Annotated in this window: 100 protein-coding genes and 1 tRNA gene (2 of these 101 only partly in view); 63 read left to right on the top strand and 38 right to left on the bottom strand. The window is 71.2% G+C overall.

Translation table 11 applies throughout. The annotated features are described in order from the left end of the window. Positions 1–892 carry the 3' portion of an RNA-guided endonuclease InsQ/TnpB family protein gene (locus ACIBJG_RS08625; RefSeq protein ID WP_399306267.1) on the top strand. It extends 323 nt beyond the left edge of the window, so the window shows 892 of its 1,215 coding nt (coding positions 324–1,215); its start codon lies off the left edge, out of view; it ends in the stop codon at positions 890–892. Between the two features lie 32 nt (positions 893–924). Here ACIBJG_RS08625 and ACIBJG_RS08630 read toward each other — a convergent pair whose 3' ends face one another. The 4 genes from ACIBJG_RS08630 to ACIBJG_RS08645 form a co-directional block, all read right to left on the bottom strand. After that, positions 925–1,131, bottom strand: coding sequence for a hypothetical protein (locus tag ACIBJG_RS08630; RefSeq protein ID WP_399305653.1), 207 nt, complete (start codon positions 1,129–1,131; stop codon positions 925–927). A 30-nt stretch (positions 1,132–1,161) separates the two neighbouring features. Continuing rightward, on the bottom strand, positions 1,162–1,977 hold the full coding sequence (locus tag ACIBJG_RS08635; RefSeq protein ID WP_399305656.1) for a DsbA family protein: 816 nt from the start codon (positions 1,975–1,977) through the stop codon (positions 1,162–1,164). Between the two features lie 51 nt (positions 1,978–2,028). Then, on the bottom strand, positions 2,029–2,760 hold the full coding sequence (locus ACIBJG_RS08640; protein WP_399306269.1) for a hypothetical protein: 732 nt from the start codon (positions 2,758–2,760) through the stop codon (positions 2,029–2,031). Between the two features lie 65 nt (positions 2,761–2,825). Next, positions 2,826–4,151 (bottom strand): DUF2252 domain-containing protein, encoded by a 1,326-nt coding sequence (locus ACIBJG_RS08645; protein ID WP_399305659.1) that lies wholly within the window; start codon positions 4,149–4,151, stop codon positions 2,826–2,828. A gap of 170 nt (positions 4,152–4,321) precedes the next feature. Between ACIBJG_RS08645 and dnaE the strand changes: the two genes are divergently transcribed. Then, positions 4,322–7,858, top strand: coding sequence for a DNA polymerase III subunit alpha (dnaE, locus tag ACIBJG_RS08650; RefSeq protein WP_399305662.1), 3,537 nt, complete (start codon positions 4,322–4,324; stop codon positions 7,856–7,858). A gap of 96 nt (positions 7,859–7,954) precedes the next feature. Here the strand turns inward: dnaE and ACIBJG_RS08655 are convergent, their stop codons facing one another. Beyond that, entirely contained in the window at positions 7,955–8,134 is a 180-nt protein-coding gene (locus ACIBJG_RS08655) for a hypothetical protein (RefSeq protein ID WP_326735693.1), read from the bottom strand. Between the two features lie 259 nt (positions 8,135–8,393). On the opposite strand from ACIBJG_RS08655, the gene ACIBJG_RS08660 reads away from it, so the two are divergent. The 4 genes from ACIBJG_RS08660 (at position 8,394) to ACIBJG_RS08675 (ending at position 12,581) form a co-directional block, all read left to right on the top strand. Further along, positions 8,394–9,707 (top strand): NYN domain-containing protein, encoded by a 1,314-nt coding sequence (locus ACIBJG_RS08660; RefSeq protein WP_399305665.1) that lies wholly within the window; start codon positions 8,394–8,396, stop codon positions 9,705–9,707. 154 nt (positions 9,708–9,861) lie between these two features. Continuing rightward, complete coding sequence (locus tag ACIBJG_RS08665; RefSeq protein ID WP_399306271.1) at positions 9,862–10,836, top strand: ABC transporter ATP-binding protein; 975 nt, start codon at positions 9,862–9,864, stop codon at positions 10,834–10,836. An 85-nt stretch (positions 10,837–10,921) separates the two neighbouring features. Beyond that, positions 10,922–11,770: an ABC transporter permease gene (locus tag ACIBJG_RS08670; RefSeq protein ID WP_399305668.1), complete on the top strand. Its 849-nt coding sequence runs from the start codon at positions 10,922–10,924 to the stop codon at positions 11,768–11,770. A 34-nt stretch (positions 11,771–11,804) separates the two neighbouring features. Continuing rightward, the gene (locus ACIBJG_RS08675) at positions 11,805–12,581 is read left to right on the top strand and encodes an ABC transporter permease (protein WP_399305671.1); all 777 of its coding nucleotides are present in this window, start codon (positions 11,805–11,807) and stop codon (positions 12,579–12,581) included. A 200-nt stretch (positions 12,582–12,781) separates the two neighbouring features. Here the strand turns inward: ACIBJG_RS08675 and ybaK are convergent, their stop codons facing one another. The 4 genes from ybaK to ACIBJG_RS08695 all read right to left on the bottom strand — a co-directional run bounded on the left by ybaK (position 12,782) and on the right by ACIBJG_RS08695 (position 16,941). Continuing rightward, positions 12,782–13,285 (bottom strand): Cys-tRNA(Pro) deacylase, encoded by a 504-nt coding sequence (gene ybaK, locus ACIBJG_RS08680; protein WP_399305674.1) that lies wholly within the window; start codon positions 13,283–13,285, stop codon positions 12,782–12,784. A gap of 22 nt (positions 13,286–13,307) precedes the next feature. Next, the gene (locus tag ACIBJG_RS08685; RefSeq protein WP_399305677.1) at positions 13,308–14,051 is read right to left on the bottom strand and encodes an LON peptidase substrate-binding domain-containing protein; all 744 of its coding nucleotides are present in this window, start codon (positions 14,049–14,051) and stop codon (positions 13,308–13,310) included. Positions 14,052–14,056: 5 nt separating this feature from the next. After that, entirely contained in the window at positions 14,057–15,094 is a 1,038-nt protein-coding gene (locus tag ACIBJG_RS08690) for a hypothetical protein (RefSeq protein WP_399305680.1), read from the bottom strand. Between the two features lie 245 nt (positions 15,095–15,339). Next, positions 15,340–16,941, bottom strand: coding sequence for an oxidoreductase (locus ACIBJG_RS08695; protein WP_399305683.1), 1,602 nt, complete (start codon positions 16,939–16,941; stop codon positions 15,340–15,342). A 154-nt stretch (positions 16,942–17,095) separates the two neighbouring features. On the opposite strand from ACIBJG_RS08695, the gene hisD reads away from it, so the two are divergent. From hisD to ACIBJG_RS08765, 14 genes are all read left to right on the top strand, one after another. Continuing rightward, complete coding sequence (gene hisD, locus ACIBJG_RS08700; RefSeq protein WP_399305686.1) at positions 17,096–18,418, top strand: histidinol dehydrogenase; 1,323 nt, start codon at positions 17,096–17,098, stop codon at positions 18,416–18,418. A 38-nt stretch (positions 18,419–18,456) separates the two neighbouring features. Further along, positions 18,457–19,599, top strand: coding sequence for a histidinol-phosphate transaminase (locus ACIBJG_RS08705; protein WP_399306274.1), 1,143 nt, complete (start codon positions 18,457–18,459; stop codon positions 19,597–19,599). Further along, positions 19,596–20,198, top strand: a complete 603-nt coding sequence (gene hisB / locus ACIBJG_RS08710; protein WP_359350256.1) for an imidazoleglycerol-phosphate dehydratase HisB — start codon at positions 19,596–19,598, stop codon at positions 20,196–20,198. The genes ACIBJG_RS08705 and hisB overlap by 4 nt, the downstream gene beginning before the upstream one ends. Then, the gene (locus ACIBJG_RS08715; protein WP_399305688.1) at positions 20,195–20,362 is read left to right on the top strand and encodes a hypothetical protein; all 168 of its coding nucleotides are present in this window, start codon (positions 20,195–20,197) and stop codon (positions 20,360–20,362) included. The genes hisB and ACIBJG_RS08715 overlap by 4 nt, the downstream gene beginning before the upstream one ends. A 10-nt stretch (positions 20,363–20,372) precedes the next feature. Next, complete coding sequence (gene hisH / locus ACIBJG_RS08720; protein ID WP_399305691.1) at positions 20,373–21,014, top strand: imidazole glycerol phosphate synthase subunit HisH; 642 nt, start codon at positions 20,373–20,375, stop codon at positions 21,012–21,014. Continuing rightward, positions 21,014–21,739, top strand: a complete 726-nt coding sequence (priA, locus tag ACIBJG_RS08725; RefSeq protein WP_399305694.1) for a bifunctional 1-(5-phosphoribosyl)-5-((5-phosphoribosylamino)methylideneamino)imidazole-4-carboxamide isomerase/phosphoribosylanthranilate isomerase PriA — start codon at positions 21,014–21,016, stop codon at positions 21,737–21,739. Before hisH ends, priA begins: the two co-directional genes overlap by 1 nt. Then, a complete protein-coding gene (locus ACIBJG_RS08730; RefSeq protein WP_399305697.1) occupies positions 21,736–22,134 on the top strand; it encodes a RidA family protein in 399 nt (132 codons plus the stop codon). Before priA ends, ACIBJG_RS08730 begins: the two co-directional genes overlap by 4 nt. Further along, positions 22,131–22,886 (top strand): imidazole glycerol phosphate synthase subunit HisF, encoded by a 756-nt coding sequence (gene hisF, locus ACIBJG_RS08735; protein ID WP_399305700.1) that lies wholly within the window; start codon positions 22,131–22,133, stop codon positions 22,884–22,886. The genes ACIBJG_RS08730 and hisF overlap by 4 nt, the downstream gene beginning before the upstream one ends. A 217-nt stretch (positions 22,887–23,103) precedes the next feature. Next, a complete protein-coding gene (locus ACIBJG_RS08740) occupies positions 23,104–23,988 on the top strand; it encodes an alpha/beta hydrolase family protein (protein WP_399306277.1) in 885 nt (294 codons plus the stop codon). Positions 23,989–24,225: 237 nt separating this feature from the next. Then, positions 24,226–27,021 carry a LuxR C-terminal-related transcriptional regulator gene (locus ACIBJG_RS08745; protein ID WP_399306280.1) on the top strand — a complete coding sequence of 932 codons (2,796 nt, stop codon included), beginning with the start codon at positions 24,226–24,228 and terminating at the stop codon, positions 27,019–27,021. A gap of 233 nt (positions 27,022–27,254) precedes the next feature. Continuing rightward, a complete protein-coding gene (locus tag ACIBJG_RS08750; RefSeq protein WP_399305703.1) occupies positions 27,255–28,613 on the top strand; it encodes a PucR family transcriptional regulator in 1,359 nt (452 codons plus the stop codon). A 262-nt stretch (positions 28,614–28,875) separates the two neighbouring features. Then, on the top strand, positions 28,876–30,465 hold the full coding sequence (locus ACIBJG_RS08755) for a cation acetate symporter (protein WP_399305706.1): 1,590 nt from the start codon (positions 28,876–28,878) through the stop codon (positions 30,463–30,465). Positions 30,466–30,504: 39 nt separating this feature from the next. After that, positions 30,505–31,092 carry an ArsR/SmtB family transcription factor gene (locus ACIBJG_RS08760; protein ID WP_399305708.1) on the top strand — a complete coding sequence of 196 codons (588 nt, stop codon included), beginning with the start codon at positions 30,505–30,507 and terminating at the stop codon, positions 31,090–31,092. A gap of 25 nt (positions 31,093–31,117) precedes the next feature. Beyond that, a complete protein-coding gene (locus tag ACIBJG_RS08765) occupies positions 31,118–32,368 on the top strand; it encodes an MFS transporter (protein ID WP_399305710.1) in 1,251 nt (416 codons plus the stop codon). A 3-nt stretch (positions 32,369–32,371) separates the two neighbouring features. Here the strand turns inward: ACIBJG_RS08765 and ACIBJG_RS08770 are convergent, their stop codons facing one another. Continuing rightward, entirely contained in the window at positions 32,372–33,004 is a 633-nt protein-coding gene (locus tag ACIBJG_RS08770) for a TIGR03085 family metal-binding protein (protein ID WP_399305713.1), read from the bottom strand. A gap of 84 nt (positions 33,005–33,088) precedes the next feature. On the opposite strand from ACIBJG_RS08770, the gene hisI reads away from it, so the two are divergent. The 11 genes from hisI (at position 33,089) to lgt (ending at position 42,364) form a co-directional block, all read left to right on the top strand. Continuing rightward, on the top strand, positions 33,089–33,538 hold the full coding sequence (gene hisI / locus ACIBJG_RS08775; RefSeq protein WP_399305716.1) for a phosphoribosyl-AMP cyclohydrolase: 450 nt from the start codon (positions 33,089–33,091) through the stop codon (positions 33,536–33,538). A gap of 111 nt (positions 33,539–33,649) precedes the next feature. Then, on the top strand, positions 33,650–35,137 hold the full coding sequence (locus ACIBJG_RS08780) for an anthranilate synthase component I (protein ID WP_399305719.1): 1,488 nt from the start codon (positions 33,650–33,652) through the stop codon (positions 35,135–35,137). 50 nt (positions 35,138–35,187) lie between these two features. Beyond that, the gene (locus tag ACIBJG_RS08785; RefSeq protein ID WP_399305721.1) at positions 35,188–35,847 is read left to right on the top strand and encodes a TIGR02234 family membrane protein; all 660 of its coding nucleotides are present in this window, start codon (positions 35,188–35,190) and stop codon (positions 35,845–35,847) included. A gap of 131 nt (positions 35,848–35,978) precedes the next feature. Further along, on the top strand, positions 35,979–36,227 hold the full coding sequence (locus tag ACIBJG_RS08790) for an HGxxPAAW family protein (protein WP_399305724.1): 249 nt from the start codon (positions 35,979–35,981) through the stop codon (positions 36,225–36,227). A 143-nt stretch (positions 36,228–36,370) separates the two neighbouring features. Next, positions 36,371–36,838 carry a DUF2752 domain-containing protein gene (locus ACIBJG_RS08795; RefSeq protein ID WP_399306283.1) on the top strand — a complete coding sequence of 156 codons (468 nt, stop codon included), beginning with the start codon at positions 36,371–36,373 and terminating at the stop codon, positions 36,836–36,838. A 115-nt stretch (positions 36,839–36,953) separates the two neighbouring features. Continuing rightward, positions 36,954–37,763, top strand: a complete 810-nt coding sequence (gene trpC, locus ACIBJG_RS08800; protein WP_399305727.1) for an indole-3-glycerol phosphate synthase TrpC — start codon at positions 36,954–36,956, stop codon at positions 37,761–37,763. Positions 37,764–37,934: 171 nt separating this feature from the next. Continuing rightward, complete coding sequence (gene trpM / locus ACIBJG_RS08805; RefSeq protein WP_399305730.1) at positions 37,935–38,150, top strand: tryptophan biosynthesis modulator TrpM; 216 nt, start codon at positions 37,935–37,937, stop codon at positions 38,148–38,150. A 140-nt stretch (positions 38,151–38,290) separates the two neighbouring features. After that, entirely contained in the window at positions 38,291–39,577 is a 1,287-nt protein-coding gene (gene trpB, locus ACIBJG_RS08810; RefSeq protein ID WP_399305733.1) for a tryptophan synthase subunit beta, read from the top strand. Beyond that, positions 39,574–40,386 (top strand): tryptophan synthase subunit alpha, encoded by an 813-nt coding sequence (trpA, locus tag ACIBJG_RS08815; RefSeq protein ID WP_399305735.1) that lies wholly within the window; start codon positions 39,574–39,576, stop codon positions 40,384–40,386. Before trpB ends, trpA begins: the two co-directional genes overlap by 4 nt. A gap of 76 nt (positions 40,387–40,462) precedes the next feature. Continuing rightward, on the top strand, positions 40,463–41,290 hold the full coding sequence (locus ACIBJG_RS08820) for a thioredoxin domain-containing protein (RefSeq protein ID WP_399305738.1): 828 nt from the start codon (positions 40,463–40,465) through the stop codon (positions 41,288–41,290). Positions 41,291–41,389: 99 nt separating this feature from the next. After that, the gene (lgt, locus tag ACIBJG_RS08825) at positions 41,390–42,364 is read left to right on the top strand and encodes a prolipoprotein diacylglyceryl transferase (protein WP_399305741.1); all 975 of its coding nucleotides are present in this window, start codon (positions 41,390–41,392) and stop codon (positions 42,362–42,364) included. A gap of 198 nt (positions 42,365–42,562) precedes the next feature. On the opposite strand, the gene ACIBJG_RS08830 is transcribed toward lgt, so the two are convergent. Genes ACIBJG_RS08830 through ACIBJG_RS08860 form a run of 7 tightly spaced genes read right to left on the bottom strand, consistent with a single transcriptional unit; the run spans position 42,563 to position 50,439 of the window. Further along, positions 42,563–43,381 (bottom strand): HpcH/HpaI aldolase/citrate lyase family protein, encoded by an 819-nt coding sequence (locus tag ACIBJG_RS08830; RefSeq protein WP_399305744.1) that lies wholly within the window; start codon positions 43,379–43,381, stop codon positions 42,563–42,565. Then, positions 43,378–44,577 carry a CaiB/BaiF CoA transferase family protein gene (locus ACIBJG_RS08835; RefSeq protein WP_399305747.1) on the bottom strand — a complete coding sequence of 400 codons (1,200 nt, stop codon included), beginning with the start codon at positions 44,575–44,577 and terminating at the stop codon, positions 43,378–43,380. Before ACIBJG_RS08835 ends, ACIBJG_RS08830 begins: the two co-directional genes overlap by 4 nt. Next, on the bottom strand, positions 44,574–45,458 hold the full coding sequence (gene rbsK, locus ACIBJG_RS08840) for a ribokinase (protein ID WP_399305750.1): 885 nt from the start codon (positions 45,456–45,458) through the stop codon (positions 44,574–44,576). Before rbsK ends, ACIBJG_RS08835 begins: the two co-directional genes overlap by 4 nt. Continuing rightward, positions 45,455–46,837: an ADP-ribosylglycohydrolase family protein gene (locus tag ACIBJG_RS08845; protein WP_399305752.1), complete on the bottom strand. Its 1,383-nt coding sequence runs from the start codon at positions 46,835–46,837 to the stop codon at positions 45,455–45,457. The genes rbsK and ACIBJG_RS08845 overlap by 4 nt, the downstream gene beginning before the upstream one ends. Further along, entirely contained in the window at positions 46,834–48,036 is a 1,203-nt protein-coding gene (locus tag ACIBJG_RS08850) for an ADP-ribosylglycohydrolase family protein (protein WP_399305755.1), read from the bottom strand. Before ACIBJG_RS08850 ends, ACIBJG_RS08845 begins: the two co-directional genes overlap by 4 nt. After that, on the bottom strand, positions 47,963–49,315 hold the full coding sequence (locus ACIBJG_RS08855; protein ID WP_399305757.1) for an ADP-ribosylglycohydrolase family protein: 1,353 nt from the start codon (positions 49,313–49,315) through the stop codon (positions 47,963–47,965). The genes ACIBJG_RS08850 and ACIBJG_RS08855 overlap by 74 nt, the downstream gene beginning before the upstream one ends. Further along, positions 49,312–50,439 (bottom strand): ADP-ribosylglycohydrolase family protein, encoded by a 1,128-nt coding sequence (locus ACIBJG_RS08860; RefSeq protein ID WP_399305760.1) that lies wholly within the window; start codon positions 50,437–50,439, stop codon positions 49,312–49,314. The genes ACIBJG_RS08855 and ACIBJG_RS08860 overlap by 4 nt, the downstream gene beginning before the upstream one ends. A gap of 264 nt (positions 50,440–50,703) precedes the next feature. Here ACIBJG_RS08860 and ACIBJG_RS08865 point away from each other — a divergent pair, with 264 nt between their 5' ends. The 3 genes from ACIBJG_RS08865 to ACIBJG_RS08875 all read left to right on the top strand — a co-directional run bounded on the left by ACIBJG_RS08865 (position 50,704) and on the right by ACIBJG_RS08875 (position 57,868). Beyond that, the gene (locus ACIBJG_RS08865; protein WP_399305763.1) at positions 50,704–51,438 is read left to right on the top strand and encodes a VIT1/CCC1 transporter family protein; all 735 of its coding nucleotides are present in this window, start codon (positions 50,704–50,706) and stop codon (positions 51,436–51,438) included. A 417-nt stretch (positions 51,439–51,855) separates the two neighbouring features. Then, the gene (gene gltB, locus ACIBJG_RS08870) at positions 51,856–56,415 is read left to right on the top strand and encodes a glutamate synthase large subunit (RefSeq protein WP_399305766.1); all 4,560 of its coding nucleotides are present in this window, start codon (positions 51,856–51,858) and stop codon (positions 56,413–56,415) included. Beyond that, positions 56,408–57,868, top strand: a complete 1,461-nt coding sequence (locus ACIBJG_RS08875) for a glutamate synthase subunit beta (protein WP_399305768.1) — start codon at positions 56,408–56,410, stop codon at positions 57,866–57,868. Before gltB ends, ACIBJG_RS08875 begins: the two co-directional genes overlap by 8 nt. A 124-nt stretch (positions 57,869–57,992) precedes the next feature. On the opposite strand, the gene ACIBJG_RS08880 is transcribed toward ACIBJG_RS08875, so the two are convergent. Both ACIBJG_RS08880 and ACIBJG_RS08885 read right to left on the bottom strand, forming a co-directional pair. After that, positions 57,993–59,228 (bottom strand): SLC13 family permease, encoded by a 1,236-nt coding sequence (locus ACIBJG_RS08880; RefSeq protein WP_399305771.1) that lies wholly within the window; start codon positions 59,226–59,228, stop codon positions 57,993–57,995. A 35-nt stretch (positions 59,229–59,263) separates the two neighbouring features. Further along, positions 59,264–60,187 (bottom strand): rhomboid family intramembrane serine protease, encoded by a 924-nt coding sequence (locus ACIBJG_RS08885; protein WP_399305774.1) that lies wholly within the window; start codon positions 60,185–60,187, stop codon positions 59,264–59,266. A gap of 119 nt (positions 60,188–60,306) precedes the next feature. Here ACIBJG_RS08885 and ACIBJG_RS08890 point away from each other — a divergent pair, with 119 nt between their 5' ends. Continuing rightward, positions 60,307–60,891, top strand: coding sequence for a HutD family protein (locus tag ACIBJG_RS08890; protein WP_399305776.1), 585 nt, complete (start codon positions 60,307–60,309; stop codon positions 60,889–60,891). On the opposite strand, the gene ACIBJG_RS08895 is transcribed toward ACIBJG_RS08890, so the two are convergent. After that, on the bottom strand, positions 60,870–61,157 hold the full coding sequence (locus tag ACIBJG_RS08895; RefSeq protein WP_399305779.1) for a hypothetical protein: 288 nt from the start codon (positions 61,155–61,157) through the stop codon (positions 60,870–60,872). The two genes, ACIBJG_RS08890 and ACIBJG_RS08895, sit on opposite strands and share 22 nt — an antisense overlap. 168 nt (positions 61,158–61,325) lie before the next feature. Here ACIBJG_RS08895 and ACIBJG_RS08900 point away from each other — a divergent pair, with 168 nt between their 5' ends. From ACIBJG_RS08900 to ACIBJG_RS08915, 4 genes are all read left to right on the top strand, one after another. Next, complete coding sequence (locus ACIBJG_RS08900) at positions 61,326–61,832, top strand: pyridoxamine 5'-phosphate oxidase family protein (protein ID WP_399305782.1); 507 nt, start codon at positions 61,326–61,328, stop codon at positions 61,830–61,832. Positions 61,833–61,922: 90 nt separating this feature from the next. Continuing rightward, positions 61,923–62,534: a TetR/AcrR family transcriptional regulator gene (locus tag ACIBJG_RS08905; RefSeq protein WP_399305785.1), complete on the top strand. Its 612-nt coding sequence runs from the start codon at positions 61,923–61,925 to the stop codon at positions 62,532–62,534. A 300-nt stretch (positions 62,535–62,834) separates the two neighbouring features. Next, the gene (locus ACIBJG_RS08910) at positions 62,835–63,038 is read left to right on the top strand and encodes a cold-shock protein (RefSeq protein ID WP_015607926.1); all 204 of its coding nucleotides are present in this window, start codon (positions 62,835–62,837) and stop codon (positions 63,036–63,038) included. A 259-nt stretch (positions 63,039–63,297) separates the two neighbouring features. Beyond that, positions 63,298–64,947: a DEAD/DEAH box helicase gene (locus tag ACIBJG_RS08915; RefSeq protein WP_399305788.1), complete on the top strand. Its 1,650-nt coding sequence runs from the start codon at positions 63,298–63,300 to the stop codon at positions 64,945–64,947. 75 nt (positions 64,948–65,022) lie between these two features. On the opposite strand, the gene ACIBJG_RS08920 is transcribed toward ACIBJG_RS08915, so the two are convergent. The 3 genes from ACIBJG_RS08920 to ACIBJG_RS08930 form a co-directional block, all read right to left on the bottom strand. Further along, positions 65,023–66,009, bottom strand: a complete 987-nt coding sequence (locus tag ACIBJG_RS08920; RefSeq protein WP_399305791.1) for an ankyrin repeat domain-containing protein — start codon at positions 66,007–66,009, stop codon at positions 65,023–65,025. A gap of 59 nt (positions 66,010–66,068) precedes the next feature. After that, the gene (locus ACIBJG_RS08925; protein ID WP_399305794.1) at positions 66,069–66,971 is read right to left on the bottom strand and encodes a hypothetical protein; all 903 of its coding nucleotides are present in this window, start codon (positions 66,969–66,971) and stop codon (positions 66,069–66,071) included. A gap of 63 nt (positions 66,972–67,034) precedes the next feature. Further along, complete coding sequence (locus ACIBJG_RS08930; protein WP_399305797.1) at positions 67,035–68,849, bottom strand: beta-galactosidase family protein; 1,815 nt, start codon at positions 68,847–68,849, stop codon at positions 67,035–67,037. A 225-nt stretch (positions 68,850–69,074) separates the two neighbouring features. On the opposite strand from ACIBJG_RS08930, the gene ACIBJG_RS08935 reads away from it, so the two are divergent. From ACIBJG_RS08935 to ACIBJG_RS08945, 3 genes are read left to right on the top strand one after another with little or no spacing between them, the layout of a single operon-like run. Beyond that, positions 69,075–69,953: a helix-turn-helix domain-containing protein gene (locus tag ACIBJG_RS08935; protein ID WP_399305799.1), complete on the top strand. Its 879-nt coding sequence runs from the start codon at positions 69,075–69,077 to the stop codon at positions 69,951–69,953. A 25-nt stretch (positions 69,954–69,978) separates the two neighbouring features. After that, positions 69,979–70,317 (top strand): chorismate mutase, encoded by a 339-nt coding sequence (locus ACIBJG_RS08940; protein ID WP_399305802.1) that lies wholly within the window; start codon positions 69,979–69,981, stop codon positions 70,315–70,317. Then, the gene (locus ACIBJG_RS08945) at positions 70,314–70,958 is read left to right on the top strand and encodes an SMI1/KNR4 family protein (protein ID WP_399305805.1); all 645 of its coding nucleotides are present in this window, start codon (positions 70,314–70,316) and stop codon (positions 70,956–70,958) included. The genes ACIBJG_RS08940 and ACIBJG_RS08945 overlap by 4 nt, the downstream gene beginning before the upstream one ends. 7 nt (positions 70,959–70,965) lie before the next feature. On the opposite strand, the gene ACIBJG_RS08950 is transcribed toward ACIBJG_RS08945, so the two are convergent. Further along, complete coding sequence (locus ACIBJG_RS08950; protein WP_399305808.1) at positions 70,966–72,405, bottom strand: MFS transporter; 1,440 nt, start codon at positions 72,403–72,405, stop codon at positions 70,966–70,968. A 310-nt stretch (positions 72,406–72,715) separates the two neighbouring features. Between ACIBJG_RS08950 and ACIBJG_RS08955 the strand changes: the two genes are divergently transcribed. The 11 genes from ACIBJG_RS08955 (at position 72,716) to ACIBJG_RS09005 (ending at position 83,148) form a co-directional block, all read left to right on the top strand. After that, positions 72,716–74,197 (top strand): aldehyde dehydrogenase, encoded by a 1,482-nt coding sequence (locus ACIBJG_RS08955; RefSeq protein ID WP_399305810.1) that lies wholly within the window; start codon positions 72,716–72,718, stop codon positions 74,195–74,197. A gap of 29 nt (positions 74,198–74,226) precedes the next feature. Continuing rightward, complete coding sequence (locus tag ACIBJG_RS08960) at positions 74,227–75,192, top strand: VOC family protein (protein WP_399305813.1); 966 nt, start codon at positions 74,227–74,229, stop codon at positions 75,190–75,192. Then, positions 75,189–76,028 carry an aspartate dehydrogenase domain-containing protein gene (locus ACIBJG_RS08965; protein ID WP_399305816.1) on the top strand — a complete coding sequence of 280 codons (840 nt, stop codon included), beginning with the start codon at positions 75,189–75,191 and terminating at the stop codon, positions 76,026–76,028. Before ACIBJG_RS08960 ends, ACIBJG_RS08965 begins: the two co-directional genes overlap by 4 nt. Before the next feature lie 104 nt (positions 76,029–76,132). Further along, positions 76,133–76,867 (top strand): alpha/beta fold hydrolase, encoded by a 735-nt coding sequence (locus ACIBJG_RS08970; protein WP_399306286.1) that lies wholly within the window; start codon positions 76,133–76,135, stop codon positions 76,865–76,867. Between the two features lie 42 nt (positions 76,868–76,909). After that, positions 76,910–77,431, top strand: coding sequence for a cupin domain-containing protein (locus tag ACIBJG_RS08975; RefSeq protein WP_399305819.1), 522 nt, complete (start codon positions 76,910–76,912; stop codon positions 77,429–77,431). Further along, positions 77,431–78,189 carry an SDR family oxidoreductase gene (locus tag ACIBJG_RS08980; protein ID WP_399305822.1) on the top strand — a complete coding sequence of 253 codons (759 nt, stop codon included), beginning with the start codon at positions 77,431–77,433 and terminating at the stop codon, positions 78,187–78,189. The genes ACIBJG_RS08975 and ACIBJG_RS08980 overlap by 1 nt, the downstream gene beginning before the upstream one ends. Before the next feature lie 170 nt (positions 78,190–78,359). Then, positions 78,360–79,145: an SDR family oxidoreductase gene (locus tag ACIBJG_RS08985; RefSeq protein WP_399305824.1), complete on the top strand. Its 786-nt coding sequence runs from the start codon at positions 78,360–78,362 to the stop codon at positions 79,143–79,145. 33 nt (positions 79,146–79,178) lie between these two features. Beyond that, a complete protein-coding gene (locus ACIBJG_RS08990; protein ID WP_399305827.1) occupies positions 79,179–80,849 on the top strand; it encodes a thiamine pyrophosphate-binding protein in 1,671 nt (556 codons plus the stop codon). Beyond that, on the top strand, positions 80,846–81,817 hold the full coding sequence (locus ACIBJG_RS08995) for a PDR/VanB family oxidoreductase (protein ID WP_399305829.1): 972 nt from the start codon (positions 80,846–80,848) through the stop codon (positions 81,815–81,817). The genes ACIBJG_RS08990 and ACIBJG_RS08995 overlap by 4 nt, the downstream gene beginning before the upstream one ends. 22 nt (positions 81,818–81,839) lie before the next feature. Continuing rightward, positions 81,840–82,070 carry a recombinase-like helix-turn-helix domain-containing protein gene (locus tag ACIBJG_RS09000; protein ID WP_399305832.1) on the top strand — a complete coding sequence of 77 codons (231 nt, stop codon included), beginning with the start codon at positions 81,840–81,842 and terminating at the stop codon, positions 82,068–82,070. Between the two features lie 7 nt (positions 82,071–82,077). Further along, positions 82,078–83,148: a Rieske 2Fe-2S domain-containing protein gene (locus ACIBJG_RS09005; protein ID WP_399305835.1), complete on the top strand. Its 1,071-nt coding sequence runs from the start codon at positions 82,078–82,080 to the stop codon at positions 83,146–83,148. A gap of 166 nt (positions 83,149–83,314) precedes the next feature. On the opposite strand, the gene ACIBJG_RS09010 is transcribed toward ACIBJG_RS09005, so the two are convergent. Continuing rightward, on the bottom strand, positions 83,315–83,878 hold the full coding sequence (locus ACIBJG_RS09010) for a MarR family winged helix-turn-helix transcriptional regulator (protein ID WP_399305838.1): 564 nt from the start codon (positions 83,876–83,878) through the stop codon (positions 83,315–83,317). Positions 83,879–84,006: 128 nt separating this feature from the next. Between ACIBJG_RS09010 and pepN the strand changes: the two genes are divergently transcribed. The 3 genes from pepN to ACIBJG_RS09025 all read left to right on the top strand — a co-directional run bounded on the left by pepN (position 84,007) and on the right by ACIBJG_RS09025 (position 89,716). Further along, the gene (gene pepN, locus ACIBJG_RS09015; protein WP_399305842.1) at positions 84,007–86,541 is read left to right on the top strand and encodes an aminopeptidase N; all 2,535 of its coding nucleotides are present in this window, start codon (positions 84,007–84,009) and stop codon (positions 86,539–86,541) included. A 281-nt stretch (positions 86,542–86,822) separates the two neighbouring features. After that, positions 86,823–88,301, top strand: a complete 1,479-nt coding sequence (locus ACIBJG_RS09020; protein WP_399305844.1) for a pyridoxal phosphate-dependent decarboxylase family protein — start codon at positions 86,823–86,825, stop codon at positions 88,299–88,301. Next, positions 88,298–89,716 (top strand): lysine N(6)-hydroxylase/L-ornithine N(5)-oxygenase family protein, encoded by a 1,419-nt coding sequence (locus tag ACIBJG_RS09025; RefSeq protein ID WP_399305847.1) that lies wholly within the window; start codon positions 88,298–88,300, stop codon positions 89,714–89,716. The genes ACIBJG_RS09020 and ACIBJG_RS09025 overlap by 4 nt, the downstream gene beginning before the upstream one ends. 87 nt (positions 89,717–89,803) lie before the next feature. Here ACIBJG_RS09025 and ACIBJG_RS09030 read toward each other — a convergent pair whose 3' ends face one another. Further along, entirely contained in the window at positions 89,804–91,609 is a 1,806-nt protein-coding gene (locus tag ACIBJG_RS09030; protein WP_399306288.1) for a bifunctional metallophosphatase/5'-nucleotidase, read from the bottom strand. Between the two features lie 349 nt (positions 91,610–91,958). Between ACIBJG_RS09030 and pyk the strand changes: the two genes are divergently transcribed. Then, positions 91,959–93,392 carry a pyruvate kinase gene (pyk, locus tag ACIBJG_RS09035; protein ID WP_399305850.1) on the top strand — a complete coding sequence of 478 codons (1,434 nt, stop codon included), beginning with the start codon at positions 91,959–91,961 and terminating at the stop codon, positions 93,390–93,392. A 9-nt stretch (positions 93,393–93,401) separates the two neighbouring features. On the opposite strand, the gene ACIBJG_RS09040 is transcribed toward pyk, so the two are convergent. Then, positions 93,402–94,190: a helix-turn-helix domain-containing protein gene (locus ACIBJG_RS09040; protein WP_399305852.1), complete on the bottom strand. Its 789-nt coding sequence runs from the start codon at positions 94,188–94,190 to the stop codon at positions 93,402–93,404. 85 nt (positions 94,191–94,275) lie between these two features. Further along, positions 94,276–94,358 (bottom strand) — tRNA-Leu (locus ACIBJG_RS09045). 102 nt (positions 94,359–94,460) lie between these two features. Here ACIBJG_RS09045 and ACIBJG_RS09050 point away from each other — a divergent pair. Further along, a complete protein-coding gene (locus ACIBJG_RS09050) occupies positions 94,461–95,111 on the top strand; it encodes an ANTAR domain-containing response regulator (protein WP_389059123.1) in 651 nt (216 codons plus the stop codon). Positions 95,112–95,176: 65 nt separating this feature from the next. On the opposite strand, the gene ACIBJG_RS09055 is transcribed toward ACIBJG_RS09050, so the two are convergent. From ACIBJG_RS09055 to ACIBJG_RS09085, 7 genes are all read right to left on the bottom strand, one after another. Beyond that, a complete protein-coding gene (locus tag ACIBJG_RS09055) occupies positions 95,177–95,893 on the bottom strand; it encodes an ABC transporter ATP-binding protein (RefSeq protein ID WP_219573771.1) in 717 nt (238 codons plus the stop codon). After that, a complete protein-coding gene (locus ACIBJG_RS09060) occupies positions 95,890–96,780 on the bottom strand; it encodes an ABC transporter ATP-binding protein (protein WP_399306290.1) in 891 nt (296 codons plus the stop codon). Before ACIBJG_RS09060 ends, ACIBJG_RS09055 begins: the two co-directional genes overlap by 4 nt. A gap of 5 nt (positions 96,781–96,785) precedes the next feature. Then, positions 96,786–98,573 carry a branched-chain amino acid ABC transporter permease gene (locus ACIBJG_RS09065; RefSeq protein ID WP_399305855.1) on the bottom strand — a complete coding sequence of 596 codons (1,788 nt, stop codon included), beginning with the start codon at positions 98,571–98,573 and terminating at the stop codon, positions 96,786–96,788. A 5-nt stretch (positions 98,574–98,578) separates the two neighbouring features. Next, a complete protein-coding gene (locus tag ACIBJG_RS09070; RefSeq protein WP_399305858.1) occupies positions 98,579–99,508 on the bottom strand; it encodes a branched-chain amino acid ABC transporter permease in 930 nt (309 codons plus the stop codon). A gap of 100 nt (positions 99,509–99,608) precedes the next feature. Beyond that, entirely contained in the window at positions 99,609–100,820 is a 1,212-nt protein-coding gene (locus ACIBJG_RS09075; protein ID WP_399306293.1) for a branched-chain amino acid ABC transporter substrate-binding protein, read from the bottom strand. A gap of 646 nt (positions 100,821–101,466) precedes the next feature. Further along, a complete protein-coding gene (locus ACIBJG_RS09080; RefSeq protein ID WP_399305861.1) occupies positions 101,467–101,937 on the bottom strand; it encodes a PaaI family thioesterase in 471 nt (156 codons plus the stop codon). A 146-nt stretch (positions 101,938–102,083) separates the two neighbouring features. Next, a complete protein-coding gene (locus ACIBJG_RS09085; protein ID WP_399305864.1) occupies positions 102,084–104,357 on the bottom strand; it encodes an FdhF/YdeP family oxidoreductase in 2,274 nt (757 codons plus the stop codon). Positions 104,358–104,523: 166 nt separating this feature from the next. Here ACIBJG_RS09085 and polA point away from each other — a divergent pair, with 166 nt between their 5' ends. Next, positions 104,524–107,235, top strand: a complete 2,712-nt coding sequence (gene polA / locus ACIBJG_RS09090) for a DNA polymerase I (RefSeq protein WP_399305866.1) — start codon at positions 104,524–104,526, stop codon at positions 107,233–107,235. A gap of 30 nt (positions 107,236–107,265) precedes the next feature. On the opposite strand, the gene ACIBJG_RS09095 is transcribed toward polA, so the two are convergent. Further along, entirely contained in the window at positions 107,266–108,138 is an 873-nt protein-coding gene (locus tag ACIBJG_RS09095) for a DUF4184 family protein (protein ID WP_399305869.1), read from the bottom strand. A gap of 184 nt (positions 108,139–108,322) precedes the next feature. Here ACIBJG_RS09095 and ACIBJG_RS09100 point away from each other — a divergent pair, with 184 nt between their 5' ends. The 3 genes from ACIBJG_RS09100 (at position 108,323) to ACIBJG_RS09110 (ending at position 111,370) form a co-directional block, all read left to right on the top strand. Then, positions 108,323–110,041: a lytic transglycosylase gene (locus tag ACIBJG_RS09100; protein ID WP_399305871.1), complete on the top strand. Its 1,719-nt coding sequence runs from the start codon at positions 108,323–108,325 to the stop codon at positions 110,039–110,041. A gap of 152 nt (positions 110,042–110,193) precedes the next feature. Continuing rightward, positions 110,194–110,331, top strand: a complete 138-nt coding sequence (locus ACIBJG_RS09105; protein ID WP_399305874.1) for an SPW_0924 family protein — start codon at positions 110,194–110,196, stop codon at positions 110,329–110,331. Positions 110,332–110,368: 37 nt separating this feature from the next. Beyond that, on the top strand, positions 110,369–111,370 hold the full coding sequence (locus ACIBJG_RS09110) for a DUF3068 domain-containing protein (RefSeq protein WP_399305877.1): 1,002 nt from the start codon (positions 110,369–110,371) through the stop codon (positions 111,368–111,370). Here ACIBJG_RS09110 and hrpB read toward each other — a convergent pair. After that, a complete protein-coding gene (gene hrpB, locus ACIBJG_RS09115) occupies positions 111,357–113,867 on the bottom strand; it encodes an ATP-dependent helicase HrpB (protein WP_399305880.1) in 2,511 nt (836 codons plus the stop codon). The genes ACIBJG_RS09110 and hrpB overlap by 14 nt on opposite strands. A gap of 49 nt (positions 113,868–113,916) precedes the next feature. Further along, positions 113,917–114,729 (bottom strand): class I SAM-dependent methyltransferase, encoded by an 813-nt coding sequence (locus ACIBJG_RS09120; RefSeq protein WP_399305883.1) that lies wholly within the window; start codon positions 114,727–114,729, stop codon positions 113,917–113,919. A gap of 396 nt (positions 114,730–115,125) precedes the next feature. Here ACIBJG_RS09120 and rpsA point away from each other — a divergent pair, with 396 nt between their 5' ends. Further along, positions 115,126–115,343, top strand: the 5' end (the start) of a protein-coding gene (gene rpsA, locus ACIBJG_RS09125; RefSeq protein WP_399063789.1) for a 30S ribosomal protein S1. Its footprint extends 1,303 nt past the window's final position; only the first 218 of its 1,521 coding nucleotides appear in the window; it begins with the start codon at positions 115,126–115,128; its stop codon lies off the right edge, out of view.

Consider the following 115,343-nt stretch of genomic DNA (forward strand, 5'->3'; position numbering starts at 1 on the left):
GGTGAACTGGTTCGACACGGTGGACTTTCCCCGGGACGGCGACGGCTGCCGCTGGGACTCCACCCCGCACGCCCCCGTCACCCGGGTCCGCTTCCAGGGCGTCGGGCACGTCAGGGTCAACCAGCACCGCCCGGTGGTCGGCAAGGTCAGGACCGTCAGCGTGAAACGCGAGGGCCGTAAATGGTTCGTCGTGATCACCGTCGACCAGCCCCTGCCCGAACCATTGCCCGCGACCGGTTCCGACATCGGCATCGACCTGGGTATCGCCTCGTTCCTCACCGACTCCAACGGCGTCCACTTCCCCAACCCGCGCCACGCCCGCAAGGCCGCCGCCAGGCTGGAGGCCGCGCAGCGGGCCCTGTCCCGGTTCCCCCGGTGCAGGGTCAGGGACCGCACCCGTAACCATCAGCGGGCGGTGGAGAAGGTCGCGGCCCTGCATGGCAAGGTGCGGCGTCGGCGGCTCGAACACGCACACAAGACCGCGCTCACCCTGGTCCGCGAGCACGACTTCATCGCGCACGAAGACCTCACGATCCGCAACATGAGCAAGGCCCCCGCACCGAAACCCGACCCCATGACGCCGGGCGTGTTCTTGCCGAACGGGGCGGTCGCCAAGGCCGGGTTGAACCGTTCGATCGCTGATGCCGGATGGGGGGTGTTCCTGACGATCCTGAACGCGAAGGCTGAGAGTGCCGGGCGGGAAGTGATGGCCGTGGACCCCCGCAACACCTCCCGTACGTGTCCCGCATGCGGGCACACCGCGAAGGAGAACCGGCCCACACAGGAGAAGTTCCACTGCGTCGACTGCGGCCACCAGGCCCATGCCGACGAGGTCGGGGCACTCAACGTCCTACGGGCCGGGCTGGTCCGTCGCCACGCCAACACGGCATAGCGAGAAGCCCCGCCCCCCAGGGCGGGGAGGAGTCACGAAGTTGTGGATCGGGTGTCGACGAGCGTCCTGTTTGCGCGGGTGTCGTGCCCGGGCGGGCACTCGAACGCGGCACTCTTCTCCGCGGGAGTATCGGAGATGTAGTCGCCGTTGCCCATCCACCCGCCGTCAACACGGCCGGCGGTGGCCGGATCCGGACGGTCGGTGCGCTCGGCGTACGCGAACGGGCGGGTGAACCCCATGGGTTCACCCGCCCGTTCGCATCGGGCCGGTCAGCCCTTCAGCGCGGCGGTGATCGCGGTGTTGAAGTCCGCCACCGTCATCGGGGCGTTCTTGTTGTCCGAGCCGGTCAGTGCCTTGCCGTCCATCTTCAGCGTGGGCGTGCCCTGGACACCGCTCTTGTCGAAGGCGGCGGACATCTTCATCGCCCAGGCGTCGTACGTGCCGTCCTTGACGTTCTTCTGGAAGGTGTCATTGCCCTTCAGCGCGTCGACCGTGTCGGCGACCTTGATCAGGTACGAGTCGTCCTTGAACTTGTCTTCCGTCTCCTGCGGGTGGTACTTCGCGGAGTAGAGGGCGTACTTGTAGTCGAGGAAGGCCTCGGGGCTCACGTTCAGCGCGGCGCCCAGGGCGCTCAGCGCGTTCTTCGAGCCCTCGCCGTTGTCGCTGTTGTCGATGAACGTGGCGCCGACGTACTTGACCTTGTACTTGCCGGCGTCGACGTCCTTGTGGACGGTCTCACCGACCGTCTGCTCGAACGTGGCGCAGATCGGGCAGCGGGAGTCCTCGTACAGCTCCAGGGTCTTCTTGGCGGTCGACTTGCCGACCACCACGGTCGTGCCGTTCTCGCCCGAGGTGTTCTTCGGCGCGGTGACGTTCTTGGCGTCACCGGCCTCGTCCCAGTGGCCGGGCTTGTTCAGCTGCATCACGCCGTAGGCGCCGCCCCCGATGACCGTGAGAGCGGCGACGACGGACACGGCGACGACGACCTGGCGGCGGGTCCTGTCCTTCTTGGCCTGGCGCTCGCGCTCCTCGCGCAGCCGCTCGCGGGCGGCGGACTTGTTGGCCTGGCTGTTGCGCTTGCTCATGATCGGTTCTCCGTGGGGTGCGTGGTCGTACGTCGTCAGGGATTTGCGTGCTCAGGCGGTGGCGCAGGCCGAGCGCGGCGGTCCCCTCCGTCCCACGGAGTGCACCAGGAGGCGTGCGTGGACGAGCAGATGGGGGCCGGGGCCGCTGGCGGGGATCTTGAGGCGTACGGAGCGGCGGGCCGCCCCCGCCACGGCCACCGCGATCAGCAGCGGCCGGAACGCCAGCAGGGCGAACGCGCCCAGCAGCCCGGCGAGCGCCAGCTCACCGCGGTGCAGCCAGGCGGCGGCGAGCAGCCCGACCGTCACATGGGCGGCCAGCAGCAGCCACGGCACGAGCGGGCCGGGCGAGGCCAGCAGCGCGGCCGCGCCGTGACCGCCCGCGGTCACCGAGGCCAGCGGGGTGCCCACCTCGCCGACGCCGGCGAGCCCCGGCGCGCCCGTCCCGACGTCACCGCCGCCGCACAGCACATCGACGCCGACCGACCGCAGCGGCCCCGCGATCGGGCCGCCCGCCGCGCCGTAACAGAGGTGCTGGCCGGTGGTGAAGACGGTGTCCGCGGCCAGCTCCATGGGCACCAGCAGTCCGGCGATGGCTCCGAAGCCGCGCTCGCGGCCGGCCAGCGCGTAGGCCGCCGCGAAGACGGCGGCGGCCAGCACGGCGACGAGGGTCAGCGGCAGTGGGACCCGGGAGAGCAGCACATGGGAGGCAGCGGAGAGCGTCACGACGAGCGCTGTGAAAAGCGCCGCGCGTACGACTCTGAGCTGCGTCCCGGAGATGTCCATCGTCAGGGAGTGTCGCATGCGAACCTGTAAGCCACCCCTAAAGGACCGCTGCGCTGTGGGAAGGCTTACAGCCCCGGGATGCGGCCGTTGCGGAAGAGGTCCACGAAGATCTGGTGGTCCGCGCGCGCCCGGGCCCCGTAGCTGTGGGCGAAGTCCACCAGCAGGTCCCCGAAGCCGTCCTCGTCCGCCGCGATCGCCGCGTCGATCGCCCGCTCGGTGGAGAACGGCACCAGGGAGTGGCCGCTCTCGTCGTCCGCCGCGGAGTGCATCGTCGCCGTCGCCCTGCCGAGGTCGGCGACGACCGCCGCGATCTCCTCGGGCTCGTCGATGTCCGACCAGTCCAGATCGACCGCGTACGGCGACACCTCGGCGACCAGCTGCCCGGCCCCGTCCAGCTCCGTCCAGCCCAGCCACGGGTCGGCGTGTGCCTGCAGGGCACGCTGCGAGATGACCGTGCGGTGCCCCTCGTGCTGGAAGTAGCTCCGCACCGCTGCGTCCGTGATGTGACGGGAGACGGCAGGGGTCTGCGCCTGCTTGAGATAGATCACGACATCGTTCTCCAGGGCGTCACTGTTGCCCTCCAGAAGGATGTTGTACGAGGGCAGCCCGGCCGATCCGATGCCGATCCCGCGGCGGCCGACGACGTCCTTGACCCGGTAGGAGTCCGGGCGGGTCAGGCTCGACTCCGGCAGCGTCTCCAGATAGCCGTCGAACGCGGCGAGGACCTTGTAGCGCGTCGCCGCGTCCAGGTCGATCGAACCGCCGCCCTCCGCGAACCTGCGCTCGAAGTCACGGATCTCGGTCATCGAGTCGAGCAGCGAGAACCGGGTCAGCGACCGGGCGACGCGCAGGGCGCCCAGCAGCGGGCCGTCGGCGGTGTCGAGCGTGAACGGCGGCACCTCGTCGTTCTTCGCGCCCGTCGCCAGCGCGTGGATACGCTCGCGGTAGGCCGCCGCGTAGACCCGGACGAGCTCGGTGATCTGGTCGTCGCCCAGCGCCTTCGCGTAACCGACCAGGGCGACGGAGGCGGCGAAGCGCTTCAGGTCCCAGGTGAAGGGGCCCACATATGCTTCGTCGAAATCGTTCACGTTGAAGACCAGGCGCCCGTTGGCGTCCATATACGTGCCGAAGTTCTCCGCGTGCAGATCGCCGTGGATCCACACCCGGCCGGTGCGCTCGTCCAGGTACGGGCCGCCGTGCCGCTCCCGCTCCAGGTCGTTGTAGAAGAGACACGCCGTGCCCCGGTAGAAGGCGAAGGCGGAGCCCGCCATCTTGCGGAACTTCACGCGGAAGGCAGCCGGATCGGCGGCCAGCAGCTCACCGAAAGCGGTGTCGAAGACCTCGAGGATCTGCTCCCCGCGCTGCGCTGCGCCGGTCTGCGTGTCCGACATCTCTGGGTGCCTCCTGGTACCTGGCCTGCGTGACGACGTACATGACAAAAGGGGCGGGTGTCCTCGCCCTTCCAACGCGCGACCGTATCGCGGAGTGCCCGTCGCTTGTCACCTCGGAGACGTAGACTTCCACGCTGTCCCCCTCGACTTCCCCCCGGAGGCACAGCGCCGTGACCAAGCCGCCTTTCACGCACCTTCACGTCCACACCCAGTACTCGCTGCTGGACGGTGCCGCGCGGCTCAAGGACATGTTCGAGGCCTGCAACGACATGGGCATGTCCCATATCGCGATGACGGACCACGGCAACCTGCACGGCGCGTACGACTTCTTCCATTCGGCCGTCAAGGCGAATGTGACGCCGATCATCGGGATCGAGGCGTACGTCGCTCCGGAGTCGCGCAAGCACAAGCGGAAGATCCAGTGGGGGCAGCCGCACCAGAAGCGCGACGACGTCTCCGGTTCGGGTGGTTACACCCACAAGACGATCTGGGCGTCGAACGCCAAGGGGCTGCACAACCTCTTCAAGCTGTCCTCGGACGCCTACGCCGAGGGCTGGCTGCAGAAGTGGCCGCGCATGGACAAGGAGACCATCTCCCAGTGGTCCGAGGGCCTGATCGCGTCCACCGGCTGCCCCTCCGGCGAGGTGCAGACCCGGCTGCGGCTCGGACAGTTCGACGAGGCGGTCCGGGCGGCCTCCGACTACAAGGACATCTTCGGCGAGGGCAAGTACTTCCTGGAGCTGATGGACCACGGCATCGAGATCGAGCGCCGGGTCCGTGACGGGCTCCTCGAAATCGGCAAGAAGCTGAACATCCCGCCGCTCGTGACGAACGACTCGCACTACACCTACGCCAGCGAGGCGACCGCGCACGACGCGCTGCTCTGCATCCAGACCGGCAAGAACCTCTCCGACCCGGACCGCTTCCGCTTCGACGGCACCGGCTACTACCTCAAAACGGCGGAAGAGATGTACGCCGTCGACTCCTCGGACGCCTGGCAGGAGGGCTGCGCCAACACCCTGCTGGTCGCGCAGCAGATCGACACCGCCGGGATGTTCGAGAAGCGCGACCTGATGCCGAAGTTCGACATCCCGGACGGCTACACGGAGATCACCTGGTTCCAGGAGGAGGTCCGCGTCGGGATGGACCGCCGCTTCCCGGGCGGCGTCCCCGACGACCGGCAGAAGCAGGTCGAGTACGAGATGGACATCATCATCCAGATGGGGTTCCCGGGGTACTTCCTGGTCGTCGCCGACTTCATCATGTGGGCCAAGAACAACGGCATCGCGGTCGGTCCCGGCCGAGGCTCCGCCGCCGGTTCGATCGTGTCGTACGCGATGGGCATCACCGACCTCGACCCGATCGAGCACGGACTGATCTTCGAGCGCTTCCTCAACCCCGAGCGCGTCTCCATGCCCGACGTCGACATCGACTTCGACGAGCGCAGGCGCGTCGAGGTGATCAGGTACGTCACGGAGAAGTACGGCGCCGACAAGGTCGCCATGATCGGCACCTACGGCAAGATCAAGGCCAAGAACGCGATCAAGGACTCCGCCCGCGTCCTCGGCTACCCGTACGCGATGGGTGACCGGCTCACCAAGGCCATGCCCGCCGACGTCCTCGGCAAGGGCATCGACCTCAACGGCATCACCGACCCCAAGCACCCGCGCTACAGCGAGGCCGGCGAGATCCGGGGGATGTACGAGAACGAGCCGGACGTCCAGAAGGTCATCGACACCGCGAAGGGCGTCGAGGGCCTGGTCCGGCAGATGGGCGTGCACGCCGCCGGAGTCATCATGTCCAGCGAGCCGATCGTCGACCACGCCCCGGTCTGGGTGCGGCACTCAGACGGCGTCACCATCACGCAGTGGGACTACCCGCAGTGCGAGTCGCTCGGCCTGCTGAAGATGGACTTCCTGGGGCTGCGCAACCTGACGATCATGGACGACGCCATCAAGATGGTGAAGTCCAACAAGGGCGTCGACCTGGAGATGCTGGCGCTGCCGCTGGACGACCCGAAGACGTACGAACTGCTCTGCCGCGGTGACACGCTCGGGGTGTTCCAGTTCGACGGCGGGCCCATGCGCTCCCTGCTGCGCCAGATGCAGCCCGACAACTTCGAGGACATCTCCGCCGTCTCGGCCCTGTACCGGCCGGGCCCGATGGGTATGAACTCGCACACGAACTACGCCGAGCGCAAGAACGCCCGCCAGGAGATCACTCCGATCCACCCGGAGCTGGAGGAGCCGCTCAAGGAGGTCCTCGGCCTCACCTACGGCCTGATCGTGTACCAGGAGCAGGTGCAGAAGGCCGCCCAGATCGTCGCCGGGTACTCGCTCGGCGAGGCCGACATCCTGCGCCGCGTGATGGGCAAGAAGAAGGCCGACGAGCTGGCGAAGAACTTCGTCCTGTTCGAGGCCGGCGCCAAGAAGAACGGCTTCTCCGACGCCGCGATCAAGGCGCTGTGGGACGTACTGGTCCCGTTCGCCGGCTACGCCTTCAACAAGGCGCACTCCTCCGCGTACGGCCTGGTCACCTACTGGACCGGATACCTCAAGGCGAACTACCCCGCCGAGTACATGGCGGCGCTGCTCACCTCGGTCAAGGACGACAAGGACAAGTCGGCGGTCTACCTCAACGAGTGCCGGCGCATGGGCATCAAGGTGCTCCCGCCGAACGTCAACGAGTCGGAGTCCAACTTCGCCGCCCAGGGTGACGACGTCATCCTCTTCGGGCTGACGGCCATCCGTAACGTCGGCCAGAACGTCGTCGACTCGATCATCCGGTGCCGCAAGGCGAAGGGGAAGTACAGCAGCTTCCCCGACTTCCTCGACAAGGTCGAGGCGGTCGTCTGCAACAAGCGGACCGTGGAATCGCTCATCAAGGCCGGGGCCTTCGACGAGATGGGCCACACCCGCAAGGGCCTCGTCGCGCACCACGAGCCCATGATCGACAACGTGGTACAGGTCAAGCGCAAGGAGGCCGAGGGGCAGTTCGACCTCTTCGGCGGCGGCGAGGAGGACAGCGACGAGCCGGGCTTCGGGCTCGACGTGGAGTTCTCCGACATCGAGTGGGAGAAGTCCTACCTGCTGGCCCAGGAGCGCGAGATGCTCGGGCTCTACGTCTCCGACCACCCGCTCTTCGGTATCGAGCACATCCTGAGCGACAAGTCCGACGCGGCGATCTCGCAGCTCACCGGCGGCGAGCACAGCGACGGCGCGATCGTGACCATCGGCGGCATCATCTCCGGCCTCCAGCGCAAGATGACCAAGCAGGGCAACGCCTGGGCCATCGCCACCGTCGAGGACCTGGCCGGTTCCATCGAGTGCATGTTCTTCCCGGCCACCTACCAGCTGGTCTCCACCCAGCTCGTCGAGGACACCGTCGTCTTCGTCAAGGGGCGGCTCGACAAGCGCGAGGACGTGCCTCGGCTGGTCGCCATGGAGATGCAGGTCCCGGACATCTCGAACGCGGGCACCAACGCACCCGTGATCCTGACCATCCCCACCGTCAAGATCACCCCGCCCATGGTCAGCCGGCTCGGCGAGGTGCTCAACAGCCACCGGGGCGACACCGAGGTACGGATCAGGCTCCAGGGCCCCCGCAAGACCACGGTCCTCCGGCTCGACCGGCACCGGGTGAAGGCGGACCCGGCGCTCTTCGGTGACCTGAAGGTGCTGCTCGGCCCGTCCTGCCTGGCCGGCTGAGCCGCTGCCCGCACCCACACGCACGAGAGGGGCGCCCCGCGGAAGCGGGTGCGCCCCTCTCGGCTACCGGCCTGTGGCCGTACCGGAGAAGTCCGGTCAGTTGTGGCCGAAGCGCCGCTGATGCTTACGCGCAACATCGGCAGGGCTGCCCTGGGACTGCGCCTGGGGCTGGTTCTGCGACTCGAAAGCCGTGGACCGTGCCTCCTGAGCACCGCGCTCCGACTCTGACGCGCGCTCCTGCTGGCTGCCCTGCTTGCGGTTCTTGTTCTTGGCCATGGTGTTCCTCCTAGGGGGACTCTCGGGGCCAGGACCGCTGTCAGATTCACATAATCGGATATACATCGCATGTTGGATCATTACCGTGCGTAGCGAGGGGGTATGATGCGCCGTTTTCCCGATCCGCCACGCCGATGATCGAGTTCCGGCCGTTAACCCTCGCGTGGTCGGGCAGACTCGAAGGAAACCCTGAGTAAGCGGATCCGCTCGTTCCCGAAGACCGGACCCGCTGAACCCGTTCCCGAATTCCTGGAAGAGGGTGGAACGCGTGGACCGTTGCGTCGTCCTGGTGGACGCCGGCTACTTGCTGGGCGCAGCCGCGAGCCTGCTGGCCGGAGAGCCCGCCCGTTCCCGCATCACCGTCGACCACGCGGCCCTGATCCAGGGGCTGCGCGAGCGGGCCGAGGCCGATACGGAACAGCCGCTGCTGCGGATCTACTGGTTCGACGGCGCCCCCGACCGCGTACCGCAGCCCGAACACCGCAGGCTGCGCGTCATGCCGCGGGTGACGGTACGGCTGGGCGCCCTCACCCGCAGTGACGGACGGTGGGCGCAGAAGGGCGTCGACGCGGCGATGCACGCCGAGCTCACCGAGCTCGCCAGGAACCGGGCCTGCTCGGACGTCGTCCTGGTGACCGGCGACGGCGATCTGCTGCCCGGTCTGATGTCCGCCAAGGAACACGGCGTCGCCGTCCACCTCTGGGCCGTCCAGGCCGCCGACGGCGACTACAACCAGTCCGAGGACCTGGTCGCCGAGGCCGACGAGCGGCGCGTGCTGGACCGGGCCTGGATCACCCAGGCCGTACGGGCCAAGGAGACCGGCGGCGCCTGCGCCCCGCCTCCCGTCCCGCGCCCCGAGATCGCCGCGATCCTCTCCGCGCCCCTGCCCGAGGCGGCCCTCGCGGCCTCCGCCGAGCGGGCCTCGGAGGCCCAGGCCGAAGCCGCCCGCACCGGCACGTCCGCACCGCCCGACGAGGACACCGGCCCCACCGCGCACGGCCACGGCGGCAGAGGAGTCCCCACCCCGAAGGACCTCGCGGGCGCCCTGCGCGGCCCCGGCGTCCAGGCGGACCGGCAGCACCCGGCCCCGCCGCCCGCCAACGCGACCCTGCGCTGGTCCTCCGACCGCGGATGGGTGGAGCGCGGCGGCCCCCTCGGTGAGCCTCCCGAGACCGCGTCCCTGCCGACGCTCGCCCAGGTCACCAGCGCCGAGCAGCGCTGGGCGGACCGGGAGGAGGACATCACCACGGTCGGCGGAGACCCCTTCGAGGTGGGGCAGGTCTTCGCCCGGCGCTGGATGGAACGCCTGCCGGAGACCGTCCACCTGCAGAAGCTGTCCACCATGTACCCGCGCATCCCGCACCGCATCGACGGCGAGCTCCTGCGGTACGCCGCGCGCTTCGGACTGCTCGCCCACAAGGACGACCAGATCGACGAGCACGACCGGTACGCGATCCGGGCGGGCTTCTGGCGCGAGATCGATGTGCGGGCCGCGGCGGAGCACGGCCCGGCGCCCGACCGGCAGGCCCCCGGCGCCGGCAAACCCACGAGCGCGGCGGCGTCCGGGGACTGAGCCCGCATCGGTACCCGAGGCACTCAACCCGGCCGGTGCCCGCCGCGTTGATGTCCGATCGGTGCGGCCCCGGGCGTAATGCGGGTCCCCGGACCCCGTACCCTCGTACCTCGTGAGTACGGGCACAGCACAGGCGCAGACGGCTAACGGCACCGTGTGCGCGGTGCGTGATCTGGTCAGGACCTATCCCGCGGTCCGGGGTCGGCGCGGAGCCCCCGGCACACCCGAGGTGCGTGCCACCGACGGCATCAGCCTGGACATCCGGCGCGGTGAGATCTTCGGACTGCTCGGCCCCAACGGCGCCGGCAAGTCCACCCTCGTACGACAGCTCACCGGACTGATGCGGCCCGACTCGGGCAGCGTCGACATGCTGGGCCACGACCTCGTCCGTCACCCGGAACGGGCCTCGCGGCTGATCGGCTACCTCGGGCAGGAGTCGACCGCGCTCGACGAGCTGACCGTGGGGCTCGCCGCCGAGACCACCGGACGGCTGCGCGGCCTGCCGGTGCGCGAGGCCCGGGCCGAACGCGACGCGGTGCTCGACGAACTCGGCCTCGGCGAGATCGCCGGCCGGCCGCTGAAGAAGCTCTCCGGCGGGCAGCGCAGGCTCGCCTGTGTGGCGGCCGCGCTGGTCGGGGAGCGGCCGGTGCTCATCCTCGACGAGCCGACGACCGGCATGGACCCGGTGGCCCGGCGCGCCGTCTGGGCCGCCGTCGACCGGCGACGGGCCGAACGCGGTGCGACGGTGCTGCTGGTCACCCACAACGTGATCGAGGCCGAGACCGTCCTCGACCGGGTCGCCGTCATGGAACGAGGCAAGGTCATCGCCTGCGACACCCCGGCCGGGCTCAAGGAACGGGTCGCGGGCGAGGTCCGGGTGGAACTGGTGTGGCGCGAGCGTGCGCCGCTGGACGTACCCGAGGTCGCCGCGCTGCGGGCGTCCGCGCAGGAGTCCGGGCGCCGCTGGGTGCTGCGTCTGGGGCCCGACGAGGCGCGGGCCGCGGTCGCCGCCGTGACCGGGGGCGCCGCCTTCGCCGCGCTGGACGACTTCACCCTGGCGACACCCAGCCTGGAGGACGTCTACCTGGCCCTCGGCGGGGACGCCGCCAAGGGGCTGGTCAAGTCATGAGCGGGAGCAGCGCGGTGGCCGAAGCGGCCGAGGTGGACCGGTGCGGGTGTGCGGCCGGACAGGTACCGAACAGGAGCAACGCCAGGTGACGAGCATCGTTCCTGCGGAAGCGGCGTCCGGGCAGGCCGGGCAGCCGGGCCGGACGGGGCGTGACGACGACGGCGCGCAGGGCCCGGTGCCCGCGCCGCTCGCGCCGCGCGCCCGGCTCTTCCCCTCGCTCGCCGCGGTCTACCGGGCCCAGTTGTCCCGGGCCCGGGTCGCCCGCATTCCGCTGCTCTTCGTGGCGACCTTCCAGTCCGTCGGGATCATGGTCCTGATGCGCGGGGTCGTGGACGGGGGCGCCGAGGCCCGCGCCGTGGTGGCCGGGTCCAGCGTCCTGGTCGTCGCCTTCGTCGCGCTGAACCTGCTCGCCCAGTACTTCGGGCAGCTGCGGGCCGGCGGTGGACTCGACCACTACGCGACCCTGCCGGTGCCGCCCGCCGCCGTGGTGCTCGGTGCGGCCGGGGCGTACGCCTCCTTCACCGTGCCCGGCACGATCGTGACGGCCGTGACCGGCAGCGTGCTGTTCGGGCTGCCGATGACCCACCTGTGGGTGCTCGTCGCCGTCATCCCGCTCTCCGGGGCGGCCCTGGCCGGGCTCGGCGCCGCCCTCGGGCTGCTCGCGCCGCGGCAGGAGATCGCCACCCTGCTGGGGCAGCTCGGCATGTCCGCGGCACTGCTGCTGGGCGTGCTCCCGGCGGCCCGGCTGCCGGAGCCGATCGGCTGGGCCCGTGACCTGCTGCCGTCCACGTACGGTGTCGAGGCGCTCTCCCGGTCCTTCGACGCCCACCCCGACTGGGCCGTCATCGCCCTCGATCTCGCGGTCTGCGCCGTCGTGGGCGTCCTCTCGCTCGCCGTGGCGACCTGGGCGTACCGCAGGGCAGCGGTCCGGTGAGGCGAGCCACAGGGACGCCTGGCACGATGGCACGGTGACAGCACCTCTGACGCCGCCGCACCAGCCCTCGCCCCACGACCCGTGGCAGAAGCCGCCGCAAAGGGGCGGTCCCGGCGGTTCCCACCTCGGGACCCTGTTGCAGTCGCCGGAGGAGGGGGAACTCCGTGCGGAACTGCGCCGGGCGGCACTGGTCGCCGTCGCCGTGACGGTCGCCGGGGTCGCGCTCGGGCTGCTCTGGGTGTGGCTGGCGCCGCGGGTTCCGTTGATCTCCGACGACACGGCTGTCTTCCTCAGCGACAGCGAGGGCGAGGAGGCGATCGGCGCCGACGGCACGTTCGCGCTGCTCGCGCTCGCCTTCGGCGCGGTGTCCGCGGGACTGGTCTTCTGGTTCCACCGGAAGGGCGGGATCGCCCTCGTGGCGGCTCTCGCGGTGGGCGGCGTACTCGGCTCGGTCGTGGCGTGGCAGCTCGGCACCTGGCTGGGACCGACCGACGACGTGGTGGCCCACGCGCGTGAGGTCGGCAAGGGCGTGATCTTCGACGCGCCGCTGGAACTGCACGCGAAGGGGGCGTTGCTGGCGTGGTCGCTGGCGGCGATGGCCGTGCATCTGGGGTTGACGGCGATGTTCGGGCCGCGGGATCCGGAGCCGGAGTGGGGGGTGTACGGGGGGTCCTCGGGGGGCGTGGCGTTTGGGCCTGGGCCGTCTGGGCCTCCGTCCGGGCCTGGGCCTGTGTCGTCTGGGCCCGCGCCGTCGTCCTCGCCCTCGACCTCGCCCGAGGAAGGGCCGCCGCAGCCCGGTCCGTCTGCGTGAGCGGGGCCGCTGCGCGGGGCCTTTCCCCTACCCGCCCCTTCCCGTAACCGGGGCTCCGCCCCGGACCCCGGTCCTCAAACGCCGGACGGGCTGGGTTTCCCGGCCCCCTGGATTTCGCCCAGTCCTGGCGCCCGCACACCCAGCCCGTCCGGCGTTTGAGGACGGAACCGGTGCGACGGGGCCGGTGGCTCGCGGAGGGGTCAGGTCCGGCCGATCGGGGCGAATACCGCGTTCGTCAGGGCGGCCAGGTCCTGGGGGGACAGTTCGACCTCCAGGCCGCGGCGGCCCGCCGATACGCAGATCGTCGTGTGCGACCGCGCCGACGCGTCCAGCACGGTGGGCAGCCGCTTGCGCTGGCCCAGGGGCGAGATGCCGCCGCGTACGTAGCCCGTGGTGCGCTCCGCGGCCGCCGGGTCCGCCATGGTGGCGCGCTTGCCGCCGGCCGCCGAGGCCAGGGCCTTCAGGTCCAGCGAGCCCGCCACGGGGACGACCGCGACCGTCAGGCGGCCGTCGACGTCGGCGACCAGGGTCTTGAAGACCCGGTCGGGGGAGACGCCGAGGGCCTCGGCCGCCTCCTCGCCGTAGGAGGCCGACGCGGGGTCGTGCTCGTACGCGTGCACGGTGAACTCCGTGCCCGCCGCGGTCAGCGCGACCGTCGCGGGGGTGCCGCCCGACTGGGGCTGCTTCTTCGGCTTCTTCGCCACGGGGGAGGGGCCCTCCGGTCGCTCAGTTGGGGTGGGTCGGGGCGCGGGTGAGGTCCACGGACGGCAGCGACGGGAGATGGCGGATGACGGCGGTCTCCTTGCGCAGGATCGTCAGCTCCTCGCGGAGCCGCGTCGCGGTGTCCGGGGCCTGGAGCAGCCGCTGCTTCGCGGGGACGTCGAGGACCGCTGCGGCGGCGACCAGGTACGAGACGACCGACGGCTCGTGGGGCAGGTCCGCGCCCGTGGTCAGGGAACGCTCGCTCGCGCCCGCCAGCCGCTTCTGGTAGCTGCGGAAGGCCCGCAGGACGCCCTCGGTGAGCGCCTCCGCCTCCTCGCCCGGATCCTCCTCCAGCTCTTCGACCTCGGCGGTGAGGAACGGGCCGCTCGCGTCCACGGACAAGAGCTTCACCCGGCTGGTGCCGGTCGCCAGGACCTCGAAGCTGCCGTCCGAACGCTCCCGGATCTTCGCCGCGTCGGCGATGCAGCCGACCCGGTGGAACGTCTGGACCGGGTCGGGGCCGAAGCCGTCCGCCGGGCCGCGCTCGACGGGCGCCGTCATCGCGTCCGGCATGCCCGAGCCCGTCGGGGCGGTCTCGCGGCCGTCCCGGATGGCGACCACGGCGAAGCGGCGCGGTTCGTCCTCAGCGGTCTTCAGCAGCTCGCGCATCATGGCGCGATAACGCGCCTCGAAGACGTTCAGGGGCAGCACGAGGCCGGGGAACAGCACCGCGTTCAGCGGAAACAGAGGCAGGCGAGCGGTGGTCACAACGGTCAAGCGTAATGGCCGCGCGCCCGTCCCCGGTCGGCCCGGTGGCCGAGTGGTGTTCCGGAGGCCACCCGGAGCCGTACTCCGTCCCGTGCGTCGAGGAACCTGCCGAGCGGATCGTCGGACACCGAGGCCCACGGGAACGACGTCGCGTGGGGTCCGATCTGCCGGAACTGTTCCAGCGCCTCGTGCCAGCGCCCACGCGCCACCAGCACGTACGCGAGCAGATTGCGCACCTCGGCCGGCCACGGGTCGCCCGGCGCGAAGGCGCCGGACAGCGAGATCGCCAGATCCGCCGCCGCGTCGATCCGCTCCTCCTGCACCGATGTGAACCCGGCCCCCGGTCCCTCGGTCAGCACCGCGAAGGCGGCCCGCAGCGGCAGCGCCTGCACCAGGGAGCTGGGCTGCGAGTCCTCGGCGGCCCGCTCGGCGAAGTCGAAGCACTCGCGGTGCGAGCCGTACCAGGCGGCGGAGAGGTACTGGAGGGCGGCGACATGGCAGCCGTAATGGTGCGTGGAGCGCTGTATGGCCTGTTCCCACAGCGCCTCGAACGTCGTGTGCGTGGCATGCGTGCCGCGGGCGTGGTCCAGGGCCAGACGCCAGGGCACCGGATCGCGTGGATCGCTCTCGGCCGCCGCCGTGATCATCGGCCCGACCGCGCGCAGCTGCTCGGCGCGGGCCGGTGACTCCCAGGCCCGCTCGACCGCGAGCTGGGCCTTGACGAGGATCGCGTCGGGGTCGTGCGGAGCGGCGGCCAGCCAGTCGCGGAGCCAGCCGTCCCGGTTGCGGGCGAAGGCGACGAGCCGGTTCAGATAGCGGTCCCGGCTCTCCCACTCGGTGGCGTCCCGGGACGTCGCCAGAAGTTTCGCCGCCGGTTCGTACTCTCCGACGGCGGCGGCCACCAGCGCGGGCGAGAGCCGCTCGTCAGGGGCGTCGAGCATCACCGCATGGTCCGCGGGCAACCCGGCGGACATCTCCGGGGTGTGCCGGATCACGCGCGCGGTACGGAGCAGAGCGCGGAGGAAAGGCATGGTGCAGACCATTGAAAAGCGCTGGTCGGGACGGCGCCAGGGGGGTGCTGTGAAACTTTGGTGCCGAGTGGATGGGTTGCCCTGAACGGGGCCAAGAAAGAGTAAAGGAATGCGTGGAATCTGGCCTGTTCCTGTCGTTCCTGGGTCGAGGGATCGGCAGTGCGTCCGATGGTGGAGCACGTCCGTTCGGCCGCCGCCGGGCCGGTCGGTACAAGGGAGCGCGGCCCGGGTGCTCCCGGCGGGCCGCACACCCCCGGTCAGCCGCGCCGCAGCAGCCGTGAGGCGCCGGCCGCGACGGTGGTGGCCAGTATCCAACCCAGCAGGACCAGGGCGGCCGCGATCCACTGCCAGCCGCCCGCCAGCCGCCAGTACCCGTCCTGGCCGAGGTTGATCACCGGCACCAGCAGATCCAGCGCGTACAGCGCGGGATTCCACTCCGGATGCTCACTGCCCTTGATCGACGTCGGTTCGTACCGTGAGAACGCCACCGTTCCCGCCGCCCACAGCACCGCCATCCACACCGCGGCCCGCCCCGGCCGGTAGCCGTACGCCACCGTCCAGTCCTGTACGAAGCCCCAGAGCTTCGCGGCGGGCGGCAGCGTCTCCCGGCGGCGCCGCTGCTTGGCCAGCAGCACCTCGCGGGCGTCCGCGTCCTCCCCGCTGTTACGGAGCACGGTCGCCAGCCGCTCGTACGGCTCCGGCACGTACTCCGGGGTCGCGGCCGACACCCACTCCAGACGCCGGGAGAGCGGGAAGTGCCCGTACGGGACGAGGTTCTCGTACACGAAACCGCCCATCGCCAGACCGCCCGGGCCCGGCCAGCTGGTCGACACGTCGATGAGCGTGACGACCTTCGCCCCGTTGAGCACCACCCGGCCGTGCGCCGGGCGCTCCGGGTTGAAGCGCAGTTCCGGAGCGACTATCCGGCGCAGCGACAGCTCCTCGTGGCCGGCCAGCACGAAGACGGCCTTGTGCAGATCGACCGCGTCACCGAACCGCCCGTCGTCCAGCCGGACCCCGCCCCGGCACCGGAAGACCTGCGAACGGGTGCCGTGGGCCGGTGTCGGGGAGGTGGCGATGCCGTACGGGGGAGTGGTGCCCTGGTTCCCCGTGTCCACGCTGACCCAGGCCTCGCTCATGTACAGCGTCCGCTCCACACTCAGCTGCGGGGCGTTCAGCGCGCGGCGTCCCTGTGTCGCCCGCAGCCGGCTGCCGCGCAGACTCAGCGAACCGCCCACCTTCGCCCCGCGCAGGCTCAGCTCACCGAGCGTCTCGATCATCTCGGCCTGCAGGTCCTGGGCGACCGTGAGCCCGTCACCGATGAGTGCCCGCCCCTGCCGGTCGGGGCCGATGTCGATCTGGCTGATCAGCAGGTCCGTACCGATCTGGGCGTCCGTGAGCCGGATGCCGCGCTCGACCCGGCAACGCGGCAGATGCAGGTCGCCCTCGGTGCGCAGCCGGGCCGCCTCCAGCCGCGGGATCGCGCACCCGACCAGCCTCAGCGTCGTGAAGTGGCACTCGGGCAGCAGGACCTCCTCCTCGAAGCGGCAGCCCGTCAGCTCCACGTACGGATCGACGCGTCCGCCCGCGAGGTCGAGCCGGCCCGTGATCAGCAGCCCCCGGAGCTTCAGCGCCGCCACCCGGCCCGGCCGGGGCCGCGGACCGCTCAGCAGCAGCCGGGCGACGACCCGGGCCTCCACGCTGCGTTCGGGGCCCCAGACATGGGGGGCGAAGGGATCGTCACGCGCCCCGTCACGGGCGCGCAGGTCGTAGGTGGTTCCGGTCCGGAAGGACTGCCACATGCCCAGCTCTGCCGTGCTGAGGCCGTCCGGAAATTCCCCGTCGTGCGGTTCGGTCACCGACGCTCCTTCCGCTCGGAGCCGTAAATCGGTAATCCCCTTATTCCCTCTGAGTGACCAGGTGAACGCTAATAGTCAGCCGTGACACCGGGGACGGGTATCAGCCAGTGATACGGGCGTCCGGGCGTCCGAGGCGGTCTGAGAGAATTGCGGTGTGATCTCTCGAATCGATCTGCGCGGCGATGCCCTCCCCGAGGGCGGCGCCCTGCGCGACCTGCTGCCCCGTGCCGAGTTCGACGTGGAAGCCGCCCTGGAGACGGTGCGGCCCATCTGCGAGGACGTACGCCATCGTGGCTCGGCGGCAGTGATCGACTGGGGGGAGAAACTCGACGGGGTACGGATCGTCTCGGTCCGCGTCCCCGCCGACGCGATCACCGGCGCGCTGGAGCAGCTCGACCCCGCCGTGCGCGCCGCCCTGGAGGAGTCGATCCGCCGCGCCCGCCTCGTCCACCGCGAGCAGCGCCGCACCACCCACACCACCCAGGTCGTACCCGGTGGCACCGTCACCGAGAAGTGGGTGCCCGTCGAGCGCGTCGGGCTGTACGTGCCGGGCGGGCGTTCGGTCTACCCGTCCTCCGTCGTGATGAACGTGGTCCCGGCCCAGGAGGCGGGTGTCGAGGGCGTCGCCGTCGCGTCCCCGCCGCAGAAGGACTTCGGGGGCCTGCCGCACCCGACGATCCTCGCCGCCTGCGCCCTGCTCGGGGTGGACGAGGTGTACGCGGCCGGCGGCTCCCAGGCCATCGCGATGTTCGCGTACGGCACCGAGGACTGCCTGCCCGTGAACCTCGTCACCGGCCCCGGCAACATCTACGTGGCCGCGGCCAAGCGCCTTCTCAAGGGCCGCATCGGCATCGACGCCGAGGCCGGCCCCACCGAGATCGCGATCCTCGCCGACGCCACCGCCGACCCGGTCCACGTCGCCGCCGACCTGATCAGCCAGGCCGAGCACGACCCGATGGCCGCCGCCGTCCTGGTCACCGACTCGGAGGAGCTCGCCGCAGCGACCGAGGCCGAGCTGAAGCCGCAGGTCGCGGCGACCAAGCACGTCACGGACCGGATCGAGCCCGCGCTGGCCGGCCGCCAGTCCGCGATCGTCCTGGTCAACGACCTGGAGGACGGCCTCAAGGTCGTCGACGCGTATGCCGCCGAGCACCTGGAGATCCAGACCGCCGACGCGGCGGCCGTCGCCGGCCGCGTCCGCAACGCCGGCGCGATCTTTGTCGGCCCCTGGTCCCCGGTCTCGCTCGGCGACTACTGCGCCGGCTCCAACCACGTCCTGCCCACCGGCGGCTGCGCCTGCCACTCCTCGGGCCTGTCCGTGCAGTCCTTCCTGCGCGGCATCCACATCGTCGACTACACGCGCGACGCGCTCGCCGAGGTCACCCACCACGTGGTGACCCTCGCCGAGGCGGAGGACCTCCCCGCCCACGGTGCCGCGCTCAAGGCCAGGTTCGGGTGGAAGGTTCCGCAGCAGTGACGAACGACAGCACGGCAGTGACGAACGACAGCACGGCAGTGACGGACGACAGCACGCCGGACGACAGCACCCCGCACAACGCCTGGGACGACCTCCCGATCCGCGAGGAACTGCGCGGCCAGTCCCCGTACGGCGCCCCCCAGCTCGACGTGCCCGTCCGGCTGAACACCAACGAGAACCCGTACCCGCTCCCCGACGCACTCGTCGACCGGATCGCCGAACGGGTCCGCGAGGCCGCCCGCGACCTCAACCGCTACCCCGACCGGGACGCCGTCGAGCTGCGCACCGAGCTCGCCCGCTACCTCACCCGCACCGCGGGGCACGAGGTCACCCGCGCCCACGTGTGGGCGGCCAACGGCTCCAACGAGGTGCTCCAGCAACTGCTCCAGACCTTCGGCGGCCCCGGACGCACCGCCATCGGCTTCGAGCCCTCGTACTCGATGCACGCCCTCATCGCCCGCGGCACCGGCACCGGCTGGATCTCCGGACCGCGCAACGAGGACTTCACCATCGACGTCGACGCGGCCCGCGCGGTCATCGCCGAGCGCCGCCCCGACGTCGTCTTCATCACCTCGCCCAACAACCCCACCGGCACCGCCGTCGACGCCGAGACCGTCCTCGCGCTGTACGACGCCGCGCAGGCCGCGGGGCCGTCGATGGTCGTGGTCGACGAGGCGTACGGCGAGTTCAGCCACCACGCCTCGCTGCTCCCGCTGATCGAGGGCCGCCGCCACCTGGTGCTCTCCCGCACCATGTCGAAGGCGTTCGGCGCCGCAGGACTGCGGCTCGGCTACCTCGCCGCGGACCCGGCCGTCGTCGACGCGGTCCAGCTGGTGCGGCTCCCGTACCACCTGTCGTCCGTCACCCAGGCCACCGCGCTCGCCGCCCTGGAGCACACCGATACGCTCCTCGGGTACGTCGCGCAGCTCAAGGGCGAGCGCGACCGGATCGTCACCGAGCTGCGCGCCCAAGGCTTCGACGTCACCGACTCGGACGCCAACTTCGTCCAGTTCGGCCGCTTCGCCGACAGCCACACCGCCTGGCGGCACATCCTCGACCGGGGCGTCCTGGTCCGGGACAACGGCGTACCGGGATGGCTGCGGGTCTCCGCAGGGACCCCGGCAGAGAACGACGCGTTCCTCGATGCGGTACGCGAACTGAAGAAGGAGCACGACGCATGACTCGCGAGGCCCGCGTAGGAAGAGTGGAGCGGACCACCAAGGAAACCTCCGTGCTCGTCGAGATCAACCTCGACGGCAGCGGCAAGGTCGATGTCGCGACCGGGGTCGGCTTCTACGACCACATGCTCGACCAGCTCGGCCGCCACGGACTGTTCGACCTCACGGTCAAGACCGACGGCGACCTGCACATCGACTCGCACCACACCATCGAGGACACCGCCCTCGCCCTCGGCGCCGCGTTCAAGCAGGCCCTCGGCGACAAGGTCGGCATCTACCGCTTCGGCAACTGCACCGTCCCGCTGGACGAGTCGCTCGCCCAGGTCACCGTCGACCTCTCCGGCCGCCCGTACCTCGTGCACACCGAGCCCGAGAACATGGCGCCGATGATCGGTGAGTACGACACGACGATGACCCGGCACATCCTGGAGTCCTTCGTCGCCCAGGCGCAGATCGCCCTGCACGTCCACGTCCCGTACGGGCGCAACGCCCACCACATCGTGGAGTGCCAGTTCAAGGCGCTCGCCCGGGCCCTGCGCTACGCCAGCGAGCACGACACCCGCGCGGCCGGCATCCTCCCCTCCACGAAGGGCGCCCTGTGACCGGCCTCAACACCATCCTGATCCTGGTCGGCCTCTTCCTGGCCGGCGGGGTCTACTCCTTCTCGAAGCAGGGCATGCCCAAGGGCGTCATCGTGCTGCTGTCGATCGCCTCCGTGATGTGCCTGGCAGCGGGCGTCATGCGGATCCAGGGCCTCTGGGACTGAGGGAGCACACGTGGATACGAAGAAGAAGGTCGTCGTCTTCGACTACGGCTTCGGCAACGTCCGGTCCGCCGAGCGCGCCCTCGCCCATGTCGGCGCCGACGTCGAGATCACCCGCGACTTCGACACGGCGATGAACGCCGACGGGCTGCTGGTGCCCGGCGTCGGTGCGTTCTCCGCCTGCATGGAGGGGCTGAAGAAGGCCCGCGGCGAATGGATCATCGGACGCCGGCTCTCCGGCGGACGCCCCGTCATGGGCATCTGCGTCGGCATGCAGATCCTCTTCGAGCGCGGCATCGAGCACGGAGTCGAGACCGAGGGCCTCGACGAGTGGCCCGGCACCGTCGGCCCGCTCCAGGCCGACATCGTCCCGCACATGGGATGGAACACGGTCCAGGCCCCCGAGGACTCCCGGCTGTTCGCCGGACTCGACGCCGAGGCCCGGTACTACTTCGTGCACTCGTACGCGGCGCACGACTGGTCCCTCGAAGTCACCAACGCCAAGATCCGTGCCCCCAAGGTCACCTGGGCCACGCACGGCGAACGGTTCGTGGCGGCCGTGGAGAACGGCGCGCTGTGGGCCACCCAGTTCCACCCCGAGAAGTCCGGCGATGCCGGCGCCCAGCTGCTGACCAACTGGATCGAGACGCTGTAATGCCGAAGCTTGAACTGCTCCCAGCCGTTGACGTCCGCGACGGCCAGGCGGTCCGCCTGGTGCACGGCGAGTCCGGCTCCGAGACCTCCTACGGCTCCCCCCTGGAAGCCGCACTCGCCTGGCAGCGCTCCGGCGCCGAGTGGCTGCACCTCGTCGACCTGGACGCCGCCTTCGGCACCGGTGACAACCGGGCGCTCATCGCCGAGGTGGCCGGCGCCATGGACATCAAGGTCGAGCTCTCCGGCGGCATCCGCGACGACGCCACGCTCGCCGCCGCCCTCGCCACCGGCTGCCGCCGCGTCAACCTCGGCACCGCCGCCCTGGAGACCCCCGAGTGGGTCGCCAAGGTCATCGCCGAGCACGGCGACAAGATCGCGGTCGGCCTCGACGTCCGCGGCACCACGCTGCGCGGCCGCGGCTGGACCCGTGACGGCGGCGACCTCTTCGAGACGCTCGCCCGTCTCGACTCCGAGGGCTGCGCCCGCTACGTCGTCACCGACATCGCCAAGGACGGCACGCTCCAGGGCCCCAACCTGGAGCTCCTGAGAGACGTCTGTGCCGCCACCGACAAGCCCGTCGTCGCCTCCGGCGGCGTCTCCTCGCTCGACGACCTGCGGGCCATCTCCTCACTCGTCCCGGCCGGTGTCGAGGGCGCGATCGTCGGCAAGGCGCTGTACGCGAAGGCGTTCACCCTCGAAGAGGCGCTGGAGGCGGTCTCCGTATGACCGACTCCGTCAAGCGCATCTCCTCCGGCGCCCCCTGGGAGGAGAAGTTCGGCTACTCCCGCGCCGTCGAACTGCCGAACGGGCTGGTGCTGGTGGCCGGGTGCACCTCCGTGGTGGGCGGGGAGATCTCCGCCGGCAGCCCCTACGAGCAGGCCGTCACCTCCTTCGAGGTCGCCTTCGAGGCGCTGAAGCAGGTGGGCCTCGGCCGCGAGGACGTCGTCCGCACCCGGATGTACGTCACGCACGCCCGGGACACGGACGAGGTCGGCCGCGCCCACAAGGAGCTGTTCGACGACGTCCGTCCCGCCGCCACCATGATCATCGTGTCCGGTTTCGTCGACCCGAGTCTGGTCGTCGAGGTCGAGGTCGAGGCCTACCGGGCAGGTGCCCGATGACGCTCGCGGTACGTGTCATCCCCTGCCTCGACGTGGACAACGGCCGGGTGGTCAAGGGCGTCAACTTCCAGAACCTGCGCGACGCCGGTGACCCCGTCGAGATGGCGAAGCTGTACGACGCCGAGGGCGCCGACGAGCTGACCTTCCTGGACATCACCGCGTCCAGCGGCGACCGGGAGACGACGTACGACGTGGTGCGCCGCACCGCCGAGCAGGTCTTCATCCCGCTCACCGTCGGGGGCGGCGTCCGCACCCCCGACGACGTCGACAAGCTCCTGCGGGCCGGCGCCGACAAGGTCGGCGTCAACACCGCGGCCATCGCCCGGCCGGAGCTGATCCGGGAGATCGCCGAACGCTTCGGCCGTCAGGTCCTGGTGCTCTCCGTGGACGCCCGGCGCACCCCCGCCGGCACCTTCGAGGTCACGACGCACGGCGGCCGCAAGGGCACCGGCATCGACGCCGTCGAATGGGCGCACCGGGCCGCCGAACTCGGCGCGGGCGAGATCCTGCTCAACTCGATGGACGCCGACGGCACCAAGGACGGCTACGACACCGAGATGATCGCCGCCGTACGGGGGCACGTGAGCGTTCCCGTCATCGCGTCCGGCGGCGCGGGCCGGCTCGCGGACTTCGCCCCGGCCGTCGAAGCCGGGGCCGACGCGGTCCTCGCCGCGTCCGTCTTCCACTTCGGTGATCTGCGGATCTCCGAGGTCAAGGGCGCTCTGCGGGAGGCCGGGCACCCGGTCCGCTGAGTACGCGCGGGGGAGCAACGGCCTTGAAGGCCGGTGAAGTTGCCGATGTGTGCCACCGGGGTGCACCGCGAGAGTGGCGACCGCCAGAGAACAACGGCGGTTCCACGCGGTGCACCCCGAAGCGGCTTTCGGTCCCTGCCCGGAGTGGCTCCCGCCACGACCGAGAGGCCCCCTCGTGCAGCACCTCCCCTCCGGCGACACCTCCCCGCGCCATCGGATGTCGAAGAGCCGTTCCCGCCTCGTCAAGGGCCTGCTGGCCGCCACCGTCGCCACCGCGGGCCTGTGCACCGCGCTGATGCCGGGCGCCCAGGCAGCCGACAACCCCTACGAGCGCGGCCCGGCACCCAGCAACTCGAGTATCGAGGCGAGCCGCGGCTCGTACGCGGTCTCGCAGACCAGCGTCTCCTCGCTCGGCGTCAGCGGTTTCGGCGGCGGCACGATCTACTACCCGACGTCGACCGCCGACGGCACCTTCGGCGCGGTCGCCATCTCGCCCGGCTTCACCGCCTACCAGTCCAGTATCGCCTGGCTCGGACCGCGGCTCGCCTCCCAGGGCTTCGTCGTCTTCACCATCGACACCAACACCACGGTGGACCAGCCCGACAGCCGCGGCCGCCAACTCCTGGCCGCGCTGGACTACCTGACACGGTCGAGCTCGGTACGCAGCCGGATCGACACCTCCCGGCTCGGCGTGATGGGCCACTCTATGGGCGGTGGCGGCACCCTGGAGGCCGCCAAGAGCCGCACCTCGCTGAAGGCGGCGATCCCGCTGACCGGCTGGAACCTCGACACCACCTGGCCCGAAGTCCGGACCCCCACACTGATCTTCGGTGCGGACGGCGACACGATCGCCCCGGTCGCCACCCACTCCGAGCCGTTCTACCAGTCGCTGCCGAGCACACTGGACAAGGCGTACGTGGAGCTGCGCGGGGCCACACACTTCACCCCGAACTCCTCCAACACCACGATCGCGAAGTACAGCATCTCGTGGCTGAAGCGCTTCATCGACAATGACAGCCGGTACGAGCAGTTCCTCTGCCCGATCCCGCAGGTGAGCCTCACGATCGCCGAGTCGCGGGGCAACTGCCCCCATACCTCGTAGTTCCTGACATCTGGTGAGGGCCGGACCGCGAACAGCGGCCCGGCCCTTCGCCGTCGGGGCCCCTGCCGGGCTCGGACGGGGTGCGGGAACGGGCCCGCGCTGTGCGCCCGCACAGTCAGGTCCGGCCCGCCTTGGGAGGGTGCCCCACAACCGGCCGGGCGCGGACCGGGGGCGGACGCGCGTCTTCCGGCACTGTTTACGCGGAAGTAACGTGCTGGTGTGACTTCATCGACGACCGTGCACAGTCCGCTCCGGCTGTACGGCCGCAGCGGTGAACTCGCCATCCTCGACACCCTGTTGGCCCGCCTGGGCGACGGTGACGGCGGCGCGCTGGTGCTGACCGCACTGCCCGGCGTCGGCCGCACCGCGCTCCTCGGCGAAGCCGTGGCCGCGCACCGTGGCCGACGCGCCGGGCCCGTTCTCTCCGCCACCGCGGCCCCCTCCGAACAACGGCTGCCGTACAGCGGGCTGCACGCCCTGCTCTGTTCCGCGCCGGGCCCGCTCCCGCTGCCCCCGGACCGGGTGCTGCGGGACGGCATCACCCCCACGGGCCTTCTCGTGCTGCTGCGACAACTCGGTGCGCGGCGCCCACTGTTGGTGTGCGTGGACGACGCGCACGCCTGGGACCCCGATTCGCGCGCCGCCCTCGTCTTCGCGGCCCGCAGGCTCGGCGCGGGCAGCCGGGTCGCGGTGGTGATCGGCGCCGGTGACGAGGCGAGCTTCGCGGGGCTGCCCGCGCTCCGGCTCGGCCCCCTCGACGACGACGCGGCGGCGGCCCTCCTGGACCGGATCACCGACGCCGCGGGCGCCGCCGACCAGGTCGACCCGGTGGTCCGCGGCGAACTCCTCCGGGAGGCGGCCGGCAACCCCCGGCTGCTCGCCGGCCTGGCCTCCCGGCTCACCCCCGACCAGCTGGCCGGCCGCACCCCGCCGCCCTATCCGCTGCCCGGCGCCGAGGACGTCCTGGACGCGCATGCCGCCCGCCTCGACGGGCTGCCCCCGGACACCCGCACGCTGCTCCTGCTCGCGGCCGCGGCCGAGGAACACGAGCAGGAGGGCGCCGGCGCGGACGTGGCCCTCCTGCTCCGCGCGGCCGCCACGGCGGGTCTCGGCCCCGCCGTGCTCGACCAGGCCCTGCTCACCCCGGCCGGCACCGCCGGGGCCCTCCAACGAGCGGGCGACCGCCTCCACTTCAGCCACCCGCTGCTGCGCCGCGCGGTCCTGCACCGGGCCTCCCCGCAACACCGCCGCGCCGTGCACGGACTGCTCGCCACCCTGCTGGTTCCCCCTGCGCAGCGCCCGTTCGGGGCTGCGCCGGGGGATCCGGCAGCCGGGCCGGCCCTGCTGCCCGCGCTCGTCCAGCGCGCCTCCGCGGCCGGGGGCCCCGACGACGGGCTGGCCGACGCGCTGGAGGCGGCGGCCGTGGCGCCCCGGCCGCATGGAGAGCGGGCGGCCGCGCTCGCCCGTGCCGCCGCGCTCTCCACCGACGAGGCGGTGCGGGCCGCCCGGTTCGCCGGCGCCGCCGAGCACACCCGGCTCGCGGGCGACACCGGCCGGGCCCGCGCGCTGCTGGCCCGGGCCGGCGCGCACCCCGCACACGACGGCGCGCATCTGGTGCGCGGACTGCTCGCCCTGCGCGACGGACCGGCCGCCGACGCCCACGAGGCCCTTCTCACCGCTGCGGCGCTGCTCGCACCGCACGACCCGCGCCGCGCGCTCGACGCCCATCTCGGGGCCGCCGAGGCCGCCTGGGCGATGGGCGACGCGCTCGCGTACCTCGACGCCATGACCCGTATCCCGGTCTCCGTGTCCGATCCGGCCCTCGCCCAGTACTGCGATGGCCTGAGCGCGGTGCTGTGCGGACGCATCGCCGAAGGGCAGGCCCTGCTGCGCCGCTGCCTCGACTCGGCCGGCCGGGCGCGCGACCCCGCCCCGCTGCTGCGCGGCGGCGCCTCGGCCCTGGTGCTGGGCGATGTCGACGCCGCGTGCAGGCTCGGGACGCGGGCGCTGGCCGCCGCACGGTCGGCCGGTCCCGAGGCCCTGCTGCCGCAGGCACTGGAGCACCTGGCGTACGCCGAGCTGCGGGCCGGCCGCCATGCCTCGGCGCGCGGCCACGCGCTGGAGGGCCTGCACGCCGCCCGACGCACCGGACAGCCCAACACCGCCTCCCACCTGCACGCCGTACTCGCCCTCGCCGCTTCCGTGGAGGGCGGTAACGAGGCATCCTGCGCCACCCATGCCGACGCGGCCCTCGCGGGGGCCGGGCCCCACGGACTCGCCCAGGCCGCGACCCTCGCCACCTGGGCCCTGGCCCGCGCGGACCTGGCGGCGGGGCGCTCCGGCGCGGCCGCGGCCCGGCTCGACCCGCTCGTGCGGCCCGGCCCCCGGCGCGGGCACTTCGCCACCCGGATGCTCGCCGTACCGTGCTACGTCGAGGCGTCCGTCCTGGCAGGGCGGGCGGACCGGGGCAGGGGAGCGGACCCGGTCGCCGAGGCGGTGGCGGAGTTCGCCGTCTGGGTCACGCGGACCACCGACCCCCAGGCCCCCGCCCAACTGGCCCGCTGCCGCGCCCTGCTGGCGGCACCGGCCGATGTGGCCGGACGGTACGAGGAGGCGCTCGCCCACCACGACCGCGCGGGCGGCGACTTCGAACGCGCCCGCACCCAGCTGCTGTACGGGGCGTGGCTGCGCCGGCGCCGCCGGACCCGGGAGGCCAGAGGCCCGCTGCGGGACGCCCTGGTCGCCTTCGAGCGGTGCGGTGCGCGGGCCTGGACCGACAGGGCGAGCGGTGAACTACGGGCCGCCGGCGAGGCGGTGGAGGGCCCGGCCACGGCCGGCGGCACGGACCCGCTGACCGCGCTGACCCCGCAGCAGCAGCGCATCGCCCGGTGCGTCGCGGAGGGGGCCACCAACCGCGAGGTGGCACTGCGCCTCTCGGTGAGCACCCGGACCGTCGACCACCATCTGCGCAATGTGTTCGCCGCGCTCGGCGTGCGGTCCAGGACCGAGCTGGCCAGGTTGCTGGACCGCTGAGAGGGGCCGGCGCGGGGCCGGTACGGGGCCGATGCGACGCCCCGGTTTCGGCTCCGAGGCCGGGAGGTTGCAGGACCGTGATGAGAAGTACGCCGCAAACCTCTAGGTACCGACTGGGCGGTATGCCATTCTGCGGGCGTCAGGATGATTCGGTGTGCTCATGCCCAACGCCGGGCTGGGTGAACCGGAGCCGGCCGTATTCCGGAGCCGGCCGAATCCCGGTGGAGGCCGCCATGCCGCAGGTCGTACGTTCACGGGTCAGGGCGTTGCACGGGCCGCCCCCCGTCGCTCCGATGCCGCGCCGCTTCCGTTCGCTGGCCGATCGCGAGGCCGTCGCCGTACTGCACCGGGCTGCCCGGGCGCTGGTAGAGGCGCTGCCGGAGCTGACGGACCGGCTGGTCGAGGCGCTGCGCGAGCAGGAGCCCGCCTACCGCTCGGCCATCGAGGCCGACGCGGCGGAGATCTGGCAGGAGGTGCACCACTCGCTGCGGCACAACGTCGGGTCACTGATCCAGCCCCGGGAGTTCCGGGAGGCCGCCCACCGCACCTCCCGGCGGATCGGTGAGGTCCGGGCCGAGCAGGGCCTGCCGCTCGACGCGGTCCTGCACGCCTTCCGGATGGGCGGTGCGATGGTATGGCAGGACCTGGTGGACGACACCGCACGCCGCCACCCCGAGGACATCCGGCTGCTGGTGCACGTCGCGGCGGACGTCTGGAACTTCGTGGACGAGCACTGCGGTGTCGTCGCGGACGCCTACCGCCAGACCGAGCGCCGGCTGGCCTGGCGGCGGGAGAACCGCCAGCGCCTGATGACGGCGGCACTGCTGGACGGCACCGCGCAGATCGCCGAACTGCCGGACGCCGCAGCGATGCTGGGGCTGCCCGAGCACGGCAGGTACGCCGTGCTCGCGGTCTCCACCGCCCGTCGCGCCCCGCACGGCACCGCGCAGCCGCCGATGACGCTGCCCGCCGGCACGGACGCCCTCTGGCACCCGGGCCCGGACGCGGAGTTCGCGATCCTGCCGCTGGCCTGGAGCGAGGGGGCGGCGGACCCCACCGTCACGCTCACCGGGCCGGCGACCGCGGAGGGGGACGAGGTGTCTGCCGGCCCGGTCGACGAGGACGGAGAACTCGCCTCGCTGGCCGCCGGGTTGACCGCACCGCCGGGCGCCCGTGTCGGCATCAGCTCCGTCGTCAACGGACTGGCGGCCGTCGGGGACGCCCGGCGGCTCGCCGAGACCGCCCTGCGGGCCTGCCCGGCCGGGGGCGGGGTCGTCCTGCTCGACGAGCAACTGCCCGCCGCCCTGGTCGTTTCGTCCCCGGGGCTCGGCTCGGCGCTGGCCGCGCGAGTGCTGGGACCGCTGGACCGGCTGGACCCGGCGGACCGCGACGTGATCATCGAGACCCTCACGGCGTGGTTTGACTCGGACGGTTCCGCGCAGCGGGCGGGGGCCCGGCTCTACTGCCACCGCAACACGGTCCTGAACCGGCTGCGCCGCTTCGAGCAGTTGACGGGCCGCTGTCTGACCCGCCCGTCCGACGCGGTCGAGGTCTCCCTCGCCCTGACGGCGCGGCGCCTGCTCGCGAGCTGACGGGGGGCGCGGCCTCCACGGACACAACCGTGTCCTCCACGGCGCGGCCCCCGCCGGCCGGCGGGGGCTGTGCTCGCGCACAGTCCTCGCCCGTACCGGCTGTACCCGCGCAGCGCCCCCGCACCGCCCGCTGTACGCGGCCCCGGGCAGCTGATGCCGTAACCGGCATGCCTTCCGCCCTTCCGACACCCCGCACGCCACGCGCCCCCGCGAGCGCCTGCGCACCTGCCGCCACCCCCGCCCCGGCCCCGGGACCGCGCCGGTGAGCGGCGGCATCGACGCCCGGTCGCTGGCCGTGGTCGTCTTCCTCGGCTTCGTCGCCGTGTCGCTGCTGCTGTGCGGGCTGGCCGCGGCGGACCAGGACGACCCGGAACACTTCTACGCGGGTGGCGGCTCCGCCCTCGGTCCGGCCGGGAGCGGGCTGGCCATCGCCGGTGACTACATCTCGGCCGCCACCCTGCTCTCCACCACCGGGTCCGTCGCCCTCGCCGGTTTCGACGGCATCCTCTTCGCCGTCGCCACGGTCGCCTCCCTGGTCCTGGTCATGCGGATCCTGGCCGAACCGATGCGCCGCAAGGGCGTGTTCACCCTCGGAGACTTCCTGGCGGACCGGCTCGGAGACCCGACCGTACGCCGCGCCCTCGGGATCACCACCCTGGTCGTCCTGGCCCCCCTCCTGCTGGTCCAACTCGCCACCGCGGGCCGGGTCATGGCCTCCGTGTTCGGGCTGCCCGACGGCGCGCTCACCAGTTGTACCGTCGCCAGCGGTGCCCTGATGGTCTGCTACTCCGCCGTCGGCGGCATGCGCGGCACCGGCTACATCCAGATCGTCAAGGTCGCGGTGGTGCTGGCCGCGGTGACCCTGCTCGCAGGGCTGGTGCTCGCCCGCTACGGCTGGAACCCGTTCGCCCTCTTCGACGCCGCACAGCAGGGCAGCGGCGCGGGCGGTTCCTACGCACGCCCCGGACTCCAGTTCGGTCACTCCTTCGCCGGCGTCCTGGACCTCCTCGGCTTCCAGCTCACCCTGGTCCTCGGGGCCGCCTGCATGCCGCACATCATGATGCGGCTCCACCCCATGCGCGACAGCTGGACCGTGCGCCGCGCCACCGTCTGGGCGGCGGCGCCGGTCGCCTTCCTGTGCACCGGCATCGTCGTGGTCGGCCTCGGCGCGTCCGCCCTGCTCGGCCACAAGATCATCCAGGCCGCCGACCCGGCGGGCGGCACCGCGCTGCTCCTGGTGACCGGCGCGCTCGACCCGGGCGCCGACGGGCCGCGCGAGAGCCTGCTGTTCGCGTTCGTGGCCTGCGCGGTGTTCGCCACCACGCTGGCCGCGGTGGCCGGCATCACCCTGGCCGCCGCCTCGTCACTCGCCCGCGACTTCGCGGCGAAGGCCCGGTCCCGTACGGCCCCCCGGTCCGACTGGTCGGCCGGGCGCGAGATCCTCCGGGCCCGGCTGGCCGTCGTCCTGACCGGCGCGCTGTCCGTCTACGTGTCGACGTACACGCACGACCGCAATCCGCAGGTGCTGCTCTCGCTCTCGTTCGCCGCAGCCGCCTCCGTACTGCCGCCGGTCCTGCTGTACGCGCTGTTCCGGCCGGGCTTCAACGCGCGCGGGGTGCGCTGGACGGTCTACGGCACGCTGCCGCTGATCGCGGTCCTGATGGTGTTCTCGCCCGCCTTCTCCGGCACTCACATCGCACTGTTCCCGTCCCGCGACTTCCACTGGTTCCCGCTCCAGACGCCGGGGCTGGTCACGATCCCGGCCGGATTCCTCCTGGGGTACCTGGGGTCCCGTGCCGGGCGGCGGAAGCGGTCGGCACCGGCCCGTCGCGCAACATTTATTGCGCAATAGATATTGCGCAAATTTTCTTTCCTATCTACCGTGAAGGGCATGGCAAGCAACGAATCACGCCGGGTGTCCGACCTCGGCACGCTCAAGGCGTTCGGACACCCCCTGCGGATGAAGCTGTACCGGGCGCTCTACATCGCCCGGCAGGCCACCGCATCCCAGCTCGCCGAGCAGGTGGACGAACAGGTCTCGCTGGTCAGCTACCACCTGCGCAAGCTCGCCGACCACGGCCTGATCGAGGAGGTCGACCGTGAGGGCGGGGACGGCCGCGAGCGCTGGTGGCAGCCCGCGTCGAAGGGGCTGCGCTTCCACGACGAGGACTTCAACGACGCCCCCGAGAAGGCCGCCACCCACACCGCCGTCAGCCGGCTCTCGTTCGACCAGCACATCGAGCTGTACCGCCGCCACCTCGACACGTACCAGAGCTGGTCCCCCCAGTGGCGCAAGGGTTCCTTCGGCTCGGAGTACCTGGCCCGGCTGACCGCCGAGGAGCTCACCGCCCTCGAGCGCGAGCTGGACGCGGTCATCAACCGGTACGAGGAACAGGGTCGCGCACGCGACGAGGCCGGCGACACGGAGAACCGCGAGAACGTCGCACTGCACCTGTACGGCTTCCCGTTCCGGACCTGACCCGCCGACCCGAGAGGACGACCCCGTGACCGTCACCCTCCCCGCCGGCCAGGACACCGGACGCCCCGCCCACCGCGACGGCAACGTCCTGCGCTGGCTCGGCGCCTACACGGCGTCCACGATCGGCGACAGCGTCTACTACATGGCCCTCGCCTGGGCCGCCGCCCGCTCAGGCAGCGCCGCCCAGACCGGTCTGGTGCTCGCCGCCGGCTCCATACCCCGGGCCATGCTCCTGCTCGGCGGGGGAGTGCTCGCCGACCGGTTCGGCCCCCGCCGCGTCGTCGTCGCGAGCGACACCGCCCGCTGCCTCGTCATCCTGGGCCTGGCCGGCACCCTGCTCCTCACCTCGCCGACGGTGTGGATGCTGGTCGCCGTCGCGCTCGTCTTCGGCGCGGTCGACGCCCTCTTCCTGCCCGCCGTCGGCGCCCTGCCGCCACGGATCACCGCCGCCTCCCAGCTCGCCCGGGTCCAGGGCATGCGCGGCCTCGCCACCCGTACGGCCAACGTCGTCGGCGCCCCGCTCGGCGGCGTCGCGGTCGCCCTCGGCGGACCGGTCCTCGCCTTCGCCGCGGCGGGCGTGCTCTTCGCCGTCTCCCTGCCCCTGCTGCTGGCCGTACGGATGAGTCCACTGCCGGCGGTCGACGCGGCCGACGCCGAACCCGCCGGGACCGCCTGGCGGGAGCTGGCCGACGGACTGGGATACATCCGCCGCCACCCGATGCTCGGCCCCCTGATGCTCGTCGTCGCCGTCAGCGAACTCGGCTTCGTCGGCCCGCTCAACCTCGGCCTGATCCTCCTCAGCGAGGAACGCGGCTGGGGTGCCTCCGGCATGGGCTGGGTCATCGCCGCCTTCGGCACCGGCGCGGGCGCCTCGGCCCTGCTGCTCACCGTGCGCGGACGCGTCCCCCGGGCCGGACTCGTCATGTGCCTCGCCGTGCTGACCGGCGCCGTCGCCATCGGAGCCCTGGCGTACGCACCGTCCGTTCCGCTCGCCGCAGGGGTCGCGGTGCTCATCGGACTCTTCGCCGGGCTCGGCGGCGCCCTGTGCGGGGCCCTCACGCAGACCGCCGCCGACCCCGCCTACCTGGGCCGCGTCACCTCGGTCTCGACGCTCTTCACCCACGCCCTGGCGCCGCTCAGCTACCCCGTCACCGGAGCCGCCGTCGCGCTCTGGGGCACCGGCCCGGTCTTCGTCGCCAGCGCCTTGCTCTGCGCGGCGGGGGCGGTGACGGGCCTGCTCCTCGCACCGCTGCGCCGCGCGGAGCTCCCGGGCTGAGGTCTACATCCCGAGCTTCGCCGTCGTCAGCCGGCCGATCGCGTCCTTCTCGCCCTCCAGCTCCACCCGCGCCGCGTCCTGCCGCCCGAACGCGAACAGCAGCAGCTCGCCCGGCTCACCCGTCACGGTCACCACCGGGGTGCCCTTGTGCGCGACCGCCGTCTGCCCGTCCGGGCGGCGCAGCACCAGCCCCACCGGCGCCTTGCGCCCCAGGACCCGCGCCGCTTTCTCCGTACGCGACCACAGGACATCGGCGAACACCGGGTCCAGCTCCCGCACCGACCAGTCCGGCTGCGCCCGGCGGACGTCCTCCGTGTGCACGTAGAACTCGACGGTGTTGGCCGCCTCGTCCACCTGCTTCAGACCGAACGGGGACATGCGCGGCGGACCCGTACGGATGAGCTGGATCAGTTCCTCGTAAGGCTTCCCGGTGAACTCGGCCAGGACCCGCTCACTCCGGTTCTTCAGCGGACCGATCAGGGTGCCGGCCGCCGCGTCCGGCCGGCGCTCCCGCACCACCACATGGGCCGCCAGATCGCGGGCCGTCCAGCCGTGGCAGAGCGTCGGGGCCTCCGGGCCCACGGCCTCCAACAGGTCGGCAAGCAGAAGTCGTTCGCGCTTCGCATGGGTCGACATGCCCGCCAGCGTACGACCGGTGTCCACCGTCCGCCCAGTGGACGCACGCCCGAATGCCCTCCTCGACCACGGCACAATGGGCACATGACCAGCACGCCCACGCCCGGCACCCCCCGTCCCGCCAGCGACCTCGACCCCGACATCGCCGCCCGCCTCAAGCGCGGCGCCGACGGGCTGGTCCCGGCCATCGCCCAGCAGTACGACACCGGCGAGGTGCTGATGCTCGGCTGGATGGACGACGAGGCGCTGCACCGCACCCTCACCACCGGCCGCTGCACCTACTGGTCGCGCAGCCGCCAGGAGTACTGGGTCAAGGGCGACACCTCCGGCCACATCCAGCTGGTCAAGTCCGTAGCCCTGGACTGCGACGCCGACACCGTCCTCGTCAGGGTCGACCAGACGGGCGCCGCCTGCCACACGGGCGACCGCACCTGTTTCGACGCCGACGTCCTGCCCCCAGGGGGTGCCTCGCCGACCAGGGCCGGGTCCGCGGCGTCTGGTACGGCACCTCGCGGCGTTACCGAAACGTCCTGATCGCTCCGCGATGAGGACGCCCCGGCGCCTTGCGATGCACCGCACCAGACGCCGCGGCCTGATCCGACCCTGGTCGGCGAGGCACCCCCTCGGACAGTAGGGTCTGCCGCCATGGACCTCGACACCTTCCGCAAGCTGGCCGTCGACCGGCGCGTCATCCCCGTCACCCGCCGGCTCCTCGCGGACGGCGACACCCCGGTCGGCCTCTACCGCAAGCTCGCGGGGGAGCGCACCGGCACCTTCCTCCTCGAATCCGCGGAGAACGGCCGCACCTGGTCGCGGTACTCCTTCATCGGCGTACGCAGCGCCGCCACGCTCACCACGAAGGACGGCAGGGCCCACTGGCTCGGCACCCCGCCGGTCGGCGTCCCCGTCGAGGGAGACCCGCTCCAGGCCCTGCGCGCGACCATCGAGACGCTCCACACCCCGCACGACCAGGAATCCGGGCTGCCGCCCTTCACCGGCGGCATGGTCGGCTACCTCGGCTACGACGTCGTGCGCCGGCTGGAGAGGATCGGCGAGAGCGGCGGCGACGACCTGAAGCTGCCCGAGCTGACGATGCTGCTCACCTCCGACCTCGCCGTCCTCGACCACTGGGACGGCAGCGTCCTGCTGATCGCCAACGCGATCAACCACAACGACCTGGCCACCGGCGCCGACGAGGCGTACGCCGACGCCGTCGCCCGGCTCGACGCCATGGAGCGGGACCTCAGCCGTCCCGTCGAGAACGCGCCCGCCGCCCTCCCGCCGTCCGAACTCCCGCCGTACACCGCCCTCTGGGGCGGCCCCGCGTACCAGGACGCGGTCGAGGACGTGAAGGAGCGCATCCGGGCCGGTGAGGCCTTCCAGGTCGTCCCCTCCCAGCGCTTCGAAACCCCGTGCACGGCCAGTGCGTTGGACGTCTACCGGGTGCTGCGCGCCACCAACCCCTCGCCGTACATGTACCTCTTCCGCTTCGACGGCTTCGACGTCGCGGGCTCCAGCCCCGAGGCCCTCGTCAAGGTCGAGGACGGCCGCGCGATGCTCCACCCGATCGCCGGCACCCGGCACCGCGGCGCCACCCCCCAGGAGGACCAGGCGCTCGCCGACGAGCTCCTCGCCGACCCGAAGGAACGCGCCGAGCACCTGATGCTCGTCGACCTCGGCCGCAACGACCTGGGACGGGTCTGCGAACCCGGCAGCGTCGAGGTCGTCGACTTCATGTCGATCGAGCGCTACTCGCATGTGATGCACATCGTGTCCACCGTCACCGGCCGCGTCGCCGAGGGCCGCACCGCCTTCGACGTCCTCACCGCGTGCTTCCCGGCGGGCACCTTGTCCGGCGCCCCCAAACCGCGCGCCATGCAGATCATCGAGGAGCTCGAACCCACCCGCCGTGGACTGTACGGCGGCTGCGTCGGCTACCTCGACTTCGCCGGGGACTCCGACACCGCCATCGCGATCCGTACCGCACTGCTGCGGGACGGCACGGCATACGTCCAGGCCGGAGCCGGTGTCGTCGCCGATTCCGACCCGGTCGCCGAGGACACCGAGTGCCGCAACAAGGCCGCGGCGGTGCTGCGCGCCGTACACACGGCGAACCGGCTCGGCGGCAGCTGAGACAGGCCCCACAAGGGGGGCGGTCGGCTGCCCGGAGGACGTAAGGGATAGTGGAGTACGTGAGTGCTGTCCCCGTACCCCAGCCCCGTGCCGAAGCCGCCGCCGCGCCCGACAGCGCGGGAAGCCGCCGAAGCCTTGCGGCCGGCCTGCTCCTCGGGGCGGCCGGAGCCACTGTCGTCCTGCTCGCCTCCGGGCAGACCTGGGCCGGGGGCAAGGCCGCAGTAGGCGGCGGCACCCTGGCGCTGAACGCCGAGGGGCAGGACGTCACCGGCCTCCCCGCGGCCCTCGCCATAGTCGGCCTGGCCGCCCTCGTCGCCGTCTTCGCCGTCCGCGGCACCGGCCGGCTGGCCGTCGCGGGACTGCTGACCCTCAGCGGGCTCGGCGCCGCACTGAGCGCCTACCTCGGCGCCACCGACAGCGCCGCGCTCGACGAGAAGGCCGCCCAGTCCACCGGCGACAGCTCGGCCACCATCGAGGCCCTCAGCCACACCGCCTGGCCCTACGTCACCGCGGCCGGCGGACTGCTGATCCTCCTCGCCGGGCTCCTCGCCCTGCGCTACGGCAGCCGCTGGCCCACGATGTCCGGCCGGTACGAGCGCGACGGCACCCCGCGTCCGCGCAAGGTCCGTCGCCCCGCCCCTGACCCCGACCGGCCCGAGGACCTGTGGAAGGCCCTCGACCGCGGCGAGGACCCGACGCGCGAGGCATGACCCCCCAGCTCACGTCGCACCCGCCCGTACGGGACAATGACCCTGAGCTCGCAGCACAGCGGCACCCACAGCGGCACGGTCGCGGCGACCCCGAGCGATACCAACAGCGCAACACCAACGAGGAGCAACTCATGGCGGGCAGCAGCCACGGACACACCCCGGCCGCCTGGACCGGTGTCATCATCGCCTTCATCGGCTTCTGCATCGCGGGCGTCTTCATGGTCGCGGCCAACCCGCTCGGCTTCTGGGCCGGTATCGCCGTCGTCCTCATCGGCGGGATCGTCGGTTTCGCGATGAAGGCCGCCGGCCTCGGCATGCCGAAGGAGTCGGCGGAGCTGGCCGAGGCCAGGGCCCGCGCCGGGCAGGCGCAGATCTCCTGAAGCGGTCCCAGCGACGCACGCGCACAAGGCGCAGCCCGGTCCGGGCTGCGCCTTTCCGTCATCGCGGCGACAATCACCGAGTGGACCCATCGCCTTCTCCCGCTCCGCCTTCTCCCGCTCCGCCGGCGCCCGGCCCCCAGTCGGTGCCCGGCCCGCCCCCGGCGCCCGGCCCTCAGGGGGCCCCGCCGGTCTTCCCGCCCGCTCCCGTGCCCGTCTCACGGCTGCGACGGATCGCGACCCCGGCCGCCGTCCTGGCCGGCGTCGTCGGGGCCTTCGCCTACGTCGGCAGCGTCGACCCCAACGAGCCGGGCCACTACCCGGTCTGCCCGCTGCTCCGGTTCACCGGCATCTACTGCCCGGGCTGCGGCGGACTGCGCAGCGCCCACGCCTTCGCGCACGGTGACATCGTGGCGGCGCTCGGTGCCAACGCCCTCGCGGTCGTCGGATACGTGGCCTTCGCCGCGCTCTGGGCCCTCTGGGCGGTCCGCGCGGCCACCGGGAGGCCGCTGCGGATCGACCTGAAACCGGTCCACTGGTGGGGGATCGGAGCCGTAATGCTGATCTTCTCCGTGGTCCGGAACCTGCCGTTCGGATCGGCGCTGGCGCCGTGATTGCCCAGGTAGTGGGACATTCGTCGGTCGGATGCGAGCCCATCGGCTTCCTGCGGATACCATCGGCAGGGCCAGTCCTGTTCCCTTATCAACGTCCCGGAAGGGGGCCTCTCGCGTGAGTGTGCTCGACGAGATCATCGACGGCGTCCGCGCCGACCTCGCGGAGCGGCAGGCGCGCGTCAGCCTCGACGAGCTCAAGGAACGCGCGGCCCGCGCTCCCCAGGCCAAGGACGGAGTCGCCGCCCTGCGCGGCGAGGGCGTGACCGTCATCTGCGAGGTCAAGCGCTCCAGCCCCTCCAAGGGCGCCCTTGCCGCCATCGCCGACCCGGCCGCGCTCGCCGCGGACTACGAGGCCGGCGGCGCGTCCGTCATCTCCGTCCTCACCGAGGAGCGCCGCTTCGGCGGATCGCTGGGCGACCTGGAGGCCGTCCGCGCCAAGGTCGACATCCCGATCCTGCGCAAGGACTTCATCGTCACCTCGTACCAGCTGTGGGAGGCACGCGCCTACGGCGCCGACCTCGCCCTGCTGATCGTCGCCGCCCTCGACCAGGAGGCCCTCGTCTCCCTGATCGAGCGCGCCGAGTCCATCGGCCTGACGCCGCTGGTCGAGGCGCACGACGAGGAGGAGGCCGAGCGTGCGGTGGACGCCGGCGCGAAGATCATCGGCGTCAACGCCCGCAACCTGAAGGACCTCAAGGTCGACCGCTCCACCTTCGAGCGCGTCGCCCCCGAGATCCCCGACCACATCGTCAAGATCGCCGAGTCCGGCGTTCGCGGACCGCACGACCTCATCGCCTACGCCAACGCGGGCGCGGACGGTGTGCTGGTCGGCGAGTCCCTGGTCACGGGCCGCGACCCGCGGTCGGCCGTCGCCGACCTGGTCGCCGCCGGCGCCCACCCGGCGCTCCGGCACGGACGGAACTGACCTAGGGCCGGTGTGCGCACCGGGGCCCGCGAGCCCGGCCTGATCCAAACGAAACTGCCGCGTTGTCGTCGGTCGCCAATGCTCCGCAGTGACTCCCTCCTCCGCCTTGCAGCTGCACGCACCGGACCCCGCTCCCTGATCCGGCCTGATCCGAACGAAAGGCCCCAGCCCGTGACCCCCGACCGTTCCGCGCTCCGGCCTCGGGCATGCCTCCGCCCCGCCCGGGCGACGGGCCGCGACCCGCACGCGCCGCTGGCACGCGGCTGCCGCCCCCGCGGCTGCCGCGCCCCCGCCCGCCGCGTGCACGGACGGCGGGTGCGGTACGTGATCGGCGACGAGCCCGGTCAGGTCAACGGCATGCGATGGCGCACGGGGTCCGCGCAGTAGAGCGAGCCCCGGCCGTCGAACCCCGCCCCACGCGGCGGATCCGCACGACCGCACCGCCCGGCCACCCACGGCCGCGGCGGCGCCCCGCTCACGGCGCATACGGTGAACCCATCCACTGCCATGCCGAGGAGCACGTCGAGATGTCGTCCGACTTCTTCATTCCGGACCCGGAGGGTCTGATCCCCAGCGCCGAGGGGTACTTCGGTGCGTACGGCGGAAAGTTCATCCCGGAGGCGCTCGTCGCCGCCGTGGACGAGGTCGCCGTCGAGTACGACAAGGCCAAGGCCGACCCGGCCTTCGCCGCCGAGCTCAACGAGCTCATGGTGAACTACACCGGCCGCCCCAGCGCCCTCACCGAGGTGGCCCGCTTCGCCGAGCACGCCGGCGGCGCGCGGATCTTCCTCAAGCGCGAGGACCTGAACCACACCGGCTCACACAAGATCAACAACGTGCTGGGCCAGGCGCTGCTCACCAGGCGCATGGGCAAGACCCGCGTCATCGCGGAGACCGGAGCCGGCCAGCACGGCGTCGCCACCGCGACCGCCTGCGCGCTCTTCGGTCTCGAATGCACCATCTACATGGGCGAGATCGACACCGAGCGGCAGGCGCTGAACGTGGCGCGCATGCGGATGCTCGGCGCCGAGGTCATCGCCGTGAAGTCCGGCTCCCGCACCCTCAAGGACGCCATCAACGAGGCGTTCCGCGACTGGGTCGCCAACGTGGACCGCACCCACTACCTCTTCGGTACGGTCGCGGGCCCGCACCCCTTCCCCGCGATGGTCCGCGACTTCCACCGCGTGATCGGCGTCGAGGCCAGGCGGCAGATCCTCGAACGGGCCGGCCGGCTGCCGGACGCCGCCATCGCCTGCGTCGGCGGCGGCTCCAACGCCATCGGGCTCTTCCACGCCCTCATCCCGGACGCCGGAGTCCGCCTCATCGGCTGCGAGCCCGCCGGGCACGGAGTGGAGACCGGCGAGCACGCGGCGACCCTGACCGAGGGCGAGCCCGGCATCCTGCACGGCTCGCGCAGCTACGTCCTCCAGGACGACGAGGGCCAGATCACCGAGCCGTACTCCATCTCGGCCGGTCTGGACTACCCCGGCATCGGCCCGGAGCACGCCTACCTGAAGGACATCGGCCGGGGCGAGTACCGCGCGGTCACCGACGACGCGGCCATGCAGGCGCTGCGCCTGCTCTCCCGCACCGAGGGCATCATCCCGGCCATCGAGAGCGCGCACGCGCTGGCCGGCGCCCTGGAGGTCGGCAAGGAGCTCGGCAAGGACGGCCTGATCCTGGTCAACCTGTCCGGCCGCGGCGACAAGGACATGGACACGGCAGCGCGCTACTTCGGACTGTACGAGGCCGACGCGGCGGTCGAGGCCGACGCGGGCGGCGAAGGCGCCGAGATCGAGGGGGACGTCAAGTGAGCGGCAACATCGAACTGCTGAACACCACGCTCGCCGCCGCGAAGGCCGAGAACCGGGCCGCGCTGATCGCGTACCTGCCCGCCGGCTTCCCGACCGTGGACGGCGCCATCGAGGCGATCAAGGCCGTGGCCGCCGGCGGCGCCGACGTCGTCGAGGTGGGGCTGCCCCACAGCGACCCCGTGCTCGACGGCCCCGTCATCCAGACGGCCGACGACATCGCGCTGCGCGGCGGTGTGCGGATCGCCGACGTGATGCGTACGGTCCGCGAGGCGCACCAGGCGACCGGCATCCCGATCCTCGTCATGACGTACTGGAACCCGATCGACCGGTACGGCGTCGAGCGCTTCACCGCCGAACTCGCCGAGGCGGGCGGCGCCGGGTGCATCCTGCCCGACCTGCCGGTCCAGGAGTCCGCGCTGTGGCGCGAGCACGCCGGCAAGCACGGTCTGGCGACCGTCTTCGTCGTCGCGCCCAGCAGCAAGGACGAGCGCCTGGCCACCATCACGGCGGCCGGTTCCGGCTTCGTCTACGCCGCCTCGCTGATGGGGGTCACCGGCACCCGCGTCTCGGTCGGCGAACAGGCCCAGGACCTGGTGCGGCGCACCCGCGCCACCACCGGCATCCCGGTCTGCGTCGGCCTCGGCGTCTCCAACGCCGACCAGGCCGCCGAGGTCGCGGGCTTCGCCGACGGCGTCATCGTCGGGTCCGCCTTCGTCAAGCGGATGCTCGACGCGCCGGACGAGGCGGCAGGCCTCGCGGCCGTCCGTTCGCTGGCGGCCGACCTGGCCGAAGGTGTTCGAAAGCGCTGACACCCGGCCTCACCCGAATGGGTGGACCTGGGACCGGGGAGGCACGCGAGTGCCTCCCCGGTTCGTTGCTGCGGGTGTGAGCGAGAAGAACCAAGAGGGAAAAAGGGCCGCGCGAGACCGGCTGATCCAGCAGCGTGAGCAGGCGAGGGCGAGTGAGCGCCGCCGCCGCACGCTGATCGTCTCCGCAGCCGTGGTGGGAGTCCTGGGGCTGGCCGCCGTCGTCGGCGTGATCGCGGCGAACACCGGCGGCAAGGGCGACAAGGCCAAGGCGTCGGGCCCCGCCGTCGCACCGTCCGGTGCCACCGGCAAGGACAGCCTGACCATTCCGGTGGGAGCGGACGACGCCCCGTCCACGCTCACGGTCTGGGAGGACTTCCGCTGCCCGGTCTGCGCCCAGTTCGAGAACGCCTTCCGGGACACCATCCACCAGATGGAGCAGAGCGGGCAGATCAAGGTCGAATACCACTTCGCCACCCTGATCGACGGCAATCTCGGCGGCAGCGGATCACTCAAGGCGGCCAACGCGGCGGCCTGCGCCCAGGATGCCGGCAAGTTCCCCGCGTACCACGACGTCCTGTACAGCAACCAGCCGCCGGAGTCCGACGACGCTTTCGGCGACAACAGCAAGCTGATCGATCTGTCCAAGAAGGTCGAGGGGCTCGACACGCCCGCCTTCCGCAGCTGTGTGGAGGACGGGACGCACGACGCCTGGGTGCAGAAGTCCAACACCGCGTTCGAGAAGGGCGGATTCCAGGGCACACCGACGGCGCTCCTCAACGGCGAGTCGATCTTCCCCAAGAAGGGGAACGAGCCCATCACCGTGGCCAACCTCAAGAAGTGGGTCGCCGAGGCCAACAAGGGCAAGAAGCCGGGCACCGCCACGCCCGCCCCCTCGGGCTCCTGAGGGGGGGACAACCGGGGGAATCGATGACCGGCTCGTTACCCAGACGTTGTCGGGCGGGTTGCCGTACGTCCCGCCCGGCAGGGTAGCGTCGACGATGCCATGAATCTTGCCTACATCCCCAGCCCGTCGACCGGCGTGATCGATCTCGGACCGATCCCGCTTCGCGGCTACGCGTTCTGCATCATCATCGGTGTCTTCGTCGCCGTCTGGTTCGGCAACAAGCGCTGGGTCGCCCGAGGAGGCAGATCCGGCACTGTTGCCGACATCGCCGTCTGGGCCGTGCCCTTCGGCCTCGTCGGCGGTCGGCTCTACCACGTCATCACCGACTACCAGCTGTACTTCAGCGACGGTGAGAACTGGGTCGACGCCTTCAAGATCTGGCAGGGCGGCCTCGGTATCTGGGGTGCGATCGCGCTCGGCGCGGTCGGTGCCTGGATCGGCTGCCGCCGCCGCGGGATCCCGCTGCCCGCATGGGCCGACGCGCTCGCCCCCGGCATCGCCCTGGCCCAGGCCTGCGGCCGTTGGGGTAACTGGTTCAACCAGGAGCTGTACGGCAAGGAGACCCACGTCCCGTGGGCGCTGAAGATCAGCGAGGGCCCCAACCGGGTCGCCGGCACCTACCACCCGACCTTCCTGTACGAGTCGCTGTGGTGCATCGGTGTGGCGCTCCTGGTGATCTGGGCGGACCGCCGCTTCAAGCTCGGACACGGACGGGCGTTCGCGCTGTACGTCGCCGCGTACTGTGCGGGCCGCGCCTGGATCGAGTACATGCGTGTCGACGAGGCCCACCACATCCTGGGCCTGCGTCTGAACGTGTGGACCGCGCTGATCGTGTTCGTGCTGGCGGTGACGTACATCGTGATCTCGGCGAAGGTACGGCCGGGGCGCGAGGAGATCGTCGAGCCGGAGGCGCCGGAGACGCCTGAGGCCAAGGACGCGGTTGATGCCGAAGACGCGGAGTCCGGCGAGGCCGAGAGCGGCGACACGGAGTCCGCTGACACGAAGCCGGTCGAGGCCGACGCCGACGAGGGCACGCCGAAGACGAACGGTGAGGCGGAGACCGCCAAGGGCTGACGCCGACGCCGCACACACGAAGACGAGGGCCGCCGAACGATTCGGCGGCCCTCGTCATGTCCGTGCCTGCGGCACGGCGTCCTCAAACGCCGGACGGGCTTGATTTCGGCCGCTCGTCTCGGAAAACCCAGCCCGTCCGGCGATTGAGGACAAGGCGGTCAGCGGGGTGCCGCCCGCTCACCGTTACCCGGCCACCGCTCACCGCTCACCGCCCCGCCCGGCCAGGGCGAGCGTGCGGTGGGCCTGGGCCACCACCGCCGCGTCGACGAAGCGGCCGTCCGGCAGGGCCAGCGCACCCGCCTGGACCCGGGCCGCCTCGACGATCTCCTGCGCCGCCTCGACCTCCTGCGCCGTCGGCCGGAACGCCCGCTCGATCACCGGAAGCTGCCGGGGATGGATTGCCGCGCGCCCCAGGAACCCGAGCGCCCGCCCATGGGCGCAGGACGCCCACAGCCCGTCCAGGTCCCGGACGTCCGGGAACACCGACTGAGTGGGCGGGGCCAGCCCGGCCGCCCGGGCCGCGACCACCACCCGGCTCCGCGACCAGTCGAGCCCCGCATCCTCCCGTACGCCCAGATCCGCCCGCAGGTCCGCCTCCCCGAGGGCGATGGAGCGCACCTGCGGATGGGCGGCGGCCACCGAGTACGCGTGCTCGATGCCGAGCGCCGACTCCAGCAGCGGACAGAGCGCGACCCCCGGGGCCAGCGCCGCGATGTGGTGCACGGACGCCGCATGCGTGATCTTCGGCAGCCGCAGCCCGCCGAGGCCCGGCAGCCCGGCCAGGGCCAGCACGTCCGTCTCGTCGTTGACCCGGACGTGGACCGGCGCCGCGGTGGGGGAGGCCGGTTCGGAGAGCAGCTCGACGGCAGCCGACCGCGCGTACTCCTTGCGGTCGGGGGCGACCGCGTCCTCCAGGTCGACGATCACCACGTCCGCCCCCGAGCTGCGCGCCTTGCGCACCAAGTCCGGCCGGTCGCCGGGGGCGTACAACCAGGTCAGCGGGGTCTCGGCGGTCACAGGACACGCTCCGTCCGGAGCGCCGCGATCTCCGCACCGCTCAGACCGAGCCCGGTGAGGATCTCCTCCGTGTCGGCCCCGTGCGGCCGCCCCGCCCAGCGGATCGACCCCGGCGTCCCGGACAGCCGGAAGAGGACGTTCTGCATCCGCAGCGGGCCCAGCTCCGGGTCGGCGACCTCCGTGATGGAGTCCAGGGCCCGGTACTGCGGATCCTCCATCACGTCACGGATGTCGTGGATGGGTGCGATGGCCGCCTCCGCCTTCTCGAACGCCGAGAGCGCGTCGTCCCGGGTGTGCCGGGCGATCCAGTTGCCGACCGCCTCGTCGAGTTCGTCGCTGTGCTCGGCCCGCGTGGTGCCGGCGGCGAACCACGGCTCGTCGATCAGTTCCGCCCGGCCCACCAGACGCATCACGCGCTCCGCGACGGACTGCGCCGACGTGGAGACGGCCACCCACTGCCCGTCCGAGGTGCGGTAGGTGTTGCGCGGGGCGTTGTTGCGCGAACGGTTGCCGGTGCGCGGCTGGACGTAGCCGAGCTGGTCGTACCAGAGCGGCTGCGGGCCGAGCACCGTCAGGATCGGCTCGATGATCGCCATGTCGACGACCTGGCCCACGCCCGTGCGGTCCCGGCCGGCCAGCGCGGCCATCACGGCGAACGACGTGGCGAGCGCCGCGATCGAGTCGGCGAGACCGAACGGCGGCAGCGTCGGAGGGCCGTCCGGCTCCCCGGTGATCGCCGCGAACCCGCTCATCGCCTCCGCGAGCGTGCCGAAGCCGGGCCGGTGCGCGTACGGGCCGAACTGGCCGAAGCCCGTGACCCGGACCAGTACCAGCCGCGGGTTCACGGCGTGCAGCTCAGCCGGCCCGAGCCCCCACCGCTCCAGCGTCCCCGGCCGGAAGTTCTCGATGATCACGTCGGTGTCGGCGGCGAGCCGCAGCAACAGATCACGGCCACCCGGGCAGGACAGATCGAGCGTGAGATTGCGCTTGTTGCGGCCGAGCAGCTTCCACCACAGACCGACCCCGTCCTTCGCCGGCCCGTGCCCCCGGGACGGATCGGGCTTGCTCGGATGCTCGACCTTGATCACCTCGGCGCCGAAGTCGCCCAGCATCGTCGCGCAGAGGGGGCCCGCGAACAGCGTGGCGAGATCGATGACCCGCAGCCCGGTCAGGGGCGGTGCTCCCGGCGCGCTCACGCGGCGTCGATTTCGCTGCGGTACGGCATGGAGATCGACGCGCCGGGCTTCTGCACGCAGAGCGCGGCGGCCGACGAGGCCCAGGCGAGGGCCTGTGGCACCGGCCGCCCCTCGCCGAGCGCCACGGCGAGCGTCCCGACGAAGGTGTCCCCGGCGCCGGTGGTGTCGACGGCGGTCACGTCGGGGGCGGGGAAGTGGACGGTCTGACTGCCCCGGGCCGCGTACAGGCAGCCCTTCGACCCGAGCGTGATGACGAGCGCGGGCACCTCGCCGAGCAGGATCTCGGCCGCCGCGTGCGGTTCGGCGTGCCCCGACAGCTCGGCCGCCTCGTGCTCGTTGGCGATCAGCAGATCGACACAGTCGAGGAGTTCGGCGGGCAGATCCTGTACGGGGGACGGGGTGAGGACCGTCCGTACCCCTTGGGCGTGCCCCGCCCGGGCCCCCTCGACCACGGCGGACATCGGAAGTTCCAGCTGGAGCAGCAGCAGATCGGCCTCGGCGATCGCGGCGATCTCGCCCGGGCCGAGCGCGGTGACGGTGCCGTTGGCGCCGGGGATGACGACGATGGCGTTGGAGCCCTTGCCGTCGACCACGATGTGCGCGGTGCCGCTGGGCCCCTCCGCGGTGTGCAGGAGATCGGTGTCGACGCCCGAGTGCTCCAGGTTCTCCCGCATCCGCAGGCCGTACTCGTCGTTGCCCACCGCGCCGATCATCATCACGTCACCGCCCGCGCGGGCGGCGGCGACGGCCTGGTTGGCTCCCTTGCCACCGGGAACGGTGCGGAACTCCCGCCCGGTGACGGTCTCCCCGCGCTCCGGGGCCCGGTCGACGTAGGCCACAAGATCCATATTGGTGCTGCCGAGCACCGCGACTCTGGTCATGGGCGGAGTGCCTCCTCGTGGGTGAGCCGGTGGGTCAGGTCGGCGAGCGTGTCGAAGCCGACCGAGTCGAATCCGGGGACGGACGTGGCGAGCCGGTTCTTCAGCGGGGTGGTCCACCGGTCGGGCAGCTCGTCCGGCCGCCCGGCCAGCAGACCGGCGAGCGAACCGGCGGTCGCTCCGTTGGAGTCGGTGTCCCAGCCGCCGGACACCGCACGGCAGATCGAGCCGGTGAAGTCACCGTCGGCATGGGTGAGGGCGGCGGCGAGCAGAGCCGCGTTGGGAAGCACATGTACCCAGTGATACCTGCCGTACGTCGCGTGCAACCGGTCGACGACCGTATCGAAACGGTCCTCCTCGCCGGCCGTGGCGATGCCGTCCCGTACGGCCTGAGCGAAACGGGAGCGCGGGGGCACCACGCGCAGACCGGCGGCGAGGCACCCGTGCACATCGGCCTCGCCGCCGGCGGCCTCGGCGAGCGCAGCCGCGGTGAACATGGCGCCGTACACACCGTTCCCGGTGTGGGTGAGGACCGCGTCGCGGTGTGCCTGCTCCGCGGCCGCGCCCGGGTCTCCAGGACGGGTCCAGCCGTGCACGTCGGCGCGGATCTGCGCCCCGATCCACTCCCGGAACGGATTGCGGTGACGGGCGGTGTCCGGCGGTTCGAGGCCGTCGAGCAGATTGCGGTACGCGACCCGCTCGGCCGTGAACGTCCGGCCCGCCGGGAGCTCGTCCAGCCATAGCCGGGCCAGGTCGGCAGTGCTGAAGGACCTGCCGTACCGCTGGAGCAACAGCACAGTGAGCAACGGATAGTTGAGGTCGTCGTCCTCGGGCATCCCGTCGATGTTCTCGGCCAGCGAGGTGGGTGCGGAGCGCCGGTTCCAGGGATAGGTGGCGGCCAGCGCCGGCGGCAGGCCGCGACCGGTGAACCAGGTGCTCAGCGGCCAGTTGCCGGTGGCGCGGGCCAGGGCGCGGATGCCCTCCAGCGGCAGCTTTTCGACCGGCTTGCCGAGCAGACAGCCGGCGGCGCGGCCCAGCCAGGCCGCGTGCAGCCGCTCGCGGTCCACGGCGGACGGTTCCGCGGGCGGGTGCGGCCACTGCGGGCAGGCGTCCCGGATCGCGTCGAGCCCGGTCGGTTCGTCGTCGGCCAGCGGCGACTCCAGCCGGGCGAGTTCGTCCAGCAGATGCCCGGCGACCGCGCGCAGCCCGGGAGGGGCCGCGGGCGCCGAGGCGCCCGCGCGGTCCGGGGCGGGCGAGCCGCCGGCCTCGTACCAACGGCGCTCGATGTCCCGGACGTCCCGCCCGTCCTCGGCCGCCTGCCGCAACTCGTGCCCGACCAGGTCCTCGGGCTGGACCCAGGTCACCCGCACCGTCGCGGTCACGGCCGGCCCGCCAGCGTGGCGAAGGCGGCCTCGTGGGCGCGGCGGCGGGCCGTGTCGTGCGCGAACACCTCGCGGGCGACCTCGGTCAGGGCGCGGGCCGGGGCGTGCAGATCGAGCCGGCTGGCCTCGCCGACCGTGCGCACCCAGTCGGCCGGGACAGCCCGCTCGCCGTGCAGCGCGCCCGCGATCGCGCCGCCCATCGTGGCGATCGAGTCGCAGTCCCGCCCGTAGTTGACCGAACCGAGCACCGTCTGCCGGTAGTCCCCGTCCGCGACCAGCAGCATCCCGAGGGCGACCGGGAGCTCCTCGATGGCGTGCAGCCGGGACGGGCGGCGGGCGCCGAGCGAGGGGGCGCGGTAGTCGGGGCCGACCGTGTCGAAGGGGGCGACGGCCTCACGCAGTGGGACGAGCGCGGACTCGAAGTCCCGGCAGCCGACGGCCGTTTCGCAGACCGCGTCGATGGCGTCCCTGGTGCCGTCCTTGGCCAGCGACAGACACGTCTCGACGACGCTCGTGGGCGTCGCCCCCGGCGCGCATGCCGCGGCGACCGCGGCCGCGAGGACGCCGGCCGCCTCCCTGCCGTAGCTGGACTGATGTGCGCCCGCCACATCCAGCGCCTCGGCGTACGCGGCCTGTGGGTGGGCCGCGTTCACCAGGCCCACCGGCGCCATGTACATCGCCGCCCCGCAGTTGACGATGTTTCCGGCGCCCGCCTCGCGCGGGTCGACATGGCCGTAGTGCAGCCGGGCGACGATCCACTTCTCGGCGAGGAAGATCCGCTGCAGCGGCAGCGCCTCGGCCTCCAGCTCCGGAATCCAGCGGGGGCTGGAGATCAGCTCCGGTACGAGGTGGTCGGCGACGGAGTACGCGTCGAGATGGCCGCGGACCTTCCCGTACACGCGGACCAGCGCATGGGTCATCAACGTGTCGTCGGTGACGTGCCCGTCGCCCTTGTGGTACGGCGCGATGGGGCGGGCGGTACGCCAGTCGTCGCCGTCCCACGGGCCGACGACGCCGGTGATCCGCCCGCCGTGGCGGGCCACGATCTGCTCGGGGGGCCGGCCCTCGACCGGACCGCCGAGCGCGTCGCCGACGGCCGCGCCGACGAGCGCGCCCGCGATCCGTTCATCGAGGGTGGGCGCCGCGGGCGTCGTGGGGGGTGCGGACCTCGTGGGCGCCGTCGGCGCTGTAGATGTCATGTCCGAATTGTCCACCCGGCGGCACCGGTTCCGTGTCTGCCAGCAGCCCGGCGAGTTCGATCAGATCCGTGCCCGCGAAACGGGGCAGCGCGCACCCTGCCAGGGTGCGGCACGCCTCGCGCCAGCCGTCGGGCACGGAGCTGATGGAGCCGAGCGCCCCGGTCAGTGCCCCGGCCAGGGCGGGCGCGGAATCGGCGACCCGGGAGAGGCAGGCCGCCGACGGCACGGCCTGCGCGATGTCGCCGCGTGCGGCCGTGGCCAGGGCGAGGGCGACGGGGACGGTCTCGGCCGCGGCGATCCCGTAGCTGTAGACGTGGTCGACGATCTGATGCTCCAGCACCGGTACGAGGGCGAACGCGCCGGCCCGTTCACCGGCGAAGTCGCGGGCGATCCTGACCGCGTGGGCGGCGTTGCGGGCGATCTCGGTGCCCTCGGGGAGCTGGGCGAGCGCCGCGTTCACCGCCGTGTCCACGTCGGCCCCGGCGAGCGCCTCGGCGATCGCGGCGGCCATCGCCCGCGCCCCGTGCACCCCGTCACCGTCCTGGGTGTAGCGCGCGTCGAACTCCGCGAGATCGGCCGCGGCCCCGGGGTCGCCGGGGTGCACGACGGCCAGCACGGCGGCGCGCACGCACGCGGCGTCGTCGAAGTAGTGCGGGTTGTCGTGCCCGGTGGCGGGCGGGCGCAGGCCCGCGGCGAGGTTGCCGAGCCCGGCCCGGACCGAGATCCGGGCCCGCAGCGGCAGCACCGCCGACTCGACCTCGGGCGCCCGGGCGGCAGCCGCGGCGACCTCGGCGGCCAGCGCGTTCCAGGCGGCGTCCACGGCGGCCCGCATCCGCCGCGCGGGGGTCAGGCCCTGCAGAGCACCCGCCGCCGAGGTGAGCACGGTCCCGGCCGCGAAGGCCGCCCATTCGGCGTCGTCGGACGGGCCGAGCCGCAGGGGCTCGGGCGGCTGGTTGAGCGCGATGGGGACGGGCAGCGTGGTCGTCGCGTTCTGCTCGGCGAAGGTGTCGAGCTCGCGGGTCAGGCGCCGGGTCCACTCCGGCATCCGGGCCGCCCGGTGCCGCGCGGCCGGCCACCCGGCGGCGTCCCCGGACGCGAGCCCGAGCAGCAGCCCCTCGATCCGGGCCCGGCGCGGCGTGGCGGGGCGGGCGGCTCCCGGCCCGGCCGCGGTCCGTGCGGCTTCCCGCAGCCGCTCGTCGCCGGGGTGCTCGCGCGCGTCGTCCGGGTACCCGGCGGTCTCCGGGGGCGCGGTGCGGGAGGTGTCCCTGGCCGTGGTCATCGCCCCACCGCCGTTCCGGGGGCGTCGCTCACTCGGGGGCCCGGCCCGGGCGAACCGCCGCCCCGCTCCTCCGTCTCGTCCGGGGTGAGCAGGTCCGCGATGTCCAGGACGTGGTAACCGCGCATCGAGGGCAGGCAGCTGCCGCGGACCGGGCCGATCGCGTCCGCCCAGAGGGACGGGACGGCGGACGCGCCGTGCAGCGCTCCGGCCAGGGCGCCCGCCACCGCGGCCGTCGTGTCGGCGTCGCGGCCCATGTTGACCGCGGTCAGCACCGCCGTACGGAAGTCGCCGCGCGCCGCCGCGAACGCGCCGAAGGCCAGGCCCACCGCCTCCGGTGCCAGGTCCGTCCACGGGTATCCGCCGATGACGACGGCCGAGCGCACCGCCCGCTCCCTCGTGAGGCGGTCGGGATACGGGTGCTGCGCGGCCGTCACCGCCCGGCGCAGCGAGCGTGCCGTCCACGAGTCCATCGGTACGGCGGAGAGCGCGGCGGCGATCACGGAGGTGACCCCGGCCCCCGTCATCGCGGCCGCCACCCCGGCCGCCACCGCCTGGCCGCCGTAGATGCCCTCGCCCTCATGGCTGACCCGGCCGTCCACCGCGACCAGCCGCGCCGCCTCCGCGGGCCGGCCCGCCGCGAAGACACCGAAGGGCGCCGCCCGCATCGCCAGACCGTCGCTCCAGGCGTGCCGGTGCTGGGCGGAGATCGGGGCGGCCAGGCCCCGGCGCAGGTTCTCCAGCGTGCCCCGCTCACTGAAACCGGCACCGCGGAACGGCCCCTCGTCCAGATCGGCGATCCACAGGTGCCAGGCCCGCTCGACATGGGTGACGGTCAGCGCGGAGCCGTGCCGGGCCAGCAGCAGCCCGGAGAAGATCGCGTACTCCGTGTCGTCCGTGCCCGCCGGGTCGTCGCTCACGAAGCCCTCGATCCGGCCCCAGCGGCGGCGGATCTCGGAGGGCCGCATGTTCTCCGCGGGGGCGCCGAGGGCGTCGCCGACCGCGAGGCCCAGCAGCGCACCCCTGGCCCGGTCACCGAGGGTGCCCCGGGCCGGGCCGGCCCCTCGTACCGGCGCCCGCACGCCGTTCGTCCACGGCCCTGCCGGATTTCCTGCGGTCAGCTCCATCGCGTCGACCCTTCGCTCGCAGCGAGCCAGTTCTCGTCCCTGTGGGATCTGTGCCACGCGAAGCCACGACAGAGGCCGATTATCACCACAAAAGGGCCACTCGGATGACGGCCTTCGGACAGCAAGGCAAGGCGTACCTATCTGGTTACGGAGGGTGGTAAGTACGGCCTGCCTTGCTGGCGGGAGCCATTTTTCGTGCGTACTTTCGATGATGTCGAGCGGGGGCGGAGCGATCGCAATCCGCTGCCGGAGAAGGGGAGAGCCGTGTCCATCATCGAGACCGACGCCGTACTGCACGAGGCGCACCGGGACAACCACACCCACCGTGACGTGAACGGCGGATGGCTGCGTCCGGCGGTGTTCGGTGCCATGGACGGACTCGTCTCGAACCTCGCCCTGATGACCGGCGTCGCGGGCGGTGCGGTCTCGCACCGCACGATCGTGATCACCGGCCTGGCCGGCCTGGCCGCGGGCGCCTTCTCCATGGCGGCCGGTGAGTACACCTCCGTCGCCTCGCAGCGCGAGCTCGTCGAGGCCGAGCTCGACGTCGAGCGGCGGGAGCTGCGCAAGCACCCCAAGGACGAGGAGCGGGAGCTCGCCGAGCTCTACGAGTCCCGTGGGGTCGAGGCCGGGCTGGCCCGCGAGGTCGCCCGGCAGCTGTCGCGCGACCCCGAGCAGGCCCTGGAGATCCACGCCCGCGAGGAGCTGGGCATCGACCCCGGCGACCTGCCGTCGCCGCTCGTCGCCGCGGTCTCCTCGTTCGGCGCCTTCGCGCTCGGCGCGCTGCTGCCCGTACTGCCGTTCCTGCTCGGCGCGGACGCGATGTGGCCCGCCGTGCTGCTCGCCCTGGCCGGGCTCTTCGGCTGCGGCGCGGTGGTGGCCCGGGTCACGGCCCGCAGCTGGTGGTTCAGCGGGCTGCGCCAGCTGGTGCTCGGCGGGGCGGCGGCCGCGATCACCTACGGCCTGGGCGCACTGTTCGGCGTCGCCGTCGGGGGCTGAGCCTGCGCACCGGGTCCGTCCACGGCCACGTACACCGTCCGGTGCACGTGGCCGTAACGTATCCGCCACCTGTGTGACGTACGTCCTGATCAACGCCACTGGGCGGATCGGTCGTACGCGACGTAAAATGAGACTCTATGCAGGGCTACACATAAGTAGTCGTTACCCGGCGGTTTCGTTTCCTTTGCCGCCGGGCATGAGCCGTAGACACCGCAGGCAACGACGCCTGCTCTCTGTGGTCTCCCGGGCGCCGATCCTCCGACTGCGACCCCCTCCACCGCCACGGCGGTGTCCGTATGTTGGAACGAGCTATCCGCTTTTTGAGAAGCGTCCCATCATGTAATCTGCACGAAATTTCGCAGAGGGCCAACGTCGTCCCTCGGCACTGAAAATGCCACGACGACGACGGGAGAGCCGATGCGCACCGACGCCTGGTCGCCCATGGACGGTCGCCCCGCCCAGCAGGGGATGTACGACCCCCGCAACGAGCACGACGCCTGTGGCGTGGGGTTCGTAGCCACTCTGACCGGTGTGGCCGGCCACGAGCTGGTCGAGCAGGCGCTGACCGTACTGCGCAACCTCGAACACCGCGGAGCCACCGGATCCGAGCCCGACTCCGGTGACGGAGCCGGAATCCTGCTCCAGGTCCCGGACGCCTTCCTGCGCGAAGAGGTCCCCTTCGAGCTCCCCGAACCCGGCGCCTACGCCGTCGGCATCGCGTTCCTGCCCGCGGACGACTCCACCGAGGCCGTCCGCAACCTCGAGAAGATCGCCGCCGAAGAAGGCCTCAAGGTCCTCGGCTGGCGCGAGGTCCCGGTCACCCCGGACATTCTCGGCAACGGCGCCCGCGCCACGATGCCCGAGTTCCGCCAGCTCTTCGTCGCGGACGGCGAGAGCACCGGCATCGTCCTGGACCGCAAGGCCTTCGTGCTGCGCAAGCGCGCCGAGCGTGAGACCGGGGTCTACTTCCCGTCGCTCTCCGCCCGCACGATCGTCTACAAGGGGATGCTCACCACCGGGCAGCTGGAACCGTTCTTCCCGGACCTCTCCGACCACCGCTTCGCCACCACGGTCGCGCTGGTCCACTCCCGCTTCTCCACCAACACCTTCCCGAGCTGGCCGCTCGCCCACCCGTACCGCTTCGTCGCGCACAACGGCGAGATCAACACGGTCAAGGGCAACCGCAACTGGATGAAGGCCCGCGAGTCCCAGCTCGCCTCCAGCCTCTTCGGTGACGCCGAGCTCGACCGGATCTTCCCCGTCTGCACCCCGGACGCCTCCGACTCGGCCTCCTTCGACGAGGTCCTGGAACTGCTCCACCTCGGCGGCCGCTCGCTCCCGCACTCGGTCCTGATGATGGTCCCCGAGGCGTGGGAGAACCACGACTCGATGGACCCGGCCCGGCGCGCCTTCTACCAGTACCACTCCACGATGATGGAGCCCTGGGACGGCCCGGCCTGCGTCACCTTCACCGACGGCGTCCAGGTCGGCGCGGTCCTCGACCGCAACGGTCTGCGCCCCGGCCGCTACTGGGTCACCGACGACGGCCTCGTCGTCCTCTCCTCCGAGGTCGGCGTCCTGGACATCGACCCCGCCAAGGTCGTCCGCAAGGGCCGCCTCCAGCCCGGCAAGATGTTCCTCGTCGACACCGCCGAGCACCGCATCATCGAGGACGACGAGATCAAGGCGTCCCTGGCCGCCGAGAACCCGTACGAGGAGTGGCTGGAAACCGGCGAGATCGAGCTCGAGGACCTCCCCGAGCGCGAGCACATCGTCCACACCCACGCCTCCGTCACCCGCCGCCAGCAGACCTTCGGCTACACCGAGGAAGAGCTCCGCGTCCTCCTCGCCCCGATGGCCCGCACCGCCGGTGAGCCGCTCGGCTCCATGGGCACGGACTCGCCGATCGCCGCTCTCTCCGAGCGCCCCCGGCTGCTCTTCGACTACTTCACCCAGCTGTTCGCCCAGGTCACCAACCCGCCGCTGGACGCCATCCGCGAGGAGCTCGTCACCTCGCTGCGCTCCACGCTGGGCCCCGCGGGCAACATCCTGGAGCCGACCGCCGCGGCCTGTCGCAGCGTCACGCTGCCCTTCCCGGTGATCGACAACGACGAGCTCGCCAAGCTCATACACATCAACGCCGACGGCGACATGCCGGGCATGAAGGCGGCGACGCTTTCCGGCCTCTACCGGGTCAGCGGTGGCGGCGAGACACTCGCCGCACGGATCGAGCAGATCTGCACCGAGGTCGACGCCGCCATAGAGGACGGCGCCCGCCTGATCGTCCTGTCCGACCGGCACTCCGACGCCGAGCACGCGCCGATCCCGTCGCTGCTGCTCACCTCGGCCGTCCACCACCACCTCATCCGCACCAAGCAGCGCACCCAGGTGGGCCTGCTGGTCGAGGCCGGTGACGTCCGCGAGGTCCACCACGTCGCGCTGCTGATCGGCTACGGCGCCGCCGCGGTCAACCCGTACCTGGCCATGGAGTCCGTCGAGGACCTCGTCCGGGCCGGCACGTTCATCGAGGGCATCGAGGCCGAACAGGCCATCCGCAACCTCATCTACGCCCTGGGCAAGGGCGTCCTCAAGGTCATGTCCAAGATGGGCATCTCCACCGTCGCCTCCTACCGCGGCGCCCAGGTCTTCGAGGCCGTCGGCCTCGACGAGGACTTCGTCGCGCAGTACTTCAACGGCACCGCCACCAAGATCGGCGGCGCCGGACTCGACGTCGTCGCCAAGGAGGTCGCCGCCCGGCACGCCAAGGGCTACCCCGCCTCCGGCATCTCCGCCTCGCACCGCGCGCTGGAGATCGGCGGCGAGTACCAGTGGCGCCGCGAGGGCGAGCCGCACCTGTTCGACCCGGAGACGGTCTTCCGCCTCCAGCACGCCACCCGCAGCCGCCGGTACGACATCTTCAAGCAGTACACGGGCCGGGTGAACGAGCAGTCCGAGCGCCTGATGACGCTCCGCGGACTCTTCGGCTTCGCCCCGGGCCGCGAGGCCATCGACATCGACGAGGTCGAGTCCGTCTCCGACATCGTCAAGCGCTTCTCCACCGGCGCCATGTCGTACGGCTCGATCTCCCGCGAGGCGCACGAGACCCTCGCCATCGCCATGAACCAGCTGGGCGGCAAGTCCAACACCGGAGAGGGCGGCGAGGACGCCGACCGGCTCTACGACCCGGCCCGCCGCTCGTCCATCAAGCAGGTCGCCTCCGGCCGCTTCGGTGTCACCAGCGAGTACCTGGTCAACGCGGACGACATCCAGATCAAGATGGCGCAGGGCGCCAAGCCCGGCGAGGGCGGCCAGCTGCCCGGCCACAAGGTCTACCCGTGGGTCGCCAAGACCCGGCACTCCACCCCGGGTGTCGGCCTGATCTCCCCGCCGCCGCACCACGACATCTACTCCATCGAGGACCTGGCTCAGCTGATCCACGACCTCAAGAACGCCAACCCGGCGGCCCGCATCCACGTGAAGCTGGTCTCCGAGGTCGGTGTCGGCACGGTCGCCGCCGGTGTCTCCAAGGCGCACGCGGACGTCGTCCTCATCTCCGGCCACGACGGCGGAACGGGCGCCTCCCCGCTCACCTCCCTGAAGCACGCGGGCGGCCCCTGGGAGCTCGGCCTCGCCGAGACCCAGCAGACCCTGCTGCTCAACGGCCTGCGCGACCGCATCGTCGTGCAGACCGACGGCCAGCTCAAGACCGGCCGCGACGTCGTCATCGCCGCGCTGCTGGGCGCCGAGGAGTTCGGTTTCGCGACCGCGCCACTCGTCGTCTCCGGCTGCGTCATGATGCGCGTCTGCCACCTCGACACCTGCCCCGTCGGCATCGCCACCCAGAACCCGGTCCTGCGCGACCGGTTCTCCGGCAAGGCCGAGTACATCGTCAACTTCTTCGAGTTCATCGCCCAGGAAGTCCGCGAGATCCTCGCCGAGCTCGGCTTCCGTACGATCGAAGAGGCCGTCGGCCGCGCCGAGCTCCTGGACACCGACCGTGCGATCACGCACTGGAAGGCCCAGGGCCTCGACCTCAAGCCGCTCTTCTACGTCCCCGAGCTGGCCGAAGGCGCCGTCCGTCACCGGATCAACGAGCAGGACCACGGCCTCGCCAAGGCCCTCGACAACGAGCTCATCAAGCTCGCCGCCGACGCCCTGAGCGCCGACAGCGCCGAGTCCGCCCAGCCGGTCCGCGCACAGATCGCGATCCGCAACATCAACCGCACCGTCGGCACGATGCTCGGTCACGAGGTCACGAAGAAGTTCGGCGGTGCGGGCCTGCCCGAGGACACCATCGACATCACCTTCACCGGCTCCGCGGGCCAGTCCTTCGGCGCCTTCCTCCCCAGCGGCGTGACGCTGCGACTGGAGGGCGACGCCAACGACTACGTCGGCAAGGGCCTCTCCGGCGGCCGTGTCGTCGTCCGCCCGGACCGCGGCGCCGACCACCTCGCCGAGTACTCCACCATCGCGGGCAACACCATCGCCTACGGCGCCACCGGCGGCGAACTGTTCCTGCGCGGCCGCACCGGTGAGCGGTTCTGCGTCCGCAACTCCGGCGCCACGGTCGTCTCGGAAGGCGTGGGCGACCACGGCTGCGAGTACATGACCGGCGGACACGCCGTCGTCCTCGGCGAGACCGGACGCAACTTCGCGGCCGGCATGTCCGGCGGCGTCGCGTACGTCATCGACCTGAACCGCGACAACGTCAACGTCGGGAACCTCGGCGCGGTCGAGGAACTCTCCGACACCGACAGGCAGTGGCTGCACGACGTGGTGCGCCGCCACCAGGAGGAGACCGGATCCACGGTCACCGAGAAGCTCCTCGCCGACTGGACCACCGCGGCGGCACGCTTCAGCAAGATCATCCCGTCCACCTACAAGGCAGTGCTCGCCGCCAAGGACGCCGCTGAGCTCGCCGGTCTCTCCGAGCAGGAGACCACCGAGAAGATGATGGAGGCGGCGACCAATGGCTGACCCCAAGGGCTTCCTGACCACCGGCCGCGAGGTCGCCAAGACCCGCCCCGTCGGCGAGCGCGTCAAGGACTGGAACGAGGTCTACGTTCCGGGCTCGCTGCTCCCGATCATCAGCAAGCAGGCCGGCCGCTGCATGGACTGCGGCATCCCGTTCTGCCACAACGGCTGTCCGCTCGGAAACCTCATCCCCGAGTGGAACGACTACGCCTACCGCGAGGACTGGACCGCCGCGTCCGAGCGCCTGCACGCCACGAACAACTTCCCGGAGTTCACCGGGCGGCTCTGCCCGGCCCCGTGCGAGTCGGCGTGTGTGCTGGGCATCAACCAGCCGGCCGTCACCATCAAGAACGTCGAAGTCTCCATCATCGACCAGGCGTGGGACCGCGGCGACGTGACCCCGCAGCCGCCCGAGCGCCTCTCCGGCAAGACCGTGGCCGTCATCGGCTCCGGCCCGGCCGGACTCGCCGCCGCCCAGCAGCTGACCCGGGCCGGTCACACGGTCGCCGTCTACGAGCGCGCGGACCGCATCGGGGGACTCCTCCGGTACGGCATCCCCGAGTTCAAGATGGAGAAGTCGCACATCAACCGCCGCATCGAGCAGATGCGCGCGGAAGGCACCAAGTTCCGCACCGAGGTCGAGGTCGGCAAGGACGTCGACGCCGCGAAGCTGCGGCGCCGCTACGACGCCGTCGTCATCGCGGCCGGCGCCACCGTCTCCCGCGATCTGCCCGTCCCGGGCCGTGAGCTGAACGGTGTGCACTTCGCGATGGAGTACCTGCCGCTCGCCAACAAGGTGCAGGAGGGCGACCTGACGGTCTCCCCGATCACCGCCGAGGGCAAGCACGTCGTCGTCATCGGCGGCGGCGACACCGGCGCCGACTGCGTCGGCACCGCCCACCGCCAGGGTGCGGCCTCCGTCACCCAGCTGGAGATCATGCCGCAGCCGGGCGAGGACCGGAACGCCAACCAGCCCTGGCCGACCTTCCCCATGCTCTACAAGGTCACCTCCGCGCACGAGGAGGGCGGCGAGCGCGTCTACTCCGTCTCCACCACCCACTTCGAGGGCGACGAGGAGGGCAACGTCCAGGCCCTCCACCTCGTCGAGGTGGAGTTCAAGGACGGTAAGCTGGAGCAGAAGCCCGGCACCGAGCGGCAGATTCCCGCACAGCTGGTCACCCTCGCGATGGGCTTCACCGGCACGGACCAGGCCAACGGGCTGGTCCAGCAGTTCGGTCTGGAGCTCGACGCGCGGGGCAACGTGGCCCGCGACGACGACTACGCGACCAACGTCGGCGGCGTGTTCGTCGCCGGTGACGCCGGCCGCGGCCAGTCCCTCATCGTGTGGGCCATCGCCGAGGGCCGCTCCGCGGCACGCGGCGTGGACCGCTTCCTGACCGGAGCCAGCGCACTGCCGGCCCCGATCCGCCCGACGGACCGTTCCCTGACGGTCTGATCACGGCACACCAGACGTCCCGTACAACGGCGTACGGAACTGAACGCGGCGCCTGCCCGTCCCCGACCGGACGATTCGGCAGGCGCCGTGGCGCATCCCGGGGCAGGTCGCCGAACCCCGTGCCTCAGGTGACCAGGGCCAGCGCACAGGTGGCGGCGGACACGGCCGCCACGGACAGCACCAGACCGGTCAGGACGAAGCGCCCCACGGAGATCCGCGTCCCCTGCCAACGGCACCGCTCGAACCACAGCAGCGTCGCCAGCGACCCCCACGGCGTGACGACGGAACCCGCGTTGACCCCGATCAGCAGGGCGAGCAACTGGTGGTGGTTGTCCGCCGGGATCACCGCCTCGCCCGCCACGTACGCCGGCAGGTTGTTCAGCACATTGGACAGCCCCGCGCCCACCCCGGCCGACCGCAGCATGCCCCCGAAGCCGTTGTCCGAGCCGAGCGCCCGCACCAGCAGCTCGTGCAGCCCGTGCGCGTTGACCGTCTCCACGACCAGGAACATCCCCGGCACCAGCACCAGCAGCCGCCACGGGACCAGCGACACCCGCAGCTCCTCCCGGCGCCGCACCGCATAGGCCGCCACCACGACCACCATCGCGACCAGCGAGGCCGACCACAGCGGGACGTCGACCAGCAGAATCGCCAGCAGGAAACCGCCGCACGCCACCGAACAGATCCGCAGCAGCACCGGATCACCGGCCACCGGCACCGCGGGCGGGGTGTAGCGGTCGACGCCGCGACGGCCGCGGCGCCAGTAGAACACCCACAGACACAGGGCCGTCACCCCGATCGCGGCCAGCTGGGGCAGCCACATCACGGCGGCCAGACCGGCCGGGGACAGTGCGACCCGGTCCGCCGCCAGCAGATTGGTCAGGTTCGACACCGGCAGCAGCAGACTTGCCGTGTTGGCCAGCCACACCGTCGTCATCGCCAACGGCAGGGCCGCGATGCCCACCCGGGCCCCGAGCGCCAGCATCACCGGGGTCAGCAGGACCGCGGTGGTGTCCAGATTCAGGGTGATCGTCGTCAGCGACGCGAACACCACGCAGAGCCCGAAGAGCAGGGGATAGCGGCCCCTTCCCGCCCGCGCCACCCAGGCCGCCACCACATCGAACACCTGGGCCCTGCCCGCCAGCTCCGCCAGCACGATCACGGTGGCCAGGAACACCAGCAGCGGCCCGATACGCCGCATCTGATCCGCCGCCGGATCCGCCGGCAGCAGCCCGGTCAGCACCGCCACCACGCCCAGGACGAGCAGCCCGCCCGCCAGCCAGTCCAGTGGATGCAGCCGCCGCATCAGGGAGGCCGCACCGGTACGCGCGGCTCCCGGCGTGGAGTGATCATTGCGCATGCGGGCATCGTGTCAGACCGGGCACCCGGTACCGCTCATCCCGTCAGCGCCGAAGTCTTGAGGACCACCAGCAGCACCAGCACGGCGAACAGCACCACACACCCGGCCGCCTGCACCGGCGTACGCCGCTGCGCCGGGGCGTACGCGTAGACGACCGTGACGACCGCACCGGTCAGCAGCCCGCCCAGGTGCCCCTGCCACGAGGTGAAACCGGCGGAGATCACCATCCAGACCAGGAACCCCGCGAGGAAGCGGTTCACCGCCTGCATGTCCCGGCCCAGTCGCCGGTTGATGACGTAGAACGACGCGGCAAGGCCGAAGACCGCTCCGGAGGCGCCCACCGCGCTGTCGTACGGGGCGATCAGGTAGACCAGGACCGAACCGCCCAGTGCGGACAGCAGGTACAGCGCGAGATACCGGACCTGCCCCAGCTGCTGCTCGACGACCCGGCCCAGATTCCACAGCGCGTACATGTTGAAGGCGATGTGCAGCACGCCGAACGGCAGCGAACCGAAGGAGGATTCGCCCGGCGGCAGGTGCAGGAAGGCCCCGGTCAGCAGCCGGTACCACTCACCGCCCACCACCCCGGTCACGTCGAGGCCGGGGAAACCCCCGTCCACGTAGACGTACTGGCTGCCGTCCGGGCCGGTCAGCCCGGCACCCGTCATCGCGAACCGGTCGACGATCCCCGGCCGGACCAGTTCGCCCAGGTACGCCAGGATGTTGAGGCCCATCAGCACGTAGGTGACGATCGGCACCGCGTTCCGGGCCACCGCGCCGCCGAACACCGTTCGCGCCTGCCGCACCGAACGCCGCCCCTCCTTCACGCACTCCACGCAGTGGTGGCCGACGGCCGCCTCACGCATGCAGTCGGGGCAGATGAAGCGTTCGCAGCGGGTGCAGCTCACATACGTCTCGTACGAGGGATGGCGATAGCACGTGGTGACGGCGGCCTCCATGGCCGGCTCCTTCATCGTCTACGAACAGAGGCCGGTGGGGGCGGCGGCGCTCAAGATAGCGAACGCGGGGGAGCGGTCTAGGCTCGGGGTTCCGCACCTTCGACGATCGGAGCCCGCTGATGACCGCCGAGGCGTACCGGATCCTGCCCGCGGCCGGCCGCAGGGCCGTGGCCTGGAAGAACGGTGGGGGCATCACCCGCGAGATCGCCGCGTCCCCGGGTGCCACGGCCGACGCCTTCGACTGGCGGGTCAGCCTGGCGGACGTGGCGGCGGACGGCCCGTTCTCGGTGTTCCCGGGCGTCGACCGCACCCTGACCGTGGTGGAGGGGGCCGGGATGGACCTGATGGTGGGCGGTGAGCACCACATCGTCGACGAGCCGTACTGGCCCCACGACTTCCCGGGCGACGTGGAGACCGACGGCCGACTGCTTGCGGGGCCGGTCATGAACCTCAACGTGATGTACCGCAGGGACCGCACACGGGCCGAGACGGCGGTGGTACGCGGCACCCTCCGGCTGATGGCTCCGGAGGGCGGGGCGGTGCTGGCCCTGGCGCTGGAGGACGGTGCCGTCATCGACGGCACGGACACCGGACTCGGCTGCTACGACGCGGTGTTGCTGCGGAGCAGGGCGTCATGCGTGCTGCGGACCCAGGGGTACGCGGCGCTGGTCACCCTGTCGGGTCACGAGCCCGGCAGCCAGTAGCGGTGCACCTGCTGGACCGTGGGGCGCTCACCCGTGGCGGGCAGACCCTGCTTCTCGGCGACGGGCATCATCACCGCACCGAACTTGTCCATGGCCTCCTGGGACTCCCAGAGGTCGTACACCTCGATGCCCGAATCGGTCGTGACGCAGACGTGCGAGAGGCATCCCGCGAACGTGTCGCCGGGCAGTGACTGCAGTTCCGCGTTGAGCGCGTCGTACTGCTCCGTCGTCATGCCCGGCAACGACGCCTTCATGAAGATCGCCATCTGAACTCACCTCGGAGGCGGGAGTGGCCCTCCCCGCCGCCCGGACGGCGGCCTCCACCACTTCCAGCACATCACGCCGGGGCCCCTACGGCATCCGTCCGGGTGGTCCGCGACCGTGCTTGGGGAATCAGGACAGAGGATGTCGGGATTCCCGGGTTCGATGGAGTCATGACCTCATCCACCTGGGCAGACTTCCGGACCGCCGAGCCGGACTTCGCCGACACCGTGCGCCGGCGCTTCGAGCAGTACAAACACCATGTCCTGGCGACCCTCCGCAAGGACGGCTCGCCGCGGGTGACCGGCCTCGAAGTGGAGTTCAGGCTCGGCGAACCGTTCCTCGGCATGATGCCGAACTCGCGCAAGGCACTGGACCTGTTCCGCGACCCCCGCTTCGCGGTGCAGGCCAATCCCGGTCCCGGCGCCGAGATGGCCGACGGGGACGTACGGATCTCCGGACGGGCCGTGGAGGTGACCGAACCCGAGGTGCTGGCCCGCTTCGTCGATGAGGTGAAGCCGCCGGAACCCTTCCACCTCTTCCGGGTGGAGCTGACCGAGGTGGTGCGCATCGGTCTGGAGGGCGGCGACACCCTGCTCATCCAGTCCTGGCGCCCCGGCCACCCGCTCCGCACGGTCCGCAGGGGCAACGACGACGGCTCGACGGTCACGGAGCCCTGACGGCCCCCTGGCGGCCGCCTGCCGGGGCTGTCCGCGGCCGCTCCCGCCGGGGCTGTCCGCGGCCGCTCCCGCCGGGCGGAGAATGGGCGGGTGCCTACCAAGAAGAAGCCCCAGGTGACCCCCTCGCCCGAGCGCCGTGGCGAACTGCTCGCCACCGCCGCCGAGGTGTTCGCCGCCCAGGGATACAACGCCACGACCGTCCGCAGGATCGCGGACGCGGCCGGCATGCTCGCGGGCAGCCTCTACTACCACTTCGATTCCAAGGAATCGATGCTCGACGAGATCCTCTCCACCTTCCTGAACGAGCTCTGGGAGGGGTACGACGCCGTCCTCGACGCCGGGCTCGGCCCCCGGGAGACCATCGAGGCGCTCGTCACCGAATCCTTCCGCGAGATCGACCGGCACCGCGCCGCCGTCGCCATCTACCAGAAGGAGGCCCGGCACCTGGCGGCGCAGCCCCGGTTCCAGTACCTCGTCGAGTCCCAGGAGAAGTTCGAGAAGGCATGGCTCGGCACCCTGGAGCGAGGCGTCGCCGACCGGACCTTCCGGGACGACCTCGACATCCGCCTCACCTACCGGTTCGTCCGCGACACCGTCTGGGTCGCCGCGTCCTGGTACCGGCCGGGCGGCCGGCACAGCCCGGAGGAGATCGCCCGCCAGTACCTCTCGATGGTCCTGGACGGCATCGCGCTGCGTCCCTGAACGGCGGAACCGGTTCGAACGGCTTCGAAACTGCTTCGAATCGGCTCCGGGCCGGACGCCCCAAGGGTCCTCCCGGAAAACCGTCGGCCGGCGGCGCGGCGTGTCCCACCGCTGGTCGGCAGATCGTGCTACGGTGGTCCGGTTGCAGTTTTGGTACCCATGAACTTTATGTGCGCCTGACGGGAATGCTTCCTCAGGCGCTTTATTGTTTTCCGGCTTTCTCCGGGTGGGGCTCAATGCGGCGACTTGGAATTCGTAAAGTGCGGATTTCCGGCACTGCACCTGTTTTAGGAGAACGACATGGCTACTGGAACCGTGAAGTGGTTCAACTCGGAAAAGGGCTTCGGCTTCATTGAGCAGGACGGCGGCGGCGCCGACGTCTTCGCCCACTACTCCAACATCGCCACCCAGGGCTTCCGTGAGCTCCAGGAGGGCCAGAAGGTCTCCTTCGACGTCACGCAGGGCCAGAAGGGCCCGCAGGCGGAGAACATCGTCCCGGCCTAATTGCCGGACGCGTACCTCGCAGCCGGGGCCCGCACCGTGAAGGTGCGGGTCCCGGCTTGTGCTGTCCCTGGGAAGTAACGCAAAGACGGGCGCCCGACCGGCGCCCCGCACCGGGTGCGACGAAGCACCCCGGACGTCCCGAGTGATCCGCGCGCCGCGTACAGCGGTACATCCGCACACCCGCGCAGCCCCCGGAACCCTCTCGCAGTCCCCAGCAGTCCACGTAGTTCCCAGGAATCCCCCAGGAGGGCAATTCCGTATGACCCGCTCCGAACGTCAGGACCGTCCCGCCCGCAATCGCCCGTCGAGGGGGCGTGGCACGGCCCAGGCAAAGGCAACCGCACAGGGTTCCGGCAAGGGATCCGGCAAGGCGTCGCCCCGTCGCAGGGCCACGCCCCCGCAGGGTGAGTTCGCCCTGCCCGAAACCATGACCCCCGCACTGCCCGCCGTCGAGGCGTTCGCCGAGCTGGACATGCCCGCCGCCCTGCTGAAAACCCTTGCCGCGCAGGGCGTCACCGACCCGTTCCCGATCCAGGGCGCCACCCTGCCGAACTCGCTGGCCGGCCGGGACATCCTCGGCCGCGGCCGCACCGGCTCCGGCAAGACCCTCGCCTTCGGCCTCGCGCTGCTGGCCCGCACCGCCGGGCGCCGCTCCGAGCCGAAGGCGCCGCTGGCGCTCGTCCTCGTCCCGACCCGCGAGCTCGCCCAGCAGGTCACCGACGCGCTGACGCCGTACGCCACCTCCGTCAACCTGCGGATGGCCACCGTGGTCGGCGGCATGTCGATCACCAAGCAGTCCGGCACCCTGCGCCGAGGCGCCGAGGTGGTCGTCGCCACGCCGGGCCGCCTCAAGGACCTCATCGAGCGCGGCGACTGCCGCCTGGACCAGGTCTCCATCACGGTCCTCGACGAGGCCGACCAGATGGCCGACATGGGCTTCATGCCGCAGGTCGTCGCCCTGCTCAAGCAGGTCGAGGACGACGGACAGCGGATGCTGTTCTCCGCGACCCTGGACAAGAACATCGACCGGCTGGTCAAGATGTTCCTGACCGACCCCGTCGTGCACTCGGTCGACCCGTCCGCCGGTGCCGTCACCACGATGGAGCACCACGTGCTCCATGTGCTCGACGAGACCGACAAGAAGGTCGTCGCCACGAAGATCGCCGCCCGCGAGGGCCGGGTGATCATGTTCGTCGACACCAAGCGCGCCGCCGACCGCTTCGCCAAGCGGCTGCTCGCCAGCGGTGTACGGGCCTCCGCGCTGCACGGCGGGCGTTCCCAGCCGCAGCGCAACCGGACCCTGGACCAGTTCAAGACCGGTGAGGTCACCGTGCTCGTCGCGACGAACGTGGCGGCCCGCGGCATCCACGTCGACGACCTCGACCTGGTCGTCAACGTGGACCCGCCCACCGACCACAAGGACTACCTCCACCGCGGTGGGCGCACCGCCCGCGCCGGCGAGTCCGGCAGCGTCGTCACGCTGGTGCTGCCCGAGGAGAAGCGGGAGATGACCCGGCTGATGCAGGACGCGGGCATCGCGCCCCGCACCACCCGGATCAAGTCCAGCGACGAGGAGCTCACCCGGATCACCGGGGCCCGCGAGCCGTCCGGTGTCGCGATCGTGATCGAGGTCCCGCAGCCGACCCAGCCGAAGCCGCGCACGCGGTCCGGCGGGGGCACGGGTACGGGCGCCGGCACCGGTGGCGGATTCCGCTCGGGCAGCCGTGGCCGCGGCAGGCGCGGCGGAGCCGGCGGCGCGGGTGCTGCCGGTGGCAGCGGTGTGCAGGGCGCGGGCGGTGCGTCCCGGGGCTCGGGTGCCGGTGGCGCCTCGCGCGGTGCCGGTGGTGCGGGTCGCTCCGGCGGTTCCGGCCGCGGTGGCGCGCCTGTGCGAGGTCGTCGCGCGGCGTAGCCGGTCACATTTCAGCCCGTCCGGCGTTTGAGGACGGAGCGGCAACCGGGTTCGCCCGGAGCACCGCTTCCGTCCTCAAGGGCCGGACGGGCTTGTTCGTGCCCCGAGCCGCGCCAGCACGTCCGCGCCGAACGCCCGCCGCAACGGATCATCCGCCGCACACCACGCGGCCGCCGCCTGGCGTGTCTCCTCGTCGCCGCGCTCGCACAGCGCCTCGGCCGACGCCCGCCAGTTGTCCAGCCCCGGGCTCCCGGACCGCAGAGCCCGCCGCGCCAGTTCCTCGAAGGGCGCGAGGAGCCCCAGCTCCCCCTCCAGGACCGTGGCGATCGCACCGTGCCCCGTCTGCTGGTCCCGGCCCGCGGCCGGCCGTCCGCCGCGGACGAGTTCGACGGTCAGCGTCTCCCCGCCGTCGACGACGGCCCGGCGCACCACCACCTCGTACGCGTCCTGGTCCCCGCACAACTCCCGCAGGCCCGCCCGCATCTCCTGCTCCAGGTCGGTGTCCAGCATGCGCCGCGCCTCGCCGAGCGCCTCCTCGGCCGCGCCCTGGACCGCCCCCGCGCCGTGCCGCAGCAGCGCCTGGACCGTCGGCAGGGAGCCCCGCCGGGCCGCGAGCAGCAGCGGCGATGCGCCCTCCGGACCCGGCAGACACGGGTCGGCGCCGTACGCCAGCAGGATCTCCGCGGTCCTTGCGTGACCGAGACCCACCGCCCACCGGAGCGCCGTGAACCCGAACTGCTCGCGCAGATCCGGCCGCGCCCCGGCCGCCAGCAGCGCCTCGGCCACCTCCGTGTGCCCGCCGCACGCCGCCCCGCACAGCGGCAGGTCGCCCGCCTCGGGACCTGAGGCCCGGTCGGGGTCGGCGCCCGCCGCGAGGAGCAGCCGCACCACCCCGGGCCGGTCCGACACCGCCGCCAGATAGAGCGCGCTCGCACCGTCCTCGTCCACCGACTCCGCGGGCACACCGGCGCGGAGCATCCGTACGACGGCGTTCTCACCCTCGTACAACGCCTCGAACAGGCTCGGCCCGCCCGCTGCAGCCGCCCTCGGATCTTCTGTCACATTTCGACTGTAATACGCCGCGCGTCAGGGCCACTTGCCCGAAGCGGTGCTCCGGCCTCTCAGGTGGTGCAGTCCAGCACCGTGCGGCACAACGCGCACCGCGCCCGCACCCGGCCGCGGACCGGAACCCTGTTGCGCTGGTGGCAGGTCGGGCACGCGAACGCCACCCGCAGCCCGTCCCCGCCCGGCTCGAAGGCGTACGGAACCCCGGGATCCGGGACCGCGCCGGGATGCTCCTGGGCGTACCGCCGGTCCTTGGCGTACCGGCGCCGGCCCGCCCAGCCCGCGGCCGTCAGCGGCGGCTGCGCACTCTCGCGCAGGACCTGCGCCCGGCCCTTGGTGTACGCGGTGTACGCCTGCGGGCTGGTGAACCACGGCGAGGGATCCTCGTCGAAGGCGAGCGCCCGCTTGGCCAGCACGTACCCGAACTCCTCCGGGGTGAGGTAGCCGAGCTTCTGGCTGGACGTGGCGTCCTCGCGGAACGCGTCCAGCAGCAGCCAGCCCGCCCCCAGATAGGCCGCCGCGGTGTCGGTGAGGATCTCGTTGTCGCGGGTCCCCGGGAACTCCAGGCCCAGCCGGTGCAGCAGCACATGCATGACCTCGTGCGACAATGCGGCGCCGATGTCCCGGCGATGCGTACGGAAACGGTCGTTCAGCTCGATGAAGTACTCCGGCCCCGCCGCGAGTTCGACACTCCCCGCATGCTCCATCGCACGGAACGCCACGATCATCCGCGCATCCGGCAGATGCAGATGCTGCACCATCGCCCGCGCCACCCGCTGCGCACCGAGATGCAGGTCGTCCGCGTCGGCGAACGCCGCGTCGACGGGGGCGAGACTAGGGGCGAAGCGGTGGACACCGTCGTACGACAGGCGCCGGTACAGCGCGGTGATCGACGAGCGGACGGTGGCCAGATGCGGGAAACCGTGCACCACCGGGCTGCCGTGGGGGCTGTCCGTCACGTCCCCACCCCCACTTCGCGGCGCTCAAGTCCCACCACTGTAGACCGCGGCGGGTGAGCCCCGTCAGGCGTTCGCGTCCGCCTGCCCGTCCGTCCGCCCGCCCGCCCGCACCGGCACGCCCGGCCCCAGCAGCGCGTACGGAGCCGCCGCGCCCTCCACCTCCAGCACCCACACCTCGTTGACCCCGTCCCGCAGCACCGGACCCGGCACGTACAGCGTCCGCTGCGGGCCCGCCGCCCAGTAGCGCCCGAGGCAGAACCCGTTCACCCAGACGAATCCACGTGTCCAGCCCGGCAGTTCGAGCCCCGCATGCCCGGTTCCGGACACGTCCGCGACCTCGAACGTGCCCCGGTACAGGCCGGGCCCCCCGGACCCGTCGACCGGCACGAACGGGACACCGTCCAGCGCGGCCGGCCCGTCGAACGCGTCGAGCCGCAGCGCCCGCGCCCGTACGCCGTGCAGGAACTGGCGCTCGTGCAGCACCCCGCCCGTGATCCCCTTCGGCTCGCCCAGCCGCGGCCCGTAGTTGACCCGGCCCAGCGACTCCACCCACAGTTCCACCTCGGCGGGCCCGCCCACCGGCTCCGCCAGGCAGTTGTCCGCCTCGCTCAGGACGCCCTTGCGGACCCCGTCCACGTACACGACCGCCCGGTCCCGCAGACCCGAAACCCCCAGGGTGTACGGGCCGCGGGGGCCCGGCACCGCCACGCGGTAGCGCACCAGGCCGCGGTCCACCCCCAACTCCTCGAACGTGGGCGGCACACCGGATGCCGCCGCCTCCTCGTCGCCCAGCGCCTCCATGACGCCGGGCAGCGGTGCCCACTCGGTCAGTCCGGCCCGCGTCGGCGCCAGGCCGGTGGGCTCGGGCGGCAGCGGGGGGAGCGGCCCGTCCGCGTACGGCGCGAGGACCTCCCGGAACAGGCGGAACTTCTCCGTGGGCCGCCCGTACTCGTCGACCGGCGCGTCGTAGTCGTACGACGTCACCGTCGGCAGCAGGTCCTCGTCCTGGAGCGGCCCGGAACGGTTGGCGCCGGCCCAGCCGGCGAAGTTCGTCCCCCCGTGCGCCATGTAGATGTTCACCGAGGCCCCGCACTCCAGGATCTCCCGCAACGCGTCGGCGGCCTGCGCCGGATCCCGTACGACCGGCGGCGCGCCCCAGTGCTCGAACCAGCCGCACCAGAACTCCATGCACATCAGCGGCCCGCCGGGCTGATGACGCCGCAGCACCCGGAACGACTCTCGCGCGCCCGAACCGAAGTTCGCCGTGGCGAGCAGGCCGGGCACCGAACCGCCGGTGAGCATGTGGTCCTCCGGCCCGTCGGAGGTGAACAGCGGAACGCTCACACCGCACTCACCGAGCAGCGCCGTGACCCGGCGCAGATAGACCGCGTCGGTGCCGTAACTGCCGTATTCGTTCTCCGCCTGCACCATGATCACCGGACCACCGCGGTCGATCTGCCGCTCCGCCACCTGCGGCAGCAGCTCGGCGAACCACCGCTCCACTGCGCCCAGGTAGCCCGCGTCACGCGTCCGCACCCGGCGGCCGAACCGCCCGGTCACCCAGGCGGGCAGCCCGCCGTTCTCCCACTCGGCGCAGATGTACGGTCCCGGGCGGACGATCGCCCACAGACCGGCCCGCTGCGCCGCGTCCAGGAAACGGCCGAGCGCCCCGACGTCACGGAACTCGCCCGGCCGCGGCTCGTGGAGGTTCCACGGCACGTACGTCTCGACACAGTTCAGGCCCATCGCCCGCAGCATCGACAGCCGGTGCTCCCACTGCGCCTCGTGCACCCGGAAGTAGTGCAGGGCCCCCGACAGCAGCCGTACGGGCTTCCCGTCGATCCGGAAGTGGTCGTCCGCCACGGTGAAGTCAGCCATCGTGCTCGTTCTCTCCTGATGCGCGCGGTCCCGTGAACGCCGCGCTGCGCGGCCCGGTACGAGCGGAACGCGGTACGTGGGACGGAGCGGGCGAACCCGGGAGCAATGTCACGGCCCAGCCTCACCCCCTGGCGTGCGGCCGGTCCATGGACAAAGATCACTGCTGATTGGACGCAGCACACGACGCTGCACGTCACACGGGAGCGGACGGAGGAGCGAAGGCCGATGTACCACACCTGGATGCGCTTTTTCACCCCGAGCCCGCTCCACCACCGCCTCGGTCTGGTCTGCCTGGGGGTCGGCCTGCAGCACGGCACGCTGCCGACCGTCGGCCCCCGCACCCTGGACCACCACGTGGCCGTCGTCATCAACGCGGGCAGCGGATGGTTCGCAGGTCCGGACGGGCGCCGGGTCCCCGTCACCGCGCCCAGCCTGATCTGGCTGACGCCCGGCACCCCGCACCACTACGGCGCCGATCCCGTCACCGGCTGGGACGAGAGCTTCGTCGACTTCACCGGGCCCGCCACCACCACGTACACCGAACTCGGCTACATCGAACCCGAACGCCCCCTTGTCCCGCTCGCCGACACGGCGGGCCCGCGTGCCGCCATCGGCCGGATGGTCCGGGCGGCCCGGCGCGGAAACCCGTTGCTGGAGGTGGAGACGGGGGCCGCCGTCCACGAACTCCTCGTGGCGCTGCGCCGGGCGCGCGCCGACGTCAGCCCCGACGGCGATCCGGTGCTGCAGGCCCTGGCCCGCGACGCCTTCCAGCCGCTCTCCGTCGCCGAGCACGCCGCCCGGCACGGCATGACGCCCGCCGAACTGCGCACGGCGGTGCGGCGGGGGGCCGGGTGCAGCCCGAAGGACTACCTCCTGACCATCCGGCTGGGCCGCGCCAAGGAGCTCCTGGCCACCGGCGACCTGCCCGTCGCCGCGGTCGCCCGCCGCGTGGGGTACGACGACCCGGCGTACTTCTCCCGCCTGTTCGCCCGCCGCGTGGGTATGGCCCCGGTCCGCTTCCGCGAACAGCAGGGGCGCAGCGTGCCGGGTGGCTGGAGCGACCGTGTTCCGGACGCGGAACACCCTCCGACGATCATCCCGTAGCCCGGTCCGTCTAAGCTCGCTGACCATGACCACGAGCGACATCGACGATTCCGTAGGCGCCGAACTGAACCGGCTGCGCGAGAGCATCGACAACATCGACGCGGCTGTTGTCCACATGCTCGCGGAGCGCTTCAAGTGCACCCAGCAGGTCGGCCACCTCAAGGCCGCCCACCAGCTCCCCCCGGCCGACCCGGCCCGCGAGTCCCGCCAGATCGCCCGCCTGCGTCAACTGGCGGAGAGCGCCCACCTGGACCCGGCGTTCGCCGAGAAGCTGCTGAACTTCATCGTGGCGGAGGTCATCCGCCACCATGAGCGGATCGCGGAGGAGTCGGCGGCGAACGGGGTGGGCGGTGCGGGGGCTTGAGCGGCTCCCGGGTCAGTGGCGTGGGCGGTGCCGGGACCGGAGCGGAACACCCTTGGGGTGACCTGCTCCAGCGGTGGAGCGATGACTGGCTGGACCCGGTCCTGCACGAGCAGGAGCGGAGTGAGCCCTTTCCGGCGGAGGTGCGGGCGGCGCGCCGGCTGGGAGGCCCGGGGGTGACCCCGGGGGAGCTGGCCGGGCTCGAGCAACGTCTGGGGGCCGCGCTGCCGCCGAGCTGTCGGGAGTTTCTGCAGACCAGCGACGGGTGGCTCGACACGACGAGCGAGATCGCACGGCTCCTGCCCGCCCGGGAGCTCGGCCGGGTCAGGGACATCGATCCGGAGCTCATCGCGGGCTGGGGCGATGACAGGGGCCGGGACGATGTTCCCGATGAGGAGTACTTCGTCTACGGGGACGAGCAGGACTGCTGCGCCCTTCGGACCGAGTATCTGAGCGACATGCTCAAGATCAGCCATACTCCGGGGTCGGGAGACGTCTACCTGCTCAACCCGCACGTAGTCACGCCCGAAGGGGAGTGGGAGGCCTGGTATCTGGCGCACTGGCTTCCCGGCGCCGTCCGGTACCGGTCCTTCTGGGATCTCATGAACGACGAATACCGGGCCTTCCGCGGCGACGACGCGTGAACGCCGCTCAGGGCGAGATCTCCTCCAGCGGCCGGTTCGCCGTCTCCTCCGCCAGCGTCCCCGCCACCACCGCGCCCACCAGGGCCACCGCTCCCAGCATCACGAACACCGCGGCGACACTGTCGCCGGCCGCGTAGACCACGCCGACCAGGATCGGGCCGAGGATCACGCCCAGCCGGTTGACCGCGCCGCCGACGCTGCAGCCCAGGGCGCGCATCCGGGTCGGGTAGAGCTCGGGTGTGTACAGGTACAGGCAGATGTTGGAGCCGAAGAAGCCGACCGCCGAGAGCGAGGTCCAGATCAGGACCTCGGCGGGGGTGCCGGCGCCGAGCGCGGCCAGGGTGAGCAGCAGCGCGGCCGAGGCGCCGAGGCAGATCGCGAAGATGCGGCGGCGGCCGAGGACGTCCACCGTGAGGGCGACGATCAGGCAGCCGAGCAGACCGGCGACCGAGGTCACCGTGGAGTAGAGCAGGGCGTCGGAGAGGGTGAGGCCGTACTCGTCCTTGTAGATGCTGGGCAGCCAGGACGTCACGCCGTAGTTGACGAAGTAGCCGGTGAACCAGATCGCGCCGACCACCAGGGTGCGGCGCCGGTAGCGGCCGGTGAACAGGCCGCGGAGGCCTGTCGCGGCGCGTTCCGCGGGGGTGGCGGCCACCGTCGTCGGGGCCTGAGCGGTGGAGGAGGCGGGACCGGCCGGCCGGGGGAGCGGTTCGCCCGTCGCCGCCGACACCTTCGCCTCGATCTCGGTCATCACCGCTTCGGCCTCCGCCATCCGGCCCCGCTCCGCCAGCCATCGCGGCGACTCGGGGACCCCGCGCTGGACGAGGAAGGCCAGCAGGCCGGGCACGGCGGCGACCGCGAACATCACGCGCCAGCCCGCCGCCGGGACCACCCAGGCCGCAACCAGGGCGCCGATGGTGAGGCCGGCCGGGAAGACGAGTTCGTACAGCAGGACGAAGCGGCCCCGCTTGAAGCTCCGGGTGATCTCGCTGATGAAGGCCGCTGCCACCGGCACCTCGCCCCCGATCGCGAGCCCCTGGACGAAGCGCAGGGCCAGGAACGGGGTGAGCGAGGTGCACGCCGTCAGCGCCAGGCTCACGAGACCGGACGCGGCCACGCAGTACGCGATCACCTTCACCCGGCCGTAGCGGTCGGCCAGCCGTCCTGAGAGCAGCGCGCCGACGAGCATGCCGGCCGAGCCGACCGTGAGGACCGCCGTGGCGTCGCCCGTGGACAGCTGCCACTCGTCGCGGAGCTCCGGCAGTGCGTAGGCGATCAGCAACTGGTCGAAGGCCTCGAAGAAGGTGACGACACCCACGATCAGGCGGACGGTGACGTGCCAGCGGGAGAGCGGCAGGCGCTCGAAACGGGCGGCGATGGTGGCGCGGGTCGTGCCGGCCGGGGAGGAGCCGGGGCCGGCGGCGTCCTGCGAGGTGTCGGTGCTCATCCAGGGTTCCTCCTGCTCCGCGTGGGGCCGGAGCGGTTGGGGAGCCAGGTGTACGGGGTTACAGAGGGGACGGGAATGAGCTGAGCGTACGGGTGGGAACGGCCGCACGGCGCTCGTGAGCTTGTGAAGTCACCCACGGGTCTCTGTAAGTGCCTAGCTTTTAAGTGCTTAAGTTTTACCGGTCCAGGGGTGGCGGCCGTCAAGCCCCCGGAGGCAAAAGGAGATTTTGCCGAGGGGGCTTGCGAACAATTACTTAAGCCCTTAGATTTTTAGAGCTGAGGTAATCGATTCGATCGCAGGAGGCCAACTGATGCTTGCCGACGAGGTGTTGGTCGCGGGGCAGTGGCGACAGGGCCGTGGCGCCCTCATCGAGACGGTCGACCCGGCCACCGGTCAGGTCATCGCCACCGTGCACGCCGCATCCCTCGACGACGTCGAGGAGGCCGCCACCGCAGCCACCCGCGCCGCCCACGACCCCGCCTGGCGCGAGCTCCCCGCCCACCTCCGCGCCCGGCTGCTCCACCGCATCGCCGACCTCGTCGAGCAGAGCGCGGACCGGCTCTCCGCCCTGCAGACCGCCGACACCGGCAAATGCCGCACCGAGACCCGCGCCCTCGTCCTCAGCGCCGCCGGCACCTTCCGCTACACCGCCGCCGCCCTGGAGACCGCCGAGGACGCCCTCACCCCCTCCCGCGGCCCGTACGTCACGATGAGCGTCCACGAACCCATCGGCGTCGTCGGCGCGATCACCCCCTGGAACTCGCCGATCGCCAGCGACGCCCAGAAGCTCGCCCCCGCCCTCGCCGCGGGCAACGCCGTCCTCCTCAAGCCCGCCGAGTGGACCCCCCTCGTCGCCCTCGCGCTCGGCCGCCTCGTCCACCAGGCACTCACCGAGGCCGGGCTGCCCACCGCCCTGCTCTCCGTCCTGCCCGGCCGCGGCAGCGTCATCGGCGACGCGATCGTCCGCCACCCGGCCGTCGGGAAGATCACCTTCACCGGCGGTACGTCCACCGGCCGCACCCTCGCCCACGCCGCCGCCGACAAGCTCATCCCCGTCTCCCTCGAACTCGGCGGCAAGTCACCGACGATCGTGCTGGAGGACGCCGACCTGGAGCAGGCCCTCGCAGGCGTCATGTACGGCGTCTTCTCCTCCAGCGGACAGAGCTGCATCGCCGGCTCCCGCCTGTTCGTCGCCCGCTCCCGATACGAGGAGTTCCTCGGCGAACTCGTCTCCCGTACGGAGAAACTCCGCATCGGGCCCGGCACCGACCCCGACACCCAGGTTGCCCCGCTCGTCCACCACCGCCACCGCGACAGCGTCGCCGCCTACGTCGACCTGGCCCGCGAGGAGGGCGCCACCGTCCGGTGCGGAGGAGCCGCCCCCGACGGCGAGCAGTACCGCGACGGCGCCTACTACCTCCCCACCGTCCTGGACGGCCTGCCCAACACCGCCCGCGTCTGCCAGGAAGAGATCTTCGGCCCGGTCGTCGTCGCCCTGCCCTTCGACGACGAGGACGACCTCGTCACCCAGGCCAACGACAGCGTGTACGGACTGGCCTGCGGCATCTGGACCCGCGACCACGCCAGAGCCTGGCGCCTCGCCCGCCGCATCGACGCGGGCACCGTCTGGATCAACACGTACAAGCAGTTCAGCATCTCCACCCCGTTCGGCGGGCTGAAGGACAGCGGCATCGGCACCGAGAAGGGCCGCGATCTCATCCGCGGCTACCAGCGGCAGAAGTCCCTCTACTGGGCCACCGACAGCACCCCCCTGCCCTGGGCCGGCCAGTGAAGCCGAGCGAGACGAATCCGGAGCCCCCCATGCCGTACGAAGACACCGCACGACCCCTGCCGGCACCGGTCGCCCGGCTGCGCGCCCTGCGCTCCGTCGAGCTCCGCACCCCCGCCTTCACCGAGTCCGCCGACTTCTACCGTGAGGTCTGGGGCCTGGAAGCCGTAGAACACGAAGCGGACGCCACCTGGCTGCGCGGCACCGGCGAGGAACACCACGTCCTCCACCTCAGCCGCGGCGAACGCAACGGCCTCGGCCGCATCACGTTCGCCGTCGCCACCCCCGCCGAGATCGACGAGGCCGCCCGCCGGCTCCTCGCCCGCGGCATCGTCCCCGTCACCGGACCCGGCCCCCTCGACCAGGTCGGCGGCGGCTACGGACTCCGCTTCACCGACCCCGAGGGCCGGCTGATCGAACTCAGCGCCCAGACGTACGCCGTCACCCCGCGCGGCCGGGACGCCGCCGTCCCCGTCGGCGTCACCCACACCGTCCTCAACACCACGGACATCGACGCCGCCGTCGCCTTCTACACCTCGGTCCTCGGCCTGCGCGTCTCCGACTGGTCCGAGCATCAGATGGCGTTCCTGCGCTGCAACGCCGACCACCACTGCATCGCGTTCAACCAGGCCGAGTGGACCTCCCTCAACCACGTCGCCTACGAGATGACATCCGTCGACCACTTCATGCGCGGTCTCGGACGCCTGCGCCACCACGGCATCAACCCCCAGTGGGGGCCCGGCCGGCACGGCCCCGGCAACAACACCTTCTCGTACTTCACCGACCCCGCCGGACTCGTCTGCGAATACACCTCCGAGGTCGCCCAGATCGTCGAGGACGCCTGGATCGCCAAGGTCTGGCGCCGCACGCCCGACCTCTCCGACCTGTGGGGCACCGCCGGCCCGCCCTCACCCGGCATCCGCAGCCACATGGCCGGCACCCCCGACCCCGGACCTCTCACCACCCCCACCGACGCGCCAGAAGAGGTGACCGCATGACCACCACCCTCACCCCCCGGCCGGACACCCCCGCCCGCCCCACCCGCCCCGTCCGCCGCATCGGCCTCGTCGGCTGGGGAGCCATCGGACGCGTCGTCGGCACCGCACTCGCCGAAGGCCACATCCCCGGCGCCGAACTCACCTGCATCATCGACAACCGCCCCCTCGTCGACGCCCCCGCACCCCAACTGTCCTTCGAGGACGCCCTCGCCGTCTGCGACCTCATCGTCGAAGCAGCGGGCCAGGCCGTCGTACGCGAATGGGCCGAACGCGTCCTCAACAGCGGCGCCGACCTGCTCATCGCCTCCACCGGCGCCCTCGTCGACCCCGAACTCACCGACCGGCTGCGCGCCGCCGGACCCGGACGCGTCTACTTCACCGGCGGAGCCGTCGGCGGACTCGACCTCCTCCAGGCCGTCCGCGGACTCGGCCCCCTCACCTCCGTCACCCTCACCACCACCAAGCTCCCCGCCACCCTCCACCAGCCCTGGATGGACGCGGAACTCACCGAACGGCTGCGCACCACCACCGAACCCGTCGAGGTGATGCGCGGCACCGCGATCGACGTCCCGGTGAAGTTCCCCAAGTCGACCAACGTCGCCGCATCTGTCGCCCTCGCCACCGGCGACCCCGCCCTCGTCCAGGTCGTCGTCGTCGCCGACCCCGCCGCCACCCTCACCCGGCACGTCATCGAAGCGGCCGGCCCCCACGGCACGTACCGCTTCGAGGTCGCCCACCGGCCCGACGAAGCGAACCCCGCCACCAGCCAGGTCGTCCCGCACGCCGTACTCCGCAGCCTCGGCGCCGTCGTCGGCCGGGCAGGACAGATCCTGTGACCACCACGGCCCGCCAGGAAGCCGCGCCGGCCGCCGTCGACACCGCCGCCCTCGCCACCGGGGCCGTCCACACCCGCGAGGCCGGCGACCCCGACGCCCCGCTCCTGCTCTGCCTCCACGGCATCGGCTCCTCCTCCGCCGCCTTCACCCCGCAACTCGACGGGCTCGCCGACCAGGTACGGGTCGTGGCCTGGGACGCCCCCGGCTACGCGGACTCCGCCGACCCGGCCCACGCCCCCGGCCTCGACGGCTACGCCGACACCGCCGCCGCCCTCATCCGCGAACACGGCGCCCCCGCCCACGTCCTCGGCGTCTCCTGGGGCGGCGTCATCGCACTACGCCTCGCCACCCGCCACCCGGACCTCGTCGCCTCCCTGATCGTCGCCGACTCCAGCCGCGGCTCCGGAACCCACCCGGACAAGGCCCGCGCCATGCGCGAGCGCGCCGGGCAACTCGCCGACCAGGGACCCGAAGCCTTCGCCGCCGCCCGCGGACCACGCCTCGTCTCCGCCGGCGCACCCCCCGAACTCGTCGCACGCGTCGTCGCCACCATGGCCGCATCCGTCCGCAGCCCCGGCTACGGATACGCCGCCGCATCCATGGCCGAAGCCGACCTCACCGACGACCTGACCGCCATCGCCGCACCGGCCCTCGTCCTGTGCGGCGAACAGGACACCGTCACCGGCACCGACGAGTCACAGGCCATCGCCGGCGGACTCACCAAGTCCGTGTACGTCACCCTCTCCGGCGCCGGGCACCTCTCCAACCAGGAACGCCCCGAGGCCTTCAACGCCTGGGTCCGCGCCCACCTCCACGTCGTCGCCCGCGTACCCGCGTAACGACGAGACCACCCCCCCCACCAACGAACCAAGGAGCATCTCGTGCCCATCGACAACACCCCGTACGAGACCGACGGCGACCTCGCGAAGTTCACCGACTCCCTCATCGCCACCCAGGACTCCCGCGAGCCCGACTGGAACACCCTCTCCTTCCAGGAGAAGGCCGGCGCCCAGTACCGCCGCGCCCAGATCCGCTACGTCGGCTCCGGCGCCACCGGCAACCACGAGAACGACAACCGCATCCTGCCCTCCGGCGGCTTCACCCTCTCCAACATGCTGCTCCCGCCGGGCGCCGAAGGCCCCGAGCACACCCACCACGACGTCGAGGAGGCCTTCTTCGTCCTGGAGGGCCAGGTCAAGGTCGGCATCCACCGCGGCTCCGACGAGGCCGAATACCGCACCCTCGGCTACCGCGACATGATCGTCGTCCCCGCCGGAGTGGCCCGCTCCCTGAAGAACGAGGGCGACACCGACGCCCTGTTCTGCGTGATCATCGGCACGCAGAAGCCGCAGGTCCCCACCTATCCCGAGCACTCCCCGATGCACGGCATCGCCCGCGACTGATGGCCACCGACGACACCCCCCGTACGGTCGTCGTCACCGGCGCCGGCCGCGGCCTGGGACTGGCCGCGGCCCGCCGGATCGGCAACGACGGCCACCGCGTCGTCATCGCCGAACTCGACGAGACCACCGGCAGACAGGCCGCCCACGACCTGCGCGCCGAGGGCATCACGGCCGACTTCCACCCGCTCGACGTCGCCGACCCGGAATCCGTCACCGCACTCGCCACCACCCTCGCCGAAGACGGCAGCCGGCTGTACGGACTGGTCAACAACGCCGGACTCGCCAACGCGGTGGGCGGCAAACCCTTCCACGAGATCGACGTCGAAGTCTGGGACCGCATCATGACGGTCAACGCCCGCGGCCCCTGGCTTCTCGCCCGCGCCCTCCTCCCGCTCATGCGGGACCACGGCAGCGGACGCATCGTCAACCTCGCCTCGGACGCCGCCCTGTACGGCTCACCCCGGCTCGCCCACTACATCGCCTCCAAGGGCGCCGTCATCTCTCTGACCCGGGCCATGGCACGCGAGACCGGCGACTTCGGCATCACCGTCAACGCCGTCGCCCCCGGCCTCACCGAAGGGGAGTCCGCCGCCGACATCCCCGCCGAACGCCACGAGCTGTACCGCCTCAACCGGGCGATCTCCCGCCCCCAGCAACCGGCCGACCTCGTCGGCCTCATCGCCTTCCTCATCGGCGACGAGTCCAGCTACATCACCGGCCAGACCTTCGCCGTCAATGGCGGCTTCACGATGCAGTGAGCTGAGCTGAGCTGAGCTGCACCGGGCTGCGGCCGAAGAGCGTCCGGCAGCCAATTCAAGCCCGTCCGGCGATTGAGGACACCCCCGGCACGGGGGTCCCCGTGCCCCCGCGGAGCGCCCCGCACCCTCGACCCCGACCCCGACCTCGACCCCGACCCGCAAGGAAGCCCATGGACCTCCGCCTGAAAGGCCGCCGCATCCTCGTCACCGGCGGCAGCTCCGGAGTCGGCCTCGCCACAGTCCGCACGCTCCTCACCGAAGGCGCCCGCGTCGCCACCTGCGGCCGCCGCGCCGACGCCCTCACCGCCGCCCTCGACGGACTCGCCGACCCCGAATCGCTCTACCACGCCCCCTGCGACGTACGCGACGAAGCCGCCGTACAGACCTTCACCGAAAACGCGGCGACCCACCTCGGCGGCCTCGACGGACTCGTCAACAACGCCGGCGCCTCCCGGATGAAACCCTTCGCCGAAACCACCGCCGACGACTGGCGCGACGAACTCGAACTCAAGTTCTTCGGCGTCCTCAACCCCCTCAACGCCGCCCTGCCCCACCTCCGCGCCTCCGGCAACGCCTCCGTCGTCAACATCAACGCCGTCCTCGCCAAACAGCCCGAGACCGCACTGATGACGACCAGCGCCGCCCGCGCCGGCATCCTCAACCTCTCCACCTCCCTGTCCAAGGAACTCGCCCCCGACGGCATCCGCGTCAACTCCGTCTGCCTCGGCCTCGTCGACACCGGACAGTGGGAACGCCGCTACGCCGCCTCCGGCAGCCCCCTCGACTACCCCGCCTGGCAGGCCGAACTCGCCGCAGACCGCGGCATCGCGCTCGGCCGCCTCGGCAACGCCGACGAAGTCGCGTACGCCGTCACCGCCCTCCTGTCACCCAGGGCCTCGTACATCACCGGCACCACCCTCGACGTCTGCGGCGGCGTCAACCGCGCCATCGCGTAACCCACATCCCCCACCCCTTCAGGAGCACCCGACATGAACCGACCCAACGGCGGCGACCTGCTCGTCGAGACGCTGCGCGCACTCGGCGTCGACACGGTGTTCGGCATCGTCAGCGTGCACAACCTGCCGCTCGTCGAAGCCGTCGACCGCGACCTCCGCTTCGTCCCCGTCCGCCACGAAGCCGCCGCAGTCAACGCCGCCGACGGCTACGCCCGCGCCACCGGCAACCTCGGCTGCGCCCTCACCAGCACCGGTACGGGAGCAGGCAACGCCGCAGGATCCCTCATCGAGTCCCTCAGCTCCGGCACCCCCGTCCTCCACATCACCGGACAGATCGACAGCGAGTACCTCGGCTCCGGACGCGGCTTCATCCACGAGACCAAGGACCAGCTCGGCATGCTCCGCGCGGTCTCCACCCACGCCGTCACCGTCACCGACGCCGCGCACGCCGGCGACATCCTCCGCGACGCAGCGGCCCGCGCACTCACCGCCCCGCACGGCCCCGTCAGCGTCGAATGGCCCATCGACCTGCAGTTCGCCCCCCAGGACCTCACCGGCACGCCCGTGCCGCAGCCGGCCACCCCCGCCCTGCCCGACCCCGCGCTCCTCGACGAAGCGGCCGCCCTGCTCTCCGCCGCCCGCCGCCCCCTCGTGTGGGCCGGCGGCGGAGCCAACAGCGCCCGCCCCGAACTCGCCGCACTCCTCGACGCCCTGAACGCCGGACTCGTCACCTCCAACTCCGGCCGCGGCTCCGTCCCCGAGACCGACGACCGCGTCCTCGGCAACTACGCCACCGCACCCGCCGGCCGCGCCCTCCTCGCCGAAGCCGACGTGCTGCTCTCCATCGGCACCCACTTCCGCTCCAACGAAACCGCCGACTACAGCCTCGAACTCCCGGCCGTCCACATCCAACTGGACCTGGACCCGGCCGCCCCCGGCCGCGTGTACCCCGCCACCGTCGCCCTGCACGGCGACGCCACCGCCGTACTCGCCGCCCTCCTGGGACGCGTCACCAGCGGCGGTACGGAGACGAGCTGGCCCGACCGCGTCCGCAAGGCCCGCACCGACGCCCGCAGCGCACAACGCCACGCCATCGGACCCCAGGCCGCGATCAACGACGCCATCCGCGACGCCTGCCCGCCCGGATCCGTCATCGCCCGCGACGTGACCATCCCCTCCTCCACCTGGGGAAACCGGCTCCTGGAGATCACCGACCCGGCCACCAACGTCTTCCCGCGCGGCGGCGGCATCGGACAGGGCCTCGCCATGGGCATCGGCGCCGCACTCGGCCGCCCCGACACCCCCACCGTCGTCATCGCCGGCGACGGAGGCCTCGCCGTCCACCTCGGCGAACTCCTCACCCTCGCCCAGGAGAAGCCCGACCTCACCCTCCTCGTCTTCAACGACGGCGGCTACGGCGTCCTGCGCAACATGCAGGACACCCACTTCCCCCGCCGCTCCGGAGTCGACCTCACCACCCCCGACTTCGCCCTCCTCGCCGCCGCCGTCGGCCTCCCGTACGCGAAGATCGCCGCCGAAGCCGACGCCGGACCCGTCATCAAGGAGGCCATCGCCTCCCCGGGCCCCACCCTCGTCGAGATCGACCTCACCGCACTCGGCCCGATGAACACCCCGTTCACCCCGCCGGTCAAGCTCCCCGCCACCGCAACCGATACCCCTGGACAGGGAGGCAACCCGTCATGACGCCCGCCGAGGAACCCCGGCTCGACCTGCTCGTCCACCGCATGACCTGGGAGGCCGACGGCGTCCTGAGCATCGAACTCACCCACCCCGAAGGAACACCCCTCGCCGCCTGGCAGCCCGGCGCCCACATCGACGTACACACCGGCGGACACATCCGCCAGTACTCCCTGTGCTCCGACCCCGCCGACACCACCCACTGGCGCATCGGCGTCCTCCACGAACCCGCCTCCCGCGGCGGCTCCGCCCACCTCCACACCCAACTCCGCCCCGGCCAGAGGCTCCACGTCCAGGGCCCCCGCAACCACTTCGAGCTCGACACCACGGGCGACGCCACCGGCTACCTCTTCATCGCGGGCGGCATCGGCATCACCCCGCTCCTCGCCATGGCCCGCGAGGCCACCCGCACCCGCACCCCCTGGCGCCTCGTCCACGGCGGCCGCACCCGCACCTCCATGGCCTTCGGCGCAGAGCTCACCGAACTCGCCACACTCGCCGAACTACCCGACGGAACAGTCGAGTTCGTCCCCCAGGACGAGCACGGCCACATCGACCTCGACACCCTCCTCGGCGACCTCGCCCCCGGCACCCAGGTCTACTGCTGCGGCCCCGAACCCCTCCTCGCAGCAGTCGAGGAACGCCACCCCGACGCCCGCACGGAACGCTTCGCCGCCCCCACCGCCGCACCCCGCGACGGCGAGGACACCGCTATCGACGTCGTCTGCTCCCGCACCGGACGCACCGTCGAGGTCGGCCCCACCACCTCCGTACTCGACGCACTGGAGAACGCCGGCATCCCCGTCGCCTCCTCCTGCCGCGACGGCATCTGCGGCACCTGCGAGACCAAAGTCCTCGAAGGCACCCCCGACCACCGCGACTTCCTCCTCACCGAGACCGAACGCGAAACCGGCGCCTCGATGATGCTCTGCGTCTCCCGCGCCCGCACCCCCCGCCTCGTACTCGACCTCTGACACGCCCCCGAAGGGAGCCGACATGACCAGCACGACCACCCCGCAGTACCTCAACCCGCACCAGGCACGCACCGCCGAGCCCACCCCGTACGAGAAGAAGCTCGCCGCAGTGATCGAAGAGGTCTTCGGCAGCGGAGCCCACGACCTGCCCGGCCTCGTCGCCGGACTCAACGCCCGCGACCTGCCCGCCCCCGACGGCAGCCCGTGGACCGAGGACACCTTCCGCAACGAGATGCGACGCCTGGGAGCGTGAGACAACCATGACCACCGACACCACCACCCCCGTGCAGCCGGGCACCCCCACCCGCCCCTCCGAAGTCGCCCGCCCCGGCAACCGCACCGCCGACCGGCTCTACGCCACCGGCATCCGCAACCAGTGGTACGCCGTCTGCCCCTCCGACTTCGTCCCCGCCGGCGGCATGAAGCGCCTCACCCTCCTCGGCGAGGAATGGCTCCTCTTCCGCCGAGCCGACGGCACCCTCCACATGCTCGAGGACCGCTGCCCCCACCGCGGCGCCCGCCTCTCCCTCGGCAAACACCTCGGCGACCGCATCGCCTGCTGGTACCACGGCGTCCAGGTCGACGGCACCGGCACCGTCGCCGCCGTACCCGGCCTCCCCGGCTGCAACCTCGAAGGCAAACAACTCGTCGCAGCCCCCCACGTCATCGAGACCGCCGGCGGCATCCTCGCCTACTTCGGCGACAACGAGCACCCCGAACCGGCACCACTCGTGCTGCCCGAACACCTCACCGACCCCGGCACATCCGCGTTCCTCTGCTACGCCGAGTGGAACGTCAACTGGCGCTACGCCGTCGAGAACCTGCTCGACCCCATGCACGGCTCGTTCCTCCACCGCGACTCGCACAGCATGGCCGAAGGCCAGACCACCGCACGCTTCCGCATCCGCGAGACCGAACGCGGCTTCTTCTTCGAGAAGACCGACCAGAGCGGCGTCAACTTCGACTGGGTCGAACTCTGCCGCACCGGCGTCGACTGGGTCGACCTCACCATCCCCTACCCGCCGACCGCCGGCCCCGGCGGACCCTTCGGCATCGTCGGCATGGCCACCCCCATCGACGAGGACCGCTGCGCCGTCTTCTTCTGGCGCTACCGCAAGGTCACGGACTGGCAGCGCGACACCTGGCGCTTCCTCTACAAGACGCTCCTGGAGGACCGCCACTGGGACGTCCTCGAACAGGACCGCATCATGCTGGAGGACCTGCGCACGGACGCCGACCAGGCGGAGAACCTCTACCAGCACGACCTGGGCGTGGTCCGCGTACGCCGCATGTACCGCACAGAAGCGGAAGCCCAGGCGGCGACGGCCTGACCCACGTCCTCAATCGCCGGCACCATCGCCCCGGGCCCCGGCACCCTCAATCCGGACACCTGCACAATCAATCCGGACACCGGCAAAATCAAGCCCGTCCGGCGATTGAGGACACATCCCGCACCGGGGTACCGGCGCCCCGCGGAGCGCCCCCGCCCCCCCACTACTACTCGCCCGACTCCGCCGCCAACACAGACCGCTCCAACTTCTCCAACAGCCCCGCCAACTGCGCGCACTCCCGCGGCGACAACCCCGCCAGCATCCGCCGCTCGTTGTCCAGATGCTCCGAGAACAGCTCGTCGATCACCGACAGCCCCTCGTCCGTCAGCCGCGAGTGCACCACCCGACGGTCCTGCGGATCCCGCTCCCGCCGGATCAGCCCGTCCTTCTCCAGACGGTCTATCCGCAGCGTCACCCCCGCCGAACTGATCAGCCCCGAATCGGCCAGCTCACCCGCCGTACGCCGGAACGGCGCCCCCGCCCGGCGCAGCGCCGTCAGCACATCGAAGCCCGCCATCGAGAGCCCCTTGCGCTCCACCGGCCGCGAGATCGCCGCGCTGTACCGCAGGAACGCCCGGTGCAGCCGGCCGAACACCTCCAGCGGAGCCGTATCCAGCTCGGGCCGCTCCCGCCGCCAGTCCGCCACGATCGACGCCACCGCATCCTGCCGCGACGCGGAACCGGTGGACGCCACGGAACCCCCGGGCCCCCCAGAGCCGTTCTTCGCCATCCCGGGCACTCCTCCGTACAGGTACACCGTCATCAAGAATCTTAGCCCTCAAAGGACGCCGCCGGGCCCCGTCAGCCCAGCGAGAACGCACCTGCACACCGCCCGCCGCATACGGCAGCATGGGCCCCATGTCCGTACTGACGCGCGATGAAGCGCAGGCCCGAGCCCAGTTCCTCGACGTACAGCGGTACACGATCGACCTCGATCTGACCGCAGGGGAAGAGACCTTCGACTCCCGTACCGTCATCCAGTTCACCGCCCTCGCCGCCGGTGACACCTTCGTCGAGATCAAGCCCGCCACCTTGCGCTCCATCAGCCTCGACGGACACGCACTGGACCCCGCGGACCTCACCGAGAACCGCTTCCCCCTCACCGCCCTCACCACCGGCACCCACGAACTGCGCATCGACGCCGCCATGCGCTACTCCCGCACCGGCGAAGGCATGCACCGCTTCACCGACCCCACCGACGACGAGACCTACGTCTACACCCAGCTCTTCATGGAAGACGTCCAGCGCGTCTTCGCCGCGTTCGACCAGCCCGACCTCAAATCCGTCTTCGCCCTCACCGTCACCGCCCCCGAAGGCTGGACCGTCCTCGGCAACGGAATCTCCCGGCACACCGGCGACGGCCGCTGGACCCTCGCCCCCACACCCCCCGTCTCCACCTACCTCGTCGCCGTCGCCGCAGGCCCCTGGCACTCCGTGACCACCGAACACGCCGGACTGCCCTTCGGCATCCACTGCCGCCGCTCGCTCGCCCCCCACCTCGACACCGACGCCGACGAGATCCTCGACATCACCCGCGCCTGCTTCGACCGCTTCCAGGAAAAGTTCGACGAGCCCTACCCCTTCGACTCCTACGACCAGGCATTCGTCCCCGAATTCAACGCGGGCGCCATGGAGAACCCCGGCCTCGTCACCTTCCGCGACGAATTCATCTACCGCTCCGCCGTCACCGACACCGAACGCCAGACCCGCGGCATGGTCATCGCCCACGAAATGGCCCACATGTGGTTCGGCGACCTCGTCACCCTCGCCTGGTGGGACGACATCTGGCTCAACGAGTCCTTCGCCGAATACATGGGCTACCAGACCCTCGCCGAAGCCACCCGCTTCACCGACACCTGGGTCGACTTCGGCGTCGCCCGCAAGGGCTGGGGATACGACGCCGACCAGCGCCCCTCCACCCACCCCGTCGCCCCCGACCCCGCCGCCGTCCCCGACACCGCATCCGCGATGCTCAACTTCGACGGCATCTCCTACGCCAAGGGCGCATCCGCCCTGCGCCAACTCGTCACCTGGCTCGGCGAAAAGGACTTCCTGGCCGGCATCAACACCCACTTCGCCCGCCACAAGTTCGGCAACGCCACCCTCGCCGACTTCATCGACAACCTCGCCTCCGCCACCGACCGAGACGTCCACGCCTGGGCCGAACAGTGGCTGCGCACCACCGGAGTCGACACCCTCACCCCCCACCTCACCGAAGCCGACACCACCTGGTCCCTCGCCGTCGACCACCAGGGCACCCGCCCCCACCGCATCACCGTCGGTACGTACGACCACGCCATCGACACCCAGTCCGGCCCCGACCGGCTCGTCCTGCGCGACCGCTTCGACATCAACATCCCCCAGGACAACGCCACCCAGGACGGCCCCCACGAAGGCGACAGCACCACCACCCGCCCCGGCCGCCGCCCCGCCCTCGTCGTCCTCAACGACAACGACCTCACCTACGCCAAGATCCGCCTCGACCCGGACTCCTGGAACACCGTCCTGAACAGCCTCTCCGGCATCCCCGACGCCCTCACCCGCGCCGTCATCTGGAACGCCGCCCGCGACATGGTCCGCGACGGCGAACTCGCCCCCACCACCTACCTCGAAGCCGCCCGCACCCACCTCCCGCACGAAACCGACCTCGCCCTCCTCCAAGGCGTCCTCACCTTCGCCGACACCCAGGTCGCCGCCCGCTACATCACCCCCCACGACCGGCCCGCCGCCCTCACCACCCTCACCGCCCTCACCCGCGACCTCATCCGCCGCACCGAGGACGGCACCCAACCCGGCCTCCGCCTCACCGCCGTACGCCACTTCATCGACGCCGCCACCCAGCCCGACACCATCCACGGCTGGCTCACCGACGGCACCGTCCCCGGCGGCCCCGAACTCGACCCCGAACTACGCTGGCGCATCCTCACCCGCCTCGCCGTCCTCGGCGCCACCGACGAAACAGCCATCGCCGCCGAACTCGAAGCCGACCCCAGCGCCACCGGCCAGGAAGGCGCCGCCCGCTGCCGCGCCGCCCTGCCCACCCCCGAAGCCAAGGCCGTCGCCTGGCACGCCATGTTCACCGACGACACCCTCTCCAACTACCTGTTCACCGCCACCGCCCAAGGCTTCTGGCAGCCCGAACAGACCGATCTCGTCACCGCATACGTGCCCCGCTACTACCCCGACGCCACCGCACTCGCCGTCCGCCGCGGCCCCGCCATCGCCGAAGCCGCCGGACGCTACGCCTTCCCCGCGTACACCATCGACGCCGACAGCCTCCACCTCGGCGAACAGGCCCTCACCGACCAAGCCCTCATCCCCGCCCTGCGCCGCAAACTCGCCGACCAGATCGACGACCTGCGCCGCGCCCTCACCGTCCGCAACGCCCACTGATCCACCGCCACTGATCCACCGCCACTGACCCGAAGCCACACACCACCCGCACAACCCGCACCACCCGTGCCCGGCCCGCCCTCACCCCGAGGACAGGCCGGGCACACCCATATCCGGACCCGCCACCGCACGCACCACTACCACCCGAACCCCACACCAACGCCCCCAAGCGCCCACCCATCCCCCTTTCGAGTTCAGATCACCGGGCTCCCCGACAACGCCCACCGAAACCCGGACAAGCTGGCGTGTCCACCCGTGTGCACCCGAAGGGCCACCCACCCATGCCCACCCCACCCCTCGCCGGATCCACCACCGGCCCCACCGCCCTGCGCCCCCTCATCGACACCGTCCTCACCGCACTCCAAGAAGGCGCCCGCCGCCGCGACGGCCCCCTCCCCGTCGGCGGACCCGACACCGTCACCACCCACATGCGCACCGCCCTCGACCCCGTCATCCCCGAACACGGAACCGGCCCCCACCACGCCCTCGCCACCCTCATCGGCGCCCTCACCGAAGGCGCCGCAGACCCCGCAGACCCCCTCTGCGCAGCCCACCTCCACACCCCACCCCTCGCCCTCGCCACCGCCGCCGACCTCGCAGCCTCCGCCCTCAACCCCTCCATGGACTCCTGGGACCAGGCCCCCGCCGCCTCCACCCTCGAAGCCGACATCACCGCAGCCCTCGCCGCCGAGATCTACCCCCACCACACCCACCCCGACGCCCTCATCACCACCGGCGGCACCGAAGCCAACCAACTCGCCCTCCTCCTCGCCCGAGAACGCCACGGCCCCACCCTCCAGACCATCACCGGCACCAACGCCCACCACAGCATCACCCGCGCCGCCTGGCTCCTCGGCCTCCCCGCGCCCCTCACCGTCCCCGCCCCCGACGGCACCATCGACCTCAACGCACTCAACGACACCCTCACCCGGCACCAGGAACACGGCCCCCTCCTCGTCACCGCCACCGCAGGCACCACCGACACCGGCCAGATCGACCACCTCACCGCCATCGCCGACCTCTGCGACACCCACGGCGCCGAACTCCACATCGACGCCGCCTACGGCGGACCACTCCTCCTCAGCCCCACCCACCGCCACAAGATCAACGGCCTCGACCGCGCCCACAGCGTCACCCTCGACCTCCACAAACTCGGCTGGCAACCCGCATCAGCCGGCATCCTCGCCGTCCCCGACCAGCACTACCTCCACCCACTCCACCACCACGCCCCCTACCTCAACGCCGACGACGACACCCAAGCCGGACTCCCCGACCTCCTCGGCCGCTCCCTGCGCACCACCCGCCGCCCCGACGCACTCAAAATCGCCGTCACCCTCCAAGCACTCGGCCGCACCGGACTCGCCGACCTCATCGACCGCACCTGCACCGCCGCCCACCACCTCGCCGACCTCATCACCAAAACCCCCACCCTCGACCTCTACGACCGTCCCACCATCACCACCGTCCTCTTCCGCCCCACCGGCGCCGACGACCACACCGTCGCCACCATCCGCCGCACCCTCCTCACCCGAGGCCACGCCGTACTCGGCCGAACCCGCACCCACGGCCACCTCTGGCTCAAAGCCACCCTCCTCAACCCCCACACCACCCCCGACGACCTGCAAAAACTCCTCGACCTCGTCACCCACCTCACCACCGAACTCACCGAAGCCACCGAACTCACCGAAACCGCTGAAACAGCCGGAACCACCGAAACAGCCGAAACCACCGAAACCACGGAAAGCAGCACCCACCGATGACAGCCCGGACCGACCGGCCCACCCCCGAGACCGATCAGCCCCACGACCTCGTCGGCATCGGCATCGGCCCCTTCAACCTCTCCCTCGCCGCCCTCGCCCACGGCCTCACCCACCCCATCGCCGCCACCTTCTACGACCAACGCCCCGCCTTCCACTGGCACCCCGGCCTCCTCATCGACGGCGCCAGCCTCCAAGTCCCCTTCCTCGCCGACCTCGTCACCCTCGCCGACCCCACCAGCCCCTGGACCCTCCTCAACTACCTACGCACCCGCGACCGGCTCTTCCCCTTCTACTTCGCCGAGCGCTTCCACATCCAACGCGCCGAATACGACGCCTACTGCCGCTGGGTCAGCCAACAACTCCCCGCACTCCACTTCGGCCACCAAGTCGACGCCATCCGCTGGAACCCCCAACGCGCCCTCTTCGAAGTCGACTTCACCCAACTCGACCCCCACGGCGAAGCCGAAGCCCTCGGCCGCGCCCACACCCGCCACATCGCCCTCGGCATCGGCACCGAACCCCACATCCCCGAACCCCTCAAACCCCTCGCCGACGCCGGAACCGTCCCCGTCATCCACTCCGCCGACTACCTCCACCACCGCCAACAACTCCTCGACGCCGAACACATCACCGTCATCGGCTCTGGACAATCAGGCGCCGAAATCTTCCTCGACCTCCTCCGCGCCCGCCCCACCGGCCACGAAAAACTCCACTGGCTCGCCCGCACCCCCGCCTTCGCCCCCATGGAGTACTCCAAACTCGGCCTCGAACACTTCACCCCCGACTACACCCGCTACTTCCACGCCCTCCCCGAAGCCGCACGCGACCAACTCGTCCCCCACCAATGGCAACTCCACAAAGGCATCGACCACGACACCATCACCGCCATCCACGACGAGCTCTACCGCCGCACCCTCCACGGAGGCTGGCCCGACGCCACCCTCACCCCCGGCGTCACCGTCCGCACCGCAGGCCGCGTCGCCACCACCCGCGTCGAACTCCACCTCGAACACACCCAACAAGGCACCCGCACCCGCCTCACCACCGACGCCGTCGTCCTCGCCACCGGCTACCGCGAACGCCCCCTCGACCAGATCCTCGGCAACCTCGGCACCCACCTACGCCGCGACACCGCCGGCCGCCCCCGCATCGACGCCCACTACCGCCTCGACCTCGACCCCACCATCACCGGCAACATCTACGTACAGAACGCCGAACGCCACACCCACGGAGTCGGCGCCCCCGACCTCGGCCTCGCCGCCTGGCGCAGCGCCACCATCCTCAACAACCTCACCGGCACCACCCCCTACCCCCTCCCACAACGCACCGCCTTCACCACCTTCGGCCTCACCCCCCAGCACACCGGCATCCCCGCACAACCCCCCACCCTCGTCCCCCTCTCCCGAGGCAACTGACGACACACGGACACAAAAAAAGCGGCCGCCCCCTCCCACCAAAGGAAGAGAGCGGCCGCCACACACACCCGCGTCACACACGCCCGCCTAGAACACCGGCGAACCATCCCGCGTCAGACGCCAGTCCACCGAAGCGAACTCCGCACCATCCACCGAACCCTTCGCCTGCACCCACGCAATCATCGTCGTCCGGATCTCCTCCGAATTCGCCCACAACTGCTTCGCACCCGCCACATGCGGGAAGTTACCCCCACCGCTCGCCCGGTAATTGTTCACCGCCAGAACGAACTGCGCCGCCGGATCGATCGCCTTCCCCCCGAACGACAGATTCACAATCCGCGAACCATTCGGCTTCGCAATATCAATGTCATACGTCACACCCGACACCACGTCATAGTTGTAATCCGGCGTATTGTTCGCATTCGTCAACTTCGCCGTATCCACCGGAACGCCCGCCGCCGTCTGCACGTAATACTGCGCCGAGAACTCCAGATAATCCTTGACCTGCGCACCCGTCAGCAACCGCGCCTCAAGCGTGTTCTCGAACGTGTACAGACCCGCCGCATCCTTGATCGTCACATCGCCCGCCGGAATCCGAGCCGTACGCGAGAAACACGCCGCCTGCGACAACACCGGCAACGCCGCATACTCACCACCCGCCAGCGCCGCCTTCACCGTCTCCGCCTGGATGACATTGATCAGATCAATGATCGGCTCGTCCTTCCACGCCGCCTCGACCGTCGTCATCTCCGAAGCCGACGTACCGATCACCTGGTTGACGTACGCCACCACCTTCCTGTGCTCATCCGCCAGCAACCTGGTGATCTTCCGGTCCTCCGCCACCGTGTTGGAGTTCAGCACCTGCGAACCGGCCTTCTCGACCACCCAGCGCCCCTTCTCCCACACCAGATCGAAGTCGAACAACGTCAGCCGCTGCCCCCACTTCAACGGCTCGGACAACACGACCTTCTTACCCGTCTCCTTGTTCTCCACGAAGTACTCGGGAATCTCCGAATGCGCATGACCCACCAGAATCGCATCGATCCCCGGCACCTGCTCCGCCACCAGACCCGCCGCATTCTCCACATACGGAATCTGATCACCGTACGACGACGTCCCACTGCTCCCCGAGTGCGCCGACACGATCACCACATCCGCACCCATCGAACGAAGCCGCGGAACGTACTTCGCCGCCTGCTCCTCAAGCCCCGGGAACACCATCTTCCCGCTCACATTCGCCTTGTCCCAGATCGCGATACCCGGATTCGTCAGCCCCAGGATCGCCACCTTCACATCCCGGCCGTGCGGCGTACGCAGCTTCTTGATCACATACGGAGCGAACGCCGGCCGCAACGTCTTCGCATCCAGCGCGTTCGCACCCAGCAGCGGGAAATCACACTGCTCCTCGAACTTCCGCAGCACCGGAATGCCGTAGTTGAACTCGTGGTTGCCCAGCGCCGCCGCGTCATACCCGATCGCGTTCATCGCCTGCGCCATCGGGTGCACCGGACCGTGCTTCGCCGTGATCGGATCGACCTTCGCGTAGTAGTACGACAACTGCGTACCCTGGATCGTGTCACCCGCATCGATCATCAGGGTGTTGTGACGACCCTTCTCCCGACGCACCTGGTCCACCAGCGTCGAGATCTTCGCCAGACCGACGTCGTTGTGGTCCTTGTCGTCGAACTCCTTGTCCGTGAAGTAGTCCCAGTTGAACGCGTTCCCGTGCAGATCCGTCGTGCCCATCACGGTGAACGAGTACCGCTTCGGCGGACGCCCGTGCCCGGCCCCATGGCCATGCGCCTCGGCAGGCACCGCGGCACCACCCGCGATCGCCACACCCGCACCGGCCGCGGCCGATGTGCCCAGGAACGTCCTTCGGTTCAGCGGCATCTCGTTCTCTCCCACATCTCAGTTCACTCCGTGCACAGTTCACTCCGTACACAACGCGCGTAGATCCCACGCACGCGTGGACAACGCGCGTAGATAATCACCCACACACCACCCCAGGCAACACCCCCGGCAGGTTTCTATTCGATGACCACCCGCCGGTGCATCCGGTTGCCACAGCGAACCCGCCGCCCACACCACCCGGCCCCACAGCCCCAGAACCCCCCGCCGAATGCTCATCCGAGCACCCCGCCGCACAATTCAACACTTGTCAAAAACCCTTCACCCAAAGGTCGTTGACCAGTCATGCACAGCCAGATAACTACCCGTAGGTAAGGTCTAGGCTCGAACCATGCGCCGAGCCAAAATCGTTTGCACCCTAGGACCCGCCACCGACACATACGACCAGATCAAAGCCCTGGTCGACGCGGGAATGGACATCGCCCGCCTCAACCTCAGCCACGGCACCTACGCCGAACACGAAGACCGCTACCACCACGTACGCAAAGCATCCGACGAAGCCGGCCGCAGCGTCGGCATCCTCGCCGATCTTCAAGGCCCGAAGATCCGCCTCGGACGCTTCCGCGAAGGACCCGTACTCCTTGAACGCGGCGACGACTTCACCATCACCGTCGAACCCATGGAAGGCGACCGCCACACCTGCGGCACCACCTACACCGGCCTCCACGCCGACGTCACCGCAGGCGAACGCATCCTCATCGACGACGGCCGCGTCACCCTCGAAGTCACCGAAGTCGACGGCCCCCGCGTCCACACCACCGTCATCGAAGGCGGCATGGTCTCCGACCACAAGGGACTCAACCTCCCCGGCGTCGCCGTCTCCGTCCCCGCCCTCTCGGAGAAGGACATCGAAGACCTCCGCTGGGCCCTGCGCACTGGCGCCGACGTCATCGCCCTCTCCTTCGTCCGCAGCGGACGCGACATCGAGGACGTCCACCGCATCATGGACGAGGAAGGCCGCCGCCTCCCCGTCATCGCCAAAGTCGAGAAGCCCCAGGCCGTCGACAACATCGACGACATCGTCGCCGCCTTCGACGGCATCATGGTCGCCCGTGGCGACCTCGGCGTCGAAATGCCCCTGGAACAGGTCCCGATCGTCCAGAAGCGCGCGATCAAACTCGCCAAGCGCAACGCCAAGCCGGTCATCGTCGCCACGCAGATGCTCGACTCGATGATCGAGAACTCCCGCCCCACCCGCGCCGAGGCCTCCGACGTCGCCAACGCCGTCATCGACGGCACGGACGCGGTGATGCTCTCCGGCGAGACGAGCGTCGGCAAGTACCCCATCGAGACGGTCCGCACGATGTCCCGCATCGTCGAGGCGGCGGAGGAGGACATCCTCGCCAAGGGCCTCCCGCCCCTGACCGACCGCAACAAGCCCCGCACCCAGGGCGGCGCGGTCGCCCGCGCGGCAGCGGAGATGGGCGACTTCCTCGGCGCGAAGTTCCTGGTCGCCTTCACCCAGAGCGGCGACACGGTCAAGCGCCTCTCCCGCTACCGCTCACCCATCCCGCTCCTGGCCTTCACCCCGGACCCGGCCACCCGCTCCCAGCTGAACCTCACGTGGGGTGTGGAGACTTTCCTGGGGCCGCACGTGGAGTCGACGGACGCGATGGTGGCGCAGGTCGACGAGGAGCTCCTGAAGATCGGCCGCTGCCAGAAGGGCGACGTCGTCGTCATCACCGCAGGCTCCCCGCCGGGCGTCGCGGGCTCGACGAACCTGGTGCGCGTGCACCACATCGGCGAGGACGACAGCCCGAAGTAGGGGGCTGGCTCAGTATTTCGGCCCGACGTGTGCATCCATGAGGGCTACGGATGCCCGTCGGGCGACGGAGATGTTGAACGGGTCGCTCCCGCGGGCGAGGGTTGTCCACTGGACGCCTACGGTGGTGAGAGTGTCGCTGAAGAGCTTGCGGATGTCGTCTGACTTGTTGGAGAAAAAGTAGCGCGGGTACTCGTAGCGCTTCCGCTCACCTCCGACGAGGCGCGTGGTCCAGTTGGTGATGCGGCAGCCGTCCGAGTGGATGAGCCCCCGGATGAATGACCACGGATCCGTTTCCACGATTTTCTGCTGCCAGGCCTCAAGCGTGATCTCACGCTCATGCTTCTTACCCGGGCCGTGCTGAGGGAACAGGCAGTAAAGGTGTTTCGAGTAGACCTTGATGTTGTGGCAGCCGGTTTTCCGGACTCGACATGTGGCGTTGTCCGGGAACACCTTGCGCATGGCGGCCTCGGCCTCGTCCTGAATGCCCGGCCAGGCATCATCGAGCGTGATCATGAGATTAGGTACTCGGTGCTGTGAGCACCGGCTTACGTGGCCGTCGCCCAAGTAGAGGGCCAGGAGGTAGGAGTACGCGGCCTCGTTGAGTTCGACGCCGTCGCACCGATGGCACATCGGGTTGTGCGAGCCCGGACACTCGCCCCGCTTGGAGCGGTCCATATGGAGCCAGTACGACACGGTGCCGCGAGGAACGTCCAGCTGACGGGCAACGTCGGCGCCCGTGGTGCCGGACCTGAGGAGAACGAGCGCCTTTTGGCGGACTTCTGTGCTGTGGAAGATCACAGCACCACTCTGGGCGATGGTGCGTGCCGACAAATGGCAAAAAGCGGATGTTCACGAGAACGTGAACATCCGCTTTTCTGCTGAGTGCCCGGTGTGGGATTCGAACCCACATGCCCTAAGGCACGGCATTTTGAGTGCCGCGAGTCTCACCAGTTCCTCCAACCGGGCAAGGTGGGAGCTGTGGAGTAGTGTACCGGGTCCTGTTGCTGCGGCGCTGCTAGGTAGGCTGCTGAGCAGCAGCAGCATGCCCGGCCCGCAACGAGGAGCCCCGTGACCACCCCCGAGTCGCCCCAGCCCGTCGCCGACGACGACAAGTCGCACGTCCCGCCGCTGACGACCCGCGTCGTCATCGCCGAGGACGAGGCGCTCATCCGCCTCGACCTCAAAGAGATGCTGGAAGAAGAGGGCTACTCGGTCGTCGGAGAGGCCGGAGACGGGCAGCAGGCCGTCGAGCTGGCCCGGGAGCACAAGCCGGACCTGGTCATCCTCGATGTGAAGATGCCGATCCTCGACGGGATCTCCGCCGCCGAGAAGATCGCCGAGGAGTCCATCGCGCCGGTCCTGATGCTCACCGCGTTCTCGCAGCGCGACCTCGTGGAGCGGGCCCGGGACGCCGGGGCGATGGCGTACCTCGTGAAGCCGTTCAGCAAGAGCGACGTCGTGCCGGCCATCGAGATGGCGGTGTCGCGGTTCGCGGAGCTGAAGGCGCTGGAGGGCGAGGTCGCGGACCTGTCGCAGCGGCTGGAGACGCGGAAGCTCGTGGACCGGGCGAAGAGCATTCTGCAGACGGATTACGGGCTCTCCGAGCCTGCCGCGTTCCGGTGGATCCAGAAGACGTCGATGGACCGGCGGCTGTCGATGCAGCAGTTGGCGGAGGCGTTGATCGAGGACGCCGAGGAGAAGAAGCGGGCGGCCGAGTAGCCGTAGTCGTACACAGAGAAAGCCCGCACGCCGGACATCCGGGGTGCGGGCTTTCTCGTACGCGGTCAGTCCTCGCCGAGGTACGCCTTGCGGACGGACTCGTCGTGGAGGAGGTCCGCTCCGGTGCCGGAGAGGACGATCTTGCCGATCTCCATGACGTGGCCCTGGTCCGCGAGGGAGAGGGCGGCCTGGGCGTTCTGCTCGACGAGCAGGATCGTGGTGCCGGAGGCCTTGAGTTCGACGATGGTCTCCATGATCTTCTGCATCATGATCGGGGAGAGGCCCATGGAGGGCTCGTCGAGCATGAGCAGTTTGGGCTGGGACATGAGGGCGCGTCCCATGGCGAGCATCTGCTGTTCGCCGCCCGAGAGGGTTCCGGCGGCCTGTTTCCGGCGTTCCCCGAGGATGGGGAAGAGGTCGTAGGCGCGCTGGATGTCCTTCTCGATGCCTGCCTTGTCGTTGCGGAGGTAGGCGCCGAGGAGGAGGTTCTCGGTGATCGTCAGCCGGGGGAAGATGTGGCGGCCCTCGGGGGAGTGGGCGAGGCCCAGGGCGACGATCTTGTGTGCGGGGATGTTGGCGAGTGGCTTGCCCTCGAAGAGGATGCGGCCGCCGATGGGCTTGAGCAGTCCGGAGAGGGTGCGCAGGGTGGTGGTTTTCCCGGCGCCGTTGGTGCCGATGAGGGTGACCACCTGGCCGGCGTCGACGCTGAAGGAGATGCCTTTGACGGCTTCGATCTTGCCGTAGGCGACGCGGAGGTCCTCGACCTCGAGCAGTGCGGTCATCGGGTGTCCTCCTCCTCGGTGGTGGTGTCCTTGGGGCTGGTGCCGGTGTTTGCCACCGCTTCGGCCGCTTCGACTTCGGCGACTTCTTCGGCGCCGGGGGCGCCTTCGAAGGGGGTGCCGAGGTAGGCGGCGATGACGCGTTCGTCGCTCTGGACCTCTTCGGCGGTGCCTTCGACGAGTTTTTCGCCCTGGACGAGGCAGGCGACGCGGTCGCTGAGGTTGAAGATGAAGCGCATGTCGTGCTCGATGACGAGGACGGCGATGCCTTGGTCCCGGATGGCGAAGATGAGTTCTTCGGTGACGCGGGTTTCCTGGGGGTTCATGCCGGCGGTGGGCTCGTCCAGGAGGAGGAGTCCGGGGTCGCTGGCGAGTGCGCGGGCGATTTCCAGCTTGCGCTGGTCTCCGTAGGGGAGGTTGCGCGCGAGGTGGTCGGCCTTGTCCTGGAGGCCGATGAACTCCAGGAGTTCCATGGCGCGTTCGTGGCTGGCCTGTTCGGCTTTGGTGAAGCCGGGGAGGCGCAGGAGTGCGGACCAGAGGCCTTCTTTGGTTCTGGTGTGGCGTCCGACGAGGACGTTTTCCAGGACGGTCATGTTGGCGAAGAGCCTGATGTTCTGGAAGGTGCGGGCGATGCCTGCTTTGGTGACGAGGTGGGGCTTGGGTGGCAGGACGGTGCCTTTGTAGCTGACCTTGCCCTCGGTGGGGACGTAGAGGCCGGTGAGGCAGTTGAAGAAGGTGGTTTTGCCGGCGCCGTTGGGGCCGATGAGTCCGACGATTTCGCCCGCGTTGACGGTGAGGTCGACGTTGCGTACGGCGGTGAGGCCGCCGAAGCGCATGGTGACGCCGCTGGCGTCGAGGACGGTGGTCGTGGTGTTCGTGGTGGTGGTCATGGTGTTCACGCCCCCGCCTTGGTGATGCCGGCGTCGGCTTCTTCGGGTTGCCGTGGTTCGGGTACGAGGACGGGTTCGTCGTTCTCGTGGAATTCGAGTTGCTTGCGGCGGTCGGCGACCAGGCCTTCGGGGCGGAAGCGCATCAGGAGGACGAGTGCGATGCCGAAGAGGAAGAGCTGGTAGTCCTGCATGAACTGCAGTTTGGCCGGGATGAGGTAGAGCAGTGCGGCGCCGACGAAGGGTCCGCTGAGGGTTCCCATGCCGCCGAGGATGACGGCGGCGAGGAGGAAGGCGGAGTTCGGGGGTACGGAGCCGGCGAACTGGTACTGCTCGGGTGTCACGGTGTAGTTGACGTGTGACTGGACGGTTCCTGCGAGTCCGGCGAGGGTGGCGCCGAGGGCGAAGGCGAGCAGTTTGAGCCGGAAGGCGTTGATGCCCATGGCGGTGGCTGCGGTTTCGTCCTCGCGGATGGCGACCCAGGCGCGGCCGATGCGGGAGTCTCCTGAGCGGCGGAAGACCAGGACGACTACGGCGGTGACGACGAGCATCAGCAGGTAGTAGTTGGCCGGCCTGCTGAGGGTGAAGGGGCCGATGTCGTGGCTGAGTCCGAAGTCGATCCCGAAGAGGTTGAGGTCGGGGATGCTCGGGATGCCCTGGGAGCCGTTGGTGAGGTCGGGTCCGCTGTTGCCGTTGAGGTTGTTGACGGTGACGCGGAAGATCTCTCCGAAGCCGAGGGTGACGATGGCGAGGTAGTCGCCGCGCAGTCGCAGGGTCGGGGCGCCGATGAGGACGCCGAAGATCAGTGAGACTGCGGCTCCGGTGACGACGGCGGCCCAGAAGGGGAAGTGGACGCCGATGGCGGAGAGGGGTGCGCCGGAGACGAGTGCGGCGGTGTAGGCGCCGACGCCGAGGAAGGCGACGTAGCCGAGGTCGAGGAGGCCTGCGAGGCCGACGACGACGTTGAGGCCGAGTGCGACGGTGGCGAAGATGAGGATGTTGGCGCCGATGAGGGCGTATTCCGCGGTGTCCTGGGTGAAGGGGAAGCAGAAGGCTGCGACCAGGGCTGCGGTGAGGGTGACGTTGCGGTGCTTCGTGGTCAGCGCGGTGATGCGGGCGATGAGTCCGGCCCGGGTGAGTGCGGTGAAGGTGAAGCCCGCGGTGATGAGGAAGCCGATGAACTGTTCGGATTCTTCGGTGGGGATGTCGATCCCGTAGGTGAAGAAGTACAGCGCGGCGCCGAAGGAGGCGGCGATGATGAGGATTTCGGCCCAGCCGGGGAGGGGCTTGGCGCGGCGGGCCGAGGGTGCGGCGAGGCTGTTGCGGAAGCGCTGCCAGGCGTTGGCCGGGGGTCCGTCGGCGGGGAGTGGTTCGTCGCTGGGGAGTCCGAGGGCGGCGATGAAGGCGATGAGTGCGCCGATGCCGCTGACCCAGGCTCCGGGTTCGAGGTTGACCACGCCGCCGAGTTCGTAGGCGATGGCACCGATGGTGTAGCCGGTGGTGCCGAGGGTGGCGAGGGCGAGGAGGCGGACGGGGCTGTTGGTGCCGCCGGGGGTGAGCCAGCGGAGGCCTCGGATGCCGTATCCGCAGAGGGTGAAGAGGAGGGTGAGGACGGCGGCGGTGAGGGTGAGGATCTGGAGGCCGCCGGGGTAGCCGGTGACGGTGAGGTCGCCGGGGAATTCGGAGGTCCAGGTCCAGGGGAGGAAGGTGCCGGCCAGTGCGACTGCTGCGCCTGCGGCGGTGGCGATGCGGGCGGCCGGTGCGGGCAGCGGGATGAGTGCTTTCTGGGTGGTCATCCGTATCACGCCCTGTCCGCGACGCGTTCGCCGAGCAGGCCTTGGGGCCGGAGCAGGAGGACGACGATGAGGAGGACGAAGGCCCATACGTCCTTCCAGGCGCCGCCGCCGAAGAGGTCCATGCCGGGGACGTCGCTCATGTAGCCGGTGGCGAGGGATTCGGCGACGCCGAGTACGACTCCGCCGAGCATGGCGCCGTAGATGTTGCCGATGCCGCCGAGTACGGCTGCGGTGAAGGCTTTGAGGCCCATGATGAAGCCCATTTTGAAGCCGATCTGGCCGTTCTTGAGCCCGTAGGCGACGGCGGCGACGGCTGCGAACGCGGCACCGATGGCGAAGGCCATGACGATGATGCGGTCGGTGTTGATGCCCATGAGTTTGGCGGTGTCGGGGTCCTGCGAGGTGGCTTGCATGCCGCGGCCGGAGCGGGTCTTGGAGACGAAGAGGCCGAGGGCGATCATGCAGATGGGTGCGGCGATGAGGACGAAGAGGTCACCGCGCTGGATGTGGGCGCCGAAGATGTCGAATGCGCCGCCCTTGAACTGGGGGAAGGGGCGGTCCTTCGTGGCGTTGGGGTACCACTTCCAGATGGCCTGCTGGAGTGCGAGGGAGAGTCCGATCGCGGTGATCAGCGGGGCGAGTCTGGGGGCGGTGCGCAGCGGTCGGTAGGCGAAGCGTTCGGCTGCGACGCTGATGGCGACGGAGCATATGACGCCGCCGATGATCATGAGTGGGACGATTGCGAGGAGGTTGGAGCCGGCCGGCATCCAGAGGTACACGGTGAGAGCTCCGAAGCCTCCGATCATGAAGATCTCGCCGTGGGCGAAGTTGATGAGCTGGATGATTCCGTAGACCATCGTGTATCCGATCGCGATGAGTCCGTACATCGCGCCGAGGATGAGTCCATTGGCCAGCTGTTGCGGCAGTTCGTGCACCGCAGGGCCTCCGTGGAGTGGTTCGGATATGGCACCGCGCGGGAGTGCTCGTAGCGCTCCCGCGCGGTCTGGTGTCAGTCGTTGGGTGACCGGGAGCGTGTTACGGCTTGTAGGCCTCGCTGAGCTTGGAGACCCACTTGCCGCCGTCGACCTGGTAGGCGGTCATCATGGTGTTGGTGGTGTCGCCGTACTCGTCGAAGGAGACGGGGCCGGTGACGCCTTCGAAGCTGACCTTGCTCATGGCTTCGAGGACCTTGGTGCGGGCGTCGTCGGGGAGCTTGCCGTCGTTGGCTGCGACGACGGCCTTGACGGCCTCGATGATGGACCAGGTGGCGTCGTAGGTGCCGCCGCCGTAGGCCTCGTAGGCGTCCTTGTATCCGGCGGTCTTGTAGTTCGCGATGAAGGTCTTGGCGGAGTCGAGTTCTTCGACGGGCTTGCCGACGGAGGTGGCGATGTCGCCCTGGGCCTTCTTGTTGAGCTTGATGAAGTCGGCGCTGTACATGCCGTCGCCGCCCATGAGGGGGATCTGGACGCTGTCCTTGAGCTGCTGGCTCAGGGGTGCGCCGGCGGGGTACTCACCGCCGTAGTAGACGGCCTTGGCGCCGGACTTCTTGACCTTGGTGACGACGGCGTTGAAGTCGCGGTCGTCGGGGTTGACGTGGTCGGAGCCGGCGATCTTGCCGCCGAGGCCGGTGAACGTCGCCTTGAAGGAGGCTGCGAGACCGGCGCCGTAGGGCTTCTGGTCGTCGATGAGGTAGACCTGCTTGATCTTCGCGTTCTTGTACAGGTAATTCGCGGCGAAGGCGCCCTGGATCTGGTCCGTGGTGGCGGTGCGGAAGTAGGTCTTGAAGGGGCGCTTCTTGTCGCCGGTCTTCCAGTTGTTGCCCTGGGTCAGCTCGGTGCCGGTGTTGGCGGGGGAGACCTGGGTGAGGCCGGCGTCGTTGAGGGGCTTCTGCATCGACTGGGAGACGCCGGAGTTCAGGGGGCCGACGACGCCGAGGACGGTCTTGTCGTCGATGAACTTGGTGGCGTTCTGCTGGCCGACGGAGGGCTGGGCCTGGTCGTCGAGTGCCTTGACCTCGAAGGTGATGCCGGGGACCGTCTTGTCCTTGTTCGCCGTTTTGGCGGCGAGGTCGGCGGAGTTCTTGATGCCGAGGCCGAGGGCGGAGAGGTCACCGGTGATCGGGGCGTCGACGCCGATGACGACGGTCTGGTTGCCGCTGCTGTCGCTGCTCTTCTTGTCGTCGTCGCGCGACCCGCAGGCGGTGAGTGTCAGTGCTCCTGTGGTGAGCACTGTGGTGAGGATGAGCAAAGAACGGTGTCGCACGAAAGGTCCTTTCCCTGGCGCGGCCTCCTCTGCTTGAGGTGCCGTGTCGTTCGCCGGGCCGTACTGGTTGGTACAGGGCCGTGCTGCAGACGCGCCCGGCGGCGCGGTGACTGGCGGTGACTCTAAGGGCAGGGGTGGGGGTCGGGGATGGGGGTGGAGCAGGATGTGACTGTCTTGTTATGCCCTTGAGCAAGGCTTGAGGTGGCTGTGTGGACATGTACGGCTTTTTACCGGACGGCGAAGTGACCGCATGCTGAGAACGCGCAGCTCTGTTAAGGGGCTTGGAGGGATCTTGGTGCTGTCGCATGAGGGGGGTGTGTGAGGGCGGGGGAGGGCGCGCCTGAGTGCCCGGTGCCTGCGGGGCCGGGTTCTTTGTGCTGCGTCGGGCGGGTGCACATTGCGCGGATGTTACGCAGTGTTACATCCGGGGTGGTGTGGTCGACGCGGTGTGGCGAGGGGGCGGGTGGTGCGTGGCAGCTGAGTGGGCCATGGAACGGGGTTGGCGGTCAAGGGTCTTGCCTGTTGGTGTTGTGCAAGTTCTGTGTGTGCGGGGGTGGTTGTGCCCGGGTATGGCAATGCCCGGCCGGATTCGGGATCCGGCCGGGCAGGGGTGGTGCGGGGTGGTGCGGGGTCAGGAGGCGTCGGCCTTGGGGAGGTCGCGCAGGAGGCAGGTGAGGCGGGCGGTGCAGACCCGCTTGTCCTGTTCGTCGGTGATGACGATCTCGTACGTGGCGGTGGTGCGGCCGCGGTGTACGGGGGTGGCGACGCCGGTGACGAGGCCGCTTCGTGCCCCTCGGTGATGGGTGCAGTTCAGGTCGACGCCGACGGCGAGTTTGGTGGCGCCGCCGTGGAGCATGGAGCCGACGGAGCCGAGGGTCTCGGCGAGGACGGCGGAGGCGCCGCCGTGCAGGAGTCCGTAGGGCTGGGTGTTGCCTTCGACGGGCATGGTGCCGACGACGCGGTCCGCGGACGCTTCGATGATCTGTACGCCCATGCGTTCGCCGAGGTGGCCTGCGGAGAAGAGGGCGGGCAGGTCGACGCCGAGGGCGGCGTACTCGTCGATGATCTCCTGGGGGAACTGGGGTGTGGTGTGCTCGCCCATGGGTCCGGCTCCGATCGTCTGCGGTGGTTCGCTGTTGTGTGCGCGTTCTTGCGGGCGTGCACGTCTTGCGGTGTGCACGTTCTGCGTGTGTGCACTGTTCTTATCAGACGACTGAGCGGGCGCTTAGTGCGCCCGCCCCGGGGTGGTCAGCGGACGTTCTCGAAGCGCACCACGACGGACTTGCTGGCGGGTGTGTTGCTGGTGTCGGCGGTCGAGTCCAGGGGGACCAGGACGTTGGTCTCGGGGTAGTAGGCGGCGGCGCAGCCCCGGGCGGTGGGGTAGTGGACGACGCGGAAGCCGGGGGCGCGTCGTTCCGTGCCGTCCTTCCATTCGCTGACGAGGTCGGTGTAGGTGCCGTCGCCGAGGCCGAGGGTGGTGGCGTCGTCGGGGTTGACGAGGACGACGCGGCGGCCGCCCTTGATGCCGCGGTAGCGGTCGTCGAGGCCGTAGATGGTGGTGTTGTACTGGTCGTGGGAGCGCAGTGTCTGCAACAGGAGGCGGCCTTCGGGGAGTTCGGGGTACTCGACGGGGGCGGCGGTGAAGTTGGCCTTGCCGGTGGCGGTGGGGAAGCGGCGGGAGTCGCGGGGGCCGTGGGGGAGGGTGAATCCGCCGGGGTGGGCGACGCGTTGGTTGAAGTTCTCGAAGCCGGGGACGACGCGGGAGATGCGGTCGCGGATCGTGGCGTAGTCCTTCTCGAACTCCTCCCAGGGGGTGGTGGAGGAGGGGCCGAGTACGGCGCGGGCGAGGCGGGCGACGATGGCGGGTTCGGAGAGCAGGTGGGGGCTTGCGGGGGTGAGGTTGCCGCGGGAGGCGTGGACCATGCTCATGGAGTCCTCGACGGTGACGAACTGCTTGCCGCCCGCCTGGACGTCCTTGTCGGTGCGGCCGAGGGTGGGCAGGATGAGGGCGCGGGTGCCGGTGACGGCGTGGGAGCGGTTGAGCTTGGTGGAGACGTGGACGGTGAGGCGTGCGGTGCGCATCGCGGCCTCGGTGACGTCGGTGTCGGGGGAGGCGGAGACGAAGTTGCCGCCCATGGCGAAGAAGACCTTGGCGTCGCCGTCGCGCAGGGCCTGGATGGAGCGGACGACGTCGTAGCCGTGGTGCCGCGGTGAGGTGATGGAGAATTCCTTGTCGAGGGCGTCGAGGAATTCGGGTGCGGGCCGTTCGAAGATGCCCATGGTGCGGTCGCCCTGGACGTTGGAGTGGCCGCGGACGGGGCAGACTCCGGCGCCGGGCCGGCCGATGTTGCCGCGCAGCAGGAGGAAGTTGACGACTTCGCGGATGGTCGGCACGGAGTGTTTGTGCTGGGTGAGGCCCATGGCCCAGCACACGATGGTGCGCTTGGAGGCGAGGACCAGGGCGAGGGCCTCTTCGATGGCGGCGCGCTCCAGGCCGGTCGCGGCGAGGGTCTGTTCCCAGTCGGCTTCGGCGGCCGCGGCGGCGAACTCCTCGTAGCCGTGGGTGTGTGCGGCGACGAAGGTCTCGTCGACGGCGCCCTCGGTGGCGAGGATCATCTTGTTGAGGAGCCGGAAGAGGGCCTGGTCGCCGCCGATGCGGATCTGGAGGAACAGGTCGCCCAGGGCTGTGCCCTTGGCCATGCCGAGGGGGGTCTGCGGGTTCTTGAAGCGTTCGAGTCCGGCCTCGGGCAGCGGGTTCACCGAGATGATCTTCGCGCCGGCGGACTTGGCCTTCTCCAGGGCGGAGAGCATCCGGGGGTGGTTGGTGCCGGGGTTCTGTCCGGCGACGATGATCAGGTCGGCGTGGTGCAGGTCCTCCAGGGAGACGGAGCCCTTTCCTACGCCGATGGTCTCGGTGAGTGCCGAGCCGGAGGACTCGTGGCACATGTTGGAGCAGTCGGGCAGGTTGTTGGTGCCGAACTCGCGGGCGAACAGCTGGAGGAGGAACGCGGCCTCGTTGCTGGTGCGCCCGGAGGTGTAGAAGAGCGCTTCGTCGGGGGAGGCGAGGGCGCCGAGCTCCTCGGCGATGACGGCGAAGGCGCGCTCCCAGGTCACGGCTTCGTACCGCTCGGCGCCTTCGGGCAGGTACATGGGTTGTGTGATGCGTCCCTGCTGGCCGAGCCAGTAGCCGCTGCGGGTGGCGAGGTCGGCGAGCGGGTGCGCGGCGAAGAAGTCCGGGGTGACGCGGCGCAGGGTCGCCTCCTCGGCGACGGCCTTGGCGCCGTTCTCGCAGAATTCGGCGGTGTGCCGCTTGTCGCCTTCGGGCCAGGCGCAGCCGGGGCAGTCGAAGCCGTCCTTCTGGTTGACCTTGAGGAGGGTCTGCGCGGTGCGGCGGAGCCCCATCTGCTGCTGGGCGATGCGCAGGCTGTGGGCGACGGCGGGCAGCCCGGCGGCGGCGTGCTGGGCCGGTTCGACCTGGGGTGCGTCCTGGACCGGGTCTCCTGCGGGCGGCTTGGTGGCCATCGTGCTCCCCTTCGGGCCTGCCGCGGACCTGTGTGGTCCGCTGTGCGTGACTGACGTCTCCTCGATCCTGGCACGCGGTGCGGGCGGGCCGCCCGGCGAGCGGTCCCCGGATGGCGGCGGGCGGTGGCCGGTCCGGATTGTCAGTGGTACGTGGCAGGATCGGGGTGTGGCTGAGACGGCATCGAAGAAGACGGCAGACAACCGACCGCGCCTGCTCCTGATGGACGGGCACTCCCTGGCGTACCGGGCGTTCTTTGCGCTGCCTGCGGAGAATTTCACGACGGGGGCGGGACAGCCGACGAACGCGGTGTACGGCTTCGCGTCGATGCTCGCGAACACGTTGCGTGACGAGGCGCCGACGCATTTCGCGGTGGCGTTCGACGTGTCGCGCAAGACGTGGCGCTCGGAGGAGTTCCCCGAGTACAAGGCGAACCGTTCGAAGACGCCGGATGAGTTCAAGGGCCAGGTCGAGCTGATCGGTGAGCTGCTGGACGCCATGCACGCCGACCGTTTCGCGGTCGACGGCTTCGAGGCCGACGACGTCATCGCGACGTTGGCGACCCAGGCCGAGGCGGCCGGGTTCGAGGTGCTGATCGTCACCGGTGACCGGGATTCGTTCCAGCTGATCACGGACAATGTGACGGTGCTCTACCCGACCAAGGGTGTGTCGGAGCTGACGCGGTTCACCCCGGCGAAGGTCGAGGAGAAGTACGGGCTCACTCCGCAGCAGTACCCGGACTTCGCGGCGCTGCGCGGTGACCCGTCGGACAACCTTCCGGGCATTCCCGGGGTGGGTGAGAAGACGGCCGCGAAGTGGATCAACCAGTTCGGTTCGTTCGACGAGCTGGTGGCGCGGGCCGAGGAGGTCAAGGGGAAGGCCGGGCAGAATTTCCGGGACCACCTGGACGCGGTGCGGCTGAACCGGCGGCTGACCGAGATGGTCCGCGATGTGGCGCTGCCGAAGACGCCGTCCGATCTGGAGCGTGCTCCGTACGACCGCACGGCGGTCACCGGGGTGCTCGATGTGCTGGAGATCCGTAACCCGAGCCTGCGTGAGCGGTTGCTCGCGGTGGACCCGGGCAAGGCCGAGGACGAGGCTCCGGCGCCCGCCGCGGGCATCGAGCTGGACGGTGCGGTGCTGGGTGCGGGGGAGCTCGCCCCGTGGCTGGCCGAGCACGGCGCGCAGCCGCTCGGTGTGGCCACGGTGGACACGTGGGCGCTCGGCAGTGGCACGGTCACGGAGATCGCGCTCGCCGCGGCCGGCGGGGCCGCTGCCTGGTTCGATCCGGCGTTGCTCGACGCGGCCGACGAGCAGGCGTTCGCGGCGTGGATCGCGGACGCGGACCGGCCGAAGGTCATGCACAACGCGAAGAGCGTGATGCGGGTCTTCCCGGAGCACGGCTGGCGGACCGGGGGCGTGTCGATGGACACCGCGCTCGCCGCCTACCTGGTCAAGCCGGGCCGGCGCTCCTTCGCGCTGGACGCCCTGGCCGTGGAGTACCTGGGCCGTGAACTGGCTCCGGCGGCGTCGTCCGACGGGCAGCTGGCGTTCGGTGCGGACGACCAGGCCGAGGCCGACGCCCTGATGACGCAGGCCCGTGCGGTCCTGGATCTCGGGGCCGCGTTCACGACGCGGCTGAAGGAGGTCGGGGCGGCCGAGCTGCTGCATGACATGGAGCTGCCGACGTCGATCCTGCTGGCCCGTCTGGAGCGGCACGGCATCGCGGCGGACCGGGCCCATCTGGAGAGCATGGAGCAGCAGTTCGCGGGCGCCGTGCAGCAGGCGGTGAAGGAGGCGCACGCCGCGGTGGGCCGCGAGTTCAACCTCGGTTCGCCCAAGCAGCTCCAGGAGGTCCTGTTCGGCGAGCTGGGCCTGCCGAAGACGAAGAAGACGAAGACCGGTTACACGACGGACGCGGACGCGCTGGCATGGCTGGCGGCGCAGACCGAGCACGAGCTGCCGGTCATCATGCTGCGCCACCGCGAGCAGGCGAAGCTCCGGGTGACGGTCGAGGGACTGGTCAAGACGATCGCGGCGGACGGCCGTATCCACACCACGTTCAACCAGACCGTGGCGGCGACGGGCCGGCTGTCCTCGACCGATCCCAATCTGCAGAACATCCCCGTGCGTACGGACGAGGGCCGGGCGATCCGCCGGGGCTTCGTCGTCGGCGAGGGGTTCGAGACGCTGATGACGGCGGACTACAGCCAGATCGAGCTGCGGGTGATGGCCCACCTCTCCGAGGACGCGGGCCTGATCGAGGCGTTCACGTCCGGTGAGGACCTGCACACCACGGTCGCCTCGCAGGTCTTCGGCGTCGACAAGTCCGCGGTCGACCCGGAGATGCGGCGCAAGATCAAGGCCATGAGCTACGGGCTGGCGTACGGGCTGTCCGCGTTCGGTCTCTCCCAGCAGCTGAACATCGAGGCGGGCGAGGCCCGGGGCCTGATGGACACCTACTTCGAGCGGTTCGGCGGGGTGCGTGACTACCTGCGCCGGGTCGTGGAGGAGGCCAGGTCCACCGGCTACACGGAGACGGTCTTCGGCCGCCGCCGGTACCTGCCGGACCTCAACAGCGACAACCGCCAGCGCCGCGAGACGGCCGAGCGGATGGCGCTCAACGCACCGATCCAGGGCACGGCCGCGGACATCGTCAAGGTCGCCATGCTCCATGTCGACCGGGCGCTGACCGAGGCGAAGCTGACGTCACGGATGCTGCTCCAGGTGCACGACGAAATCGTGCTGGAGATCGCCACGGGCGAGCGGGAGCAGGTGGAGAAGATCCTTCGCCATGAGATGGCGACGGCGGTGCAACTGCGGGCGCCGCTGGACGTGTCGGTCGGCGTGGGCAGGGACTGGGAGTCCGCCGCGCACTGACGCGGGTCCGCGCCCAGGAGTGCGGTGTCCTCAGTCGCTGGTCCGGCTCGTGTCGCGGGCCGGACCGGCGACGGGGAGCGCCGGTGTGCCGGTGCTCCGGCCGCCTCGCAGCCGCGTCCACACCCCGTACAGCACGAGTCCGACGGCCAGCCCGGCGCCCGCGCCGAAGCAGGCGGTCGGGATGATGTCGAGCGGTGTGTCGACGTGTCCGAAGTACGCGTACCAGCGCGCGCAGCGGTGCACGATGCCCAGCAGCACGCACAGTCCGATCAACGCACCGGCCCACCACCGGGCCCGGCGGTCCAGGACCGGTACGGACGCCGGCGCCGGCCGGGCCCCGGCCCCGCGCAGCCCCGACACGGTGAACCGCACGAGCACCGTCAGGGCCACGGCCGAACTGCCGTACTGGACCAGTTGGAACACCGGGTACCCGCCCGTGTCCCGCCCGAGCACGGGCACCAGCCGCACCCCCCACCGGTCGTGGTGGGTGAAGGCGTCCCAGACGACATGGGTGGCGGCCCCGATGACGGCGGACACCACGAACCACGCCCCGTCACGCAGGCCCCGCGGCCCCCGTTCCGGTGCGCGCCGGGCCCCGCTCACCCATGCGTGTACGCGCCCCTGCCAGGGCGTGGGCAGCAGCGCCACGAGGGGTTCGCGCAGCAGCAGCCACAGCGCCACGGTCGCCGCGGTGATGAGGACGTCCACGGTGAACACGCCCCACCACGCGTGGGTGACCTGCCCGAATTCCATGGCGCCGGGGATCGCGGTGTCCGCGTAGTACGTCATGTCCGGGGCGAACGAGCCGGCGACGAGGGCCGAGGCGAGAAGCGGTCCGCGGCCTGTGCCGTTGCGGCGGATCCCGGGGAGGACGGCTGCGGCGTGGCTGAGCGTGAACGGCATGGGAGAAGTATGCGTGAGCGGCCGGAACGGTCCCTTCACGCACTGGACAACTTGCGGACCGGAACGTGAGAAACCGGTAAGAAGCGGTACGGCCGCTGTGTCCGGGCGGCACAAGTTGCCGTAGGGTCGCCTGAGTCCAGGCGCAGGGGAGCGCGGACAGCCGTCGAGGGGGAGGGCCCACATTATGGCAGCGCAATTCGGTCGCCGACTGCGCAGAGGGGCGACCACGGCTGCCGTGGCTGCCGCCGCTGTGGCAGCACTTTCCGCGTCGCAGGCCCCCGGCTCGCCCCTGGTGGCGTCCGACGGGGACCAGCCGACCGCGGGTTCGACGGGATCGACGCCCTCGGGCGACGGTGCCGCGTCCGGCAACTCGCCCTACTTCACGGACCTGCCGCCGCTGAACACGCCCAACAAGCCGGGTACCTCCGTCAATCTGCCCATGACAGGCAGTGCCGAGTCGGGCATTCCGGCCTCGATCCTGGCGGCGTACAAGCAGGCCCAGCAGACCATCGCGGGCACGGACGCCGCCTGCCGGCTGCCGTGGCAGCTCCTTGCCGCGATCGGCAAGGTCGAGTCGGGCCAGGCCCGCGGCGGCCGTGTCGACGCGCAGGGCACCACGCTCTCCCCGATCCTCGGCCCGGCCCTCAACGGCCAGGGCTTCGCCCTGATCAAGGACACCGACAACGGTGCCTACGACGGGGATTCGACGCACGACCGGGCGGTCGGCCCGATGCAGTTCATCCCGTCCACGTGGGAGACCTGGGGCCAGGACGGCAATGCCGACGGCCGGCGGGACCCCAACAACATCTACGACGCGTCGCTCGCCGCCGGGCGCTACCTGTGCGCCGGCTCCCGCGATCTGGCGCTCGCCGCCGACCTGGACCGGGCGGTCCTGAGCTACAACCACTCCGACGAGTACCTGCGTACCGTCCGCACCTGGTTCGACTACTACAACCGCGGCACGCACGAGGTGCCGGACGGCACCGGTGTCCTGCCGGTCGACTCCAGCACGGGAACGCACGCGGACCCGGGCGCCGGCACCCATGGCAGCAGCCCGTCCCCCTCGCCTTCGACCTCGCCGTCCGGTTCGGCCACGCCGACGCCGACGCCGACGCCGACGCCCAAGCCGCCGTCGAAGCCGAGCCCCACGCCCACGGACCCGGGCAGCGGTCCGGGCACGCCGACGACGCCGACCCCGACGCCCGAGCCCACGCCGACCCCGGCGCTCGCCACCGTGCAGAACGCGGGCACCGGCGACTTGGCCGCCACGGCGGGCGACGCCTTCGCCGAGCAGATCAAGGTCCGGGCGACGAGCAACCTCGGCAAGCCGCTCGCCAAGGTCTCCGTGACCTTCACCGTCGTCGGTGACACGGACGCCACGTTCGACGGCGGCAAGCGCACCGTCACCCGCGTCACGGGGACCGACGGCACGGCCACCGCGCCGGAGCTGAAGGCAGGCGAGAAGACCGGCGGATTCACCGTGCGCGCGACGGCCACGGGCACCTCGCTGCCCGCCGTCACGTACGCGGCGACCGTCACCGCCCGGCAGGCCGACGCCATCGTCAGGACGGGCACCGCGAAGCTGACCGCCGTGGCCGGTCAGACGTTCGCCGACGTCACGGCCGAGGCCACGTACAAGGGCGCTGCCGCCGACCGTGTCGCCGTCACCGCCACCATGATCACCGACGGTCTCCTGCCGGTCGAGAACCGCAAGGGCCCGTACTTCACGGACGACGACGGCAACCCGGTCCGCACCTTCGTGTTCATCGCCGACGCCGACGGCAAGCTCGCCCTGCCGAAGATCTACGCGGACGGCGCCGCGGGCACGTACAAGCTGCGCCTGACCACCGAGGGCGGCGCCACCGTCGTCATCGAGCTCACCGTCGAGGCTCCTGCCGCCTGACCCCCGCACACCGGGGCCGGCGACGGCCCCCGACAGCCCCTTGGCCGCCGCCCGGCCAAGGGGCTGTTGTACGTGTTCTCATCTCGCGCCCCGGTTGCTACGGTGCCCCAGCCCTGACGACCCATCAGTTCTAAGCTGCCGGGAGGCCGAGTATGCGTGCCCTAGTTGCCGCCGCCATCGGACTGGCTGCCGCCCTCGCCCTCGTACTCACCATCAGTGCGATCGGCGCGCCGGCCGGCGAGACCTCGCCCAAACCCCTGCTGACCACGGTCCCGGGTCCGAAGAACTGAACCGTCCGCACCACGGAATGCAGAGGGAGGACACCCCATGCGCCGCCGAGCCAGCCTCGTACTCCTGGCCTTCGCCGTCTTCTTCGCCGCGCTGTCACCGATGCTGCGCTGGTACGCGTTCCCGCGGCTCGCGAAGATCCCGCCGAACCAGTACCAGGAGATGGTGCTGGAGGCGAAGCCCGCGACGCTGATCGACTACAGCACCCTCACGGCCAAGGAGGTCGACAAGCTCACCATCGTGCAGACCCTCAAGGGCAATGTGGAGGAGTCCGAGAAGATCGAGCGCAGCGCAGGCCGCGACGTCGTCGTATGGGACGCCCTGTCCTACGTGCAGGGTCCCGACGGCAAGATGGTCTCCAAGATCCCCGAGCGCTACATCTTCGACGCGCACAGCCAGGACCCGGTCCACGCCACGGGCGAATCGGTCGACGGCGACCCGGTGAGCCGTGAGGGCATCGAGTTCAAGTGGCCCTTCCTCACCGAGAAGCGCGACTACGAGTACTTCGACGCGCAGACCCGCACCAGCTCGCCCATCCACTACCAGGGCACCCAGAACTTCCGGGGGCTGGAGGTCTACTACTTCGAGCAGACCATCCCGTGGACCAAGGTCCCCATGCCGAAGACGATGCCCATCGAGGGCATCACCCCGGAGCAGATCACCAAGACCGGTGTGACCCGCTGGTACTCCACCAAGCGGATGTTCTGGATCGACCCCGTCACCGGGGCGCCGGTCAACGGCGAGGAGATCCACAAGGAGGAACTGCGGAACGCGAAGGCGTTGGGCATGCCCAAGGACACCATCACCGTGTTCGCCGGGCACGTGAAGATCCGCGAGGACTACCTCGCCGCGACCGTCGACCTGGTCAAGTCCCAGCGGATCCTGATCCTGCTGCTGACCTCGTACCTGCCCTGGGGCTTCCTCGTCCTGGGCGGTGTGCTGCTGGGCCTGTCGCTGTGGCTGGAGGCCCGCTCCCGGCGGCCGGGCGAGGCGGAGACCGCCAGGCAGCGAGAACCGGAACCCGCGCCTACTCCCGCTTGAGCCGGGCCTTCGTGAACCGGGTCGCCTCCACCGTCGTCGGGTCCTCGGGCCACGGGTGCCTCGGATAGCGGCCGCGCAACTCCGCGCGCACCGCCTTGTAGCCCTCGCGCCAGAACGACGCCAGATCCGCCGTCACCGCCGCCGGGCGCCCCGCGGGGGAGAGCAGGTGCACGAGAACCGGTACACCGGCCACCCGCGGGGTCTCCTGGAGCCCGAACAGCTCCTGGAGCTTCACCGCGAGCACGGGCTGGGCCCCGCCGTACTCCACCCTGATCCGTGAACCGCTCGGCACCTCGATCCGCTCCGGAGCCAGCTCGTCCAGCCGGGCCGCCTGACCGGTGGCCCACGGCAGCAGCCTGCGCAGTGCCTGCCCCGCGTCGATCCCCGCCAGGTCCGCGCGGCGCCGGGCCCGCGACAGCTCGGGCTCCAGCCACTGCTCGGTACGGTCCAGCAGCGCCTCGTCCGAGACGTCCGGCCAGGGTGCGCCGAACTCCTGGTGGAGAAAGGCCAGCCGCTCCCGCAACTGCGCGGTGTCGCGGCTCCAGCGAAGCAGCCCGAGGCCCTCCCGCCGCAGCCCCTCCACCAGGGCCTCGCGGACCAGTGCGGGATCCGGCCGCTTCAGCGGGCGCGCCGACAGCTCGACGGCGCCCAGGCGCTCCACCCTGCGGGCCACCACGTCCCGGCCGTCCCAGCGGACCTCCTCACCCGCGAACCGCAGATGCCCCGCCGCCAGCCGGGCCGTGTCCTCGTCGATCACCGCGGCGAGCCGGACTTGCGCGGAGGCCGCGTGCGCCGGGCGGTCCGCGACCGCGACCGCCAGCCACGGCGCACTGCGCAGCCGCGAGCCGTCCCGCAGCTCCGCACCGGTGCCGGACGCCATCAGGAACGTCCCCTCGCCCCGGGCCCGCGCCACCCGCTCGGGAAACGCCAGCGCGGCCACCAGGCCCACGACGGCATCGTCCGGGCCGGACCCGCCGGCTCCGGTCCCCTTCGAGGCCTTCACGGAGGAGGACAGCCGCCGCACCTCCTGGCGCCAGCGGGCCGCGTAGCCGTCCTTGCCCAGCCGTGCGGTACGCAACGCGGCGGCCAGGTCGTCCCCGTAGTCCCGCGGCGGTTCCTCGCTCAGCAGCGCGACCACCTCGGCCGCCCGGCGCCCGCCCACCTCGGCCGCCCCGTCCAGCAGCGCCCTGGCCAGCCGTGGATGCAGCCCCAGCCGCGACATCCGCAGGCCCCGTTCGGTCACCCGCCCGTCCGCCTCCACCGCGCCGACCGCCGTCAGCACCTCGCGGGCCGCGGCCATCGCACCGGCCGGCGGCGGATCCAGCAGCGCGAGTCCCGCGGCGTCCGGATCGCCCCAGCAGGCCGCCTGAAGGGCGAACGCGGCCAGATCGGCCACCTTGATCTCGGGGGAGGGGAACCGGGCGAGCCGCCCGTCCTCCGCCTGCTCCCAGCAGCGGTACACCGCCCCAGGAGCCTCCCGGCCGGCCCGGCCCGCCCGCTGGCGGCCCGCCGCCTGCGAGGCCCGTACCGTCGCCAGCGCGCTCAGCCCCCGCGCATGGTCGGTGCGCGGCTCCCGGGCCAGCCCCGAGTCGACGACGGTCCGCACCCCCGGAACGGTCAGCGACGACTCCGCCACCGAGGTCGCCAGCACCACCCGCCGCCCCTCGGACGAACCTGCCAGCACCGCGTCCTGCACCGCTGCCGGGGCCCGCCCGTGCACCTGGAGCACCTCCGCGGCCACCCCGGACAGCTGCCCTGCGACCCTTCCGATCTCGCCGACCCCGGGCAGGAAGCACAGCACGTCGCCGTCCCGCTCGGCCAGCGCCCGGCGCACCACGGAGGCGACATGGGTCAGCAGCGCCGGATCGACCCGCATCCCGTGCGGCGGCCGTACCGGCCGGAGCGGCGGGGCCCACACCACCTCCACGGGGTGCGACACGCCCTGCGCCTCGATGACCGGTGCGTCGCCGAGCAGCCGCGCCCAGCCCTGCGCGTCCGTGGTCGCCGACGCGGCGACCAGGCGCAGGTCGGGACGGAGCGCCTCCCGTACGTCCAGCAGGAAGGCGGCCACCGTGTCCGCGTCCAGATGGCGCTCGTGGCACTCGTCGATGATCACCGCGTCGACGCCCGCGAGCTCCTGGTCGCGCTGGAGCCGCTGGAGCAGCACCCCGGTGGTGACGACCTCCACCACGGTGTCCGGCCCCATCACCCGCTCCCCGCGCACGGTGAACCCGACCCGCTCGCCCGGTCGCTCGCCCAGCAGCCACGCCATCCGCCGGGCCGCGGCCCGCGCGGCGATCCGCCGGGGTTCGGCGACCACGACCCGGCGTACCGGGCCCTGACCGGTCAGGCCGGCCAGGACCAAGGGGACGAGGGTCGTCTTGCCGGTGCCGGGCGGTGCGCACAGCACCGCGACCCCGCGGTCGTCGAGCGCCCGCCGCAGCGCGGGCACGGCGGTGCGGACGGGCAACTGGTCCAGGGCGTCGGTACGGATCACGCCCCCAGTCTCGTACGGCGGGGCCCCGCCTCCCGCACCGGCCGGTGACTCAGTCCCGTACGCAGACGAAGATCGCGGTACCCGGGATCAGGTTGCCCCGCAGCGGCGACCAGCCGCCCCACTCCTGGTTGTTCCACGCCGGCCACTCCGGCTCGACCAGGTCGGCCAGCCGGAAGCCGCCCGCTACCACGTCCCGGACGCGGTCGCCGAGCGTGCGGTGGTGCTCCACGTACACCGCCTCGCCCCGCTCGTCCTGCTCGACGTAGGGGGTGCGGTCGAAGTACGAGGCGGCGACGGACAGGCCCTCGGGCCCCGGTTCGTCCGGGAAGGCCCAGCGGACCGGGTGCGTGACGGAGAAGACCCAGCGGCCGCCGGGCCGCAGCACGCGGTGGACCTCGCGGAACACCTGGACCGGGTCGGCGACGAACGGCACCGCGCCGTAGGCGGAGCAGGCCAGGTCGAAGGAGCCGTCCCGGAAGGGCAGTACTCCGGCGTCCGCCTCGACCAGGGGGACGTCCTCGCCGATCCGCAGGGCGTGCTGGAGCTGGCGGTGGGAGAGGTCGAGGGCGACGGGCCGGGCTCCCTGCGCGGCCAGCCAGCGCGAGCACTGCGCGGCTCCGGCGCCGATCTCCAGGACGTCCAGGCCCTTCAGCGACCCGGCGGGGCCGAGCAGACCTGCTTCCGCCTCGTCGAGTCCTTCCGGGCCCCAGACGAAGCGGTCGTCGCCGAGGAAGCCGCCGTGGTCGTTCTGGTACTCGTCCGCGTTGCGGTCCCACCAGCCGCGGCTGGCCCGGCTGCTCTCGGCCTCGCCGGCGGTGCGGCGTGTCGCCTCGGGTTCGGCCGCGTAGATCTCTTGGCTCATCGTGTCCGTCGTTGTAGTTTGCCTTCACCCCGTCGTACGCGGTACGTACCAGGGGGACCGGTGAGTACGGAACCCGTGTGTCCGGAACATCTCAGGGGCCGATGTGGCCTCGGAGGACCTGAGTTGTGCCGGGTATGGGTCGTTCCGCCCCTGGTGTGCGCCTTCGCGCATTGACCGTGCCCTGCTGCCCCCGTATGCTACAAGTTGCGCTGCGAGCCTGCGCGCCTCAGACCTAGCAGGCCGCGCTCGCATCTGTATGTATGTCCCCTCGGTTCACGAGGCGCCTCCCGGTTCGGGATCGGCGCTTCCCAGGCTGTCCGGCTTCTGCAGAGGCGATACGGGCTCACGGCGTAGCAGTAACTTCGACTCACTGTCCGTACCGGAGCCCTTTCCCACATGACGAGCAGCACCGAGACCACCGCCACCACTCCGCAGGTTGCGGTCAACGACATCGGCGACGCGGACGCGTTCCTCGCGGCGATCGACGAGACGATCAAGTACTTCAACGACGGCGACATCGTTGACGGTGTCATCGTCAAGGTTGACCGCGACGAGGTCCTCCTCGACATCGGTTACAAGACCGAAGGTGTCATCCCGAGCCGCGAGCTCTCGAT

Origin of the sequence: Streptomyces sp. NPDC050422, from assembly GCF_044458665.1 — a bacterium.
Taxonomy (GTDB): domain Bacteria; phylum Actinomycetota; class Actinomycetes; order Streptomycetales; family Streptomycetaceae; genus Streptomyces.

Excerpts from the sequence above, each read along its gene's own strand:
- ACIBJG_RS08630 (WP_399305653.1), bottom strand. The coding sequence starts at position 1,131 with ATGGGGTTCACCCGCCCGTTCGCGTACGCCGAGCGCACCGACCGTCCG.
- ACIBJG_RS08635 (WP_399305656.1), bottom strand. The coding sequence starts at position 1,977 with ATGAGCAAGCGCAACAGCCAGGCCAACAAGTCCGCCGCCCGCGAGCGG.
- ACIBJG_RS08640 (WP_399306269.1), bottom strand. The coding sequence starts at position 2,760 with ATGGACATCTCCGGGACGCAGCTCAGAGTCGTACGCGCGGCGCTTTTC.
- ACIBJG_RS08645 (WP_399305659.1), bottom strand. The coding sequence starts at position 4,151 with ATGTCGGACACGCAGACCGGCGCAGCGCAGCGCGGGGAGCAGATCCTC.
- ACIBJG_RS08655 (WP_326735693.1), bottom strand. The coding sequence starts at position 8,134 with ATGGCCAAGAACAAGAACCGCAAGCAGGGCAGCCAGCAGGAGCGCGCG.
- ACIBJG_RS08690 (WP_399305680.1), bottom strand. The coding sequence starts at position 15,094 with ATGGTCTGCACCATGCCTTTCCTCCGCGCTCTGCTCCGTACCGCGCGC.
- hisB (WP_359350256.1), top strand. The coding sequence starts at position 19,596 with ATGACTCGCGAGGCCCGCGTAGGAAGAGTGGAGCGGACCACCAAGGAA.
- priA (WP_399305694.1), top strand. The coding sequence starts at position 21,014 with ATGCCGAAGCTTGAACTGCTCCCAGCCGTTGACGTCCGCGACGGCCAG.
- ACIBJG_RS08730 (WP_399305697.1), top strand. The coding sequence starts at position 21,736 with ATGACCGACTCCGTCAAGCGCATCTCCTCCGGCGCCCCCTGGGAGGAG.
- hisF (WP_399305700.1), top strand. The coding sequence starts at position 22,131 with ATGACGCTCGCGGTACGTGTCATCCCCTGCCTCGACGTGGACAACGGC.
- ACIBJG_RS08740 (WP_399306277.1), top strand. The coding sequence starts at position 23,104 with ATGTCGAAGAGCCGTTCCCGCCTCGTCAAGGGCCTGCTGGCCGCCACC.
- ACIBJG_RS08750 (WP_399305703.1), top strand. The coding sequence starts at position 27,255 with ATGCCGCAGGTCGTACGTTCACGGGTCAGGGCGTTGCACGGGCCGCCC.
- ACIBJG_RS08760 (WP_399305708.1), top strand. The coding sequence starts at position 30,505 with ATGGCAAGCAACGAATCACGCCGGGTGTCCGACCTCGGCACGCTCAAG.
- ACIBJG_RS08770 (WP_399305713.1), bottom strand. The coding sequence starts at position 33,004 with ATGTCGACCCATGCGAAGCGCGAACGACTTCTGCTTGCCGACCTGTTG.
- hisI (WP_399305716.1), top strand. The coding sequence starts at position 33,089 with ATGACCAGCACGCCCACGCCCGGCACCCCCCGTCCCGCCAGCGACCTC.
- ACIBJG_RS08780 (WP_399305719.1), top strand. The coding sequence starts at position 33,650 with ATGGACCTCGACACCTTCCGCAAGCTGGCCGTCGACCGGCGCGTCATC.
- ACIBJG_RS08790 (WP_399305724.1), top strand. The coding sequence starts at position 35,979 with ATGGCGGGCAGCAGCCACGGACACACCCCGGCCGCCTGGACCGGTGTC.
- trpB (WP_399305733.1), top strand. The coding sequence starts at position 38,291 with ATGTCGTCCGACTTCTTCATTCCGGACCCGGAGGGTCTGATCCCCAGC.
- lgt (WP_399305741.1), top strand. The coding sequence starts at position 41,390 with ATGAATCTTGCCTACATCCCCAGCCCGTCGACCGGCGTGATCGATCTC.
- rbsK (WP_399305750.1), bottom strand. The coding sequence starts at position 45,458 with ATGACCAGAGTCGCGGTGCTCGGCAGCACCAATATGGATCTTGTGGCC.
- ACIBJG_RS08850 (WP_399305755.1), bottom strand. The coding sequence starts at position 48,036 with ATGACATCTACAGCGCCGACGGCGCCCACGAGGTCCGCACCCCCCACG.
- ACIBJG_RS08855 (WP_399305757.1), bottom strand. The coding sequence starts at position 49,315 with ATGACCACGGCCAGGGACACCTCCCGCACCGCGCCCCCGGAGACCGCC.
- ACIBJG_RS08860 (WP_399305760.1), bottom strand. The coding sequence starts at position 50,439 with ATGGAGCTGACCGCAGGAAATCCGGCAGGGCCGTGGACGAACGGCGTG.
- gltB (WP_399305766.1), top strand. The coding sequence starts at position 51,856 with ATGCGCACCGACGCCTGGTCGCCCATGGACGGTCGCCCCGCCCAGCAG.
- ACIBJG_RS08875 (WP_399305768.1), top strand. The coding sequence starts at position 56,408 with ATGGCTGACCCCAAGGGCTTCCTGACCACCGGCCGCGAGGTCGCCAAG.
- ACIBJG_RS08880 (WP_399305771.1), bottom strand. The coding sequence starts at position 59,228 with ATGCGCAATGATCACTCCACGCCGGGAGCCGCGCGTACCGGTGCGGCC.
- ACIBJG_RS08885 (WP_399305774.1), bottom strand. The coding sequence starts at position 60,187 with ATGGAGGCCGCCGTCACCACGTGCTATCGCCATCCCTCGTACGAGACG.
- ACIBJG_RS08890 (WP_399305776.1), top strand. The coding sequence starts at position 60,307 with ATGACCGCCGAGGCGTACCGGATCCTGCCCGCGGCCGGCCGCAGGGCC.
- ACIBJG_RS08895 (WP_399305779.1), bottom strand. The coding sequence starts at position 61,157 with ATGGCGATCTTCATGAAGGCGTCGTTGCCGGGCATGACGACGGAGCAG.
- ACIBJG_RS08900 (WP_399305782.1), top strand. The coding sequence starts at position 61,326 with ATGACCTCATCCACCTGGGCAGACTTCCGGACCGCCGAGCCGGACTTC.
- ACIBJG_RS08910 (WP_015607926.1), top strand. The coding sequence starts at position 62,835 with ATGGCTACTGGAACCGTGAAGTGGTTCAACTCGGAAAAGGGCTTCGGC.
- ACIBJG_RS08915 (WP_399305788.1), top strand. The coding sequence starts at position 63,298 with ATGACCCGCTCCGAACGTCAGGACCGTCCCGCCCGCAATCGCCCGTCG.
- ACIBJG_RS08930 (WP_399305797.1), bottom strand. The coding sequence starts at position 68,849 with ATGGCTGACTTCACCGTGGCGGACGACCACTTCCGGATCGACGGGAAG.
- ACIBJG_RS08935 (WP_399305799.1), top strand. The coding sequence starts at position 69,075 with ATGTACCACACCTGGATGCGCTTTTTCACCCCGAGCCCGCTCCACCAC.
- ACIBJG_RS08940 (WP_399305802.1), top strand. The coding sequence starts at position 69,979 with ATGACCACGAGCGACATCGACGATTCCGTAGGCGCCGAACTGAACCGG.
- ACIBJG_RS08950 (WP_399305808.1), bottom strand. The coding sequence starts at position 72,405 with ATGAGCACCGACACCTCGCAGGACGCCGCCGGCCCCGGCTCCTCCCCG.
- ACIBJG_RS08955 (WP_399305810.1), top strand. The coding sequence starts at position 72,716 with ATGCTTGCCGACGAGGTGTTGGTCGCGGGGCAGTGGCGACAGGGCCGT.
- ACIBJG_RS08960 (WP_399305813.1), top strand. The coding sequence starts at position 74,227 with ATGCCGTACGAAGACACCGCACGACCCCTGCCGGCACCGGTCGCCCGG.
- ACIBJG_RS08965 (WP_399305816.1), top strand. The coding sequence starts at position 75,189 with ATGACCACCACCCTCACCCCCCGGCCGGACACCCCCGCCCGCCCCACC.
- ACIBJG_RS08980 (WP_399305822.1), top strand. The coding sequence starts at position 77,431 with ATGGCCACCGACGACACCCCCCGTACGGTCGTCGTCACCGGCGCCGGC.
- ACIBJG_RS08985 (WP_399305824.1), top strand. The coding sequence starts at position 78,360 with ATGGACCTCCGCCTGAAAGGCCGCCGCATCCTCGTCACCGGCGGCAGC.
- ACIBJG_RS08990 (WP_399305827.1), top strand. The coding sequence starts at position 79,179 with ATGAACCGACCCAACGGCGGCGACCTGCTCGTCGAGACGCTGCGCGCA.
- ACIBJG_RS08995 (WP_399305829.1), top strand. The coding sequence starts at position 80,846 with ATGACGCCCGCCGAGGAACCCCGGCTCGACCTGCTCGTCCACCGCATG.
- ACIBJG_RS09000 (WP_399305832.1), top strand. The coding sequence starts at position 81,840 with ATGACCAGCACGACCACCCCGCAGTACCTCAACCCGCACCAGGCACGC.
- ACIBJG_RS09005 (WP_399305835.1), top strand. The coding sequence starts at position 82,078 with ATGACCACCGACACCACCACCCCCGTGCAGCCGGGCACCCCCACCCGC.
- ACIBJG_RS09010 (WP_399305838.1), bottom strand. The coding sequence starts at position 83,878 with ATGGCGAAGAACGGCTCTGGGGGGCCCGGGGGTTCCGTGGCGTCCACC.
- pepN (WP_399305842.1), top strand. The coding sequence starts at position 84,007 with ATGTCCGTACTGACGCGCGATGAAGCGCAGGCCCGAGCCCAGTTCCTC.
- ACIBJG_RS09020 (WP_399305844.1), top strand. The coding sequence starts at position 86,823 with ATGCCCACCCCACCCCTCGCCGGATCCACCACCGGCCCCACCGCCCTG.
- ACIBJG_RS09025 (WP_399305847.1), top strand. The coding sequence starts at position 88,298 with ATGACAGCCCGGACCGACCGGCCCACCCCCGAGACCGATCAGCCCCAC.
- ACIBJG_RS09030 (WP_399306288.1), bottom strand. The coding sequence starts at position 91,609 with ATGCCGCTGAACCGAAGGACGTTCCTGGGCACATCGGCCGCGGCCGGT.
- pyk (WP_399305850.1), top strand. The coding sequence starts at position 91,959 with ATGCGCCGAGCCAAAATCGTTTGCACCCTAGGACCCGCCACCGACACA.
- ACIBJG_RS09055 (WP_219573771.1), bottom strand. The coding sequence starts at position 95,893 with ATGACCGCACTGCTCGAGGTCGAGGACCTCCGCGTCGCCTACGGCAAG.
- ACIBJG_RS09060 (WP_399306290.1), bottom strand. The coding sequence starts at position 96,780 with ATGACCACCACCACGAACACCACGACCACCGTCCTCGACGCCAGCGGC.
- ACIBJG_RS09065 (WP_399305855.1), bottom strand. The coding sequence starts at position 98,573 with ATGACCACCCAGAAAGCACTCATCCCGCTGCCCGCACCGGCCGCCCGC.
- ACIBJG_RS09080 (WP_399305861.1), bottom strand. The coding sequence starts at position 101,937 with ATGGGCGAGCACACCACACCCCAGTTCCCCCAGGAGATCATCGACGAG.
- ACIBJG_RS09085 (WP_399305864.1), bottom strand. The coding sequence starts at position 104,357 with ATGGCCACCAAGCCGCCCGCAGGAGACCCGGTCCAGGACGCACCCCAG.
- ACIBJG_RS09095 (WP_399305869.1), bottom strand. The coding sequence starts at position 108,138 with ATGCCGTTCACGCTCAGCCACGCCGCAGCCGTCCTCCCCGGGATCCGC.
- ACIBJG_RS09100 (WP_399305871.1), top strand. The coding sequence starts at position 108,323 with ATGGCAGCGCAATTCGGTCGCCGACTGCGCAGAGGGGCGACCACGGCT.
- ACIBJG_RS09105 (WP_399305874.1), top strand. The coding sequence starts at position 110,194 with ATGCGTGCCCTAGTTGCCGCCGCCATCGGACTGGCTGCCGCCCTCGCC.
- ACIBJG_RS09110 (WP_399305877.1), top strand. The coding sequence starts at position 110,369 with ATGCGCCGCCGAGCCAGCCTCGTACTCCTGGCCTTCGCCGTCTTCTTC.
- ACIBJG_RS09120 (WP_399305883.1), bottom strand. The coding sequence starts at position 114,729 with ATGAGCCAAGAGATCTACGCGGCCGAACCCGAGGCGACACGCCGCACC.